This window comes from Pantoea sp. F_5 (assembly GCF_008631595.1).
Classification (GTDB): Bacteria; Pseudomonadota; Gammaproteobacteria; order Enterobacterales; family Enterobacteriaceae; genus Pantoea; species Pantoea gossypiicola.
Window position 1 is genome coordinate 225,907 of the sequence record NZ_VWUO01000001.1, and the last position, 115,343, is coordinate 341,249.

The following is a 115,343-nucleotide window of genomic DNA, read 5'->3' on the forward strand; positions in this document are numbered from 1 at the left end:
ACCGCCGCAGAAATTGCCGCTGCAGGTGGAGATGAGTCGAAACTGCCGGCGAAATCAGTATGGTGGCAGGGCAATGAGTACCGGGCGTGGCCGTGCGAGATTGAGGGTGTGGATGCATCCACGGATGGCAAGGCTTCCTCTCCAAAACTCACTGTTGCGAACCTGGACGGTTCAGTGACAGCCATCTGCTCAGCCTATGACGACATGCTGCAGGCAAAAGTCACCATACGGCACACACTGGCCCATTATCTTGACGCCAGAAATTTTGAGAACGGTAACGATCGCGCCGATCCGTCTCAGGAGGTGCTGCAGGTATTTTATATCGACAGTAAAAGCGGTGAGACGAACGCCAGCGTTGAATTCACGCTCAGTTCACCGGTAGACCTGCAGGGATTACAGCTTCCGAACCGTCAGCTGCATTCGGTCTGCACCTGGTGCATCCGGGGATGGTACCGGACAGGCAACGGTTGTGGCTGGAATGGCAGCACGTACTATGACCGCTTCAATAATCCGGTAGACGATCCGTCAAAAGACGTCTGCTCCGGGCTGGTCTCAGCCTGTAAGGTCCGTTTTGGCGACAATAATCCCCTGGACTTCGGCGGGTTCAGTGGTACGTCTTTGATCAAAAGCTGAGGGGAAAATGATTACAGAAGACCTTAAAGGGGCCATTTTGCATCATGCTGCAGCAGCTTACCCGCATGAATGCTGCGGTGTGGTGGTTATTCAATCCGACGGGCATGGCCTGTATCTGCCCTGCAGGAACATCGCACCAGATCCGGAAAACGATTTTGCTATCCATCCTGAAGATTACGCCGCAGCGGAGGAAATGGGTCAGGTCATCGCGGTAGCACACAGTCACCCGGACGCATCAACCCGACCCGGTGAGACAGACCGGGCGCTTTGCGATCTGTCTGGCCTGACATGGTATATCGTCAGCTGGCCGGAGGGTGATTTTCGGGTGCTGCTGCCGCGCGAAGAGCTACCTCTGGTGGGCAGGCCGTTTGTACTGGGTGTTTATGACTGCTGGGGACTTATCATGAGCTGGTACCGGCAGTCGCTGGGTATCGAACTGCCTGATCACCGGGTGAACTATCCCTGGTGGGAGCAGGGCGAAGACCGCTATATGGATAACTGGCACAGCACCGGGTTCAGGAAATTCAGCGGTCCGGCGCGGACGGGCGACGTTGTACTCATGAAGGTTGGCGCTCGGGTGGTCAATCATGCCGGCGTTCTGCTTGAAGACGGCATGCTGCTTCATCACCTGTATGGCCACCTGAGTCAGCGCGTTGTCTTTGACGACAACTGGCGCAGCCGCACGGAAATGATTGTCCGGTATCAGGGTAACTTCTGACCCCCTGCTTTTCTTCACAAATCCTCTTCCGCGTCACTCTCAGATAATTTTCAGCAGGACATTCCTATGTCAGATATGACAAAACGCAGGGTGCGTCTTTATGGCGTGCTCGGGAGTACATTTGGGCGGGATCATGAGCTCGTTGTCGCGACGCCGGCGCAGGCCATCAGAGCTTTATGTGTGCTGATACCCGGGTTTGAGCATTACCTCAACAGCAGCCGGCGGCGCGGGCTGGTGTATGCCGTGTTCAGCGGACGGCGAAATCTTAGCGCAGACGAACTGAATCTGGACGGCAGTGACAGTGATATCCGGATCGTGCCTGTCATTATCGGCAGCAAGCGGGGCGGCATGCTGCAGGTGATTATTGGTGCTGTGCTGGTAGTAGCCGGATATTTCACCTTTGGCACTACTTCATCAATTGGTATGGCGATGATAGCCAGTGGCGTGTCTATGGCGGCAGGTGGCGTAGTACAGATGCTGTCACCGCAGATGACCGGTCTGGCGAAGAGCAGCGATGAAAAGGCCAGTTATGCCTTTGGTAGTCCGACAAATACTTCTTCTCAGGGTTACCCTGTCCCCCTGCTTTACGGAAAGCGACGTATTGGCGGGGCCATTATTTCAGCCGGAATCTATGTCGACGATCTTGATGCGTACCAGGCTCAGAGAGCATCCGGGACGATAACTCCAGACGCCCGTGGTGCAGAAAAGGGTGATCTGCAGTCCATCGCCGTTGCGCGTGTACTGGTGGCGCTGGGGGAGGGGGAATTCGCCGGCGGTTTAACAGATCAGAGTATCTTTCTGAATGGCACAGCGCTGGCAGGCAGCGACGGTACCAGCAACTTTGGCTCAGGTGTTTCATGGGTATTTCGCCCGGGAACACAGGATCAGGAATATATTCCGGGCATTCCCTCAGTCGAGAATGAAATATCGGCCGGCAGCGTGGAGGTCACCACTGCGAAAAGCTGGGTTCATACTCTGACGAATACCCAGCTGTCGGCCGTCCGGCTGCGCCTGAAGTGGCCGTCATTGTTTCATCAGAAAGATGACGGTGGTGTTGGTGGTTATCGGGTTGAGTACGCTATCGATTTACAGGTTGATGGTGGAAGCTGGCAGACCGTCCTGACGGATGCAGCAGATGGACGGGCCATGTCCGGATATGAGCGTACTCATCGTGTTGCTTTGCCGTCCGGGGCTAAAACGTGGACGGTGAGGGTCAGACGTCTGTCAGCAGACACAACCGATGAAAAGATCGGCAGCAAAATGACGCTGGAGAGCTATACCGAAATCATTGATGCTAAATTCCGCTATCCGCACACCGCACTCCTTTATATCGAATTTGACGCCTCAACCTTCAGCGGACAGATACCCACGATTACCTGTGAACCGGCGGGTCGTATTATCAGCGTCCCCTCCAACTATACACCGGAAACGCGCACGTACGCCGGCACCTGGGACGGCACATTCAAGCAGGCCTGGACGGACAACCCTGCATGGATATTTTATGACATCGTGGTAAGTGAGCGGTTCGGCCTTGGGCCACGGCTGAGTGCGGCAAATACCGATCGTTATGAACTTTACCGCGTCGCGCAGTACTGCGATGCGCTCGTGCCGGATGGGCTGGGCGGAAGCGGTACCGAGGTCCGGTATAAGTGTGATGTCTACATTCAGACCCGTGAAGACGCATTTACTGTTCTGCGTGATTTTGCATCCATGTTTCGCGGGCTGACCTGCTGGTACAACAACCAGCTGGTAGCGCTGGCCGACATGCCACGCGATATGGACTGGACGTTCACGCGGGCAAACGTGGTGGACGGGCTGTTTACCTACGCCGGCAGCTCAGTGAAAAGCCGCTACACTACCTGTCTGGTGACCTACAGTGATCCGGATAATGCCTGGCAGGATGCTGTCGAGGCTGTCTTTGAAAGTGATCTTGTCACACGGTTTAATGTGAATCAGCTTGAGCTCAGCGCGGTGGGTTGCTCGCGACGCTCGGAAGCTAATCGTCGTGGACGATGGGCCGTACTGACCAATAATGGCGACAGGACCGTTGAGTTTAAGGTGGGCCTGGACGGAAACATTCCGCTTCCGGGTTACATAATTGGCGTGGCTGATGAGATGTTTTCCGGCAGGGTTACGGGAGGGCGGATCAGTGCCGTGAACGGGCGAAGCGTCACCCTGGATCGGGTGCCGGGTGCTGCTGCCGGTGATCGGCTTATTCTCAACCTGCCTTCAGGGGTGGCCCAGAGCCGCACGATAGAGTCCGTCAGCGACCGTACAGTAACAGTCAGCACAGTCTGGAGCGAAACGCCGGAAGCGGAGGCAGTTTGGGTCGTTGAAGCCGACGATCTGTACGTTCAGCAGTACCGTGTTATCAGCGTTACGGACAACAATGACGGGACATTTACTATAAGTGGCATCCATTACGATCCGGATAAGTTTGCCCGCATCGATGATGGCGCAACCATACCCAACCGCCCCGACAGTGTATTGCCGATTACCACCCAGCCAGCACCGACTAACATCGTCATCAGTGAAACCTCCGCTGTTTCGCAGGGACTGAGTGTGGCCACAATGCACGTCACCTGGGACAAAGCAGCAGGCGCTATTGCATATGAGGCACAGTGGCGTCGGAACAGCAGTAACTGGATATCCGTTCCCCGCTCATCGGTCACAGGATTTGACATTTCAGGTATTTACGCAGGTCAATACCTGGTGCGCGTGTGCGCTGTTAACGTTGCGGATGTCTCAAGCACCTGGGTGTACTCAGATGAAACCACGCTCACGGGCAAGCAGGGTAACCCGCCGGTACCGGTTGGGCTGAGGGCGACAACAGACCGGGTGTTTGCCGTCGAACTGACCTGGGGATTCGGTGAGGATTCCGGCGATACCAGCTATACCGAAATTCAGTATGCCACGCGCGCGGATTACAGTGACGCCACGCTACTTTCAGATGTGGCATATCCCACACATAACTATCTGCAGAGTGGTCTGGCGGCCGGGGTGACGTTTTATTACCGAGCCCGGCTGGTGGACAAACTGGGTAATCAGTCGGACTGGACAAGCTGGGTTCAGGGGGCATCTTCGTCGGATGCCTCAGATATTCTCGGCGACATCACCGAAGCCATAGAGAATTCGCAGGCATGGCAGCAGATGAACCAGAATATCGATCCGCTGGCAGAGGCGGCTATTGAAAATGCGCTGGCCAACGATGCAGATATTCAGCGCTGGCGGAAAGAAAACGGCAAGGTGGTGGCCCAGATTGTGGAAATCCGCACGACTGTTGCTGACCAGGATAAAGCCTTCGCGCAGTTCGAGCGTGACGTGGGCGTGCAGTTTAATGACATGTCGGCAGCTGTGGACACCAAAGCCACGGCTAAGTTTGACGCCACAGGGCAGGGTTTCGCCTCCTGGGATACTGGCGCACAGGTGACTTATAACGGTCAGACGGTTTCTGCCGGTCTCTCCATCTATGCCGAAGTGGATGGCGGCAGCATTACGGCCGGCGTTCTCATTAAGGCAGAGCAGTTTGCGCTGATGCAGCCCAGCGGCAGCGGCTGGCTGTCACCATTCGCGGTAAAAAATCAGCAGGTCTTCATGAATCAGGCATTCATTGAAGATGCCTCGATCACGAATGAGAAGATCGGTAACTACATCCAGTCTGTGGGGTATGACGGTAAAACCGGATGGCGCATTGATAAAGGTGCCGGCTTCTTCTTTGGTGCCGTTGATTCTGCCGGGGCAGGTTCGATCCGGCTGGACGAAACCGGCCTTGCGGTCATGGACGGTGCCGGTACTGAACGCTGTAAGCTGGGGAGGTTGTAATGACTTACGGATTACGCATCACGCCGGATGACGGGGGTAAATCCTTGGTCCTGGACGGCAGCACTCGTTATATCTCATACCTGGCTTCATTATCCCTCAAAAGTGGCGACAAAACACGACAGGTGAAAGCTCCGCCGTCAGGTTCTGCCGCGCTGGTGGTGCCACGAAAACTGGTGTCAGTATTTCCCACGGTGAACCAGCCGGTGATGTACTACCTCACTGGCTGGAGTCTGGCTGCTAATGGAACGTTTACGTACAGCGTCGGGGGCGGTGATGACGTGCAACGCTCAACGCTTGATATTGCCGATGTTGATATCTTTTCGGTGGCTGGCGGGGCCGGGGTCGGTGGGTACGGCATCAGGATCACAAATGGCGCGGATTTTATGGAGGTGAACGACACCAGTTATCTGGGGTATGTGACTTACAGAGCGACCATCAGCATTACCGATCGCTGGCCCATCCCCGCAGCGGTGCTGGCGCTGGGCAGTTCTTACGTGGTCTTTGCACGGTGGAATAATACGGATAATCCTCTGTTCCTCAACCGCGATAATAACAGCATTGAGGTTTACAGCGCGTTTGCCGCTACGGAAGGTTCAAAGGTAGGCGGCACGGTCAGCAATGTTCAGATCGTCATCGTCTCCTGCGGGTATTCCCCGGCCCTGCCTGCATCCGGCTACGGGCTGGTGATCCGGAACGCCGCCGGGCAGATTACGTTTTCCAGCAAATTCCCGCCGGTCATGTACCGGGGCGCATCATACAATTTTTCATACTGGCAGAACTTCGATACCAGCGGGGGCGAAGTCCTGAGCTGGACCAGTCCAACCGGTGACGTTTCGCAGCCCATGATCCCGCTGTGCAGTATCGGGTTACAGCGCGGTGATTACAGCCGGTCGCAGGGGGGCTGGCAGTACCGTATTGTGCTCTATTCGGGATTTAAAATGAGCGGGAATTCGGTTTCTGTCGCCAGAGCACGTTCAGCGGGTTCAGAAGCTGCCGTGCCGATGTTCGTTAAGGCGATGCAGGCCGCATGTTCGCTGCCCTGCCTGGACGCGGCAGACTACTTCTGACAGAACTCAGGAAAATTCAGGGCCACCGGAGACGGTGGCTTTTTTTATGCGAGGAATATTTGATGGCATGGTACAGAACCGGCACGATTGCCGCAGCAAAAGACAGTAAAACCGTTACCGGCACCGGGACAAAGTGGGCGGACAACAAACAGGGGATTGGAGCCGGGCAGATGCTGCTGGTACCGGGCAGCGGCAGCGTACAGGCTTATGAGATTGCGTCGGTTAGGAGTGATACTGAGCTGACCGTGACGGAAGCAGTTGCCAGCGAAATCAGCGGCAGCGCCTACGCTATCCTGGCATTTTACGGTAACTCCTATCCGGACTTTGCCCGCCAGCTGGCCGCGCAGTTGAAATACTATCAGTCCCAGATGGACGGCTGGCAGGAAATTATGACGGGAACCGGCGACGTCACGCTGGTGGCACCGGATGGCACTAGTGTGACCATCAGCAGTCTGAGCAAGCTGACGTCTGCTCTCGCAGAACGTGCAATAACAGGCAGCAATGCTCAGTTTTCAGGACTGGAGTTGATGTCTCAAACGCCCTACATAGACTTTCATTATAATAAATCTGAGGCTGACTATAGCGTCAGGATGATTTGCACGGAGCAGAGCGCACTGGAGCTGACCGCAGCCAGCGGAAATGTTTCACTGCACGTTAACGGAGGAATTCGCGCAGGGGGCGCGAATAATCCCGGTGGAATTAATTTATACCGGGGCAACGGTGATGCATCAAGCCTGTGGGGAGTAAATGCCAGCGATGGTAATTTTAACATCGCCAGAGGCCCCAGTGCCGGTCTGAATGTGGTCATGGGTGATGCGTATCTCGACAAAGTTAAGGGGATTTACACAAAACGAGGTGCGTCAGGAGTTTATGGCGCTAACAAATATCAGTTCTACTGGACCGGAACGTTAATGGAATGCTGGGTTGATGCCAGTGGAGTCGGTACCCTGCAACTAACACCAATGTCAGACCGGCAACTAAAAAAGGATATTGTGTATCGGCACGATGCTCATAAGGCGCTTGATGAAGTGTGTAAGTGGCAGCCCGCTGATTTCAAAATGAAGGCACGCGGTATCATTCCAGAAACAGCAGACCAGCTCGGGTTTATTGCAAATGACCTTGTGAAAGTTTCACCTGAATGCGTTGGCGGCAAGGGATTACCGGAGGATTACGATATCGAAGCTGATCCTAATAATTCCGACGCATATTTTCTTAATCAGGTTCCAATGATTGCCAAACTGACACAGGCAATACAGGCCCAGCAGATAATGATAAAAGAGCTTCAGCAGCGGTTGTCAGTTTTAGAAAACTCCGGAAGTTAGATTGTCTATAAATGAATCGCTGAATGCCGCATGAATTAAACACAAGTCCAGCCCCGGCAGCCTGAAATTTTGGGACAACCTCAGCTTTACAATTTTGCCTGCCTTTTCGTCTTGATCAAATCTACCGATCAATATTACTGTTTATCTATACAGTTTTCGAGATTGGTCTATGCGCAGATTTTCAACTGGTGGCTATACGTTCTACATACTGCAACGAGGCGAGCGGGCACCTGACCCGCTGGCTGATACCGGATTTTGTGGGGCTTATCTGATCTGGCCGCGAAAAAATGGTTACTGGGATGTTCGTGAGTTCATCTCAGGGCAGTGGCAGGAGATAACAGATGTGCAGTTTGACACTGAGAGTGCAGCATTTAGTTTCGTCTATGAACAATACCGCATTCGTGTTAAGGCTTACATCCGAAAGGTTGATGCAAGGCATGAGGGTCTAAAAGATTTAGCTCTTCCAGAGATAAAGTCTTGACGGGGATTAAGATGAATCTCAGTTTATTTATAGCTTGACCAAATAAGTCTCAAGTACAAACGCCAGCGCTAGACTGTTGGCGCTTATTCACTGATAGAGCCTGAGGCAAGGGGGTTATTAAGCATATTTTGGAAGGCTGAACCGCTGCGGAGGGGAATTCTGTGTACATATATGGGTACCTAAAAAATAAATAGTCCAAGTCAATGCATTGATTTATATGTTATTTTTTATTTTATTTGCTTTACCCATTTAACTAAGAGGACCGCGGCGTGCAGTATAGCGAAAGAGGTCTGAAGATTCACCAGGTTGCCGTGCGTTTGCTCATTCCTCCAGCAACACTGCTTTTATCTCTTCCTTTTGTTGCTATTCAGGTCGTGACGGCGAAGGTGCTAAACCCAAAATAAGCGCATCGCCGCCAGTAAGCTTACTCATATTCCATGTAGATAATGATGGTGCCGACCACGGTGCCAGGCGACGCGTTTGCTGCATCAAAAATTTTATAGCGTGCACCAATATCGATCGCCGTCAGCGATGAAACGAGATCCTTGCCTTTGGTCATCGCTGCCAGTGAGGTGGATGCAGAGTCATAACCGGTCGTGAATTTCAATGGATCAGAAAGGGTGTTAAACAGTTGAAATCCAATGCCTGAAGAGGTTGACGATGCATTCCTGACGATGTAGTTGGCGCTATCAACGATATCGTTACTGTAGGCTCTCAGATTGAAAGTTTTCGTGGCCTGACTGTTTATGCTTCCGCTACAAGAGAGAGGGATAGAGAACTGCGTATCTGAATAATCACCGGATTTCAGAGTAAACAGCGTTGTTGAAGGTAAAGTGAACGATTGGCTCTGAATGCTACAGGTGGTGCTGATCGGTACAAACGCAACATTGATCGATGAAAATCCCTTAAGTTCATTATATGAGGCGGCTGCGGCTGAAGCTTTAGTTGCTACAAAGCCACGTAGTGCGCTGGCAGTGGGATAAGTGGTGCTGCCGTTCGATGAAATCAAATACATCAACGGAATTTCAGCGTTGCCGGTGGTAGTAGCTGCATCATAAGTGGTGCCGTCTGCTATTTGCGCATTGATAGTAATGTCGGTATCAAAATCTGAGGCGGGATAATCCTGGCTGATGAAACCTACACTGAATAGCTTACTTGTAACGGGAATAGACGCTGTAAACTTAATATAATAATCTTCATCGCCAGATGAAAACTTAACCGTATAGCCATCTTCAATCCCATTACGGTAATAGAGGGTTTCACCGCTGGTCTGGCATCCCAGTTTAAAACCGGTAAAATTTGAGCTTATGGTCACTGAATAATTACTTGTCAGTGAAAGCATGTTTGCCAGATCGATATCACTTGACGTGGAAGTCGCCACGATAGAACTGCCAGTTGCCAGACTGTATGGGTTGCAAAAAGCTAGCGCCTGATTAATCGAAGCGATCGCGAGCCCAAAAAATATTCCCGAGGCGATTAACAGATTCTTTATAAACGTGTACATAGATTATCTCCGGTAAGAACCGCGTTTTTAATCACGCAGGACTGCTGTTTATCGAACCGCGCCAGAATATAGTCAGGCAGGGCATCAGCTTTGACGTAAATCAGGCCGCCCTGAGCAACAAAACCTAACTCTGCTCCTTTTCGGTCAAAGAGCGAGGCACCAAACGCCAGCGGTGTTCCATCAGGGTGACGGGCCAGTAATGAAAATGTTTTTCGCGTATCGGTCATGTATTTCACATAAGAAATACTGCCTTTCCAGGGCGCGATTTTTTTAATATTCCCCTGAATATCACTGGCGGATTCAGAATTAAGATGAAATGTATTTTTGCGCCACGGCGTCGCGAAGGGCACCAGCGCCTTACCCTGACTATTCGTATAAATTGTCGCGTTACCATTAACTTTCGCACCAGCAATGCCTGGCGCATCAATAATCACGAAGTGATTACCGGTCTGTGGCGACGTTAACAAGCCGTGCTGAGAGAGCAGAATAGTTCCCGACGCCGTCGCGCCATATTGGGTATATTTCTCACCCTGTGTCAGATTCCCGGTAAAGGTCGACCACGGAGATGCATAAGAGAAATAACCGCCAGAAGAGAGACCGTCACGGCTTCTATTATTCACTAACAGGTTATACCTGAACGCGTCTGAAACCTTCTCATTCCAGCCCAGAGAGGTGCTTGACTGGCTTCCTTCAACACTGGATGAGGCACTGACAGTGCCATCGTGCCCAAATATGCTCCAGGGAATGCTGAGTGTTAAACTGGCATACTCTTCCTGGCGATAAACCGCATTACTGCGATTCTCTTCGTATGTTTCTGCATTAGTGTAAATTCTTTTGCCTGCATTCAGTGACCAGGAAATCTGATTATAAGTGTTGCTCCATCCCACACTGAACTGGCGAGAGACCTTGTCAGTATTCCAGTAACCCACAGCATAAAGGCTGGCGTTTAAACTGCCATAACCTGCGGGCAGGCGTTGATCAATAGCCAGATTAAGACTGTTCTTTTCCTGAGCTCGGTAGCCTATACGGTCGCTGATATATTCAGCAGCGGTGTCCGCCTGACTCAGAGTAATGAAGTTTTTGTCGCTGTAAGAGGCCGCAACAGTGACTGATGTTCGGGTTGGAAAATGTTTATTCAGCGCCACCCTGACTTTCTCACCTTGCTGCTTTTCTTCTGTCAAATTTGCCTGGGTATATTGATAGCTGGTAGTCAGCGTACCGAGCCACGGAACAAGCAGACCGGTACCGATCAGTCCTGACTGGTATTTTTCGGCAGCAATGACACCGGTAACCATTGTTAAATAATTGTTAATGCCCCGACTATACTCTGCCTGAACAAAATCATTCTGCCTGAACAGGGCGTCACTTTTAAATTTACCGGCATATATCTCCCAGTCGGTGGAGCCGCTTCTTAGCAGGCTGCCTGCAGCCGAGTATGGGATGATGGTCGTGGTTTTACTGCCATCTGCGTTTTCAATAACGAGTGAGAGGTCAGAACGTGAGCCGGTTGGCATAAGGTCAGCAAATTCAAAAGGACCTGGGGGAACGCTCTGCTGAAAAACAACCCGGTTATCCTGTAGCACCTTAACAATCGCATTGGTTTGTGCCACACCGCTGATGACGGGCATATAGGTTCGGTAGCTGTCAGGCAACATGGCGAGATCTTTAGTCAGACTGAATCCGCGAAACTTAACACTGTCGAACCAGGATGAGCGGGTGTAATCGTCACCCACTTTAACTGCCGAGTTGATCGCCGGAATCGATTTCTCAAGATAGCGAGAACGGTTCATCCAGCGGGAAGTGGTCTGATTGCGATAGTAATAGCTATTGTCGCGCAGATGCCAGTCAGCCACGTTAAAGCCGCTATTCAGGGTCAGATAAAGATTGGACTGGTTATTACTGTCACGGTATTTACCGCCAGAAAAGATGGCACTGTAGTTCGTGAATAACCCTGTGATTCCCTTATCCCACAATTCTGGCGGCATCCAGTTGCGGTCGTGCGCAATAATACGTGCCTGCGGGACGGTAATATCCAGCTGGAAAATATCCTGACGAAACTTAAGCGCGTCGTCAGTGACAATATCCTGCAGGTCAACCCAATCCTGGTTCAGCGGCGTCAGTTTCTTATCATGTGCGTCAGGGTCGGTTTTGATATCTAAAGCACTGATATCTTCTCTGGGAATAAGAAAGACGCCATTCCCTTCCACTCTTAGCTGATGATTACCTTTCCACTCTTTATTAACATAAATATCCACGCTGTAGATGCCAGGAGAGATAGGGTTTCTCTCGCTGGACCAGGCTTCATTCGAGGCGCTACCGAGCATAAAGCCCTGATTGAATTCTTCCTCAGCATAGCTGCGAATGCATACAGCGACGCTGATGAAAAGTAACGTTGTTTTTAGAAGAGTCAGTCTGGTATTCATTAGCGGCTGATATCAACTGTTCTTAAAGTTCCGAAATCATCAATGTATGTCAGATAAAATTTTCCCTGGGTTGAGAAACCTGCAGACTTACCAACAGAGGCGCAACTAAAGGGTTTTGCCAGTACGGATTCCTGCAGCAGATTATCTTTTTTACTGCCATTTTTGACTTTGCTTAATCCGGCAACGGTGACGTAATAGGGTGAGCTGTTTTTAATACAGGTGCCATTGTTAACACGCGTCAGCTTCAGGTGATCCTGCAGTTTATTTTGATTGATGCTCAGATTAGTTGGACGATAAAAAACTTTGACGCGGTTTCTGATAGCAAACTGGAGGTAGCTACCGCTTTTATCTTTTGGATTCGGTGGGATATCGATGAAATTCAGCCAGAATAGGCTTTCACGATCTTTTGGCAGTGAGGCAGCCAGATCATTTTTGACTACAGTCAGAATCTGACCATCATTGGCACCGATGCGAACTACGGAAGGCACAACGGCCAATGCCAGCCTGAGGTTTTCAGGTTTCTCATCAGGATTTCCGTTGTCTATCCATGACTGAACAAGATGAGCTTCTGCTGATTTATTGACGAGCTGTACGTTGACGCTTTTCTTGTCACCACTATAGATAACACGCGTATTATTCATCACGACGCTGGCGTTTGCGCTTAATGAAAAAATGCATAGCAGTGTGCCTAAAGAAACGAGTTTCATTTTCAGTCCTCATTTTTTAGACATCCTTGTCTCAGCGAAATATCCTGTTTTTACAATTATTCGTAAGTGAAGGTGTAAGTTGCAGTGGTCACCACTGAACCGGCTGTTACTGCTGCGCCGCCATAGTTGTAATAGTTGGCGTAGTAGTTAATGGCACCGCCTGGTGCAGTATCAAAGTTTGTGCCGTCTGAAGAGGTGGTTTTCAGGCCACTGTCCAGCGCGGAGTTCAGCGCAACCAGCTGGCTGCCATCTTTAGTAATACCGATGCCCACGCCGCTTGAGGTGCCAGTCGTGTTTTTCAGGTAGGTGTTGTCATCAGAGACATTCCCGCCTGAAAAAGTGATTTTCAGCGTCTGCGCTGTAGCGCTGGTGCTGTCAAAACCTGAACAGCCATCTACATTCAGCGTGAACTGTTTTGCATTAGTGCTGACTACGCCAACGGTAGTGCCCATATCGGTGCTGGTGACCGGATTTAAATCAACCGCAAAGTCACTTCCGCTGTTGGTTGTTACGTTACAGGTTGCATCTGTTACTGCACCATAAAAGGTGATGGTGCCACCCCCGACATCAGCAGTAGTAGAGGTGGCGAAAGCGACCTGGCAGGTCATTAACAGGGCAATTCCTGCAGTGATTTTATTAAGCGCTAATTTTTTCATTTTTTATAATCCTTTTGTTGAGTCAGATTAACGTGACGTGTATTGGCACAATAAAAAGTCTCTTCAAGTGGTGAGGCAGGATTTATTACCTGGCCCTTGTTGTGTGCAATTAACAGGAAATAAGTTGATGCGGCAATAAGCTCTATTTTCAGGGGTTAACTTAATTAATTCCTCCTTAATAAATTAAAGTGAATAAATTAAGTGATTTTCCAGTCTGGCGTATACTGTGGCGCATCAGGAATCAGCCTTTCCTGTTAGCGGTAAAGGTAACAAAAAATCGGGTGGGGGAATATATGTCTGGCGTTATATATATTTATTCAAAAGCTAATGAATTTTAATTTTGTGGGGAGATAATGTTGAGTGGTGTCTGGTTTTATTAACATGCTTTCCAGAATGAGAATTACCCACGAATAATCAAAGCTAAATTGACATGAAGTGAATTTAATTTACGATACGTTCGCGCTAAGCGCAAATGATAATGTCTATTATTGATTATTTATCTATCCTCAGCTGGCGACGCTATGCTTTATATTCAGCCGCAGGCTTTCAAATCGCCATGCAGTGCAAAAAAGCACAGCATGGCGTTGATCCGACCGCTATTACTCGGTGTTTTCCTGCGCTTCACGCTGGCGGCGCTTCTCCTGCTTCCTCTTTTCGGCCTTGGCTTTAGCCACGGCGGCTTCACTCATATCATTGCGGATTTGCGCATGGCTTATCAGGGCAAAAATCAGGGTACCACCGGTAATGTTGCCGAGCAGCGTTGGCAGGGCAAACGGCCACAAAAACTCATGCCAGCTGATGCTGCCATTGAAAACCAGATAAAGCACTTCTACCGAGCCTACTACGATATGCGCCAGATCACCCAGCGCAACCAGCCAGGTCATCATGACAACAACCAGCAGCTTAGCGCCCCCCGCAGAGGGAAACATCCAGACCATAGTGGCGATAATCCAGCCTGAAATCACCGCATTGGCAAACATCTCACCGGGAGTGTTTTCCATCACCTTCATACTGATATCGGTAAACGCCTGGCGGGTAGCCTCATCAAATATCGGCATCTCATTGAATGCCAGCGCACCGAGTGCCGTACCGATTAAATTTCCGAATAAAACAATGCTCCATAACCGCAACAGCAGACCCGCATTACTCCAGGTCGGTTTGTGCATCACTGGTAACACGGCGGTAACGGTATTTTCAGTAAACAGTTGCTGGCGCGCCATAATGACAATAACAAAACCAAAGGTATAACCGAGGTTTTCAAGCAGGAATGCGCCCGGTACGCCATCCAGATGCACCTGGAATATCCCTTTAGCCATCAGCGAGGCGCCCATAGACAGGCCCGCCGCGATAGCTGACCAGAGCAGCGCCATACCGTCGCGCTCCAGCTCCTTTTCTCCATCCTGGCGAATTTCCTCATGGATCGCCGCTGCGCGGGAGGGTAAAGCCTCCTCATCGACTTCGATGTCAGTGCCCTTGTCCTTCTCTTCGCTTTCTACGTCGTTAGGACCCTGTTCGTTACCTGATGAAGGCTTCATATTTTCTCCTGGTGATAGTGCTGTAGCGTAATAAGCGTAGTCGTTTTTTATTTGCTGAGAATGTAACAATCAGTGCGAATAAGCGTAACAACGTTTTTCGGAACTGCATTTTTATTCAGACTTCTGACGATACCGCACGAATAAGCTACTGGCAGCGAAACTGAGCGGTGGCTCACACTTCGGCCCACAGCAACATTGTGGTAATATCCCGGCCACTTTTAGCTGGTGCGATTCTCCCCTCGATGTTGGAAATCATTACGCTCACTTGTGCATACGATGAACGCGCGCTGTTCCGACGGCTCTCTTTTTGCGTCTCTGCTGGTGACATTGTGCAGATTGAAGGCCCGAATGGTGCCGGTAAGACCTCGTTATTGCGCCTGATGGCCGGCCTCAGCCGTCCTGAAGAGGGTGAAATACGCTGGCAACAGCAGCCAATCCTGCGGCAGCGTGAAACCTGGCACCAGGCAATGCTTTATCTGGGCCACCATACCGGTGTCAAAGGCGTGCTTACGCCGCTGGAAAATCTGCGTTTTTACCATCCCGATTGCAGTGATGCGCAGATCTTTGCTGCGCTTGAGTGTGTCGATCTTACGGGCGATGAAGAGGTGCCGGTCAGCCGGTTGTCGGCGGGCCAGCAGCGTCGGGTGGCGCTCGCGCGCTTGTGGCTAAGCCATGCCAGCCTGTGGATCCTCGATGAGCCCCTGACCGCCATCGACAAAGCGGGAATTGAAAAATTAATGGCGCAATTCGTCCGGCATGCCGATAACGGCGGTGCAGTGATCCTGACAACCCATCAGGATTTGCCTGCGGATGCAGCACGGGTGCGTAAAATTCGCCTCGGCGACGAGGAGGCAGAGTGATGCTGTTTCGCCTCATCCAGCGTGAATTGCGCATTGCCTTTCGCAGCGGTGCGGATGTGGTTAATCCGCTCTGGTTTTTCCTGATTGTCATTACCCTGTTTCCGCTGGGCATCGGACCGGATCCGCAACAGCTGGCGCGTATTGCGCCGGGCGTTGCCTGGGTTGCCGCACTGCTGGCGTCGCTGCTGGCGCTGGAACGGCTATTCCGCGATGACTTCAGCGATGGTTCGCTGGAGCAACTGGTGCTGCTGCCAACGCCTCTTCCGCTAACGGTTATCGGCAAAGTGGTGGCGCACTGGCTGGTTACCGGCGTGCCACTGATTATTCTGTCGCCGCTGGCTGCGCTGCTGCTGTCGCTGGATTTTAATGGCTGGCGGGCGATGGCGCTGACGCTGTTGCTAGGCACGCCAACCCTGAGTTTTCTCGGTGCCATTGGCGTGGGTCTCACGGTAGGTTTACGACGCGGCGGCGTACTGTTAAGCCTGCTGGTGCTGCCGCTGGCTATTCCTGTCCTGATCTTTGCCAGTGCGGCGATGGAGGCGGCCAGTCAGGGATTGCCGACGGGGGGCTATCTGGCCATTCTTGGCGCGATGCTGCTGGGCAGCGCTACGCTCGCGCCGTTTGCTACGGCGGCGGCGCTACGCATTACTTTGCAGTAACCGGCTTGTACCAGCCGCACGTGAAAGACGCGGCAATACTCTTTTATCGTTAATGTGAGCATCTGATATGTGGAAAGCGTTACATCAGCTGGCCAGACCCGAACGGCTTTATCAATTTTCGGGTCGACTGGTGCCCTGGTTTGCCGTTGCAGGGCTGGCGTCATTGCTGCTGGGCTGGGGCTGGGGATTCGGTTTTGCTCCTGCCGACTATCAGCAGGGCGACAGTTTTCGCATCATGTATATCCATGTACCCGCCGCGATGTGGTCGATGGGCATCTATGCCTCAATGGCTATCGCCGCCTTTATTGGTCTGGTGTGGCAGATGAAGATGGCCGATCTGCTCTCTGCCGCCATGGCACCCGTGGGGGCGGTTTTTACCTTTATTGCGCTGGTCACCGGTTCTGCCTGGGGCAAGCCGATGTGGGGCACCTGGTGGATCTGGGATGCGCGTCTGACGTCGGAGCTGGTGCTGCTGTTCCTCTATATGGGCGTTATCGCGCTTTATCATGCTTTTGATGATCGCCGCACCGCAGGCCGGGCCGCCGGCATTCTGATTCTGGTTGGCGTGGTCAATCTGCCCATCATTCACTTCTCGGTGCAGTGGTGGAATACCCTGCATCAGGGCTCGTCAGGCCTTCTTCAGCAGGCGATTGCGCCCGTGATGCGAACCCCCCTGCGCTGGGCAATCCTGGGTTATCTGCTGCTGTTTATCACGCTGACCCTGATGCGGTTACGCAACCTGATCCTGTTAACTGAACGTCATCGTCCCTGGGCGTTAGATGTGGCGAAGCAGGGAGAGCAGGCATGACCCCGGCATTTACCTCCTTGCACGCCTTCTTTGCGATGGGCGGTTACGCCTTTTACGTCTGGCTGGCGGTTGCCTGCACGCTGCTACCGCTTATCGGCCTGACGCTGCATACGCTGTTGCTGCGCCGACGCCTGCTGGCTGAGATCCGCCAGCGTGATGCACGGGAACGCCGCATCCGGGTGGCGAAAACGAAAAAAGCCGTAGCTGATGCGGCAGGAGAGACACTGTGAATATCCGTCGACGCAACCGCCTCTATGCGGCAGTGGCGATCCTGCTCGGCCTTGGCCTGGCCACCGCGTTGGTCATGTATGCGCTGCGCTCAAACATCGATCTGTTCTATACCCCGGGTGAAATTCTCTACGGCAAAGGCGAGGCGCACGAGAAGCCTGAAGCGGGCCAGCGACTGCGCGTCGGTGGCATGGTGATGCCCGGCAGCGTCCGGCGCGATCCCAATACGCTGGCGGTATCGTTCAAACTTTATGATGCACGCGGCGTGGTCAGCGTCAGTTTTGAAGGCATCCTGCCGGATCTGTTCCGGGAAGGGCAGGGCGTTGTCGCACAGGGCGTGCTGACGACGGGCAACCAGATTATCGCCAAAGAAGTGCTGGCGAAACATGATGAGAAATACACGCCGCCGGAGATTGAAGACGCGATGAAGCAAAATCACACCGGCCCGCAATCGCTCTATCAGGCGGGAAATAAATCACCATGATGCCCGAGATTGGTACCTTTCTGCTCTGCCTGGCGCTGGGGCTTTCGCTGCTGCTGAGCAGTTATCCGCTGTGGGGTGCAGTGCGCCAGGATGCCCGTCTGATGGCAATGGCGCGTCCGTTGGCCAGCGGGCTGTTTGTCTGCATCGCAGCGGCGTTTGCGCTGCTGGTCTGGGCCTTTATCAGCAACGACTTTACCGTTGCCTATGTCGTCACGAACTCCAACAGCCTGCTGCCGGTCTACTACCGCATCGCCGCCACCTGGGGCGCACACGAAGGTTCACTGCTGCTGTGGGTGCTGCTGCTCAGCACCTGGACACTGGCGGTGGCGATCTTCAGCCGCGGGATGCCGCAGGATGCACTGGCCCGCGTGCTTGCCGTCATGGGAATGATTAACCTCGGCTTTCTTCTGTTTATCCTGCTGACCTCTAATCCGTTTAGCCGCACGCTGCCGGACTTTCCGATAGACGGGCATGACCTGAATCCGATGCTGCAGGATATCGGTCTCATTTTCCATCCGCCGCTGCTCTATATGGGCTACGTCGGCTTTTCGGTGGCGTTTGCCTTTGCCATCGCCTCACTGATGGCCGGACGGCTCGATACCGCGTGGGCGCGGTGGTCACGTCCCTGGACCACCGCGGCCTGGGTCTTTCTGACCATCGGTATCGTCCTCGGTTCTGCGTGGGCCTATTACGAGCTCGGCTGGGGCGGCTGGTGGTTCTGGGATCCGGTTGAAAATGCCTCATTTATGCCGTGGCTGGCGGGCACGGCCCTGATGCACTCGCTGGCAGTCACCGAAAAGCGCGGCACCTTTAAAGCCTGGACCGTGCTGCTGGCGATTACCGCGTTTTCGCTGAGTCTGCTGGGGACATTCCTGGTACGATCCGGCGTGCTGGTGTCAGTGCATTCTTTTGCCTCCGATCCGGCGCGCGGGATGTTCATCCTTGCGTTTCTGGTCATCGTTATCGGCAGTTCGTTGCTGCTCTACGCCATTAAAGGCGGGCAGGTGCGTGGCCGGGTTCAGAATGAAACCTGGTCACGGGAATCGTTCCTCCTGGGTAATAACGTGCTGCTGATTGCTGCAATGCTGGTGGTGCTGCTCGGCACCCTATTGCCGCTGGTGCATAAGCAACTGGGGCTGGGCAGCATCTCGGTCGGTGAACCCTTCTTCAACACGATGTTCAGCTGGCTGATGGCACCGTTTGCTTTGCTGATGGGGATCGGCCCGCTGGTGCGCTGGCGTCGCGATGAACCCCAGAAGCTCGCAAAACGGCTGGGGCTGGCGCTGATTGTCACTCTGGCCTGTTCCATGATCGTTCCCTGGTGGCTGCAGGATCGCATTGCGGCGATGACTGTGGTTGGTCTGCTGATGTCGCTCTGGATTATCGTGCTGACGCTGCTGGAACTGCATGAGCGCGCCACCCATCGTCATCCGTTCTTTGTGGGTTTACGTCACCTGTCACGCAGCCACTGGGGCATGGTGCTGGGCCATCTTGGTGTGGGTGTGACGGTGATTGGCATTGCCTTCAGTACGCAGTACAGCGTGGAACGCGACGTGCGGATGAGAGCAGGTGATAGCGTCGATATTCATCACTATCACTTTGTCTTCCGCGGCGTGCAGAATCTGCAGGGACCTAACTACAGCGGCGGCATGGGCATCATTGACGTCACCCGCAACGGCAAACATGAAGCGACGCTGCAGGCGGAAAAACGCTTTTACACCGCCGCCCGTACCATGATGACCGAAGCGGCGATTGATGGCGGTTTCAGCCGCGATCTCTACGCGGCGCTGGGCGAAGAGCTGGAGGATGGCGGCTGGGCTGTGCGCATCTACTACAAACCCTTTATCCGCTGGATCTGGTTCGGTGGTGCGCTGATGGCGCTGGGCGGGCTGTTCTGCCTGTTTGATCCCCGTTACCGTTCGCGCAAAAAAGCAGAAGCGGAGGCACGGACATGAACAAGAAAATCTTGTTTATTCCCCTGATGCTGTTTCTGCTGCTGGCGGCCGCGCTGCTGTGGCAGCTAACGCGTAATGCCGATGGTGACGATCCGACCCGTCTTGAATCGGCTCTGATTGGCAAACCGGTGCCGCTGTTCCGGCTGGAAGCCCTGGATCAGCCGGGCAAAACGTATGATCAGCGCGTGCTGACAGATGGCCAACCGATATTGCTCAACGTCTGGGCGACCTGGTGTCCGACCTGCCGCGCTGAGCATCACTATCTGAATACGCTGGCGGAGCAGGGCATTCGTGTCGTCGGATTGAACTATAAAGACGATCGTCAGAAGGCGGTTAACTGGCTGAATACGCTGGGCAATCCCTATGCGCTAAGTCTCTACGACGGCAACGGCATGCTGGGGCTGGATCTCGGCGTCTATGGTGCGCCGGAGACTTTCCTGATCGATGGTAAAGGGATTATCCGTTATCGCCACGCGGGCGATCTCAATGCGCGCGTCTGGGAGCAGGAAGTGAAACCCTTGTGGATGAAATACAGTGCGGAGGCGGGATCATGAAAATGCTGTTACTGCTCTGCGGCCTGCTGTTCAGCATCAACCTGTGGGCAGGCATCGACACGCTGCAATTTGACTCGGAGGCCCAGGAAGAGCAATACCGCGATCTGACCGCGTCACTGCGCTGTCCGAAATGTCAGAACAACAGCATCGCCGACTCGAATGCCATGATTGCCGCCGACATGCGGCTGAAAGTTTATGAGCTGATGAAGCAGGGACAGAGTCGCCAGCAGATTATCGACTACATGGTGGCGCGCTACGGCAACTTCGTCAGCTATTCGCCACCGGTCACGCCTTCAACCCTGATTCTGTGGGCGGGTCCGGCGCTGTTTGCGCTGCTGGGTGGTGTGGTGATCATCCTGCGCAGCCGTCAGCGCAAAACCCGCAGTGAGCTGGATGAAGATGAGCAACAGCGTCTTAATGCGCTACTGAAGTCTGACAGGAAGCCGTAATGAGTGCATTCTGGATTACCCTTTTTCTGTTACTGCTGGCGGCCTGCACGCTGTTTCTGGCCGCAGGCTGGCGGCAGCGTCAGGCCAGCGCAGGCGATCGCGATCGCCTGAATCAGCGTTTCTATCATCAGCGGATAGAGGAGCTGGCGCAGGATGAAGCGCAGGGCGTCGTTGCTGAGCGTCCGCTGATGGAACGGGAGCTACAGCAGACGCTGCTGGCGGATATCCCGCCGGCACAGACGCTGCAGTCACACAGCAGCCGCCGCTGGATTCTGCTGCCAGGCCTGATTGTGCTGGTTGCGGTTTCGCTGGGCACTTATCTGAAAACCAGCGGCCTGGCACAATTCACCGGCTGGATGCAGGTGCAGCAGGCGTATCCTGAGCTGCGTGCCCGTCTGATGGACCCCGGCGCAAAACCGCTGAGCATGGAGGAGCTGGCGCGTTTACAGCTCGGATTGCGTACCGCGTTGCAAACCGAACCGGATAATCTGGCCGACTGGACAATGCTGGGACGGCTCGGCATGGTGCTGAATAATGCGGAAATTGCCAGCCAGGCTTTTGAGCATGCACTACAGCTGGCCCCCAACGATCTGGCGCTGAAGCAGGATTATGCAGAGGTGCTGACAAGATCCGCCGATCCGCAGGATAACCGTCAGGCATCACTGCTGCTGCAATCCTTGCTTAAAGCTGATCCGCAAAATCTGCGGACGCTGAGCCTGCTGGCGTATAACGCTTACGGTCAGCAACAGTATGATCAGGCTATCGATGCATGGCAGACTCTGCTGGGTCTGTTGCCTGCCGGTGATTCGCGACACGCGATGATCGCCCGCAGTATTGAAAAGGCCCGAAGCGATGCCGGGCAGCAGAGTCGTCAGCTGGCGCTGACAGTGACGCTGACCCCAGAGGCAGAAAAAATGTTACCGCAGGACGGAGTGTTGTATATTTCGGTTTCTGACGGGGATTCACCGGTACCGGTGGCGGTTAAGCGTATGCCGCTCAGCCACTTCCCGCTGTCGCTGACGCTGGATGACAGCAATGCCATGATGCCGGATCGCCTGCTTTCGGCGCAGCATCAGGTTGAGGTTCGGGTGCGGATTTCCCGCGATGGCAGCGCCAATCCGCAGCCAGGTGACTGGCTGGGTCTGAGCGCGGTGACACCCTGGGATGGGCATCAGCCGATCGCGGTGGAGATCAATAAGCAGCTACCCTGAACGTCAAAATGATAACGTTAAAAATGATGCGTGCTATTGCCTGCTGCCTCTGGCACAAAGTCAGCTATGCTCATCGGATAAGCCGATACGACAGGGCTGTGACCTGAACGATGGGCTGACCTTTTTCATCCGCACAGGGAGATTGGAATGAATTATCGCCTGACCAGCCTGGCTGTCGCCAGCGTCCTTCTGGTGGGTTGTGCCAGTTCAAAGCCGGCAAATAGCGATCCTGCGCAGCGCAGCGATCCATTTGAAGGCTTTAACCGCACGATGTTTAACTTTAACTACAACGTGCTGGATCCGTACGTGCTTCGTCCGGTCGCTGTGGCATGGCGTGATTATGTGCCGGTCCCGGCGCGTACCGGCCTGAGCAATTTTCTCGGCAACCTGGAAGAGCCAGCCAGTATGGTCAACGCTATTCTGGTCGGTAACGGACGTGATGCGGGCATTCACTTTACCCGTTTCTTCCTGAACAGCGTGCTGGGACTGGGCGGTTTCATTGACGTTGCCGGTAAAGCCAACCCGGAGCTGGCGCGCGAAGAGCCGCACCGTTTCGGTACCACGCTGGGTCACTATGGCGTCGGCTACGGGCCTTATGTTGAACTGCCTGCTTACGGCAGCTTCACGGTTCGTCAGGATGGCGGTGACTATGTTGATACGCTCTATCCGATCCTCGGCTGGCTGACCTGGCCAATGTCGATTGGTAAATGGACGCTGGAAGGTATTGAGACGCGCGCTCAGTTGCTGGATTCTGATGCCATCCTGAAACAGCAGAGCGATCCGTACGCCTTTATCCGTAACGCCTACTTCCAGCGGCACGACTTCCTGGCGCGTGGCGGTAAACTCAAGCCGGAAGATAATCCTAACGCAGCCGCGATTCAGGATGACCTGAAGGATATCGATTCGCAGTAATGTTACGGTCCTTAAAAGGGCGCGTCACATACGTCGTTTTGATTTTATTGCTGACGTCTTACCCGGTCTGCTGTAAGACCGGGTAAGAACAGAGTTCAGGTTCAGGCTCTTCCTGATCGCCCGATTCTCGTCGTTCATGCTATGGAAAACTTTTCTCTTCTGCTTTTACTTCTGACTTAATTCGTAACGACCTTTCCTGTTTGGGGCTGTTATTAACCTTCTGCCTTCCTGAATAACAGTATTTTTTCGACAGATTTGGTGTCTGAGAATAACGGCTCATAGGGGCAGATCCGGATGTAAAATTCGGTAGAATTTTCTGGTGCGAAAAAACGCTTTGTAATCAGTCGGATAATTTTAGAGTGTTCCCCGCGTGAGCGGGGATAAACCGTTTTTTGCGCAGATTTATTTTGCGCAGTTCCCGTGTTCCCCGCGTGAGCGGGGATAAACCGGGGCCGATCGCCAGCACAAACAACACCAGTGAGTGTTCCCCGCGTGAGCGGGGATAAACCGAACAATTCGAGAGGCTAGAGTGACGATACCCGGTGTTCCCCGCGTGAGCGGGGATAAACCGGCGCAGAGCTAATAGAAATTGACACAGAACGAGTGTTCCGCACGCGAGCGGGGATAAACCGCCGCGATAAACCTGTAATGAAAGAGTCCGGGAAAGGTGAGGGTAAATCTTCGCTATGCGAGCGTTGATTAACCATGGTGAAGAAAGACGTCGAAGAGTGAGAATTTCTGGAACTCCCGTACCTGCCGGGAAAAAAGTCGAGGTTGGTCAGCTGTCTGAAGGCGACTCATCAGAGTCGCCTTTTTTAAACCCGTCCCTCGATCAGAACTTGTAGTTAAAGCTCGCACCATAGAGCCAGGCCTTGCCTTCAGAGGTAAAGGTATAAGGACCTTCTTTCACCGTTACTTTCTGCCCATGCATATAAGAGATACCCAAATCGACTGAGGCATCATCGTTAAAGGCGTAAGACGTACCCGCACTCAGCCATAAACGATCCTGGTCCGGAATAGAGATAGAACGCTTATCAGCCGGTACCGGGCTGTCATCAAACGCAATACCGGTACGGAAAGTCCAGTTTTTGTCGTAGGAATAGGTTGTGCCCAGTGCAATGCGGTAAGCATCACGGAAGCCTTCATCTTTATAGAAAAGCGTCTGGCCATTAGAACCGGTGGCTTTCAGCTCCTGGAACTGGCTCCAGCTGGTGTAGGCCATGCTGTAGTGAACCGCCCACTGCGGTGCCACTTTATGCCAGCCCGATACTTCCCACATCTCTGGCAGATTCAGGGTTAACGCGCCAGGAACAGTGGTGCCATTGGTGCCAAAAGGTACACCTGATACTTCCGGGTTATTCACTGCATTCAGTCGGGAAGAGAGGCTGCTTTTGTAATCGCCATCAAAGTCGACTTTCACTTCTGAACGATAGGTAAAGCCGAAACGGTTATTTTCATCCACTTCGTACAGGATACCGGCGTTCCAGCCATATCCCCACTCATCGCCTTTCAGATGGGCAACCTGCGTATCAGCCGGAACGCCCAGTCTTGCGCCTGACTCACCGGCATAGCGTTCAATTTTGGCTTTGGCATAAACCGCATCAAAACCGACGCCAAAACTAAAATGCTCATTTAAGCGGTACGCGGTGCTGAGATTGAAATTGCCGGTTACCAGATCGGTTTTACCGCCGTAACCCCCCGCGGTGTAGCCATTATTAAACTCTGTTGCTAAGCCATAATTAGAGGTTGCAGACGCGCCGATCCACCACTGATCGTTGATGGGCTGAACATAATGAATATTGGGGACCCACTGATTCGGGGCAATATTATTGGCATCCAGGCTGCGTCCGCTGGGGCTGCGACCACTGATATTGACGTCTGGCGCAATATAAACCGCACCGAGTGAAAATTCCGGACGATCCATTAACGCCATCGTCGCCGGGTTACGGCTGGCTGATGCCGCTGTATCGCCCATTGCTCCTTCGCCTGAATATGCGCGACCTAAACCAATCGTAGAGAATTCATTTAACTGAAATCCAGCTGCGTAAACGTGTGAAGAGACAAGCGCCACTGCAGCCGCCACGGCTGACTTTGCAAACAGGTTTTTATGGTTCATGACCACAACCTCATGTGAATTATTATTTAACGCTATAACGTCGCGTAACAAAGGACGGCGGATTGTAGGGACTGACGTAAAACGCACATATCAGACCAGTGCGGAGAGTATAGGTCTGACCTGTGTGTATGTTGCAATATTGTTTTTAAAATATTTCAGGATTGATCGCTTAAAATTCGATCTGCATAACAAAACTGCCCCGATTCTGCACAGCATACCGATTCCAGTTTGTTCTGGATCAATTTTTATTGTGATATTCGTCACTTAGGGCCATGCGCGTGGCACATCTTTACGCGAGCAGGTAAAATTTCGGCCATAAAATCGCTCAACCCACCAGATCGCTGGTCAGGAGAATGAAATGACTGATGCCATTAAAAAATGCAGTGCGACCGAAACAGCAGCCTGCTGTTGTGTTGATGTGGGCACGGTAATGGATAACACCGATTGCACCGCCAGCTGGTCAGAATGGTTTGCTCAGCGTGACGATGCGGAAGCTAAATTAGCGCTCCTCACCGAACGTGCACGCGAAGTGGAATCGGAACCCTGTGTGATTGAGTCGCGCTTTAGTGAAGTGGATCAGGGTGTGCAGCTGGATATCGATTTTACTTTCAGTTGCCAGGCTGAAACGATGATTTTTCAGCTCGGTTTGCGTTAAGTCTCATAACGCCGCGTTAATGCGGCGTTTTACATTTTCGTGTTTTCCTTCGCACTTTTTCCTTTCCGGTATTGGCGGCTCACCCGCTTGTGGTTAACACTGATCAGGTCAGACCTCTTCAGGCAATGATGCCACAGTCCCAGCCACAGGTGAGAATAATGAGCAAAGCGCAGCCGCTGCTGACGCGTGATGGTGAACGCATCGCAATAACCCACGGGTTACGCACCCCTTTTTTGCGCCAGGCGACCGGCTTTCATGGCATTCCCGCCATTGAGCTGGGGCGGATGGTGGTCAGTGAATTAATGGCGCGCAGTGAACTGCCAGCTGAGGTGATCGAGCAACTGGTCTTTGGTCAGGTGGTGCAGATGCCGGAAGCGCCGAACATTGCGCGTGAAATTGTACTGAGCAGCGGGCTTGATGTGCACACTGATGCCTACAGCGTCAGCCGTGCCTGCGCCACCAGCTTTCAGGCGGTAGCGAATGTGGCAGAAAGTCTGCTGGCTGGCACGATTTCTGCGGGCATTGCCGGTGGTGCAGACTCCTCTTCAGTATTGCCGATAGGTGTCAGTAAAACCCTGGCCCGCGCGCTGGTGGATCTCAATAAAGCCCGCAGCCTTGGGCAAAAACTGCACATCCTTAAGCGTCTGCGTCCGCGCGATCTGCTGCCGGTGCCGCCCGCGGTGGCCGAGTATTCAACCGGCCTGCGCATGGGTGACACCGCCGAACAGATGGCAAAGAGTCATGGCATCACCCGTGAGGCACAGGATGCGCTGGCGCTGCGCTCTCACCAGCATGCCGCCCGCGCCTGGCAATCCGGGGTACTCAATCAGGAAGTGATGGCAGCCTTTGTGCCGCCGTGGAAAACCGCTATCGACCAGGACAATAACGTCCGCATGAACGCCAGAGCAGAGGATTACGCCCGCTTGCGCCCGGCGTTTGATCGTCAGCACGGCAGCGTCACGGCGGCCAACAGCACGCCACTCACCGACGGTGCAGCCGCCGTGATTCTGATGCGCGAAGGCCGCGCCCGTGAACTCGGTGTCACGCCGCTGGGCTATCTGCGCAGCTACGCGTTTACCGCGATTGGTGTACAGCAGGATATGCTGCTGGGCCCGGCGTACTCCTCCCCGCTGGCGCTGGATCGCGCCGGGATTACCCTGGCCGATCTGACGCTAATCGATATGCACGAAGCGTTTGCGGCCCAGACGCTGAGCAATCTGCAACTGTTTCGCGACGAGCGCTTTGCCCGTGAGGTACTGAATCGTCCGCATGCGCTGGGCGAAGTGAATGAAGAGCGCTTTAACGTGCTGGGCGGTTCAATCGCCTATGGTCATCCTTTTGCTGCCACGGGCGCGCGTATGATCACCCAGACGCTCAATGAATTACGCCGTCGCGGTGGCGGGTTAGGACTGGTTACAGCGTGTGCGGCGGGCGGTCTGGGTGCGGCAATGGTTCTGGAGGCCGAATAATGGAGCAGAATGCGTTTCACCTGAAGATGCGACTGGATCACGTTGGCATCATTACAATCGATGTTCCTGGCGAGAAGATGAACACCCTGAAAGCAGAATTTGCCGGACAGATCACCGCCATCATTGCGGAGGCGCGACGCGATCCGCAGCTGGCAGGCCTGGTGCTGATTTCTGGCAAAGCGGACAACTTTATCGCGGGCGCGGACATCAGCATGATTGATCGCTGTCAGAGCGCGCAGGAAGCCGAAGCGCTGGCAAAACAGGGGCAGGAAGTGATGGCTGCGCTTGATGCGCTGCCATTCCCGGTAGTGGCCGCTATCCATGGTGCCTGCCTGGGCGGCGGGTTGGAACTGGCGCTGGCCTGCGATGCGCGCATCTGCTCACTGGATGAAAAAACCCGCCTCGGATTACCGGAAGTGCAACTCGGCTTACTGCCCGGCTCCGGTGGCACTCAGCGACTGCCGCAGTTAATTGGCGTGCAGCAGGCGCTGCCGCTGATTCTGACCGGCAAAACGCTGCGGGTGAAACAGGCACGTAGGCTGGGGGTGGTCGATGACGTGGTGCCCCAGGCGATTCTGCTGGAGACCGCTATCGCACGGGTGAAAAAGGGCAAAGTCAGCGGACGGACGTTGCCGCTGCGTGACCGTTTTCTGCACGCTCCGATGGGCCGTCAGGCACTATTTGCACTCGCAACCCGGCAGACTGCAGCCAAAACCCAGGGTAACTATCCGGCGGCAAACCGCATTATTGAAGTGGTACGCATCGGGCTGGAGAGGGGCAGCCGGGCCGGACATGACGCCGAAGCGCGTGCATTCGGTGAGCTGGCAATGACGCCGGAATCTGCGGCGCTGCGCGGAATCTTCTTCGCGACCACGGCCATGAAGAAGGAGCGGGGCGGTGAGGCGGAGCCCGCTGCGGTGAAGCGTGTCGCGATTCTCGGTGGCGGTCTGATGGGTGGTGGCATCGCCAGCGTCACCGCCATCAACGCCGGGTTGCCGGTGCGCATCAAAGATATCAGCCTGGAAGGGGTTAACCATGCGCTGAAAACCAGCTGGGATCTGCTGAGCAAAAAGGTCAAACGACGCCAGCTCACTCCGGCACAGCGTCAGCAGCAGATGGCCCGTATCACGGGCGGCATCGATTACGAGGGGTTCTCGCAGCGCGATGTGGTGATCGAAGCCGTATTCGAAGATTTAGCACTCAAGCAGCAGATGGTCAGCGAAGTGGAAGCCCACTGTCAGCCGCATACGCTGTTTGCCTCGAACACCTCTTCATTGCCGATTGAGGCGATCGCCGCCAAAGCACAGCGTCCGGAGAATGTCATCGGGCTGCACTACTTCAGCCCGGTCGATAAAATGCCGCTGGTGGAAGTGATTCCCCATCTGAACACCTCCACCGCAACGGTGGTAACGATTATGGCGCTGGCGCGCAGTCAGGGTAAAACGCCGATAGTAGTGGCGGACAAGCCGGGTTTCTATGTTAACCGCATCCTGACGCCCTATATTAATGAAGCGATGCGTTGCCTGCTGGAGGGCGAGCCGATTGATCATATCGATCGGGCGCTGGTCAAGGCTGGTTTCCCGGTGGGTCCGATTCAACTGCTTGATGAGGTAGGCATCGATGTCGGCAGCAAAATCAGCCCCATCCTGCATCAGGCTTATGGTGAACGCTTTGCCGCGCCCGCCGCTTTTGACGCGGTGCTGAAAGATGGCCGCAAGGGACGTAAAAACAGCAAAGGCTTTTATCGTTATGACCAGCCGCGCTGGCAGCGTAAAAAGCCCGACACCTCGCTGTATACGTTGCTGAACGTCACGCCGCAGGCCAGACAGAGTGAAGCGCAGATTGCAGAACGCTGCATGATGATGATGCTGAATGAGGCCGCCCGCTGCCTTGATGAGCAGGTGATTCGCTGTGCCCGCGATGGCGATATCGGTGCTGTGTTTGGTATCGGCTTTCCGCCTTTCCTGGGGGGACCGTTCCACTACATGGACAAACTGGGTTCGGCGGAGGTGGTCAACCGCTTAACCCGCCTTACGCAGCAGTATGGCGATCGATTTACGCCCTGCGAAGCGCTGGTTGAAGCGGCCAGAGAATAGACGAAATTTTACATTTCTGCTGAGAATGGAATAACCAATCCGATTCAGCGGCTTAGAAAAGCGCCGCCAGAGTGTGCGGCGCAGCATGATTCTGAGAAGCGCTTATTTAATAAACAACCGGTTGACTATACTGAAGCCATTAGGGTAAAACACAGCGTTCATTCGCAGAGTGAAGAGTCAGGCGCCAGGCGTCGGGCGATGTCGACAAACAACAGCGGTGCTTTATGCAAGTTTTTATCATGCGTCACGGCGATGCGGCTCTGGAAGCAGCCAGTGATTCAGTCAGGCCTTTAACCTTATGTGGCTGCAATGAATCACGCCAGATGGCCAGCTGGCTCAACAGCCAGACGCCGGACATTGAGCGTGTCCTGGTGAGTCCCTATTTACGCGCGCAGCAAACCCTCGCAACCGTGCGTGAAGCTTTTCCCCTGCCGGAAAATCAGGATGTTCTGCCGGAGTTAACGCCGGGCGGCGATCCGGAAATGGTCGGGTGCTATCTGCAGACCCTGGCAAACGAAGGCGTGAAATCGGCGCTGGTGATCTCTCACTTACCGCTGGTGGGGTATTTAGTCTCTGAACTGTGCCCGCAGGAAGCCCCACCCATGTTTGCCACTTCCGCTATTGCCTGTGTGGAATTTGATCCCGCGCAGCATGCCGGTAAACTCCTGTGGCAGGTCAGTCCCAAAAAGCTGGCGAAAGCGATCTGACGCCTGTGGGCCGATCATCCCGGCCCCTGTCAGGGCAACTCAGGCGGTTGCCACTCCTCAATCTCAATTAAAACCAGCAGCGCGGCGTCGCCGCCAAACAGCTTCGGTGCCTGGTGAAAAGCCATCACCCATGGATGCTGGGCCAGCCACAGCGGCGTCTGCTGCTTCAGAATATGCTTTCCATGACCGGTCATAACGCTGGCGCAGAACAGATGTTCACGGCGGCAGGCGGCAATCAGTGCGCCCAGTTCCTGCTTGGCCTGCTGCTGCGTTAAGCCATGCAGATCGAGGAAAATCTCCGGCGTATAGTCGCCACGACGCAGTTTCTTCAGCTCAAAGTGGCTGACATCGGCGCGTACGTAACGGGTTGCCCCTTCGGTGGAGAGCAGCGGCTGAAACTCATCCGAAAAGTAATGGCTGTTATCTGCCTGCTCCGAAAGCAGACGTTTTACCGGCAGTTCGCGGGTTTTAACCGGTAATTTATGCACGAAAGTATCTTGTTTTAACTGACGTGTGCCAGTCATTAACTGTCGAAACAGCGCCTGATCATCCGGGCTTAAGGGTGTTTTTTTACTCATGACGGGTCAGTTATCTACGAAAAGTCTGCTACACAGCATAGGTGATACCTTACCGATTAATGTCATTAAATGTCAGCTTTTTCACCTTGCTGCGCTGAATTCTCCCCGGCTTCATGGCACACTACTGGCCGATTTAGCAAAAGGCCTGCGGAGGGCTACGTGGACAAAATTTTCGTCGATGAGGCAGTGAACGAACTGCACACCATTCAGGACATGCTGCGCTGGGCGGTAAGCCGCTTTTCCGCTGCCGGAATCTGGTACGGACATGGCACAGACAATCCCTGGGACGAAGCCGTTCAACTGGTCCTGCCGTCACTCTGGCTGCCGCTGGATATTCCTGAAGATATGCGCAGTGCACGTCTCACCGCCAGTGAACGTCTTCTGATCGTTGAGCGCGTTATCCGTCGCGTTAACGAGCGCATTCCGGTTGCCTATCTGACCAATAAGGCCTGGTTCTGTGGGCACGAATTCTTTGTCGATGAGCGCGTGCTGGTGCCGCGTTCACCGATTGGCGAGCTGATTGAAAACCGCTTTGCCGGTCTTGTCAGCACACCGCCGCGTCATATTCTGGATATGTGCACCGGCAGCGGCTGTATCGCGATTGCCTGCGCCTATGCCTTCCCGGAAGCCGAAGTGGACGCCGTGGATATCTCCACTGGCGCGCTGGCGGTAGCCGAACAGAACATTGAAGAACATGGACTCATCCACCAGGTGACGCCGATTCGTGCTGACCTGTTCCGCGAACTACCACAGCTGAAATATGATCTGATCGTCACCAATCCGCCGTACGTTGATGCGGAAGATATGGACGATCTGCCGAACGAATATCGCCACGAACCGGAGCTTGGTCTGGCGGCAGGTAGCGACGGCCTGAAGCTGGTTCGCCGCATTCTGGCCTGCGCGCCCGACTATCTTAGCGAGCAGGGCGTACTGGTCTGCGAAGTGGGCAACAGCATGGTGCACATGATCGAGCAATATCCCGATGTGCCCTTTACCTGGCTGGAATTCGACAACGGCGGTGACGGCGTCTTCACGCTGACGCGCCAGCAGATTGTCGACGCACAACACCATTTCTCTTTTTATAAAGACTAAAAGTGGGGCGAAGCCTCGCCCGCCGAACTCTGACAAGGAAACAGCATGGCCGGAAACAGTATCGGGCAATTTTTTCGAGTAACGACCTTTGGCGAGTCCCACGGTCTGGCACTGGGCTGTATCGTTGACGGCGTGCCGCCAGGCATCCCGCTGACTGAAGCAGATATTCAGCATGACCTCGATCGCCGCCGTCCTGGTACTTCGCGCTATACCACGCAGCGCCGCGAGCCGGATCAGGTGAAAATTTTGTCCGGTGTTTTTGAGGGTGTGACCACCGGCACCTCGATCGGCCTGCTGATTGAGAACACCGATCAGCGCTCGCAGGATTACGGTGCCATCAAAGATCTCTTCCGTCCGGGCCATGCTGATTACACCTATGAGCAGAAGTATGGCCAGCGCGACTATCGTGGCGGCGGCCGCTCATCGGCGCGTGAAACCGCGATGCGCGTAGCGGCCGGGGCGATTGCCAAGAAATATCTGCAGATGAAACACGGTGTCGTGGTACGTGGCTATCTGTCACAGATTGGTGATGTCGCCTGTGAGCTGAAAGACTGGAGCATCGTGGAGCAGAACCCGTTCTTCTGCCCGGATGCCGATAAGCTCGAGGCGCTGGATGAACTGATGCGCGGCCTGAAAAAAGAGGGTGACTCCATCGGGGCTAAAGTCACGGTTATGGCAGATAACGTGCCCCCAGGCCTGGGCGAGCCGGTCTTTGACCGTCTGGATGCCGATCTGGCGCACGCACTGATGAGCATTAACGCGGTGAAAGGGGTCGAAATTGGCGACGGCTTCGCGGTGGTTAACCAGCGCGGCAGTCAGCATCGTGATGAGATCCGCCACGACGGTTTTCAGAGCAACCACGCCGGCGGCATTCTGGGCGGCATTAGCAGCGGGCAGACCATCAGCGCCAATCTGGCGATGAAACCGACCTCCAGCATCACCGTGCCTGGTAAAACCATTACCCGCGACGGCGAAGAGGTGGAGATGATCACCAAAGGCCGTCACGATCCCTGCGTCGGGATCCGTGCTGTGCCGATCGCCGAGGCGATGATGGCGATCGTCCTGATGGATCATCTGCTGCGCCAGCGGGCGCAGAACGGTGACGTCAACAGCTCTGTACCGCGCTGGTGATGGCATGAAAGCTATTCTGCTTACGCTGAGTGCGCTGCTGATCAGCGCCTCCAGCCTGGCCGCCACACCGTGGCAACAGATTCAGGAGCCGATCAGCGGCGCACCGCAGTCAATTGGTGGCTTTGCCAACGGCTGTATTCTCGGCGCGCAGGCACTGCCGCTCAATTCACCGCACTATCAGGTGATGCGTCAGGATCAGCGGCGCTATTTTGGCCATCCCGATCTGATTCAGTTTATTCAGCGGCTCAGCACCCAGGTGCATAACCTGCAACTGGGTAACGTGCTGATTGGCGACATGGGCATGGCGGCCGGCGGGCGCTTCAGCAGCGGTCACGCCAGTCACCAGACCGGGCTGGATGTGGATATCTGGCTGCAACTGCCAAAAACACGCTGGAGCGCGCAGCAACTGCTGAAGCCGCAGCCGCTGGATCTGGTTGGGCCGGGCGATAAAAATGTCATTGCGCGCCACTGGCAGCCGGAAATCGACAGCCTGATTAAACTGGCCGCAAAAGACGATGATGTTACACGCATCTTCGTCAATCCGGCGATTAAAAAGCAGCTTTGTGCGGATGCGGGTAACGATCGCGACTGGCTGCGAAAAGTGCGACCGTGGTTCGCGCATCGTGCTCATATGCATGTGCGACTGCGCTGCCCTGCGGGCAGTATCGGCTGTGAAGATCAGCCCGCACCGCCTCCGGGCGATGGGTGCGGCGCAGAGCTGCAGAGCTGGTTCCTGCCGAAAAAGCCGGGTTCTGGCGCGCCCGTGAAGCGTGAGCCGCCACCGTTACCGCCTGCCTGTCAGGCCCTGCTGGATAAACATCTACTGTAAGGGATTCCATGGAGTGGTTTGTGGTCAGCCCGCTGCTGGTCGGGCTGCTGTTTTTAATCGCCATGCTCGCCGGTTTTATTGATTCAATCGCGGGTGGCGGAGGATTACTTACGGTACCTTCACTGCTGGCGGCGGGCCTCTCTCCGGCTCAGGCGCTGGCAACCAATAAACTGCAATCGGTCGGCGGATCGTTTTCCGCCAGTCTCTATTTTGTCCGGCGCGGTGCGGTCAATCTGAATGAGCAGTGGCTGAATATCGCCATGACGCTGATGGGATCCATTCTGGGCGCGATACTGATTCAGCGCCTGCAGGCTGATTTTCTGCGCCAGATGCTGCCGCTGTTTTTGATCGCGATTGGCCTGTGGTTCCTGCTGATGCCTAAGCTGGGCGAAGTCGATCAGGCGCGCCGGCTGCACGGTCTGCCTTATGCGCTGGTGGGCGGCGGGGCAGTGGGATTCTACGATGGATTTTTCGGGCCGGGCGCAGGCTCGTTTTATGCGCTGGCTTTCGTTACCCTCTGCGGCTACAACCTGGCCAAAGCGACCGCGCATGCCAAGGTGCTCAACTTCACCTCAAACATGGGCAGCCTGCTGTTCTTTATGTTCGGCGGCAAAGTGGTGTGGGGAACCGGTCTGATCATGATGCTTGGTGCCTTCTGCGGCGCGCGTCTGGGCGCACGACTGGTGCTGAGTCGCGGACAGAAACTGATCCGCCCGATGGTGGTGATTGTCTCTGCCGTCATGAGCATTAAATTACTGTGGGACAGCCATGGCAGCGACGTTATGGCCTGGCTTGCCACGCTGCATTCGTAACCTGAAACGCGATACTGTCATGAACCCGACCCATCATTATGAACAGCTGATTATGCTGTTTGATCGCTGCTTCAGCGATGAATTTCAGACACGCCTGATTAAAGGCGACGATGAACCGATCTATCTTCCTGCTGATGCAGAGTCGCCGTGGAACCGCGTAGTATTTGCCCACGGCTTCTACGCCAGCGCCCTGCATGAGATCTCTCACTGGTGCATTGCCGGTGAAGCACGCCGCAAACTGGTCGATTTTGGCTACTGGTACTGCCCGGATGGCCGCGACGCGCTGACCCAGAGTCAGTTTGAAACGGTCGAAGTCAAGCCGCAGGCGCTGGAGTGGATGTTTTGTATGGCGGCAGGCTTTCCCTTCAACGTGAGTTGTGACAATCTCGACGGAGATTGTGAGCCGGATCGCATTGCCTTCCAGCGTAAAGTGCATGCTCAGGTCATGAGCTATCTGACGGCGGGCATTCCCGATCGTCCCGCGCGTTTTATTACCGCTCTGGCGGAATTTTATGGCAGGCCTTCACTCACCGCGTCGCAGTTTCCCTGGCCGGACGATCTGTGATGCAGGAAGGCATTATTAATAGAGGAATTGAGATGATCGCAGAATTTGAAGCGCGTATTCTGGCCCTGATTGACGACATGGTCGAGCATGCCAGTGACGATGAGCTGTTCGCCAGCGGTTATCTGCGCGGGCATCTGACACTGGCTGTGGCCGAAGTGGAACAACTGGGCGAACATACGCCAGAAGCGCTGCAGATCCAGGTCTCACGCAGTCTGCAAAATGCTATCGCTGCCGGAGAACTCTCACCGCGCGACCAGGCATTAGTGGTCGGAATGTGGGACAACCTGTTTGTTCAGGCACGCCAGCTCTCCGCATAACATTTCAGGGCGGCGTGCCGCCCTCAGCATCGACTAAACTGCTTTTCCCTTCAGTAATTTCCTCACCCAGAAACGATTCGGATTAAGCGCTGCCAGCGTACTCACGTCCAGCGGCTGCGGTTCGCCCGTCAGCTGAGCTGCCAGCACTTCGGCTGCCAGCGGCGCACTGCACAGGCCGCGCGATCCCAGCGCTCCAAACAGATACAGGCCCGCCAGATCGGGCGCATCAGCGATATCGTGACTTGCGGCCAGCTGAGCCGGTAAATCAGCGTACTGCACCAGCGTAGCGTCATAATCCGGTACGCCGCCCACCATCGGCAGGTGATCCCGCGTGGCGCAGCGCACACCCATTCTCGCCTCTCTGTCACTGACATCCACGTTTTCTGCCCAGCGACGGTCAGGCAGGCAATCCAGTAGTCGGCTGCGGTTCTCCTGCTGATCCTCTTCCCGGTAATCCGTTGCGGTTTCGCCACGATGATAGCTGGCACCGATACAGTGGGTGCCAAACTGCGGGCTGACGGGCGTCAGGTAGCCGTCGTAACAGAGCACGGTCTGCAGCGCGTCGAGGCCCGGAGTTGAAGGAACATGGCTCACCTGACCGGCCACCGGATAGGTCGGCAGCGGGGCGCTCTGCGCAACGTCGGCAATCGCATGGCCGTTAGCCAGCACCACCGTCGGATGACGGACCGCCGGGCGATCGCTGAACGTCAGCGTCCAGTGATCATCATCCCGTGAAAGGCTGTTTACCCGGTGCAGCCAGTGAATGCGTAATCCCTGGGTTTCGCCATAAGCCAGCAGCGCGGTGGTCAGTTCAGCCGGTGAGAGCCAGCCACCTTCCGGGTAAAAAATGCCGCTACAGCCATGGTCAACATTCGCCAGTTTCTCCGCCTCTGCGACATCCACGCCACGGGCGATGGATTCAGGCAGGCCCATCGCCAGCATCTGGTCAATCTTCTTACGGCTTTTCTCATCCCAGCCGAGTTGCAGCACACCACTCCAGTGATGCTCATAGTTAACGGTTAACTGATCGTAGAGCCGCCGGGCGAAGCTGAAGGCCGCCGGGAAAAAGGTGGCGAGCGCCGGGTCGTGCTGGTTGAGCAGCGGATAGAGCGCGCCCTGACGATTACCGGACGCGCCCAGCGCGGGGGCTTCGTCGGCACAGTAAACGGTGACCCGCCAGCCGCGACGCAGCAGCGCCAGCGCTAAGGTGGCACTGGCGACGCCGCCGCCAATCAGGGCAACATCACGCTGCTCCGCAGATTGGCGATGATACCAGGGCTGCGGGCTGGGTAACGGAGGTGCATCCTGCAACGGCCCGCACAGCATTTCGCGCTTGGGACCAAATCCTTTGCGGCGAATAACGTCAAAGCCCGCCTGCTGCAGGCCGCGCCGGACAATACCTGCGGCGGTAAAGGTCGCGAAGGTCCCTTGTGGACGCGCCAGTTTTGCCATCATGCTGAACAGCGCCGGCGTCCACATATCGGGGTTCTTCGACGGCGCGAAACCATCCAGGAACCAGGCATCCACCTGACGATTCAGGCTCTCATCCAGATCTCCCATCAGCTGGTTGATATCGCCCAGCCAGAGGTCGAGCGTGATTCGTCCTCCGTCAAACAGCAAACGCTGACAGCCGGGAAGGGCTGCAGGCCACTGTTCCTGCAGCGCTTCGGCCCAGGGTGCCAGTTCCGGCCAGTGCTGCAGAGCAGCAGCCAGGTCTTCACGGGTTAACGGAAATTTCTCAAAGCTGATGAAATGCAGACGTTTTAACGTGGCATCGGGCTGTTCGCGCTGAAACGCATCGAATGCCTGCCACAGTGTCAGAAAGTTGAGGCCGGTGCCAAAACCACTTTCCGCCACAATCAGCAAATCGCGTGGATGCTCTGTAAAACGCCCGGGAAAACCGTTGCCGCCAAGGAAGACATAGCGTGTCTCTTCCAGACCATTGTCATTAGAGAAATAAACGTCGCCAAACGCTCGGGAAACAGGTGTACCCTGTTCATTCCAGTTTAGCTGTGCATGTTCAACCGGGGTTATTTTCACGGTAAAGGCTCGTTTTTCAGGCAGTGGCGCGATTCTAGCGACCCAAGTGACATGACGCAAATTTACAAAAGGAAATAGCTGATCGGACTTGTTCGGCGTACAAGTGTACGCTAGAGTGCATGCCAATTAAGAAGAAGTGGATGAGGAACATTGAATGAAACGTGCTGTGATTACTGGCTTAGGGATCGTTTCCAGTATTGGTAATAACCAGCAAGAGGTGCTGTCATCTCTGCGTGAAGGACGCTCTGGCATCACCTTTTCTGATGAGATGAAAGATTCCGGCATGCGTAGTCACGTCTGGGGTAACGTTAAATTAGATACCACCGGCCTCATCGATCGCAAAGTTGTGCGTTTTATGAGTGATGCGTCCATCTATGCTTATCTTTCCATGGAAGAAGCGATTAAAGATTCTGGCCTCACCACTGAAATGTATCAGAGCAACCCGCGTGTGGGTCTGATTGCAGGTTCAGGCGGCGGTTCCCCGCGCTTCCAGGTCTTTGGTGCTGATGCAATGCGCAGCCCACGCGGCCTGAAAGCGGTTGGCCCTTATGTGGTCACTAAGGCGATGGCTTCTGGTGTCTCTGCCTGTCTCGCCACGCCATTTAAAATTCATGGCGTAAACTACTCGATCAGCTCCGCCTGTGCCACCTCTGCGCACTGTATCGGTAATGCCGTTGAGCAGATTCAGCTCGGCAAACAGGATATTGTTTTCGCCGGTGGCGGCGAAGAGCTGTGCTGGGAAATGGCCTGTGAGTTCGACGCCATGGGCGCGCTCTCTACCCGCTACAACGACACACCTGAAAAAGCGTCACGCACGTACGACAACGAGCGCGACGGTTTTGTTATCGCCGGTGGCGGTGGCATGGTGGTTGTCGAAGAACTGGAACATGCGCTGGCTCGCGGTGCACACATCTATGCCGAAATCGTCGGCTATGGTGCGACCTCTGACGGTGCAGACATGGTTGCACCATCAGGTGAAGGCGCAGTGCGCTGCATGAAGATGGCGATGAACGGTGTCGATACGCCAATCGACTATCTGAACAGCCACGGAACCTCTACCCCGGTCGGTGATGTGAAAGAGCTGGGTGCGATTCGTGAAGTGTTTGGCGATAACACGCCTTACATCTCAGCCACCAAAGCGATGACCGGCCACTCGCTGGGTGCCGCTGGCGTGCAGGAAGCGATTTACTCGCTGCTGATGCTGGAGCATGGTTTTATTGCGCCAAGCATCAACATCACCTCGCTGGATGCTGCCGCAACCGGTATGAACATCGTCACTGCGCCGATGGAAAAAGAGCTGACCACCGTGATGTCTAACAGCTTTGGTTTTGGCGGCACCAACGCCACCCTGACCATGCGTAAATATCAGGCATAATCATTACGTCAGTACGCTGAAGGGCCGGCTTGCCGGCCCTTTTTGTTTTTCAGCCCCTCTGCGTGACCTCGTTTAATCCTCCCGCTGCAGTAGCCTTAACAACTTATCGCATCCTGCCACAATCTCGTCAGGCGTCAGCGCAGCAAAGCCCAACAGCCAGCCTTGCTGAGACTCAGGTCCGGCATAGAGCGGGCTGAGACGTGGCAGCAGCAAACCCTGTTGTGCCGCCAGCGCGGTTAAGCGCGCCTCATCTTTGTTGATTTTCACTGTGATCTGTAACCCACCGCCGCTGGCAATCGGTGTCATCCAGGGCGAGAGCCGCTGCTCAATCTGCTCAAGCAACCGATCGCGACGGCTGCGATAGAGCTGACGCATCAGCCGCAGATGGCTGGCGAAATGTCCCTGTTGCAGGAAGGCGGCCGTGACAGCCTGTGGCAGCAGGGCGCTGTGCCCATCAAGCACGCTGCGTGCCTGACCGATGGGCGTAATCAGCGCGGGCGGCACCACCATCCATGCCAGACGCAGAGAGGGAAACAGCGACTTCGAGAAGGTGCCCAGCGTGATCACCCGCTGATGGCGATCCAGCCCCTGCAGCGCAGGAACAGGCCGTTCGTCGTAATGAAATTCACTGTCGTAGTCATCTTCGATTAACCAGCCCTGGTTGCGCTGCGCCCAGTCGAGCCACGCCAGACGCCGCGGCAGGCTGAGCGTGACGCCGGTTGGATAATGATGCGAGGGCGTCAGATACATCAGCTTCGCACTGCCGCTGGCGGGGATAGCACCTTCAGCGTCAACCTCAATGCCGCGCACCTGTGCGCCTGCGGCCATGAAGGCGTTGCGTGCGCCAGGATAGCCAGGCTCCTCCATCCATACCGCATCACCGGGATCGACGAACATCATCGCCAGTAACTGCAGCGCCTGTTGTGAACTGGTCAGAATGATCACCTGCTCCGGCTGGCACGCTACGCCTCGTGAGAGCGCCAGATAATCAGCGAGTGCGCTGCGTAACGGCAGGTAGCCGCAGGGATCGCCATATCCCATGGCGGCGCAGCCCAGCGAACGCTGCACGCTGCTGCTCAGGCGTCGCCAGCTGTCATGGGGAAAAGCGCGTAACTCCGGGGAACCGGCGGCAAAGGCGTGAGGAAACGGGGGATCCTGACAGCCTCCGGTTGCCAGCACCTGCTGACCTCGCGCCGAAAAACGGGCAGACTGAGGCCGTATCGGTGCTGACAGGGGACTGGCAGGGATGATTATCGCGACAAAGGTGCCGCGACCGGTTTCACGTCGCAGGTAACCTTCACTTTCCAGCTGTCCGTAGGCGGCTTCCACCGTCACACGAGACACCTGCAGATCCTGCGCCAGCTGCCGGCTGGAGGGTAACTTCTGACCAGCGTGCAAATGATGCCGGTTGATCGCCATCCGCAGGGTAGAGCAGAGCCGCTCACGCACGCCGCCACTGGCCTGATGCTGGAAAAGTTGTAATAACGGTGAAGGCATATGGGTCTTAACCCTGCGGGATAATGGGTATCAGTAAGCAGTCCACTTTGCCGTAAACTGCGACTTCACCACAACAGGAGAATCGCTATGTCATTGGTTTTACAGTTTCCGGCCGCTACGCCGCAGCAAAGCCTCGATTATCTGCAGACAAAACTCGCCTATTACACCGACGCCTGGGATCTGGCGGAAGATCTGGCCCGTCAGACGCCAGAAATTGTAGTGATCGATGCCCGCGCCCCTGAAGCTTATCGCGCCGGTCATATCTGCGGCGCAATTAACTTTCCACATCGCGGGATGGATGCCACCACGACGGCGCGGCTTGACCGCAGCAAAGTCTATGTCACCTATTGTGACGGCATTGGTTGTAACGGGTCGACGAAAGCGGCCTGGAAACTGGCATCGCTGGGATTTCAGGTGAAGGAGTTAATTGGCGGACTAGATTTCTGGAAACGTGACGGTCATCCGCTGATCTGGGGTGATTCAGCGGGCGAATGGCCTGCCGCCGCGCCCCTGGCATCCTGCGGCTGCTGACTCAAAGTACCAGCCAGAGTAAAAGGGTGATGACCACCAGTGCGACAAAAAATCCCAGCAGGGGACGCTGCGCCAGCGGCTGTATCGCGGGCGGCAGCGATGCAACAAACGGTGACCAGATCGGCTGAGGTTTAATCTCACTGGCAGCCAGCGGCTGCTCGAGAAGTTTTTCAGCCCGGTCAGCGCGACGGCTGAACAGGAAGTTCAGCAAATCCTGCGTCTGTGCCGTGGTCAGAACCATCTGCGGCGTCGTCTGAAAACGCTGCTGGCTGTAATCCTCCAGCTGCTGCCGTTCCTGCTGATCGAGCGGCTGCTTCAGGGACGCCTCCAGCAGTTGCAGCGTTGGCGCGCTGTGCTGACTCAGCGTCTGGCGCACCTGCAGATACTGTGTCAGCAGCGGGAAGTGGCGCGAGGGGATCGGATCGCCGCTGCTCAGATTCACCAGTTTCAGCGCCGCCGACCACAGCTTACCTGTGGATTCGCCGGTGGCGGCGGCCAGGCGCACCACCTGCTGATTCAGGGTATGGTGCTCGGCAGGCAGCAGCGTGCGATCGCTGACGCGGATCTGCTGCGGCTGGGGAATCGTCATCTGCCCGTTCTGCAGCATCGTCAGCACCTGGCGCAGCTGATCCTGACTCAGCGCGCTCAGGACGGTCTGACCAAACTGCTGACGTATAAAATCACTGACGGCCTGACGGTTATTACCTTTCGGCAGTAGCTCGGTGAGCTGAGTCATCAGCTGGCGGGTGCCATGTCCGTTCTGCGCCTGCGTCAGGCGACTATTCAGATACTGTTCCGCAGCCGGAAAATGACGCGACTGTAACTCGGCTTCACTCTTTACACCCACTTCATGACGGACGCCCGCCCAGAGTTCAGGCGCTTTAAGATTGCTGAGCGATAAAATACGCACGATCAGGCGTTCTAACGTCGTTCGCTGGGCAGGGGAGAGAGGCTGTTCGCCCGCCACAGAACCGTGACGGGTTACGCCGGTTTGCGGATTGACAGATGAACGATCGACCGGCGCACCGGGGCCGCTGAGAGGTTGCATGGCGGATTCCTTGGGAAAACAGAACAGCGTGGGGTGCGCCGGAAAACGAATAGGCCATGATAGCAAAAGCCCCCGGGAAATCCCACGGGGGACTCGCGTTTCGGTGCGAGATTTACGCTTCAGTTGTGAACCCCAGCCGACCTGGTTTATCACTGCCTTCAGTTGCATCTTTACTCACCGCAGCCCTGCACCTTAATCCGCAGCGGGTGCGGTTCAGGATGGTGGCTGAGTTACCGGTTTATGCCGGGTTAAAGGTGTGCGCAGCCGCTGCGCCAGTATGACACCGCCCAGCGTCAGACCACCGCCTATCCAGTGGTAACTGTGCAGCTGCTCATGCAGAAACAGCACGGCGATCAATGCGGTAAACAGCGGCGTCAGATTCATAAAGATGCTGGTGGTGCTGGCACCGAGGCGCTGCACGCCGTGAATCCATAAAAAGGGCGCGATGAGGGAGGCGAACAGTCCGGCGAACGCCACCAGTTGGAGGTTATGCCAGTTAAGCGATACGTCAGGTGCCAGTAAAAAGCCGGGCAGCAACAGCAGTACGCCGAATACGATCTGCACATAGAGACTCTGCCAGATTGGCAGTGGCAGCGCCCAGCGTTTCGTCAGGACGCCATACAGCGCATAGGCGGTGGAAGCAGCCAGCATCATCAGTTCACCGTTGCCCATGCCGTGATTCAGCAGTTGCATCACGTCACCTTCACTAACCAGCCACACCAGCCCGCAAAAAGAGATGATACTGCCGAGCAGGATACCGAGCGTTGGCGCAATCCGCAGGATAACCACGCTCAGCAGTACGGTAAGCAGTGGGATCAGCGCGCCGATGATCCCCATAAAGAGGGCGCTGACACTGTGCGCCGCGTAATAGGCGAGGCTCTGGTAGAGCACCATGCCGAGCAGCCCAAGAATCGCCAGCCGCCAGAGATGCGGTTTGATGATCTGACGCGTGCGCCACACGCCAGGCAGCACAAAGGGGGTCAGCACCAGTAGCGCCAGCAACCAGCGATAGAATGAGATCGCTGCCGGATCGATCGCACTGGCCGACAGTTTGCTGACAATTGAGTTGATCGACCAGATCATCACCGCGAAGAGCGGGTACAGGAAAAACATGCTGACTCTCCATATATCATCACACGCCATTAATGAGGCGCAGTGTACGCTTGTCCGGATTTATCCAGATAGTTAATATCGGACAAAATAAGCGAATGAGCGGACAGAATGAGCCTGAAAGTGACCTATCAGCCGCCGGTCAATGCGCCGCAGTTACGCTACTTTATGCGTTACGAACAGGCCAATGCCCGCACCGAATATCTGCCACATTCTCATGTCTGGGGCCAGCTGATCATGGTGAAGAGCCACGTCCTGGAGATGCAGGTCGAGGGCGAGCGCTTGCTGACACCGGCCGATATTCCGGTCTGGATCCCGCCGGGTCAGCTTCACAGCAGCTATAACCATCGTCAGGCGCAGTTCCGCACCTTTAATCTGGCGGCACCGCTCTGCGCCGACTTACCCCGGCGCGCCTGTCTGATGCTGGTGGATCCCATTGCACACGCCATCATGGACGATTTCGCTGAGCAGCAAATCGAGCAACCCGCAACGGATGCCCAGTGGCGACTGTGCGAGGTGCTGCGCGATCGTCTGAAGCTGGCGCAGGTGCAGGAGAGTTATCTGCCGACTTCGGACGATAAGTTTCTGGCACCGGTGTTACATGCGCTGGAAGCGCATCCGGGCGATAACACGACACTGGCGGGCTGGGCGGCGCGGGTCTTTACGACTGAACGGACGCTGGCGCGGCGCTGCCAGCAGCATCTGCATATGACGTTTGGTGAGTGGCGACAGCGCCTGCGGTTTCTGCGCGCCATCGTACTGCTCGAGCAGGGAGAAAGTGTGCAGAGCATCGCCCATGAGCTGGGATACAGTTCCGCCTCGGCGCTGATTGTGATGTTCCAGCAACAGGCAGGCACCACGCCCGATCGCTACCGTGCGCGGTTAGGCTAACGCGTCGCTTTGTGCCAGAATAATTGCCTCACATGTAACAGACAGGAAAGCCGTGGTGAAAATTCTGGTCGATGAAAATATGCCTTATGCCCGTGAGTTATTCAGTCGCACCGGTGACGTGGTCGCGGTGCCTGGGCGTCCGCTGCCGGTGGCGGAACTGGCCGATGCCGATGGCCTGATGGTGCGCTCTGTCACCCAGGTGAATGAATCGCTGCTGGCTGGAAAACCGGTGAAGTTTGTCGGCACCGCGACGGCGGGTACCGATCATATCGACGAGAACTGGCTGCAGCAGGCGGGCATTGCGTTCTCTGCCGCTCCCGGCTGTAACGCTATTGCGGTGGTGGAATATGTTTTCTCTGCGCTGCTGCTGCTGGCGGAGCGCGATGGTTTTGAGCTGCGTGACCGCACAGTCGGCATCGTTGGGGTTGGTAACGTCGGCGGGCGGCTGCAAAGGCGGCTGGAGGCCTGGGGCATCAAAACCCTGTTGTGCGATCCGCCACGTGCCGATCGCGGTGACGAAGGCGATTTCCTGTCACTGGAGGCGGTGACAGAGCAGGCAGATATTCTGACCTTCCACACGCCGCTGTTTAAAGACGGCCCTTACAAAAGCTGGCATCTGGCGGATGCCGCGCTGCTGATGGCGCTGAAGCCCAACACCATTCTGATCAACGCCTGTCGCGGCCCGGTCGTGGACAACGGCGCGCTGCTGGAGGTGCTGAAAATGCGCCCTGATCTCAGCGTAGTGCTGGACGTCTGGGAGCCGGAGCCGGATCTCTCGCTGGCGCTGCTGGATAAGGTCGACGTCGCCACGCCGCACATCGCGGGCTACACGCTGGAAGGCAAAGCACGCGGCACCACCCAGGTCTTTGAAGCCTGGTGCAACTTTATCGGTCAGCCGCAGCAGGTGCCGCTCAGCTCATTACTGCCGGAGCCGGAATTCAGTGAAATGACCCTGAATGGCCCGCTGGATCAGCCAACACTGAAACGCCTGGCGCATCTGGTGTATGATGTGCGCCGCGATGATGCCCCGCTACGTAAAGTGGCGGGGAAACCCGGCGAGTTTGATCGTCTGCGCAAGCAGTATCTGGAGCGCCGCGAGTGGTCTTCGCTGCAGGTAAACTGTGATGACGCCTCAACGGCTGAGATGCTGAATCAGCTGGGCTTTAACGCAATCTACTCCCCGAAGTAACGGGCGCTTCAGGCCAGCGCCCTGGCGCGCTTTGCCGCACTGTACTGAACAGTTGACGGAAGGTGCGCAATGCTGGCGTGCCTGTATAACGGCCAGTTCAAGGGGGATAGACCCGATGGATTTCGGGTTGCATTAAGGCGGCAGGAGAACGAATCCCGATGAGCTTACTCCGATAAGTGCTTCGGGTGAGTGAACGCCGCCAGCAACGCTGCAACGTGAAAGACGACGGGAATAAATCTGAATCCCTGGGCGGTGAATATCACCGCCTTCTGTTTTTATGTCATTGTCTGGAGTAAACCAACATGTCTGACGGCTGGAATATTGCGCTACTGGGCGCAACAGGCGCAGTAGGGAACGCTGTACTGGAACTGCTGGCGGAACGCCAGTTCCCGGTTGGTGAATTATATTTGCTGGCCAGCGAAAACAGCGCGGGTGAAGTTAAACGTTTCGAGGGCCGCTCGGTGCGGGTCGACAATGCAGAGACGTTCGACTGGTCACAGGCACAGCTGGCCTTTTTCGTGGCGGGTCGTGACGCCTCGGCACGTTTTGCCGACGAAGCGGCCAATGCGGGTTGTCTGGTGATCGACAGCAGTGAGCTGTTTGCGCTGGAACCCGATGTGCCGCTGGTGGTGCCAGATGTCAACCCGCAGGTGCTGGCAGATTATCGCAATCGCAACATCATCAGCGTGGCGGACAACCTGGTGAGCCAGCTGCTGACGGCGATTAAACCGCTGGTAGATGCGGCCGGGCTGAGCCGTTTACAGGTGACCAATCTGATCTCGGTTTCCAGCTACGGCAAAGTGGCAGTCGATGCGCTGGCGGGTGAAAGTGCCCGCCTGCTGAATGGTATCCCAGCTGATGAACATCACTTTGGTCGTCAGCTGGCGTTTAACCTGATGCCACAACAGGCCGACGCAGAAGGCAGCGTGGAGAGTGAACGTCGCCTGATTGATCAGGTGCGCAAAGTCCTGCAGGACGAAGGCTTGCCCATTGCGGTCAGCAGCGTACAGGCTCCGGTGTTCTACGGTAACGCGCAGATTGTGCATATCGAAAACCTGCGCCCGCTCTCTGCGGAAGAAGCGCGTGCCGAGCTGGCGATGGCGTCAGATATTCGTCTGAGCGAAGAAGATGATGTGCCAACGCCAGTGACGGATGCTTCTGGCAACGGCGAACTGAGCATCGGTGCTGTGCGCAACGACTATGGTATTCCGGAGTTGCTGCAGTTCTGGTCAGTGGCGGACAACATTCGTTTTGGCGGCGCGCTGATGGCGGTGAAAACCGCTGAGAAACTGGTTCAGGAGTATCTGTAAGCATGTCCGATGGTCAGACGCAAAAACTGGCGCTCGGTATCGAGTATGACGGCAGCCGTTACTACGGCTGGCAGCGCCAGAATGAAGTCCGCAGCGTGCAGGAGAAGGTAGAGCGCGCGCTGTCGAAAGTCGCCGATCATCCGGTCAGCATTTTTTGTGCTGGCCGCACCGATGCGGGCGTGCACGGCACAGGGCAGGTGGTCCATTTCGAAACCACGTCGCAGCGGCCTGATGGTGCCTGGACGCTGGGCGTCAACGCCAATCTGCCGGCAGATATTGCGGTGCGTTGGGTGAAAGCGGTGCCGGATGAATTTCATGCCCGCTTCAGCGCCACGGCCCGACGCTATCGCTACCTGATCTACAATCAGCGCCTGCGTCCGGCGGTGCTGGCGCAGGGCGTGACGCACTTTTACCATCCACTGGATGCGGAGAAGATGCAGCGAGCCGGGCAATGTTTGTTAGGCGAGAATGATTTCACCTCATTCCGCGCGGTGCAGTGCCAGTCACGTACCCCCTGGCGCAACGTGATTCACCTCAACGTGACGCGTCAGGGGCCCTACGTGATTGTGGATATTAAAGCCAACGCGTTTGTGCATCACATGGTGCGCAATATCGTGGGCAGCCTGATGGAGATAGGCTGCGGCAATAAGCCGGAGTCATGGATGGCAACGCTGCTGGCGGCGAAGGATCGGACATTAGCCGCAGCCACAGCCCGGGCAGAAGGGTTGTATCTGGTGGCGGTGGATTACCCATCCCACTTTGCGTTACCACAGCCGTCGATGGGACCGTTGTTCCTCGCGGATTAATTCACTTTCAGGACTTAAAAGGGTGCGCTATGGAGTTTCTCCATTTTCTGGTCGATTTTATTCTGCACATCGATGTGCATCTGGCCGAGCTGGTTGCACAGTACGGTATCTGGATTTACGCTATTTTGTTCCTGATTCTGTTCTGCGAAACCGGGCTGGTTGTGACGCCTTTCCTGCCAGGCGATTCGCTGCTGTTTGTGGCGGGTGCACTGGCTGCACTGCCGGGTAACGATCTCAATGTGCATGTGATGGTGGCGTTGTTAGTGGTGGCCGCGGTGCTGGGCGATGCGGTGAACTACACCATTGGCCGCCTGTTTGGCGAGCGGCTGTTCAGTAACCCGAACTCGAAGATTTTCCGTCGCAGCCATCTGGATAAAACCCACGCGTTTTATGCCCGTCACGGCGGAAAAACCATTATCCTGGCGCGCTTTGTGCCGATTGTCCGCACGTTTGCGCCGTTTGTTGCCGGTATGGGCCATATGTCCTATCGCCACTTTGCGCTGTTCAACGTAACGGGTGCGCTGTTATGGGTGCTGCTGTTCTCCTATGCCGGCTACCTGTTTGGCGATCTGCCCGTGGTGCAGGAAAACCTGAAGCTGCTGATTGTGGGCATTATCCTGGTCTCGATTCTGCCGGGTGTGATTGAAGTCTGGCGTCATCGCCGTCAGGCGAAGCAGCAGAAGCTGCCGTAAGACTTCGCTCAGGGGTAAGACCAGATTTTTATCCACAGTCTGAACAGGTTGTGGTTTAATGAGCGACATTTACCGTCTGCTGAAGCGGTTTTCAGCAGTATCAAGACGACTGGACCAGGTCAGTTTTAAACAGAAAGGTCATCAATGAGCTGGATTGAACGCATTCTTAATAAAAGCACCACGACGCCAACGCGCAAAGCCAGCATCCCGGAAGGGGTGTGGACCAAGTGCGACAGCTGTGGCCAGGTTCTCTACCGCGCCGAGCTGGAGCGTAATCTTGAGGTTTGCCCGAAGTGCGACCACCACATGCGTATGCACGCGCGTGAGCGCCTCGGCAGTTTCCTCGATCAGGGCACGATGGTTGAGCTTGGCAGTGAGCTTGAACCCAAAGATCTGCTGAAGTTTCGCGATTCCAAGAAGTACAAAGATCGTCTGGTAGCAGCACAGAAAGATACCGGCGAGAAAGATGCGCTGATCGTAATGAAAGGTCAGTTGCACAGTATGCCCGTTGTTGCGGCAGCGTTTGAATTTGCCTTTATGGGCGGTTCGATGGGCTCTGTAGTCGGTGCACGCTTTGTACGGGCAGTTGAGCAGGCGCTGGAAGATAACTGTCCGCTGATCTGCTTCTCCGCCAGTGGCGGTGCCCGTATGCAGGAAGCGCTGCAGTCGCTGATGCAGATGGCGAAAACCAGTGCGGCACTGGCAAAAATGCAGGAGCGTGGTCTTCCGTATATTTCTGTGCTGACTGACCCGACTATGGGTGGTGTTTCTGCCAGTTTCGCCATGCTGGGTGACCTCAACGTTGCGGAGCCTAAAGCGCTGATTGGCTTTGCCGGCCCACGCGTCATCGAGCAGACCGTGCGTGAAAAACTGCCGCCGGGCTTCCAGCGCAGTGAGTTTCTGATTGAGAAGGGCGCGATTGATATGATCATCCGCCGCCCGGAAATGCGCTACAAACTGGCAAGCCTGCTGGCCAAAATGATGAACCTGCCGGCACCGCTGCATGACGGTGAACCGTCCGCTCCCGCGACGACTGAATCGGAAAGCAACGAGGCCTGACAGGAGATAGAGAGGCGCGCCTTTCGCGCCTCTTACCAATGCACCGTATACCGCAGCACCAGTCTGCCAGGTATAAATTAGCAAAACGGGACATATGGACAATCTTCACCTTCCTCAAGCCACGTCGCCTTTGGCCACGTGGCTTTATTATCTTGAGCATCTGCATACGCAGGCCATTGAACTGGGCCTGGACCGTATTCGTCAGGTAGCACTTCGTCTCGACCTGCTGAAACCCGCTCCGTTTGTCTTTACCGTAGCCGGTACCAATGGTAAAGGCACCACCTGCCGCACCCTGGAAACGCTGCTGATCGCTGCGGGCTATCGCGTAGGCGTCTACAGCTCGCCGCATCTGGTGCGCTATACCGAACGCGTCCGGATTCAGGGCGAGGAGCTTGGTGAAGCGCAGCACTGTGCCAGCTTTGCGGAGATTGAAGCCGGACGGGCTGATATTTCGCTGACCTACTTCGAATTTGGTACGCTCTCCGCGCTGAATCTATTCCGCCAGGCGCAACTGGATGTCGTGATCCTCGAGGTCGGCCTCGGCGGACGACTGGATGCCACCAACATCGTGGATGCCGATGTCGCCGTAGTCACCAGCATCGCGCTGGATCACACCGACTGGCTGGGACCGGATCGCGAAAGCATCGGACGTGAGAAAGCGGGCGTCTTTCGCGCGGGGAAACCGGCGGTAGTCGGTGAACCCGATATGCCACACAGCATCGCTGTGGTCGCGCAGGAAAAAGGCGCTCAACTGTTACAGCGCAACCGCGACTGGTCCTGGCATGCGCAGGCCGAAAGCTGGTCGCTGCGTGATGCGCAGGGCGAGCTGAACGATCTGCCGCTGCCTCAGGTGCCGCTGCCTAACGCGGCGACTGCACTGATAGCGCTGCGGGTCTCAGGGCTTGCGGTCAGTGAGACGCAGATTCGCGCCAGCCTGCCGCTGGCGATGCTGCCAGGGCGGTTTCAGACAATAAGTGAATCACCGCGCGTGATTCTGGATGTCGCTCATAATCCGCACGCGGCAGGCTATCTGGCGTCGCGGCTGTCGGCGCTGCCGAAACGCGGCAAAGTGCATGCCGTCGTGGGCATGCTGCATGATAAAGATATCGCCGGAACGCTCGCGGCATTGGCTCCAATGGTTGATGCCTGGTACTGTGCACCGCTTGACGGTCCGCGCGGTGCCAGTGCAGAGCAGCTGCTGGACGCGCTGCCGCAGGGCGAGGCCTTTGGTTCGGTTGAACTCGCCTGGCAGCAGGCGCGCGAGCGGGCTGCGCCGCAGGACACTGTGCTGGTGTGTGGTTCCTTCCATACTGTGGCACAGGTCATGGAATCGATTGAAACGGAGAAAGGACGTGGCAAGTAAGTTTCAGAACCGTTTAGTCGGCACCGTTATTCTGGTTGCCGTTGGCGTGATTGTGCTGCCAGGGCTGCTGGATGGTCAGAAAAAGCATTACAAAGAGGAGTTCGCCGCCATCCCGCTGGTGCCGAAACCTGACGATCAGCAGGACAGCGAAATGGTGCCGCCGGTAACTCAGTCGCTGCCTGCTCAGCCGCCGGAAGGCGCAGGCAGTGCCGTCAACAGCAGCAGTGGCAATGGTAAAACCAACGCCACGGCGGAGCAGGGACGGACGCAGCCGGATGAGGAGAGCGATCCTGTTGTTGTCTCGCAGCCGCCGGTTCATCAGTCTGTGCCTGCACAGACGGTGACGAAGCCGAAAGCCGAAGAGCCGCGTAAACCTAAAGTCATCGAGCAGCCAAAGCAGAAGCTGGTTGAACAGCAGAAGCCAAAAGCCGTGGAGCAGCCTAAACCAAAGCTGGTTGAGCAACCCAAAGCGGTTGAGCAGCCGAAGCAGGAAGCGCCAAAAGCGGCAGAGACCACGGCTCCGGCGGGACAGGCTTATGTGGTGCAGTTAGGTGCGCTGAAGAACGCCAGCAAAGTGAATGAGATTGTCGCGCAGTTGCGGCTGTCGGGCTATCGCGCCTTTACCGTGCCGTCAACGCCGGTTCAGGGTCAGATTACCCGTATCTACGTTGGCCCTGATGCCTCGAAAACTAAAATGCAAGGCGCAGTTGGTGAACTGAAAAACATCTCAGGACTGGGCGGTGTTGTAAAACCGTACAGCGCCCGTTAAACCGGCGATTGGCGCTGCCGATAGCAGTAACAGGCTGCGTCTTTTACCGGGCAGGCAGCGCGCTTAACGCGCGCTGCCACGAAGAATAGTGACGATTTTCAACGGCCTGTCTGGTTGATAATCACCCTGGCGATTGCGTTTTTTTTCATCGCCGCATTTATGGATGCAGAAAAAGAAAACCGCTACGCAAACGTTTTCTTTTTCTGTTAGAATGCGCCCCGAACTGGATGCAGGGGTGCAATTGCACTGGCGCTGGAAGAGTTCATGATCTGGATTGATTACGTCATTATTGCGGTAGTTGGTTTTTCGGCTCTGGTCAGCCTGGTTCGTGGGTTTGTCCGGGAAGCCTTATCTCTTGTTACCTGGGGATGCGCGTTTTTTGTCGCCAGTCATTACTACGCCTACCTTGCAGTCTGGTTTACAGGTTTTGACGACGAACTGGTTCGTAACGGTATTGCCATCGGTGTGCTGTTTGTGGCGACGCTGATTGTGGGTGCCATTGTGAACTACGTTATCGGCACGCTGGTGGAAAAAACCGGCCTGTCGGGAACCGACCGGGTATTGGGCGTCTGTTTCGGGGCGTTGCGTGGTGTGCTGATCGTAGCCGCTTTGCTGTTCTTCCTTGATACATTCACTGGCTTTTCCAAAAGTCCGGACTGGCAACAGTCTCAACTCATTCCCGAGTTCAGTTATATCATCAGGTGGTTCTTTGATTACCTGAAAAGCACGTCGAGTTTTTTACCCCGGTGATGTGACCGGGTGTGCGGCTAAATGAGGAAATGACAACATGTGCGGTATTGTCGGTATCACCGGTTTCATGCCGGTCAACCAGTCGATCTATGACGCGTTAACGGTGCTCCAGCACCGCGGGCAGGATGCCGCAGGCATTTGTACTATCGATGCGCTGAAATGTTTTCGCCTGCGAAAGGCAAACGGCCTGGTCAGCGACGTTTTCGAAGCACGCCACATGCAGCGACTGCAGGGCAATATGGGAATCGGTCACGCGCGTTACCCGACCGCGGGCAGCTCCAGTGCCTCTGAAGCGCAGCCATTCTATGTAAACTCCCCGTATGGCATCACCCTGGCGCACAACGGTAACCTGACCAACGCCCATGTGCTGCGTAAGCACCTGTTCGAAAAGGGTCGCCGTCACGTTAACACCACGTCAGATTCTGAAATCCTGCTGAACATCTTTGCGCAGGAACTGGATCGCTTCCAGAACGATCCGCTGGAAGCCGACAACATTTTTTCTGCGGTTGCAGCCCTGCATCAGCAGGTGCGCGGCGCTTACGCCGTCGTGGCGATGATTATCGGACACGGCATGGTCGCCTTCCGCGATCCTAACGGTATTCGTCCGCTGGTCCTCGGCAAGCGCGTTATCGCTGACGGCCGTACCGAATATATGGTTGCCTCAGAGAGCGTGGCGCTTGATACGCTGGGCTTTGAGTTCATCCGTGACGTGGCGCCGGGTGAAGCGGTTTATGTCACTGAAGAGGGCCAGCTGTCGACCCGTCAGTGTGCTGAAAACCCGAAAAGCAATCCGTGCCTGTTCGAGTATGTCTATTTTGCACGTCCTGACTCGTTCCTCGACAAGATTTCGGTTTACAGCGCCCGTGTCCGCATGGGCACCAAGCTGGGCGAGAAAATTGCCCGCGAGTGGGAAGATCTCGATATCGATGTCGTGATTCCAATCCCGGAAACCTCAACCGATATCGCGCTGGAGATTGCGCGTATTCTCGATAAACCCTATCGCCAGGGCTTCGTGAAGAACCGCTACGTCGGCCGCACCTTTATCATGCCGGGCCAGCAGTTACGTCGCAGCGCAGTACGCCGCAAGCTCAACGCGAACCGCGCGGAATTCCGTGATAAAAACGTGCTGCTGGTGGATGACTCCATCGTGCGTGGCACCACTTCCGAGCAGATCATTGAGATGGCGCGTGAAGCGGGCGCGAAACGGGTTTACCTGGCGTCAGCGGCCCCGGAAATTCGTTTCCCGAACGTCTACGGCATCGATATGCCGAGCGCCACGGAACTCATTGCGCACGGTCGTGAAGTTGAAGAGATTCGCCAGCTGATTAAAGCCGATGCACTGATTTTCCAGGATCTCGACGATCTGATCGAAGCGGTGCGTGAAGAGAATCCGGACATTGCTCAATTTGAGTGCTCGGTGTTCAACGGCGTTTACGTGACGAAAGATGTCGACCAGCAGTATCTGGAGTATCTGGAGTCGTTGCGTAATGATGATGCCAAAGCGCTTCAGCGCCAGAACGAAGTTGAAAACCTTGAGCTGCACAACGAAGGCTGACATCCATCTATAGTCGGGCAGCATAAAACAGGGCGGGAGCAATCCCGCCCTGTTTGTTTTCAGAAACCCGCTGGCCGCGTATGATGGCGCATTAGCTGACATAAGGTTGGAATATGAAACGACTCATCATTGGCATCTCCGGCGCAAGCGGGGTGATCTATGGCGTGCGCATGCTGCAGGTATTGCAGCAGGTGGAAGAGGTAGAAACGCATCTGGTCATGAGTCAGGCGGCACGTCAGACGCTGGGGCTGGAGAGCGACTATTCGCTGCGTGACGTGCAGGCGCTGGCCGATGTGGTGCATGACGTGCGCGATATTGCAGCAAATATCTCGTCGGGCTCGTTTAAAACGTTGGGCATGGCGATTCTGCCGTGCTCGATGAAAACGCTTTCAGGCATCGTGCACAGCTACAGTGATTCGTTGCTGACCCGTGCGGCTGATGTGGTGTTAAAAGAGCAGCGTAAGCTGGTGTTGTGCGTACGCGAAACCCCGCTGCATGTCGGCCACCTGCGGATGATGACTACCGCGGCTGAACTGGGTGCCATTATCATGCCGCCCGTGCCAGCGTTTTATCATCGGCCTGAAACCATCGATCAGCTCATCGACCAGACTGTTAACCGGGTAATCGATCAGTTTGATATCGAGTTACCGGAAGATCTCTTTATGCGCTGGCAGGGTGCATAAAGTTCCGCAGGCGCACTTATTTAGTGCATAAGCGCGCCTCGGATCACTCTTCGTGCATTTGACGCACCAAAAGTTAACAACGTCGCTTTTTCTCTTTTACTTCACTGCTATATTCCCCTCACAAACACAGCGTTTTCGCCTGTCTGTCATCACGTTAACGGCGTGGATAACTTGCAGAACTGGCATGAAACATGCAAATTACTTTGCGCAAACATATCACGAACCACATAACAAAAAGCACTTCACTTGAGGGTAATCTATGAAAAAGCGTGTTCTGGCTCTTTCCCTGATGCTGGGCTTAACCAGTGCTGCCAGCGTCTTCGCGGCGGTTCCGGGTTCAATCCGTATCGGCACAGATCCAACTTACCCACCGTTTGAGTCGAAAGACGCGCAAGGCAAGTTAGTGGGCTTCGATATCGACCTCGCTAACGAAATCTGTAAACGTATTCATACCCAATGTACCTATGTTGAAAGCGACTTTGATGCGCTGATCCCCTCGCTGAAAGCGAAGAAAATTGATGCCATCATCTCCTCACTTTCCATTACAGCAAAACGTCAGGAAGAGATCGCCTTCTCGGAAAAACTCTATGCGGCGAACGCGCGCTTAGTGGCACCGAAGGGATCCAAAATTGAGCCGACCATTGAGTCGCTGAAAGGCAAAAACATCGGTCTGTTGCAGGGCACCACCCAGGAAACCTACGCCAATCAGAACTGGCGGCCAAAAGGGGTGAATGTTACGCCTTATGCTAACCAGGATCTCGTCTATCAGGATCTGAACGCCGGTCGTATTGATGCGGCCTTCCAGGATGAAGTGCAGGCAAGCGAAGGTTTTCTGAAGCAGCCGGTGGGTAAAAACTACGCCTTCGCCGGTCCGGCCGTGAAAGATGACAAGATCTTTGGCGTCGGAACCGGGATGGGACTGCGTAAAGATGACAGCGAACTGAAAGCCGCCATCGACAAAGCCTTTGCTGATATGCGCAAAGATGGCACCTACGACAAGATTGCGAAGAAATACTTCGATTTCAATGTGTACGGCGACTAACCATCCTGTCGCTTTATCCTCTGTATGCTGAAGCCCGCCGGAACGGACGGCTTAATACCGCTGCGCCCTGGCGGGCGGATGGCAGAGACGCCAGAGTGATAAAGCTAAACTGCCCGTCGATATCTGGCGGGCAGCGTTTTGTTTTCACCCCACGACAGGACCCTCTCGATGCTGTATGGCTATTCTGATGTAATTCTTCGGGGCACGCTGGTGACGCTTGAGCTGGCGCTCACCTCCGTCGTGCTGGCAGTGCTGCTGGGCCTGATTGGCGCAGGCGCGAAACTGTCTCGCAGCCGGCCACTGGCATTGATTTTTGAAGGCTACACCACGCTGATCCGTGGCGTGCCCGACCTTGTACTCATGCTGCTGATTTTCTACGGTCTGCAGATTGTCCTCAACCAGGTCACCGACGCACTGGGCATGGCGCAGTTTGATATCGACCCGATGGTTGCTGGTATCATCACGCTCGGCTTTATTTATGGTGCCTATTTCACCGAAACGTTCCGGGGTGCCTTTATGGCGGTGCCAAAAGGGCAGATTGAAGCGGCTACTGCGTTTGGCTTTACCGGTGCGCAGGTATTCCGCCGCATTCTGTTTCCGGCCATGATGCGCTACGCGCTGCCGGGCATCGGCAATAACTGGCAGGTGATCCTGAAAGCTACCGCGCTGGTCTCGCTGCTGGGACTGGAAGATGTGGTGAAGGCGACGCAGCTGGCCGGAAAAAGTACCTGGCAGCCGTTCTACTTCGCCATTGTCGCGGGTACGATCTATCTGGTGTTCACCACGTTGTCGAATGGCGTGCTGTGGTGGCTGAACCGCCGCTATACGGTCGGTGTGAAGAGGGCGAGTTATGATTGAGATTATTCAGGAATACTGGAAATCGCTGCTCTGGACAGACGGTTATCGTTTTACCGGTGTTGCTATCACCCTGTGGCTGTTGATTCTCTCAGTCACCATTGGCGGTTGTCTGGCCATTCTGCTGGCGATAGCCCGCGTTTCGCCAAACCGGTTTATCAGCTTTCCGGTCTGGCTCTTTACCTACGTATTTCGCGGCACGCCGCTCTATGTACAGTTGCTGGTCTTCTACTCCGGCATGTACACGCTGGAAATTGTTAAAGGCACAGAACTGCTGAACGCCTTTTTCCGCAGCGGCCTGAACTGTACGTTGCTCGCGTTTACCCTGAATACCTGCGCTTACACTACGGAGATCTTTGCCGGGGCTATTCGCTCAGTACCACACGGTGAGATTGAGGCTGCGCGGGCTTACGGTTTCTCCACCTTTAAACTCTATCGCTGCATCATTCTGCCGTCGGCGCTGCGTACGGCGCTGCCAGCCTACAGCAACGAAGTGATTCTGATGTTGCACTCCACGGCGCTGGCCTTCACCGCGACGGTGCCGGATCTGCTGAAAATCGCGCGGGATATTAACTCCGCGACCTATCAGCCGTTCACCGCCTTCGGCCTGGCGGCGGTGTTATACCTGATTATCTCTTACGTGTTGATCAGCCTGTTCCGCCTGGCGGAGCGCCGCTGGCTGGCCCACGTGAAACCCTCTTCATCGCATTGAGTAGAACTATGGCTGACAATAAATTAAGCGTCACCGAATTGCATAAACGTTACGGTGAACATGAAGTGCTGAAAGGGGTCTCGTTAACTGCTAAAGCGGGCGATGTGATCAGTATTATTGGATCGTCCGGTTCAGGGAAAAGTACCTTTTTACGCTGCATTAACTTCCTCGAAAAACCGAGTGAAGGCACTATCGTAGTCAATAATCAACACATTACGCTGGTCCGTGACAAAGATGGTCAGTTGAAAGTCGCTGACAAAGAGCAGTTGCGCGCGTTGCGCACCAGTCTGACCATGGTGTTCCAGCACTTCAATCTCTGGAGCCACATGACGGTGCTGGAAAACGTGATGGAAGCGCCGATTCAGGTGCTGGGACTGAGCAAGACGGAAGCGCGTGAACGGGCGATCCGCTATCTCGATAAAGTGGGTATTGACGCACGGGCACAGGCGAAGTATCCGGTTCATCTCTCGGGTGGTCAGCAGCAGCGTGTGTCGATTGCGCGTGCGCTGGCCATGGAGCCGGAAGTGTTACTGTTTGATGAGCCGACCTCAGCGCTCGATCCGGAGCTGGTCGGTGAAGTGCTGCGCATCATGCAAAAGCTGGCGGAAGAAGGCAAAACTATGGTTGTAGTGACCCATGAGATGGAGTTCGCCCGTCACGTCTCAAATCACGTCATTTTCCTGCATCAGGGCAAAATCGAAGAGCAGGGACCGCCTGCGGAGCTGTTCGGCAGCCCGAAAAGCCCGCGTTTACAGCAGTTCCTCAAGGGATCGCTGAAGTAACGGATAGCGGGGCGGACAGGTGCCGGAAGCAGGGCACCGGCGTTACGTGCCCTGCGCCGGTACGCTGCCTGCCCGCTGCGTCACGTCTGCAGTAACTTCAGCGCCGTGTCCTCATCGGTCACCAGACCCGATACCCAGCCGCCCTGTAAGGCGGCCCGGATCGCCGAATACTTGCGTTCGCTACCGGCAAAGCCAATGATTTTGCGCTGTGTCTGACTTTCCAGATGCACGCTGGTCAGGAGTTCATCCGTTTCCCCCCACACACGTTCACCCTGCTGATTGAAAAAGTGACCGAGCATCTCACCTGCGACGCCACGCGCGTTCAGCGCCTCAACCTGCGCATCGGTAATAAATCCCTCAGCGTTCAGCGGACAGCCTGGCATCACTTCGCCAATCCCGACAAAGGCTACGTCTGCCCGTAAGGCGCGTTCGGTGACGCGCTGGTAGACCTTATGCTGCACCCACATCGCTTTATCCTCAGGCGTGTCGGCGTAGAGAGGGGCCGGGATAAAGAAATACTTGCCCTGCATCTTTTCGGCCATCTTCAGCGGGACATCATAGCGTGTCCCGGAATCATCCCGCGCGATGGCACCAATCATCGAAACGCAATGATGCTGCGGGCGATCCACCCAGGGTAACGCGTCGATAATAGAGCGTAAGGTTTTACCGGAACCAATACCAAAGACCTGTGGCGCTTCCTCACTGATGAACTGTGCCATCACCGCCGCCCCTTCGACGGCCAGCATTTGCTGAATGGCATCCTCGTTCAGACTGGCCGAGGGCACGACGCGACAGAGTTCCAGACCAAACTTCTCCTGGACCTCACGCGCCAGCTGCAGACAGTGCGTGACGGGATGATCGATTTTTACGTTCACCATGCCCATTTCACGAGCACTGGATACCAGACGCTGCGCCACCTGGCGCGACAATCCCAGTGCCTGCGCAATCTCCTGCTGTGTCACGCCCGCAACGTAATACATCCATGCGGCACGCGCGGCCAGCTCCTGCTTTTTCTCTTCTCTGCTCATCACGCTGTTCCGTCGAATTCAGAGAGACATCTTAACGCGAGCCGGGCAAAAAGCGCTAACCGGGCAAAAGCCCAATAAAAGAGCAAAAATATTATTTGTGACAGAGCTCGCAGAAGGATCCGCGTAATGAACACTATGCTAACGGCTATCGGGCAAATGCCCATCACTGTGGCAAATGTTTAATTGAGGCGATTATGACCAATCAATCCGTGTGGATGCATATCGGCGCAGGATCTTTTCATCGGGCACATCAGGCGTGGTATCTGCATCAGCTGCGTAAGCAGGGCGACGAAAGCTGGGGCATCGCGCTGGGCAATATCCGTCAGGACGCCGCGCCGCTGCTTGATCAGCTCGCGCGGCAGCAGGGCGAATATGTGCTGGAAACCGTGACGCCCGAAGGTGAGCGCGACTATGAGACCATCACGTCGCTGCGCAAAATTTTGCCCTGGGATAGCGACATCAGCGCGCTGATTGAGCAGGGCGCGCGTGCGGAAACGCGTGTGATTAGCTTCACCGTGACTGAAGCAGGCTACTACCTGACGCCCGCGTTTACGCTGGATCTCACTCAGGCGGACGTGAAGGCCGATCTGGGTGGCGATATCCGCACCCTCTACGGCGCACTCAGCCGCATTCTGACACAGCGAGTTGCCGAGGGCGGGGCACCGGTCACGCTGCTGAACTGCGACAATCTGCGTCACAATGGCGAGCGTTTTCGTGACGCCTTCCTGGCGTTTCTGACGGCCAAAGGCGATACCGCGCTGGCCGACTGGGTGCGTGCACAGACCCGCTCACCGAATACCATGGTTGATCGCATAACACCGCGACCCACCCCGCAGGTGGCCGAACGCGTGCAGGCGGCGACCGGCAGAGAGGATGGTGCGGCAGTGATGGCCGAATCTTTTATTCAGTGGGTCATTGAGGATGATTTCATTGCCGGACGCCCGGCACTGGAAAAGGTGGGCGTCGAGCTGGTGGAATCGGTGCTGCCGTGGGAAGAGGCGAAAATTCGCATCCTCAATGCGACCCATGCTGCGATTGCCTGGGCGGGCACGCTGATTGGGCTGAACTATATCGATGAGAGCACCCGTCATCCGGCCATTTATCAACTGGCGCACGACTACGTGACCCAGGATGTCATTCCCTCACTTTCACCCAGCCCGCTCGATCTGGCGGATTATCGCGATGTGGTGCTGGCCCGCTTCAGTAATCCCTATATTCAGGACACCAATCAGCGCGTCGGTGCCGATGGCTTGTCCAAAATTCCCGGCATGGTGACGCCAACCCTGCAGGCATGTTATCAGCGCGGCGTGCAGCCGGCCGCAACGGCGGTGATCCCGGCACTCTTCTTCCTGTTTATGCAGCGCTGGGCCAGTGACGACTTACCCTATCCCTATCAGGATGGTGCGCTCCAGGCCGAAACGCTGCGTAAACAGTTTGCCAGCGCCGATCCGCTCCGTGCGTTCCTGAGCGATCGTGCGCTGTTTGCGGAACTGGCGTCCGATAAGGCGTTTCATGAACTGGTGACGCGCCAGGTGGCGAGTCTGCAGCAGTGGCTGAAGCAGCCTGAACTGGCGGCGGTGTAATCATGTATCTCGGTATTGATATCGGTACTTCAGAGCTTAAAGCGCTGATCGTGAACACGCAGGGTGAGATTGTGGCGTCTCAGCACGCCACGCTCAGCGTGCAGCGTCCGCATCCTCACTGGGCAGAACAGGAGCCTGAACGCTGGTGGCAAGCCTGCTGTGAGGTTCTGGCGGAATTGCGTCATCAGTTTCCTCAGGCCTGGGCTGAGATTCGCGCGATAGGATTGTCCGGTCAGATGCACGGGGCCGTGCTGCTGGATGCCGGGGGCAGGGTGCTGCGTCCATGTATCCTGTGGAACGACACGCGCAGCGCACCACAGTGTGAAAGGCTGGCGAAGCAGCATCCCCGGATGATAGCGATCAGCGGCAATATGATTATGCCTGGCTTCACTGCGCCGAAGCTCTGCTGGGTCGCGGAACATGAGCCAGAGATCTTCAGCCGTATCGATAAGGTGTTGCTGCCGAAAGATTACCTGCGCTGGCGTCTGACCGGGCGCTTTGTCACTGAGCCTTCGGATGCTGCCGGAACGCTGTGGCTCGACGTCTCCCGGCGTGACTGGTCGGACGAACTGCTGACCATCACGGGACTGACGCGTGCCGCCATGCCTGAGCTGGTGGAAGGCAGTGCTGTAAGTGGACATCTGCAGCCGACACTGGCGAGCGAGTGGGGCTTATCCACCTCAGTCACGGTTGCAGGCGGCGGCGGGGACAATGCCGCGTCGGCCGTCGGGGTAGGCGCGGTGAACGCCGGAGATGCTTTTATCTCACTGGGGACGTCCGGTGTGATTTTTGTCGTCAATGACCGCTTGCAGGCGGACCCGCAATCCGGGGTGCACGCCTTTTGCCATGCGCTACCGGGCCGCTGGCATCAGATGAGTGTGATGCTCAGCGCCGCCAGTTGTCTGCGCTGGCTGTGCAATCTGCTGTCGGTGAGTGAAAGCCAGCTGATGGAGGAGATGGCTCAGCTCAGTGATGAACAGCTGCGCAGCGCCCCGATTTTTCTGCCCTATCTCTCCGGGGAGCGCACCCCTCACAACGATCCTGACGCCTCTGGCGCTTTCTTCAATCTGCGCCATGAAACGCCGCGCGCCCTGCTGGGCTATGCGGTGATTGAAGGCGTGGCATTCGGACTGGCTGATGGGGCAGAGGCGCCTGGCGAGGCCCGGCACCCCATTCAGCAATACAGCCTCACTGGTGGGGGAGCACGCAGCACGCTGTGGGCGCAATTGATTGCCGATGTGCTGCAACTGCCGGTTGTTACCCACCCGGCCAGCGCCTCTGGCGCGCTGGGGGCGGCACGTCTGGCGTGGCTGGCTGATGGCGGTGCTGAGCATGAGGTATGTCTGAAGCCGCCAGTCCAGGCGCGCTATCAACCGGACGACGCTCGCGGAGCCGTGCTGCAACAGCGGCTGCGTCTGTTCCGGGAACTCTACATCCAGCAGCAACAGGTGCGTAACCTGCTGCCTGCCTGACGACTAACCAAACAGAAGGTGATTGTGATGCAATCGAACGAATACTGGTTTGGCTTACCGAAAAAGATGTTCTGGGGCTTCCTCGCTATCGCCATCTTTATGGCGGGTGATGGCTTTGAAATGGCGTTTCTGTCGCGCCATATCACTGACATGGGCTTTTCGCCCGCGCAGTCTGCCGTCGTGTTCACCTTCTATGGTCTGGCAGCCGCGCTGGCAGCCTGGGCATCGGGCGTGGTCGCCGAGCTGATCACGCCGCAGCGCGCGATGATGATTGGCTTTGTGCTGTGGATCGTCATGCATGCCCTGTTTATGTCACTTGGGCTTGGACTGCGTAACTATCCCCTCATGGTGCTGTTTTACGGCATTCGCGGGCTGGCTTATCCGCTGTTTATCTACTCTTTCATGATGATGCTGGTGCAGGTCTTACCGCGCGAGAAACTGGCGGCGGCGACCGGCTGGTTCTGGGCGATGTATTCAATCGGCATTGGCGTGGTGGGCAGCTATCTGCCCAGTCTGACCATTCCGATGCTGGGGGAGACCGGAACGCTGTGGCTGGCCATCATCTGGGTAGCCTGTGGTGGGATTCTTGCCTGGTTCAGCCTGCGCAACGTGCCGGTAGATCGTTCCCGCGTGAATCTGCCGATGCGTGACAAGATGACAGAGATGTCGCGTGCCGTGACCATCCTGTTCACCAATCAGCATGTCTTTTATGCCTGCCTGATTCGCATCATCAACACGCTGTCCCTGTTTGGTTTCGCCATTATCATGCCACTGCTGTTTGTCGACCGTCTCGGCTTTACCCTCTCTGAGTGGCTACAGATCTGGGCGGTGTTCTTCTTTGTTACCATCTTTACGAATATCTTCTGGGGCCTCACCGGTGAGAAGCTGGGCTGGATCCGTCAGGTACGCTGGTTTGGTTGCCTGGGAATGGCTATCTCCAGCCTGACCTTCTATTACCTGCCGCTGTATGCGGGGCATAATTTCTGGGTGGCATTAATTCCTGCGGTCATGCTGGGGATCTTTGTCGCCGCGTTTGTGCCGATGACCGCCGTCTTTCCGACGCTGGAGCCGCATCACAAAGGGGCAGCGGTCTCGATTTACAATCTCTCCGCGGGACTCAGTAACTTTGTGGCACCGGCTATCGCCTCCGTCATGCTGCCATTCTTCGACATCGTCGGAGTGGTATGGGCCTATACCGCGCTGTATGTGTTCGCTGGCGTGCTGACCTTCATTATCCGCGTGCCACAACCGGGGCACACGCGGGAAGAGAAGGCGATGCAGTCGCGGGTCGCCGGACAGCGTAGCTAATTACCCCTGCGGCGGCCCCGGGCCGCTGCAGGGTTATCCTGCGACATCCTGCAAGGCTTCCTGCAAATCGTACCAGCGGAAGCCGAAACCAGAGGCTTCCAGCCGCTTTGGCAGCACATGCTGTCCTCCCAGCACCAGTACCGACGACTCCCCCATCATCAGCTTAATGGCGCTGGCGGGCGTACGCATAAAGGCCGGGCGATGCATCACCCGCCCCAGCGTGGCGGCAAACTGCTCATTGCGCACCGCGTAAGGGGCCACCATGTTGAACGGGCCGTGCAGATCCTCATGATCCAGCAGCCAGAGAATCGCGTTGACCATGTCATCAATATGGATCCATGGCATATACTGTTTGCCACTGCCGATCGGCCCGCCCGCGCCAAACTTAAACGGCAGTTTCATTTTACTGAGTGCGCCGCCTTCACGAGCCAGCACCACGCCGGTGCGTATCAGGCAGACGCGGGTACGTTCACTCGCGGCGCTGAGCGCCAGCTGCTCCCAGCGGGCGCAGAGCTGATGGGTAAACTCATCATGGCCCTCATCCTCTTCAGTCAGCACCAGATCGCCGGTATTGCCATAGAAGCCGGTTGCCGAACCAGAAATCAGGACGGCGGGTGGCGTTGCACTGGCATTAATCAGTGAGGCAATCTGCTCGGTGATCTGCCAGCGGCTTTCGCATAGCTGCTGTTTATGCGGCTCCGTCCAGCGCTTGTCGGCGATGGGTTCGCCCGCCAGATTAATCACCGCATCGATGTTATTCAGGTTTGTCTGTTGCGCCAGACCTGACCAGAGTGCGACGTTCTCGCCCAGTTTTTCACGCGCGCTGACCACGTCACGGGTCACCACGCTTATCTGATGCCCCAGCTGTTGCAGGCGCGGGATCAGGTGACGACCAATCAGTCCCGTGCCACCGGTAATAAGAATGTGCATGTTGCGGCTCCCTTTGTGTTTTTGTTATGTGCTCCTTTCAGCATAGAAGAGCGGAGCCACTCTGAAGTGCGTCGCGTCGCGCTTTGTTATTCCGGCGTGAGAGATCGGAGCAGCTCAGCGTTGCCTTCGCAAAAAAAAATCGGTAAACATGATGCAACCCTGACAGCCAATTGAGGTAACCGATGAAGTATCCGTCCATCACCCTGTGGTCAGATTCATCATTTTTCAGTCCTTACGCTATGTCTGCCTATGTTGCTCTTACCGAAAAAGGGATCCCATTCCAGCTGAAACGTGTCGATCTGTCGCAGAATCAGCAACACGCCGCAGCATACCGCGAGCTGTCGCTGACCTGCCGCGTGCCGACTCTGCAGATTGATGACTTCCTGTTAAGCGAATCCTCGGCGATTACGGAATATCTCGAAGAGCGTTTTCCGGCACCCGAATTTGAACGCCTCTATCCACGTGACCGTGAGAAGCGCGCCCGTGCCAGAGAGATTCAGGCCTGGCTGCGCAGCGACTTCCTGTGGATCCGTCAGGAGCGTCCGACAGAAGTGCTGTTTGCCGGTGAACGTTTTGCGCCACTGACTGCGTCAGCGCAGCAGGCGGTGGATAAACTGGTTACCGCTGTCGATCGTCTGCTGCCTGAGGGGCAACAGAACCTGTTTGGTGAGTGGTCCATCGCGGATACCGATCTGGCAGTCATGCTTAACCGGCTGGTATTACATGGCGATCCTTTGCCCACCCGTCTGCGGCATTATGCTGAGTTTCAGTGGCAGCGAGCCTCGGTACAACTGTGGTTAGCAGAAAGTGGTAAAAATCGGTAACAGCCAGAGCTTGCTCAGGCTGTCGGAAGTGATTACCTTACGCCACATAAAAATAACGACGTGGCAAACTGCGTACTTAACTGTACGCCAAACAGGAAAGGGTTACTGATGGTGGATCAAACTGCGGGTGACGGCATCGAGTGGGTCGATATCGTAAACGAAGAGAATGAAGTCGTTGCTCAGGCGACACGTGCGCAGATGCGTGCTCAGTGCCTGCGTCACCGCGCCACCTATATTGTGGTTCATGACGGTATGGGCAAGATTCTGGTACAGCGTCGCACCGAGATAAAAGATTTTATGCCGGGCAAACTGGACGCAACCGCGGGCGGCGTGGTGCAGAGCGGTGAAGATATGCTGGAATCTGCGCGACGTGAAGCAGAAGAGGAGTTAGGGATCGCCGCGGTGCCGTTTGCTGAACATGGCAAATTCTACTTCGAAGATCAGCACTGTCGTGTCTGGGGCGGACTGTTCAGTTGTGTATCACACGGGCCATTCGCCATGCAGGAATCGGAAGTCGATGAGATTATCTGGATGACGCCCGATGAGATCACTGCACGTTGTGATGAGTTCACCGACGATTCGCTGAAAGCGCTCTCCCTGTGGATGAGCCGCAACGGCGATAACCGGGCCTGAAAACAGGCGCTTTAATTCAGGTTATTCATCCGCATCAGACCGGGCCGCTTTGTTACCGGCGAAAAAAAGGCATGCTCCGGGGCATGCCTTTTTCGTTATGACCAGCCGTTTAGCCTTCAGCCTGCTGGGACTGAATCGCCGTCAGGGCGATGGTATAGACGATGTCATCCACCAGCGCACCGCGAGACAGGTCATTGACCGGCTTACGCATCCCCTGCAGCATCGGTCCGATGGAAATCAGATCGGCTGAACGCTGTACTGCTTTGTAGGTGGTGTTACCGGTATTGAGATCCGGGAAGATAAACACAGTAGCGCGCCCGGCAACCTGAGAATTCGGCGCTTTGGATTTCGCCACATCTTCCATGATCGCCGCGTCATACTGTAACGGACCATCGATCACCAGATCAGGCCGTTTCTCCTGCGCAATACGCGTGGCTTCACGCACTTTTTCCACGTCGCTGCCCGCACCTGATGTACCGGTAGAGTAGGAGATCATCGCCACACGCGGATCGATACCAAAGGCTTTGGCTGAATCGGCGGACTGAATCGCGATTTCGGCCAGCTGCTCAGCGGTAGGGTCCGGGTTAATCGCACAGTCGCCGTAAACCAGCACCTGCTCCGGCAGCAGCATAAAGAACACCGAGGAAACCAGTGAGCTGTTAGGCGCGGTTTTGATCAACTGTAGCGGCGGACGAATGGTGTTGGCGGTGGTATGAACCGCACCTGACACCAGGCCATCCACTTCGCCGCTCTCCAGCATCATGGTGCCGAGTACCACGTTATCTTCCAGCTGCTCCTGCGCGACCACTTCGGTCATGCCTTTGCTCTTACGCAACTCAACCAGACGCGGCACGTAGTTTTCACGAACCTGTTCCGGGTCAACAATCTCAACGCCTTTGCCCAGTTCAACACCCTGAGCCGCAGCGACACGCTGAATCTCATCCGGGTTGCCTAACAGTACGCAGGTGGCGATGCCGCGTTCAGCACAGATAGCGGCCGCTTTAACCGTACGCGGCTCATCGCCCTCTGGCAGCACCACGCGTTTGCCCGCTTTACGCGCCAGCTCGGTAAGCTGATAGCGGAAGGCAGGTGGTGACAGTCGACGGCTGCGCTCAGATGTGGCGGTCAGTGACTCAATCCAGTCAGCGTTGATGTAGCTGGCGACATATTCCTGCACTTTCTCGATGCGCTGCGTGTCATCAGCAGGCACTTCAAGATTAAAGCTCTGCAGGCTCAGGGAGGTCTGCCAGGTATTGGTTTTCACCATAAATACCGGCAGGCCGGTCTGGAAGGCACGGTCGCAGAGACGGGCAATGCGGTCGTCAATCTCGTAGTTACCGGTCAGCAGAATAGCGCCAATCTCAATGCCGTTCATCGCGGCCAGACAGGCGGCGACCAGCACATCCGGGCGGTCTGCGGAGGTGACCAGCAGAGAGCCAGGACGGAAATGTTCCAGCATGTGCGGGATACTGCGGGCGCAGAAGGTTACAGATTTCACCCGGCGGGTCTGAATCTCACCTTCGTTGATGATGCGCGCATCCAGGTGGCGGCACATATCAATGGCGCGGGTCGCAATCAGATCAAAGCTCCACGGCACGCAGCCCAGCACCGGCAACGGACTGTCTGAGAAAAGCTGCTTAGGATCGATATTGGCAATACTGGCTTTTGAGGAGTCATCAAAGATTTCTGACAGGTCAGGGCGGGTACGTCCCTGATCGTCAACCGGCGCGTTGAGTTTGTTGATGATCACGCCCGTAATGTTTTTATTCTTCTGACCGCCGAAGCTGCTCTGGGTCAGCTCAATACGCTCTTTCAACTGGGCCGGTGAGTCGTTACCCAGCGCCATCACAAAGACGATCTCGGCATTCAGCGTTTTGGCGATTTCATAGTTCAGTGCGTTGGCGAACTGATGCTTACGGGTTGGAACCAGACCTTCAACCAACACCACTTCCGCATCCTGGGTGTTGGCATGGTAACGGGAGATGATCTCTTCCATCAGCACATCCTGCTGGTTGGAGCCCAGCAGTGACTCAACACGCGACATCTGCAGCGGCTCTGCGGCAGGAATCGAGGAGTTCTTACGGATGATGGTGGTGGTTTGATCCGGAGTGTCGCCGCCAGCACGTGGCTGAGCAATCGGCTTAAAGACGCTAAGGCGAACACCTTTGCGCTCCATGGCGCGGATAACGCCCAGGCTGACGCTGGTCAGGCCGACGCTGGTGCCGGTCGGAATGAGCATAATTGTACGTGACACGTTTGAACCTCTCAGTAGTGGCAGGGTGTCAAAAACAACTCCGTCAGCCTGAGCTGACGGAGAAAACGATTTTACGCAGTCAGACGCGCGGCGTCCTGGGCGATGACCAGCTCTTCGTTGGTCGGAATCACCAGCGCCGGGCGGGTGCCTTCTTTATTGATGTAGCCTGACTTGCCGAAGCGGGCCGCCAGGTTGCGCTCGTGGTCGACGTCAAAGCCCAGCAGTGCCAGTTTTTTCAGTGAAAGTTCACGAACCATCGCGGCATTTTCACCGATGCCGCCAGTGAACACGACGGCGTCAAGACGACCTTCCATCAGCGCGCTGTAGCTGCCGATATATTTCGCCAGGCGATGACAGAAGACATCCATTGCGCGCTTCGCATCTTCTTTGGTGGTGTAGTTATCTTCTACGTAGCGACAGTCGCTGGTGACTTCGGTCAGACCTAACAGGCCAGACTCTTTGGTCAGCAGTTTATTGATGGCATCAACGCTCATACCCAGCGTATCGTGCAGGAAGAAGATGATCGCCGGATCGATGTCGCCACTGCGGGTTCCCATCACCAGACCTTCCAGCGGAGTCAGACCCATTGAGGTGTCTACGCACTCGCCATTACGAATGGCAGAAACTGAACCACCATTACCGAGGTGACAGGTGATAATGTTCAGTGACTCAAGCGGCTTATTAAGCATTTTGGCGGCTTCGTGAGTCACATAGAAATGGCTGGTGCCATGCGCGCCATAGCGACGAACGCCATGCTCTTTATATAATTTATACGGCAGCGCATAGAGATAAGACTCTTCCGGCATTGTCTGATGGAAAGCCGTGTCGAATACCGCGACATTCTTGTCTGACAGGTGGGGGAAGTTTTTCATCGCTTCATCAATACCGATCAGATGAGCCGGGTTGTGCAGCGGTGCAAAAGAAGAGGCGTCTTTGATGCCCTGTATCACGTCTTCAGTAATGATGACTGACTGAGTCAGCTTCTCGCCCCCATGAACGATACGATGGCCGATTGCAGCAATTTGTGCCGAAAGCTCAGGTTTTTGTGCCAGAATGGTTTTAACAATAAAGTTCAGCGCTTCGCTATGCGCTGCGCCAGCACCCAAAGGCGCTTCCTGTTTTTCGCCTTCCAGCTTCCATTTGATGCGGGCCTCAGGAAGGTGGAAACATTCCGCCAGGCCTGACAGGAACTCTTCACCGCTGGCAGGGTTGAGAATGGCAAACTTCAGGGAAGAGCTGCCACAGTTCAGAACCAGAACTAACTTACTCGACATGGAAGTACCTATTTTTTGAGAGTGGCTAAATAAAACGCAATCAGACTAACAGCGTAGCCCATGAAAGCTGGTAGATTAATGACAAACATCATGCGGTAGACAGAAAACTGTATTTCCGCAAAAAATTTCAGCAATCTTACGCGAAAATTTGAAGATTGCCTTGTCGAAACTTGGCTCAGGCCTCTTCCCAACGGCGCATCCCGCTTGCGGAAAGGTGTTAAAACGGCGTCAGAATAGCTGGAGTCATCTTTAAAGACAAAAATAATTGAAGGATGTTACGTAAAGTTGTGTGGTTATAACTATTTTTTAATCTTTGCAGTATTAGTTGAGGTGAGCCATGGCGAATGAATCCGGCAGTACCAATTGGTTTCGGCTATTTCAGCGCGGCCAGCACTATATGAAGACCTGGCCCGCTGATAAGCGCCTGGCCCCGGTTTTCCCGGAAAACCGCGTTTCATCGGCAACGCGTTTCGCCATTCGCTTTATGCCACCTCTGGCGATTTTTACGCTGACATGGCAGATCGCGATGGGCGGTCAGTTAGGTCCGGCCGTAGCAACGGCACTGTTTGCCTGTAGCTTGCCGATGCAGGGACTATGGTGGCTGGGTAAGCGTTCAGTGACGCCGTTGCCGCCGACGCTGCTTAATTGGTTTCATGAAGTGCGTGCCCGGCTGGAAGAAGCGGGGCAGGCGATAGCACCGGTAGAAGGCAAGCCGACCTATCAGGCGCTGGCCGACCTGCTTAAGCGGGCGTTTAAACAACTCGACCGCACCTTCCTCGACGATCTCTGACCGATACCCGGGCTGGCGGTAAAATAGTTACCGCTAACCTGCGGCTAAATCAAAGAAAGGCGATACGGCGATTTCCGTGTCGCTAACGCTGTGCAATCATTTCTCCATTGTCGATTAACTGAGCGGTTTCTGACCGGGAGTGAATGATGGAAATGACCCATGCGCAGCGTCTGATTCTTACTAACCAGTACAAAATCATGGCCATGCTTGAGCCGGAAAATGCTGAACGTTTTCGCCGTTACCAGACCATTATCGAACGCGGTTATGCGCTGCAGATGCGCGAGCTGGATAAAGAGTTTGGCGAACTCAGCGAAGCGATCTGCCGGACGGTGATCGATATTATGGAGATGCATCATGCGCTCCACGTTTCCTGGTCAAACCTGAAAGATAAAGGTCAGCTGGAAGAGCGCCGTCTCGCCTTTCTGGGCTTTGATGCGGCAACGGAAGCACGCCTGCTGGGCTACGTCCGTTTTATGGTCAATACCGAAGGGCGTTATACCCACTTCGATTCCGGCACCCATGGTTTTAACGCACAGACTCCAATGTGGGAAAAGTATCAACGCATGTTAGCTTTGTGGCAGACTTGTCCGCGCCAGTACCATTTAAGTGCAAACGAAATTGCGCAAGTGATTAATGCCTGATGAGGAGGAGTGCGTGACCTACAGAGGTTTTCTATTTGATTTAGACGGCACGCTGGTCGATTCACTGCCAGCGGTTGAACGAGCCTGGAGCCAGTGGGGAGCCCGTCATGGTATCGCCGCTGACGAGATCCTGGATTTCATCCATGGCAAACAGGCGATTACCTCTCTGCGTCATTTCATGGCAGGCCAGTCGGAAGAGGCTATTCAGGCTGAGTTTGTCGCGCTTGAGCAGGCTGAAGCGGCATACACCGACGGTGTGCAGGCGCTGCCAGGCGCCAGAGCGCTGCTGAACCGGCTGAACGCGCTGCAGATCCCCTGGGCCATTGTCACCTCCGGTTCGGTGCCGGTTGCGCATGCCCGACATAAAGCTGCAGGCTTGCCGAAACCTGCGGTGTTTATTACTGCCGAGCAGGTTGCTAAAGGCAAACCTGAGCCCGATCCTTATCTGCTGGGGGCGGAGAAGCTGGGGTTAGCGGCGACGTCATGTGTGGTGGCAGAAGATGCACCCGCGGGTATTTTGTCTGGCCTGAACGCGGGCTGTACGGTAATTGCTATCAATCCTCCGGCGGAGACGCCGCGACTGGATGACGTGGCGCTTCGGCTCGAATCACTGGCGTCGCTGGTGGTCACTCGTGAGTCTGATGGCAGCTTTACCTTCAGTCAGCAGGCTTAAAGATTAGCCCGGCGGCCAGACCGTCGGGCTTACAGTGGCGTATCCTGCGAGATTTCATCCAGCGACAGGCTGAAGCTCGGAATGAACACCTCAACGAAGTAATCCATCTCTGGTGAGCGCCGCTGCGCTAAGGTCTTTTCCAGCCGCGCTTTGGCCAGCAGGAATTCGTTGTTGCCGGCAGACAGCTCCTCAAGACATTTTACATAGGCACAGAGCGCATCCGCCTGTTTCACCACGGCCTGCTCCTCTTCGCTATGCAGATGCTCGTCGATCAGCGGGCGATAGATCGCCTGAAACTCTTCCGGCAACATCTCAATCAGCTTCTGCTGCGCAATTTTCTCGATTTTTTTATATTCATGCGCGATCTGCGCGTTGTAATACTTGACCGGCGTTGGCAGGTCGCCGGTCAGCACTTCGCTGGCGTCATGATAAAGCGCCAGCATGGCGATGCGGTCGGCGTTAAGCGAGCCGCTGAATTTGAGATTTTTGATGACGGCCAGCGCGTGCGCCACCATGGCGACCTGCAGACTGTGTTCAGACACGTTTTCGGTGCGCACGTTGCGCATCAGCGGCCAGCGGTTGATCAGCTTAAGACGGGAGAGGTGAGCAAAGAAGTGGCTTTGAGTCATGCGCGTTCCTGTTAGCAGGCAGGGGAGAGACAGGCTCTCCCCAAATAGCGTCAGTATACGCGGGCGTGACTACTGACGATAGCCTTGCAGAAAGCGTCCAAATTTATTAATCGCCATCTCCAGATCATCCACACGAGGCAGCGTAACAATGCGCAGGTGATCGGGCCACGGCCAGTTGAAAGCGCTGCCTTGTACCAGCAGTACCTTCTCCTGAAGCAGAAAATCCAGCACCATTTTTTGATCGTCAAAAATATTGAATTTTTTGGCGTCAATTTTCGGAAACATGTAGAGCGCGCCCTGCGGCTTTACACAGCTGACACCGGGAATATCGTTGATCAATTCCCAGGCACGCTGGCGCTGCTCATAAAGACGACCGCCAGGCATGATAAATTCGCTGATGCTCTGGTAGCCGCCCAGCGCCGTCTGAATAGCATGCTGGGCCGGTACGTTGGCACACAGGCGCATCGACGCCAGCATCTCCAGCCCTTCAATGTAGCCTTTCGCATGTTTCTTCGGGCCGTTCAGTACCATCCAGCCCTGACGGAAACCGGCTACACGATAGGTTTTGGAAAGGCCATTGAAAGTCACGGTCAGCAGATCGGGGGCCAGGGCAGCGATACAATGATGCTGCGCCTCGTCATAAAGGATCTTGTCGTAGATCTCATCAGCAAAAATGATCAGGTTGTGCTGACGCGCAATTTCAACCACCTCTAACAGCAGTTCTTTGCTGTAGACCGCGCCGGTCGGGTTATTTGGATTGATAATCACGATACCGCGGGTACGCGGTGTTATCTTGCTGCGGATATCATCCAGGTCAGGGAACCAGCCTGCTGACTCATCACAAAGATAGTGCACCGCTTTTCCGCTGGAGAGGGAAACCGCAGCCGTCCACAATGGATAGTCAGGTGCTGGCACCAGCATTTCGTCGCCGCTGTTCAGTAACGCCTGCATCGCCTGCACGATGAGTTCTGAAACGCCGTTGCCAATGTAGATATCTTCTACCGTGACATCACGCATATCGCGCGCCTGATAGTGCTGCATGATCGCTTTACGGGCGGAATAGAGACCCTTGGAGTCGCAATAGCCCTGAGCACTGGGAAGATTACGAATAACATCGACCAGAATTTCGTCTGGTGCTTCGAAACCGAACGGCGCCGGATTGCCGATGTTGAGCTTAAGAACTTTATTGCCTTCTTCTTCGAGGCGTTTCGCCTCTTTCAGTACCGGGCCACGGATGTCATAGCAGACGTTATCGAGTTTTCCGGATTTATCTATTTGAAAAGTCATTGTTACCGCCTTAACGGGCAGAATCCTTTTTGGCTGCCACTGAAATCGAACCAGCACAATGTACTCTCCTGCCGGTCACAAATGAAGGGTGACACCCCGTTTTGGCGGGTTCGACAACTTTTCAGACGGTGAGTAGCGTAAAAAATATTTACCGAGGCTTGAGGTGGTTGATAAAACCAAAAACAATGCATATGGAAATATTTTAATCTACCCAAAGGGGGTGCTGAGACAACATATGGCTCTGGTATTGTGAAATGCTATATGAACGTTATGGAAAGAGCGCTTTTCTTTGCCCCTGAAATATACACTTAGGTAAATAGTTAAATGATATTTTATAAATGTTCACTTTATGGACAATTTTGTAATTCGTGCAACGTCTACGCCTTAACGCTGCTTAAGAGTGGCCTGTTTAAGGTCTTGTGATCGCCGGAAAAGTACCAAATGAAGAGGTATTTCTGGTGCGCTTTTATCAGCATTGTGAGCAGTACTTAACACTTCTTCACTAAATTTCGGAAAGCTGAAGGCTTAAAAAGTGATCAATAATATGGCATAAGGGTCCGGAAATGCCTTTAGCACAAAATTTACAGCGCTTTTCACAAAATCATTTCCATTTTGAAGTCAAAAATGATTAAGTATAATTTATTATTTAATGCACATAGCCGCTTCGTCTTGCTGGCCTGTAAAGTGCGATTTTTATCCCGCCCCAATGTTTCTGGTGGGAATAAGACAACTACGCAGCTTCCTGCATTTGCGCATCCCAGCGCCATCGGTTCAGAAGTTGTATCTGTCTTTGCAGCACCGTGACCCGTTTAGTTGAGTCAGCAGTGCCGGTTCCAGATGAAATTTTTTTATGTCAGTCTTCACACAGGGCTGTCATTAAGCACCATTACCGCTTATCACTTTGATAAGCTTGTAATAACACCAGGGTAGTAGTTCGTAAAAATCTTATAAGTGAAGAAAAAACATGACTAATGCAAATCGTCCGATACTCAATCTCGACCTCGATCTGCTGAGAACTTTCGTTGCCGTTGCGGATTTGAATACCTTTGCAGCGGCCGCTGCAGCGGTCTGCAGAACCCAGTCAGCAGTCAGTCAGCAGATGCAGCGTCTGGAACAATTGGTAGGTAAAGAGCTGTTTGCCAGACATGGACGTAATAAGCTGTTAACAGAGCACGGGATCCAGCTTTTAGGCTATGCCAGAAAAATCCTTCGTTTCAATGACGAAGCCTGCACCTCACTGATGTACAGTAATATTCAGGGTGTGCTGACCATTGGTGCCTCTGATGACACCTCTGACACTATTCTGCCTTTCCTGTTAAACCGGGTAACCTCGGTTTATCCGAAACTGGCAATCGATGTTCGGGTTAAACGTAATCCATTTATGATGGAAATGCTCAATCAGGGTGAAGTGGACCTGGTTGTGACGACCTCTAGCCCGGGTAACTTTACCTATCAGGTCCTGCGTACTTCACCTACCTTATGGTACTGCGCAGCGGATTATATCTTCCAGCGCGGCGAAGCCATTCCATTGGTGCTGCTGGATGAGCCAAGTCCTTACCGCGATATGGCCATTGATCATCTTAATGAAGCGGGCATCCCGTGGCGCATCTCCTACGTCGCTTCCACACTGGCTGCAGTGCGAGCCGCAGTGAAAGCGGGACTGGGCGTAACTGCGCGTCCGGTAGAGATGATGAGTCCGGAACTGCGCGTGATGGGAGCGGCGGAAGGCCTGCCGGTTCTGCCAGATACGCAATATCTGCTGTGCCGCAATCCTGACAGCGATAATGAGCTGGCACTGGCTATCTTCAACGCCATGCAGTCCACCAATGATCCGTATAATCTGAGCAACAATCCAGAGGGTACATTGCTGTTGGATGACGAAGAGTAATTTCGCTAACGTGTTGTACTCAACACCGGCGTGATTGCCTTAACAAACGCTTATAAATAGGCCTCTCATTCCCTGAACAGAACGAGAGGCTTTTTTATATCTGACCCTCTTCATACTTTTTCCTCTGCCACTCTTCCTGATGTAAAACCCTCACTGTATTTCACTTGCCAGGAAACTGAAATTTGCTAACCGATTTAATGAACCATCTGTTCCGGATTACAGTTTGAGGTGAAGAAATTTAACGCAAAAAGGATAAAACTGTGTTCTGGATCAAGAAAATACCCCTGATAAGGGGAAGGAAAACAGAGTCATACCTGTCAAAATATGTTTGTTAAATGCACGATCCATGCATGTGAATACCCGCTACACTAAAATTAACCCTACAGACTGAAGCGATTTAGCTGGAAAGCGGGGCATCATTTGTTAATAATATGATGCAGCTGTGAAATAATGTTTGGATACTTTTGTCAAAGTTGACAAAAGGTTATAGAAAGGAGTAAAAAACCCCATAAAATGGCTGCTTATTACCTGATAACAGCAACATTTGAAAGGTTTTTACCCTTCCCTTGAATCGATGTGGTCAGTTTGCTGCGGGAAACGCGTGCAGGATGCCAGCGCCACTTTTGATGAGTAAGCAATGAGTATGTCAACTACCACCGAAATCATCGCTCAGCACTGGGCGTTTATCGTATTTATCGTTATTGCCTTTGGCCTGTGTGCTTTCATGCTGACCGGAGGATGGCTGCTTGGCGGCAGAGCGCGCGCCCGCTATAAAGACACGCCATTCGAATCGGGCATCGAATCCGTTGGTGATACCCATATCCGCCTGTCGGCGAAATTTTATCTGGTTGCGATGTTTTTCGTCATTTTCGACGTCGAAGCCCTCTTTTTATACGCATGGGCGACTTCAATCCGAGAAAGCGGTTGGATCGGCTTTGTGGAAGCCGCAATTTTCATTTTGGTGCTCCTGGCGGGTTTGGTCTATCTGGTACGCATTGGCGCACTGGACTGGGCGCCAGCTCGCCGTCGCGTGGTGGTGAAAACCACTACGGTCAGCCACACCAATCCTCATAAGCAGTAAAAGAGAGGCAATAAGATGGACTATACGCTCACCCGCATAGACCCGAACGGTGGTGAGAACGACCGTTATCCTCTGCAAAAGCAGGAAATCGTCAGCGATCCGCTGGAGCAGCACGTTCATCGCAGCGTTTATATGGGCAAACTCGAAAATGCCCTGCATGACATGGTGAACTGGGGACGTAAAAACTCACTCTGGCCGTACAACTTCGGCCTGTCCTGTTGTTACGTAGAGATGACCACGTCGTTTACCGCAGTCCACGACGTGGCGCGTTTTGGTGCTGAAGTTATGCGTGCCTCGCCACGTCAGGCGGATTTCATGGTTATTGCCGGTACGCCCTTTACTAAAATGGCCCCGGTAATTCAGCGTTTATACGATCAGATGCTGGAACCAAAATGGGTCATCTCCATGGGGGCCTGCGCCAACTCGGGCGGCATGTATGACATTTATTCGGTGGTGCAGGGCGTCGATAAATTCCTGCCGGTCGATGTTTACATTCCTGGCTGCCCGCCACGTCCTGAAGCCTACATGCAGGCACTGCTGCTGTTGCAGGAGTCGATCGGCAAAGAGCGCCGTCCGCTTTCGTGGGTTGTCGGTGACCAGGGCGTTTACCGCGCCAATATGCCTTCAGAGCGTGAAAGAAAACGCGGCGAGCGCATCGCAGTCACAAATCTGCGCAGCCCGGACGAAGTTTAAAACCGTATGGATGGAAAACCGCGCCTGCAGCAGAACATCACAATTTAATGCATGGCCCCATCCTGACGCCTTCATTTGAGTGCCTGAGACCAGGCCGGAATGGTGAGTAACGTATGACAGATTTGACCACGCAAGATCTCGCTCAGCCTCTATGGCAAACCCGTGATCACCTTGATGACCCGGTGATTGGCGAGTTGCGTAACCGTTTTGGGCCGGATGCCTTCACTGTTCAGCCAACCCGTACCGGGATTCCGGTGGTCTGGGTTAAGCGTGAACAGATACTGGAAATCACCGAGTTTCTGCGTAAATTACCCAAGCCTTACGTCATGCTGTATGACCTGCATGGCGTGGATGAGCGTTTGCGTACCCACCGTGCAGGCCTGCCTGCGGCGGATTTTTCCGTTTTCTACCACCTGCTGTCGATTGAGCGCAACCGCGACATCATGCTCAAGGTGGCACTCTCTGAAAACGATATGCATCTGCCGACCATCACCCGTCTTTTCCCGAATGCCAACTGGTATGAGCGTGAAACCTGGGAGATGTTTGGTATTACCTTTGATGGCCACCCGCACCTGACCCGCATCATGATGCCACCAACGTGGGAAGGCCATCCGCTGCGCAAAGATTACCCGGCGCGCGCCACGGAGTTCGATCCTTTCACGCTGACGAAGCAGAAAGAAGATTTAGAGATGGAGGCGCTGACCTTTAAGCCTGAAGACTGGGGCATGAAGCGCAGCACCACCAACGAAGATTTTATGTTCCTCAACCTTGGGCCTAACCACCCGTCGGCGCACGGTGCATTCCGCATCATTCTGCAGCTGGATGGTGAAGAGATAGTCGACTGCGTGCCTGACATCGGTTATCACCATCGTGGTGCCGAAAAGATGGGCGAGCGTCAGTCGTGGCACAGCTACATTCCTTACACTGACCGTATCGAATACCTCGGCGGCTGCGTAAACGAAATGCCGTACGTGCTGGCAGTGGAAAAACTGGCCGGTATCGTGGTGCCCGATCGCGTTAACGTGATCCGCGTGATGCTCTCTGAGCTATTCCGCATCAACAGCCATCTGCTCTATATCTCGACCTTTATTCAGGACGTCGGTGCCATGACACCGGTGTTCTTTGCCTTTACCGATCGCCAGAAGATCTATGACGTGGTTGAAGCCATTACCGGTTTCCGTATGCATCCGGCCTGGTTCCGCATCGGCGGTGTAGCGCATGATCTGCCGCGTGGCTGGGAACGTCTGCTGCGTGACTTCCTGGACTGGATGCCGAAGCGTCTGAAGGAGTATGACAAAGCCGCACTGCGCAACACCGTACTCGTTGGCCGTTCTAAAGGCGTGGCTGCGTACAACATGGAAGAAGCGCTGGCGTGGGGCACCACCGGTGCCGGTCTGCGTGCGACAGGTCTCGACTTTGACGTGCGTAAATGGCGTCCATATTCAGGCTATGAAAACTTCGATTTCGAAATCCCGGTCGGCGACGGCGTCAGCGACGCTTACAGCCGCGTTCAGCTGAAGATGGAAGAGATGTGGCAGTCGCTGCGCATTCTTGAGCAGTGTCTCAACAATATGCCAGAGGGGCCGTTTAAAGCGGATCACCCGCTGACCACGCCGCCACCAAAAGAGCGCACGCTGCAGCACATTGAAACGCTGATCACCCACTTCCTCCAGGTTTCATGGGGACCGGTGATGCCAGCCAATGAATCGTTCCAGATGATTGAAGCGACGAAAGGGATCAACAGCTACTACCTGACCAGCGATGGCAGCACCATGAGCTACCGCACCCGCGTGCGTACGCCGAGCTTCCCGCATCTGCAGCAGATTCCTTCCGTAATCCGTGGCAGCCTGGTATCCGACCTGATCGTATATCTGGGTAGTATCGATTTTGTTATGTCAGACGTGGACCGCTAATTATGCACGATCAACACATTGCCATTAAAACGATCGACCCTAACGAGGTCTTCGTGCTGAGCGCGGAAGAGCATCACGCTATTGAGCACGAAAAACACCATTACGAAGACGCGCGTGCAGCCTCGATTGAAGCGCTGAAGATCGTGCAGAAACAGCGCGGCTGGGTGCCGGATGGTGCCATCAACGCGATCGCCGACGTCCTCGGGATTCCGGCGAGTGATGTTGAGGGTGTGGCGACATTCTATAGCCAGATCTTCCGTCAGCCGGTAGGACGTCATGTGATCCGCTACTGTGACAGCGTGGTCTGTCATATCACCGGTTATCAGGGCATCCAGTCTGCACTGGAGCAGCAGCTGAAAATCAAACCGGGTCAGACCACGGCTGATGGCCGCTTCACGCTGCTGCCAACCTGCTGTCTGGGCAACTGCGACAAGGGTCCGACGATGATGGTGGATGAAGACACGCATGTGCATCTGACGCCGGAAGGCATCCCTGGTTTACTGGAGCAGTATCAATGACAATTAAACAGATCATTCGTACTGCTGAAACTCATCCGCTGACCTGGCGGATGCGTGACGACAAGCAACCTGTGTGGCTTGATGAATACCGCAGCAAAAACGGCTATGCCGGTGCGGAAAAAGCGCTGAAAAGCATGTCGCAGGATGAAATCGTCGCAGCAGTGAAAGATTCCGGCCTGAAAGGGCGCGGCGGTGCAGGCTTCTCTACGGGGCTGAAGTGGAGCCTGATGCCGAAAGATGAGTCGATGAACATCCGTTACCTGCTGTGTAACGCCGATGAGATGGAGCCAGGCACCTATAAAGACCGCCTGCTGATGGAGCAGATGCCTCACCAGCTGGTGGAAGGGATGCTGATCAGCGCCTTTGCGCTGAAGGCTTACCGTGGCTATATCTTCTTACGTGGCGAATATATTGAAGCCGCGGTGCATCTGCGCCGTGCGATTGCTGAAGCGACGGAAGCGGGTTATCTCGGTAAAAACATTCTGGGCACCGGCTTCGACTTTGAGCTGATCGTCCACACCGGCGCAGGGCGTTATATCTGCGGTGAAGAGACAGCACTGATTAACTCACTGGAAGGCCGTCGTGCTAACCCGCGTTCCAAGCCGCCATTCCCGGCGAGTGCGGGCGCGTGGGGCAAACCGACCTGCGTCAACAACGTTGAAACCCTCTCTAACGTCCCGGCGATTCTGGCCAACGGCGTAGAGTGGTACAAAAACATCTCTAAAAGCGAAGATGCCGGAACCAAAATGATGGGCTTCTCCGGACGGGTGAAAAATCCCGGCGTCTGGGAGTTGCCTTTCGGTATCACCGCACGTGAAATCCTTGAAGATTATGCGGGCGGCATGCGTGACGGACTGAAGTTCAAAGCATGGCAGCCGGGCGGCGCAGGAACCGACTTCCTGACCGACCAGCACCTGGATCTGCCGATGGAGTTTGCCAGCATCGGTAAAGCGGGCAGCCGTCTGGGCACCGCGCTGGCGATGGCGGTCGATCACGAAATTAATATGGTCTCGCTGGTGCGCAACCTGGAAGAGTTCTTTGCCCGTGAATCGTGTGGCTGGTGTACACCGTGTCGCGACGGTCTGCCGTGGAGCGTGAAAATTCTGCGTGCGCTCGAACAGAAGCAAGGTCAGCCAGGGGATATCGAAACCTTACTGCAACTCTGCCGTCAGCTTGGCCCGGGTAAAACCTTCTGCGCGCATGCGCCGGGTGCGGTTGAGCCGCTGCAGAGTGCGATTAAATATTTCCGTGAAGAGTTTGAAGCTGGCATGGCACCGCAGGTGTTTGGCAATACCCGCGCTATTGGCGGGATCCAGCCTAACCTGCTGAAAGCGCGCTGGTAATTCACCGCAGCACACGGAACAGGCCTGGTGCCGCCGCCCCGACAATGTCGTGCGTCGGGGCAAGAATATGATTAACGCTCGTCTCTGACGAGCCTTACGGAAGCATGTCACTATGGCTACAATTCATGTAGACGGTAAAGAGTATGATGTGAACGGAGCGGACAACCTGCTACAGGCATGTCTCTCTCTGGGCCTTGATATTCCTTACTTTTGCTGGCATCCGGCGCTGGGAAGCGTTGGGGCCTGCCGCCAGTGTGCGGTAAAGCAATTCCAGAATGCCGAAGATACCCGCGGTCGTCTTGTCATGTCCTGCATGACGCCGGCTTCTGACGGCACATTCATCTCCATCGATGATGGCGAAGCGAAAGAGTTCCGCGAAAGCGTGGTGGAGTGGCTGATGACCAACCACCCGCACGACTGCCCGGTGTGTGAAGAGGGCGGTAACTGTCACCTGCAGGATATGACAGTCATGACCGGCCACAGTTTCCGCCGCTATCGCTTCACTAAGCGTACCCACCGTAATCAGGATCTCGGCCCGTTCATCTCCCATGAAATGAACCGCTGTATCGCCTGTTACCGCTGCGTGCGCTACTACAAAGACTATGCCGATGGCAAAGATCTGGGTGTCTACGGCGCGCACGACAACGTCTACTTCGGTCGCCCGGAAGATGGTACGCTGGAAAGCGAATTCTCCGGCAACCTGGTCGAAATCTGTCCGACCGGCGTCTTCACCGACAAAACTCACTCCGAACGCTATAACCGTAAATGGGATATGCAGTTTGCGCCGAGCATCTGTCAGCAGTGCAGTGTCGGCTGTAACACCAGCCCGGGTGAGCGTTATGGTGAGTTACGCCGTATCGAAAACCGTTATAACGGCACCATAAACCACTACTTCCTGTGTGACCGTGGCCGCTTTGGCTATGGCTACGTGAACCGTAAAGATCGCCCACGTCAGCCGATGCTGCTGCGCGGCAACGACTGGGTCACGCTGAACGCAGAGCAGGCGGTCAATGCCGGTGCAGATTTGCTGCGTCAGGCGAAGAAAGTGATCGGTATCGGCTCGCCGCGCGCCAGCATTGAAAGTAACTTTGCCCTTCGTGAACTGGTGGGTGCAGAGAACTTCTCAACCGGGATGCCAGCGGATGAGCAGGCCCGTCTTGAACTGATGCTGAAGGTCCTGCGTGAGGGCGGGATCTATACGCCATCGCTGCGTGAAATTGAAAGCTACGATGCGGTACTGGTGTTGGGTGAAGATCTGACACAGGTTGGCGCTCGTGTGGCGCTCTCTGTTCGCCAGGCAGTGAAAGGCAAAGCGCGTGATATGGCCGCTGCGCAGAAAGTCGCAGACTGGCAGATTGCCGCCATCATGAACATCGGTCAGAACGCGAAACATCCGCTGTTTGTTACCCACGTTGATGAAACCCGTCTGGATGATATCGCGGCATGGAGCTATCGTGCGCCGGTTGAAGATCAGGCGCGCCTCGGCTTCGCTATCGCCAGTGCGCTGGATGAATCTGCGCCTGCTGTCACCGATTTCGACAGCAAACTCAGCGGGAAAATGGATGTTGTCGTTCAGGCGCTGGCCGGTGCGAAAAAGCCATTAATTATCTCCGGTACGCACTCAGGCAGCAGCGCAGTCATTGAAGCCGCAGCTAACGTGGCGAAAGCCCTGAAGGCACGGGGTGCAGATGTCGGCATTACCCTGCTGGCGGGTCACGCGAACAGCATCGGTCTGGGCATGATTGGCGGCAATCCGCTGGAGCAGGCGCTGGAGCAGCTGAGCAACGGTGAAGCTGATGCGCTGGTGGTGCTGGAAAATGACCTCTATCGCCATGCGCCGAAAGCGCTGGTGGATGCGGCACTGGCTCAGACCACGAACGTGATTGTGGTGGATCATCAGCGTACCGCAACGCTTGAGAAAGCGGGCCTGGTGCTTTCAACCGCCAGCTTCGCCGAAAGCGACGGCACCTCCATTAACCATGAAGGCCGCGCTCAGCGCTTCTTCCAGGTTTATGATCCTGCTTACTACGACAACAACATTGTGATGCTGGAGAGCTGGCGCTGGTTGCACTCACTGCACAGCACGCTGGAAAGCCGTCACGTGGACTGGACGCAGCTTGATCATGTGATCGATGCGGTAGTCACCCGTCTGCCACAGCTCGCGGGTATTAAAGAAGCGGCACCTGACGCCAGCTTCCGCATTCGTGGTCAGAAGCTGTCACGTTCTCCAATCCGTGCCAGTGGACGAACTGCAGCGCGCGCGAATATCAGCGTTCATGAACCGCGTCAGCCGCAGGACCAGGACACGATGTTCGCCTTCTCAATGGAAGGTAACAACCAGCCATCTGCGCCGCGTTCACAGATTCCGTTTGCCTGGGCACCAGGCTGGAACTCACCACAGGCGTGGAACAAATTCCAGGCGGAAGTAGGCGGCAAACTGCGTCATGGCGATCCGGGCGTGCGTCTGATTGAAGCCAGCGCGGGTGAAATACCGTGGTTCACTACCGTACCAAAAGCCTTTGTCAGTGATGGGCAGTGGCGCGTGGCACCTCTCCACCGGCTATTCGGCAGCGAAGAGATGTCACAGCGTTCACCGGTCTTCCAGCAGCGTATGGCTGAGCCTGCCCTGGTGATTAACCCGGACGATGCGGCGAAGCTGGGCGTCAACGATGGCGCAGCCGTCGAGTTCAGCTGTGCCGGTGAGACCGTGCGTCTGCCGGTGCGTTTCTCGGCGTCACTGCAGGCGGGACAGATTGGTCTGCCGCTGGGCATGCCAGGCGTTCCGCCATTCCTGGCGAATGGTAAAATCGACACTCTGCAGGAGGCGGCGCAATGAGCTGGTTAACACCGGACGTTATCGACATTCTGCTGGCCATTGTTAAAGCCATCGTAATTCTGCTGGTGGTGGTGGCCTGCGGCGCGTTCATGAGCTTTGCCGAGCGTCGTCTGCTCGGCCTGTTCCAGAACCGTTATGGGCCAAACCGCGTAGGCTGGGGCGGCTCGCTCCAGCTGGTGGCGGACATGATCAAAATGTTCTTCAAAGAGGACTGGGTTCCGCCGTTCACCGACCGCTTTATCTTTACCCTTGCGCCGGTTATCGCCTTTGTTTCCCTGCTGCTGGCCTTTGCTATCGTGCCGGTTTCGCCAACCTGGATGGTAACAGACCTGAATATCGGTCTGCTGTTCTTCCTGATGATGGCGGGCCTTGCGGTCTACGCAGTGCTGTTTGCCGGCTGGTCGAGTAACAACAAATACTCGCTGCTGGGTGCGATGCGCGCCTCGGCACAGACCCTGAGCTATGAAGTGTTTCTGGGCCTGTCGCTGATGGGTGTGGTCGCGCAGGCGGGCTCGTTCAATATGAACGATATCGTCAACAGCCAGACGCATCTGTGGAACATCATTCCGCAGTTCTTCGGCTTCGTGACCTTCTGTATTGCGGGCGTGGCGGTATGTCACCGCCATCCGTTTGACCAGCCAGAAGCGGAGCAGGAACTGGCGGACGGCTACCACATTGAATATGCCGGTATGAAGTTCGGGCTGTTCTTTGTCGGCGAATATGTGGCGATTACCACCGTTTCAGCGCTGATCGTAACGCTGTTCTTTGGTGGCTGGCATGGACCTTTCCTGCCGCCGTTCATCTGGTTCGCCCTGAAAACGGCGTTCTTTATGATGATGTTCATCCTGATCCGTGCTGCGCTTCCGCGTCCACGCTACGACCAGGTGCTGTCATTCGGCTGGAAAGTGTGTCTGCCGTTGACGCTGTTGAACCTGCTGGCGACTGCCGCAGTGATTCTCTACACAGCGCCGTAAGGGGTTAACAAATGACTTTGAAAGATATTGTCGTAGGTTTCGGCACGACAGTTCGCAGTATCTGGCTGATCGGGCTGCACGCCTTCGCCAAACGTGAAACACAGATGTACCCGGAAGAGCCGGTTTATCTGCCACCCCGCTATCGTGGCCGTATCGTGTTAACCCGCGATCCGGACGGTCAGGAGCGTTGCGTTGCCTGTAACCTGTGTGCGGTTGCCTGCCCCGTTGGCTGTATTTCACTGCAGAAAGCCGAAACCAAAGATGGCCGCTGGTATCCGGAGTTCTTCCGCATCAACTTCTCACGCTGCATCTTCTGCGGCATGTGTGAGGAAGCCTGTCCGACCACGGCGATTCAGCTGACCCCGGATTTTGAACTGGGTGAGTTTAAGCGTCAGGACCTGGTGTATGAAAAGGACGATCTGCTGATTTCGGGACCGGGTAAATATCCGGAGTACAACTTCTACCGTATGGCAGGTATGGCGATTGACGGTAAAGATAAGGGCGAAGCGGAAAACGAAGCGAAGCCAATCGACGTCAAAGGCTTATTACCTTAAGGAGCAAGGCATGGAATTTGCGTTTTATCTTTGCGGACTGGTGGCGGTGCTGACGACGTTGCGCGTCATTACCCACACTAATCCGGTACATGCGTTGCTGTACCTGATCGTTTCGCTGTTATCGATCGCCGGCGTCTTCTTCTCGATGGGGGCCTATTTTGCGGGTGCGCTGGAGATCATCGTTTACGCCGGAGCCATCATGGTGCTGTTCGTCTTCGTGGTCATGATGCTGAACCTGGGCAAACAGACTGAAAAGCAGGAGCGTGAGTGGCTCAGTCCGTCGCTGTGGATTGGTCCGGGCATCGTTTCGTTACTACTGCTGGTGGTAATGATCTACGCCATTCTGACGGCGAATGACCAGGGCATTGATGGCACCATCATCGACGCCAAAGCGGTCGGCATCAGCCTGTTTGGTCCTTACGTACTGGCGGTCGAACTGGCCTCTATGCTGCTGCTGGCGGGTCTGGTCGTGGCGTTCCATATCGGTCGTGAAGAGCGTCAGGGCGAAGTCCTGAGTAACCGTAATGCTGACGCCGCTCAGGTGAAAAAGGAGAACGCATGATCCCGTTACAACATGGATTGATTCTTGCTGCCGTGCTGTTTGTCCTTGGACTGACGTCGCTGGTGATACGCCGCAATCTGCTGTTTATGCTGATCGGCCTTGAAATCATGATCAACGCCGCCGCTTTAGCTCTGGTGGTTGCAGGAAGCTACTGGGGTCAGGCCGATGGACAGGTGATGTATATTCTGGCGATCAGCCTGGCGGCAGCGGAAGCCAGTATTGGTCTGGCCCTGCTGCTTCAGCTCTATCGTCGTCGTCAGACGCTGAACATTGATACTGTGAGCGAGATGCGCGGATGAATCTTCTCTATTTAACTGTCTTGTTTCCGCTAATCGGCTTTCTGCTGTTGGCGTTTTCCCGCGGTCGCTGGTCTGAGAACCTGTCGGCCACGGTGGGTATGGGTTCGGTGGGTCTGGCAGCACTGACTACGGCCATGATCGGTTTCGACTTCTTCGCCAATGGTCAGCAGGCTTACACTCAGACACTCTGGACGTGGATGCATGTCGGCAACTTCGACATGAAGGTGAATCTGACGCTGGATGGCCTGTCGCTGACCATGCTGTCGGTAGTAACCGGCGTCGGTTTCTTCATTCATATGTTCGCCTCCTGGTACATGCGTGGAGAAGAGGGCTACTCCCGCTTCTTCGCCTACACCAACCTGTTTATCGCCAGTATGGTGGTTCTGGTGCTGGCCGATAACCTGATGCTGATGTATCTGGGCTGGGAAGGGGTAGGGCTCTGTTCTTATCTGCTGATCGGTTTCTACTACAGCAATCCGGAAAACGGCAAAGCGGCGATGAAAGCCTTCATCATCACCCGCGTCGGCGACGTCTTCCTGGCATTCGGTCTGTTCATCCTCTACAACGAACTGGGCACGCTGAACTTCCGCGAGATGATGGAACTGGCACCGGCGCACTTCGCCGCAGACAACCATATGCTGCAGTGGGCTACGCTGATGCTGCTGGGTGGCGCGGTCGGTAAATCGGCGCAGTTACCGTTGCAGACCTGGCTGGCCGATGCGATGGCGGGTCCGACACCGGTTTCGGCTCTGATCCACGCCGCGACCATGGTGACGGCGGGTGTTTACCTGATTGCCCGCAGCCACGGTCTCTTCCTGCTGACGCCGGAAGTGCTGCATCTGGTCGGCATCATCGGGGCAATTACCCTGGTGCTGGCAGGCTTTGCCGCGCTGGTGCAGACCGACATCAAACGTGTTCTCGCTTACTCCACCATGAGCCAGATTGGCTATATGTTTCTGGCGCTGGGTGTTCAGGCGTGGGATGCGGCGATTTTCCATCTGATGACGCACGCCTTCTTTAAAGCGTTACTGTTCCTCTCTTCGGGTTCGGTCATTCTGGCCTGCCATCACGAACAGAACATCTTCAAAATGGGTGGTCTGCGTAAAAGCATTCCGCTGGTCTACACCTGCTTCCTGGTAGGCGGCGCGGCGCTGGCGGCACTGCCGCTGATTACGGCGGGCTTCTACAGTAAAGATCAGATTCTGTTTGGTGCACTGGCTAATGGTCACATCAATCTGATGGTCGCGGGTCTGGTGGGAGCGTTCCTGACCTCTATCTATACCTTCCGCATGATCTTTATTGTGTTCCACGGCGAAGAAAAAATTCATGCACACGCCGGTAAAGGCATTACCCATCATCTGCCGCTGATTGTGCTGCTGCTGCTCTCCACCTTTATTGGTGCGCTGATCACGCCCCCGCTGGCGGGTGTCCTGCCAGCCAATGAGTTCGGTGAAGCGGGCAAAGTGGGACTGGAGATCACCTCGGGCGTGGTCGCGATTGTCGGCATTCTGATCGCTGCCGCGCTGTGGCTGGGCAAACGTGAGCTGGTTACCCGTATTGCAAACAGTGCTCCAGGCCGTTTCTTCGGCACCTGGTGGTTTGCGGCCTGGGGCTTCGACTGGCTCTACGATAAAGTGTTCGTCAAACCTTATCTGGGTATTGCGTGGCTCCTGAAGCGCGATCCACTGAATGGCCTGATGAACCTGCCTGCACTGCTGTCACGTATTGCCAACAAAGGCCTTGTGGTTAGTGAGAATGGCTACCTGCGCTGGTACGTTGCGTCAATGAGCGTGGGTGCCGTGCTGGTGCTGGCTCTGCTGCTGGTGATGTAAAGATTGATGAGCGGGGGTGAGTTACCTCACCCCAATTAAGAATGTCAAAAATTACCTGAGTAATGAGCGTTATCGTCGCAGCCAGTTTCATTACCGCCAGCGCACAGCAACGGAGCATACTGAAGTATGTGAGGATTGCGAGCACTGCCGGGAATGAAAATGGCAAGTAAGATAGCTCAGAAAAGGTCATAAAAGGGAAGTGTGCCGTGTTATTACCTTGGCTAATTATCATACCCTTCGTCGGCGGTCTGATCTGCTGGCTGACCGAGCGCCTTGGCGCGAAGGTGCCACGCTGGATCGCGCTGATCACTATGGGGCTGACGTTGGCGCTTTCACTGCAACTCTGGTTGCAGGGAGGCTATTCACTGACGCAGGCAGCGGGCATTCCGCAGTGGCAGTCAAGTTTCTCCGTTCCGTGGATCCCGCGCTTCGGCATCAGCTTCCATTTAGCCATTGATGGGCTGTCGCTGCTGATGGTGGTGCTGACCGGCCTGCTCGGTCTGATGGCGGTGCTCTGTTCCTGGAATGAGATCTCAAAGTATCAGGGCTTCTTCCATCTGAACCTGATGTGGATCCTGGGCGGCGTAATCGGTGTGTTCCTCTCCATCGACCTGTTCCTGTTCTTCTTCTTCTGGGAAATGATGCTGGTGCCGATGTACTTCCTCATCGCGCTCTGGGGTCATAAAGCATCGGACGGCAAAACCCGTATCTCTGCCGCGACCAAATTCTTCATCTATACCCAGGCTTCAGGTCTGGTGATGCTGATTGCGATTCTTGGTCTGGTATTTGTTCACTATAACGCGACCGGCGTCTGGACATTTAACTACGAACAACTGCTGCAGACGCCAATGTCGAGCGGTGTTGAATATCTGCTGATGCTGGGCTTCTTCATCGCTTTCGCGGTCAAGATGCCCGTGGTGCCCTTGCACGGCTGGCTGCCGGATGCACACAGTCAGGCACCAACAGCCGGTTCTGTCGACCTGGCGGGTATCCTGCTGAAAACTGCGGCTTACGGCTTACTGCGTTTCAGTCTGCCGCTGTTCCCGAACGCGTCAGCCGAGTTTGCGCCCATCGCCATGTGGTTAGGCATCATCGGTATCTTCTACGGTGCCTGGATGGCCTTCTCGCAGACCGATATCAAACGTCTGATTGCGTACACCTCGATTTCGCACATGGGCTTTGTGCTGATTGCCATCTACACCGGCAGCCAGCTGGCGCTGCAGGGTGCGGTGATTCAGATGATTGCGCACGGTCTGTCCGCTGCGGCACTCTTCATTCTGTGTGGTCAGTTGTATGAGCGTCTGCATACCCGTGATATGCGTCAGATGGGTGGCCTGTGGTCGCGCATCAAATGGATTCCGGGTCTGTCGCTGTTCTTTGCGGTTGCCAACCTCGGTATGCCGGGCACCGGTAACTTCGTCGGCGAATTTATGATTCTGACCGGCAGCTTCCAGGTGGTGCCGATGATTATTGTCATCGCGACCTTTGGTCTGGTGTTCGCCTCCGTCTACTCGCTGGTGATGATGCAGCGCGCTTACTATGGCGAAGCGAAATCGAAAGATCCGCTGCCAGGCATGTCACCGCGTGAGTTTATGACCATCGGTGTTCTGGTGGTGCTGCTGGTGCTGCTGGGCGTCTATCCACAGCCGATTCTGGATACTTCGCACGCTGCCATGAGCAATATTCAGCAGTGGTTTACCGCTTCAATTTCAACTACAAGGCCGTAATTCGCCATGACAATAACTCCTCACCAATTGATTGCGTTGCTACCGCTGTTAATCGTCGGATTGACGGTGGTGGTTGTGATGCTGTCCATTGCCTGGCGACGCAACCACTTCGTTAACGCCACGCTAACGGTAGTTGGCCTGAACCTGGCGCTGCTCTCGCTCTACTTTGTCGGCCAGGTCGGGGCGATGGATGTCACGCCGCTGCTGCGCGTCGATGGCTATTCGATGTTCTATACCGCGCTGGTGATGCTGGCGAGTCTGGCAACCTGCACCTTCGCCTATCCGTGGCTGGCAGGCTACCCGGACAACAAAGATGAGTTCTATCTGCTGGTGCTGATTGCGGCGCTCGGTGGCATCGTGCTGGCCAGTGCTAACCATCTGGCCTCGCTGTTCATCGGCATTGAGCTGCTGTCGCTGCCGTTATTTGGTCTGATTGGCTACGCTTTCCGCCAGAAACGTTCGCTGGAAGCGGCGCTGAAATACACCATTCTTTCCGCAGCGGCCTCATCATTCCTGCTGTTTGGTATCGCGCTGATCTATGCCGACTCCGGTAACCTGAGCTTTGTGGCGCTGGGTCAGAGCCTGACTGACAGCATGATCCACGAGCCTCTGTTGCTGGTGGGGCTGGGTATGCTGATTATCGGTCTGGGCTTCAAGCTCTCACTGGTTCCGTTCCACCTCTGGACGCCCGATGTTTATCAGGGTGCGCCTGCGCCAGTTTCAACCTTCCTGGCGACCGCCAGCAAGATTGCGATCTTCGGTGTCATCATGCGTCTGTTTATGTACGCGCCAGTGACCGACAGCGAAGCGGTGCGCACGGTGCTGGCCATGATCGCCTTCGTGTCGATTCTGTTCGGTAACCTGATGGCGATTTCGCAGAGCAACATTAAGCGTCTGCTGGGTTACTCCTCTATCGCCCATCTCGGTTATCTGCTGGTCGCGCTGATTGCGGTGAAAGATCATCAGCTGTCGCTGGAAACCTCGGGTGTTTACCTGGCGGGTTATCTGTTCAGCAGCCTGGGTGCCTTTGGTGTGGTGAGCCTGATGTCCAGCCCGTATCGTGGCCCGGATGCCGACTCGCTCTACTCCTATCGTGGTCTGTTCTGGCATCGTCCTATCCTGTCAGCGGTCATGACGGTGATGATGCTGTCGCTGGCGGGTATCCCAATGACGCTGGGCTTCATCGGTAAATTCTACGTTATCGCGTCGGGTGTGAGTGCTCACCTGTGGTGGCTGACTGGAGCCGTGGTCGCAGGCAGTGCGATTGGTCTCTACTACTATCTGCGCGTGACCGTAAGTCTCTACCTCAGCCCGCCGGAACTGCACACCCGTGACACCCCGGCAAACTGGGCGTTTACGGCCGGTGGTGTGGTCGTGCTGATCTCCGCCATCCTGGTGCTGCTGTTAGGGGTCTACCCGCAGCCGCTGATCAGACTGGTGCAGATGGCACAGCCGCTGATGTAAGCAGGTATCTGCAACTGATTAATCAGGCCTCCGGGCCTGATTTTTTTTGCCCTGAAGACGAGGTGACCCGCAGATGCTGGATGGCGACACCGCTCTGATGTAGCGTGTTTTAATTAGTAAGGAGAGACCATGAACATTGACTGGCAGGATAAACATCATAGCGAACTCACCGCCCGGGAACTTTACGACTTACTGGCATTGCGCAATGCCGTGTTCGTCGTGGAACAGCAGTGTGTATATCAGGATGTGGATGGCAAAGATTTGCAGGCGGGAAACCGGCATCTGCTGGGCATAGCGGATGGTCAGTTAGTGGCCTATGCGCGACTTCTCTCGCCGGAGGATAAGACCAGCCCGGTAAAAATCGGACGGGTGATTGTGTCCGATCGGGTGCGTGGTGCGCGGCTGGGCAGCCGTCTGATGGAGAAGGCGATCAGCCGTTGTCAGTTGCACTGGCCGGGTCACGATCTGTTTCTCTCCGCTCAGGCACACCTGGAAAATTTTTACGGGCAGCATGGGTTTGTGGCGGTGGGAGAGAGCTACCTGGAAGATGGCATTCCGCACGTCGATATGCTGAAGAACGCGCCATAAAAAAGGCGAGGCCTGAGCCTCGCCATTTTCCATCAACCCACCGTCATCTGACGGTCATCGACATATTTGCGCTGATCCGGCGCAGGCGGGAAATACTGATAGAGCCAGGTTTCGCTCAGTGTCTCCTCTTTAGTACGCAGGAACAGACGCATCTCCACCGGCTGGGTGGAATCACTGTTCGGATACCAGTCAAACAGGATGCGGTAACCCTTCAGCGGATCGACATACAGAATCTCAACCTGCTTCACGCTGCCGGATGAGACAGTAATAACCGGCTCAATGCCTTTCGGCGCGGCAGCCTGCAGATCACCACCAATAAAATCGATGGCGAAGCGACGGCACCAGGTTTCAGGGAAGTGTTCGCCAGGCGCCCAGCCTTCGGGGAAGCCACCGATACCGGTACGGGTGGCATCCACGCGTGCCAGACCGCTTCGCACCGGCGGCAGACCACTCCAGTAGAGTTTGTAGGAGAAGTTCAGCTCGCTGCCCGCTTTGACCGGTTCCGCCGGTTGCCAGAAGCAGACGATGTTATCCAGCGTTTCACCCGTGGTTGGGATCTCCATCAGGTTGATTGCGCCTTTGCCCCACTTGCCGACCGGCTCAACCCACAGGCTCGGACGTTTGTCATACCAGCCAATCACATCCTGATAATCTTTGAAGTCGTGATTCAGCTGCAGCAGGCCAAAGCCACGCGGATTCTCATCTTCATAGGCGTTGAACTGCAGACGCTGCGGATTATTCAGCGGGCGCGCAATCCATTCGCCTTTGCCGGTCCACATCGCCAGACGATCGGAGTCGTGGATCTGCGGATGGTAGGTATTGCACATGCGACGTTCGTTGGTACCGCAGCTGAACATGCTGGTCATCGGTGAGATGCCGATCTGACGGATCTCTTTACGGGCAAACAGGTGATTTTCTACTTCCATCACCACGCGTTTCTCTTCGCAATGAATGATGAACTTGTAGGCACCGGTCAGGCTGGCACCATCCAGCAGGGCGTAACAGGTAAAGGTAGTCTCTTCCGCTTTTGGCGTTTCAAACCAGAAGGCGGTGAAGTCCGGGAACTCTTCCTGACCGTTGCTGAAGGTGTTTATCGCCACGCCACGTGCCGAGAGACCGTACTGGTAGGTATCGTCAACTGCACGGAAGTAGCTTGCGCCGAGAAAAGAGACGATGTCGCGGCGGGCCAGCTCCGGCTTTTTAAAGGCGCGAAAACCGGCGAAGCCGAGGTCAGTTTTGCCCTCCAGCTGCTTTGTATCCACGTGGGCGTTGTTGTAGTTGAACAGCTCGGGGCGGAAATGAATTTCGCGCGCCTCGCGGCTTGCGCCGTCAACAGAGAACATACGGATGCGACGCTTAAAGCCCATACCGACATGGAAGAACTGCACATCCAGCTGACGGTCGGGCAGGTTATTCCACAGTGAGTGGTTAGCGTCATACTGAATTTCGTTGTACGCCTGTGGGGTCAGTGTAGCCAGCGTCTCCGGCAGCGCGCCTGGCGCACCGCCCCAGGGTTTTTTCGCCAGCGCAGCCGCGTTTTTCTTCAGTACGTCAAAATCGAAGCGTACGGCGGTTCCGTCAGCAATGCCATCTTCTGCCCATGCGGATTGCGCAAACAGCGTTGACAGGCCGGTCATGCCGCTGACGGCGGAGAAGGCCATTGACGCTTTCATAAACATTCTTCGATTCATGCCAGAGATCATTCCTTAGCTGTTCGAGTGTGTCGTGACTGTCGTGCAAAATGCACTTTTATGGCCCGATAATCACAGGCAACAGAGGGGTACGACAGTAGGGTTACTGGAAAATTCAGTCCCGACAAAATTTATCAGATTAATCAAAGAAGCGAAGCGAAATTCGGCGGTTGCCGTGGTGTCTTACACTTCTTTGCGCAGCGAAACGGCGCACCGCCTGAGCTGAGCAACTTTAGCAGATGAAAAATCAGGTGATTCCTGGAGCAGGAAAACAGCAGAGCGCCAGATTATGACTATAGTTAATGAACTGCTTTGCAATTCACACGGAGGAAACGATGGTAAATCAGACAAATCAATTCGAAACGGGCCTCGATGACGATATTGCGTTACTGACCGAAACGCTGGAAGAAGTACTTAAGGCATCAGGCGATCCGGCCGATCAAAAGTACATTGAGCTTAAAAGCAAAGCCGAACAGGCGCTGAACGATGTGAAATCCCGTGTCAGCCAGGCGTCAGATAGTTACTACTATCGCGCTAAACAGGCGGCTTACCGCGCTGACGACTACGTGCATGAAAAACCGTGGCAGGGCGTGGGTATTGGCGCAACTGCTGGTCTGGTACTCGGTCTGCTGCTGGCGCGTCGTTAATCGCGACTCGCTGTTTGAGTTTAGCTGATAACAGCAGTAAAAAAGCGGCGGGGAAAATCCCGCCGTTTTTATTGGTTTTAACGTCTTTAACGCACCCACCTCACCTGAATCCTGCTTTGCCCTCACTATCTTTATGTGCAATATGCTGCCTCTGTTGCAATGGTCATAATCACTGGTGATGCCGATTGTGTTTCGCGAGCGGACTTCCTACAGTTAAGCAAACGTGAAAAGGAGAACCCGACGTGATTAGAGTAGAGATGCTATCGACCGGGGATGAGGTGCTGCATGGCCAAATCGTCGACACCAACGCAGCCTGGCTGGCAGATACGTTGTTCCAGCAGGGTTTACCGATGACCAGCCGTACCACGGTAGGGGATTCACTGGCGTCGCTAATCGCCACACTGCAGGCGCGCAGTCATGAGGCCGATGTGCTGATTGTCAATGGCGGCCTGGGGCCAACCAGTGACGATCTCAGTGCGCTGGCTGCGGCCCGTGCCTGTGGGGTTGAACTGGCGATGCAGCAGGAGTGGCTGGAACAGATGGAAGCCTGGTTCGCCAGTCGCGGGCGTATAATGGCGGCCAGCAATCGCAAACAGGCTGAAATTCCGGCGAATGCGGAGCTGATTGATAACCCGGTCGGAACCGCCTGTGGTTTTGCCCTGCAACTTAATCGCTGCTGGATGTTTTTCACGCCTGGCGTGCCGTCCGAATTTAAAGTGATGGTGGAGCAGCAGATCATTCCCCGCCTGAAAGCAAAATTCTCGCCCCCCGAGCCGCCGGTTTGCCTGCGGCTGACGACCTTTGGTCGCGGTGAAAGTGATATTGCCGCTGAACTGGAGCCGCTGGCGTTGCCTGAAGGCGTGGTGATGGGGTATCGCTCATCGATGCCGATTATTGAGATCAAACTCACCGGCCCGACCAGTCAGCGGGTGGCGATGGAGCAGGTGTGGCAGCAGGTGCGTCTGCTGCTGGCAGAGTGCACTATTTTTGAAGGCACCGAAGGTCTGCCGGCCCTGCTGGCCCGCGAGCTGGAGCAGCGCGGTGAACAACTGGCGGTCAGCGAGCAATACACCGCCGGTCTGCTTTACTGGCAACTGGCCACCGCCAGCGTGCCGTTGCGGGGTGCTGATATTCTGCCACCGCAGCAGGAGACGCTGGAGCAGCAGGTGACGCGCACCCGCGATTTTGCCGCGCAGCAGCAGGCGAATCTTGCGCTCTCTGTTGGCAGTCTGGAGCAGGAAGAGATTTCGATAGCGCTGCATACGCCGGAGGGCAGTTTTGGTCAGCGCGTGAAGTTCAGCACCGGCCGCCATAACCTTGAAACGCGGCAGAAGGTGGTGGCGATGATGGGGATGAACATGCTGCGCCGCTGGTTGCACGGCAGCGAAGTCAGCACCGGTCACGGCTGGATTGATGTGGTTGAAACTGTCAGACAGTGAGAACAGGGAAAATAAAACGGGCACCTGAGGTGCCCGTTTTATTCTGACTGCTGGCCAGATTAGCCCTGATGGCTGACAGATCGAGCCTGCGCAGGGAACCCTGTCAGATCGGAAAGACGCAAACAGCGTCATCCCTGACAGCTCGGCCCGCGCCGTCCATGGCGCGGGACGCTTTCCTTTATTGACCGGGTTCCCTGCGCTTTTGCTTAGCCATTGCGGTGAGTTTCACCCGCATTCAGGCAGCGTCGCAGTCAGAGAGATAGCTACCTCAGTTACAACTCAAGCTCAATCTCGCCTTTGGCCTTGCAGCAGCAGGGCAGGATCTCATCCTGCTGCACAAAGGCCAGCGGCTGCTGTGGGTAATGTACTTCGCCTTTCAGCAGTCGCATCCGGCAGGAGCCGCAATAGCCTTCACGGCACTGAAACTCCACGCAGAGATTATTGGCTTCCAGCAGCGTCAGCAGACTGGTGTGCTCGTCTGTGCATTCCAGCCGGGTGCCGGAACTGCGCAGAATAACAACATCACGGCTCATGATTAAAGCTGGAAGTCGTCGAAGTCGTTAGCGCCCACTTCAGAGTCAATCTGACCCACCAGATAAGAGCTCACTTCCACTTCCTGCGGCGCGACCTGAACGTTGTCAGACACCAGCCATGAGTTGATCCATGGAATCGGGTTAGAGCGCGTCTGGAAGGGCAGGTCAAGACCCACCGCCTGCATACGGATATTGGTGATGTACTCAATGTACTGGCAGAGAATGTCTTTGTTCAGGCCAATCATTGAGCCGCCGCTGAACAGATAGTCTGCCCACTCTTTCTCCTGCTCGGCAGCTTTCTTAAACAGCTCGAAGCACTCTTCACGGCACTCTGCTGCAATCTCTTTCATTTCTGGATCGTCTTCACCGCTACGCAGCAGGTTCAGCGTATGCTGGGTGCCGGTCAGATGCAGCGCTTCATCGCGGGCGATCAGCTTGATGATTTTGGCGTTACCTTCCATCAGCTCTCGCTCGGCAAAAGCGAAGGAACAGGCGAAGCTGACATAGAAACGGATTGCTTCCAGCGCATTGACGCTCATCAGACAGATGTAGAGCTGCTTCTTCAGCGCACGCAGGCTGACCACAACCTGCTTACCGTTGACCTGATGCGTGCCTTCGCCCAGCAGATGCCAGTAGTTAGTCATCTCGATCAGGTCATCGTAATAGCGTGAGATATCCTGGGCACGCGCCAGAATTTGCTCGTTGGTAACGATATCGTCAAACACTACCGCCGGATCGTTAACGATGTTACGGATGATATGGGTGTATGAACGGGAGTGAATCGTCTCAGAGAACGCCCAGGTTTCAATCCAGGTTTCCAGCTCAGGAATTGAAATCAGCGGCAGCAGGGCAACGTTCGGGCTGCGACCCTGAATCGAATCCAGCAGCGTCTGGTATTTCAGGTTACTGATGAAGATATGCTTTTCGTGATCCGGCAGCGCCTGGTAGTCGATACGGTCGCGTGAGACATCCACCTCTTCCGGACGCCAGAAGAAGGAGAGCTGCTTTTCGATCAGCTTTTCAAAGATGTCATATTTCTGCTGGTCAAAGCGTGCCACGTTGACGGACTGACCGAAAAACATCGGCTCTTTCAGCTGATCATTTTTGTTCTGTGAGAAAGTAGAGTAAGCCATAAAAGTTGTCCAAAAGTAGACGAAGCCAGGCCTCGTGAAATGAATGAGGCGGGAGAGTCTCCCGCCTGACCATTAGATCTTACAGGCGCCGCTCTCGCAGCCATCATCCTGGATAGAAGGTGCCAGATCATCCTGCGCATCTTCCGCACCGTCACGGGTGTTCTGATAGTAGAGCGTCTTCACGCCGAACTTGTACGCCGTCAGCAGATCTTTCAGCAGCTGTTTCATCGGCACTTTGCCGTTGGCAAAGCGTGATGGATCGTAGTTGGTGTTGGACGAAATCGCCTGGTCGATGAATTTCTGCATCAGACCCACCAGTTGCAGATAGCCATCGTTGTTCGGCATTTCCCACAGCAGCTCGTACTGATCTTTCAGACGCTCATACTCCGGCACCACCTGACGCAGGATGCCATCTTTTGATGCTTTAATACTGATGTGGCCACGTGGTGGCTCAATGCCATTGGTGGCATTGGAGATCTGTGACGAGGTTTCAGACGGCATCAGCGCGGACAGGGTCGAGTTGCGCAGGCCATGCGTCTTGATCTCTTCACGCAGGCTCTCCCAGTCGAGATGCAGCGGTTCGTTGCTGATCGCGTCCAGGTCTTTCTTGTAGGTATCGATCGGCAGAATGCCCTGCGCATAGGTGGTTTCATTGAACCACGGGCAGGCACCTTGCTCTTTCGCCAGCTCGTTTGACGCTTTCAGCAGGTAGTACTGAATGGCTTCAAAGGTTTTGTGGGTCAGGCCATTAGCGCTGCCATCGGAGTAGCGCACACCGTGCTTCGCCAGATAGTAAGCGTAGTTGATGACGCCAATGCCCAGGGTACGACGACCCATGGCACCACGCTGTGCAGCCGGAATCGGGTAGTCCTGATAGTCGAGCAGGGCATCCAGCGCACGCACCGCCAGAGTAGCCAGCTCTTCCAGATCGTCGAGGCTTTCGATGGCACCAAGGTTGAACGCAGAGAGCGTACAGAGAGCGATCTCACCGTTTTCGTCGTTAACATCTTCCAGCGGTTTGGTCGGCAGGGCAATTTCCAGGCAGAGGTTAGACTGGCGAACCGGCGCGATGCGCGGATCAAACGGGCTGTGGGTGTTGCAGTGATCGACGTTCTGGATGTAGATACGGCCAGTTGAAGCACGTTCCTGCATCATCAATGAGAAGAGATCGACCGCTTTAACACGCTGCTGGCGGATGCTCTTATCCTGCTCATATTTGGTGTAAAGGCGCTCAAACTCATCCTGATCGGCGAAGAACGCGTCATACAGGCCTGGCACGTCAGACGGGCTGAACAGGGTGATCTCTTCGCCTTTCAGCAGGCGCTGGTACATCAGCTTGTTAAGCTGAACGCCATAGTCCATGTGACGCACGCGGTTGCCTTCAACACCACGGTTGTTTTTCAGCACCAGCAGGCTTTCGATTTCCAGATGCCACATCGGGTAGAACAGCGTCGCCGCGCCGCCACGTACGCCACCCTGAGAACAGGACTTCACTGCGGTCTGGAAATGCTTATAGAACGGGATACAGCCGGTGTGGAACGCTTCACCGCCGCGGATCGGGCTGCCCAGTGCACGGATGCGACCGGCGTTGATGCCGATACCGGCACGCTGAGAGACATATTTCACAATCGCACTGGAGGTGGCGTTGATGGAGTCCAGGCTGTCGCCGCACTCGATCAGTACACAGGAGCTGAACTGACGCGTCGGGGTACGTACGCCCGACATGATTGGCGTCGGCAGCGAGATTTTAAAAGTAGAGATCGCATCATAGAAACGCTTGATGTAATCCATACGCGTGTCGCGCGGGTAGCCAGAGAAGAGGCAGGCAGCGACCAGAATGTAGAGGAACTGCGCGCTCTCATAGATTTCACCTGAGACGCGGTTCTGGACCAGATATTTTCCCTCCAGCTGCTTCACTGCGGCATAGGAGAAGTTCATGTCACGCCAGTGGTCGAGAAACTCGTCCATCTGAGCAAACTCTTCCTGGCTGTAATCTTCAAGCAGGTGGCGATCATATTTGCCCAGGTCGACCATCTTAACGACCTGGTCATAAAGCTTCGGCGGCTCAAACTGACCATACGCTTTTTTACGCAGGTGGAAGATCGCCAGGCGGGCAGCCAGGTACTGATAGTCAGGGGCATCGCGAGAGATGAGGTCTGCTGCGGCCTTGATGATGGTCTCATGAATGTCAGAGGTTCTGATGCCATCATAGAACTGAATGTGGGAACGCAGCTCCACCTGTGAAACTGAGACGTTGTTCAGCCCTTCAGCTGCCCAGTCCAGCACACGGTGAATTTTGTCGAGATCAATGCGCTCCTGGCGGCCATCGCGTTTAGTAACGAGCAGACTCTGGTTCATGTCGCGTTTTTACCTTTGCGTGAGTATCCAAAAATTAAAAGAAATCCCGATTTATGCACAGCATATTCATTGTGAATAATGTGTGGATAAACACTACATCTTGGGGGTGATGGGAAGTACCATAACTACATGGGGGCTTATTTTAGTATTTTACGGCCGCTTAACAAGAGCAAAAAATGATGGATAGAGGGGTTGTATTTTTGGCGAAAATTCTTAGGCCATGCCTTGTAAGGCCTGGCAACATGTCAACCAGATCACACTTTTTTTTCTAACTTTGATCGGACGCGTATTTCTTATTCAATCCTCTCTTTTCGGCCCTCTAGGGGAGGAAAAATAGCGAAAAGAGACTACCTCCCCGGCGCATTGCCAGATGGCGGGGGCTGAAAACGAAAGCAGAAGTGAGTGGGTGTGACGTAACCCACTGGCAGATAACACTATGCCTCTGTTGCGGTCGATTTCGGGGGGAGCAGGCGATGAAAAGTGGAAAGGTAAGAACAAGCCCGCCCTGATTCAGGCGGGCCGATTACTTATACGGTGCGGTGGGTGTGCACCATATAATTGACATCAGTACCCGGGGCCAGTTTGAAGCGGTTGGTCACCGGATTGTAGTGCAGTCCAATGATGTGACGTTCACGTAGCGTCGTTTCATCGACCCAGCCCAGCAATTCGGAAGGGCGGATGAATTTCTTCACGTCATGGGTGCCGCGCGGAACCATGCGCAGTACATATTCCGCGCCGAATACTGCCAGCAGCCAGGCTTTAGGATTGCGGTTCAGCGTCGAGAAAAAGACTTCGCCGCCGGGTTTGACCAGCTTCGCACAGGCGTGAACCACCGAGCGCGGATCCGGCACATGCTCCAGCATCTCCATGCAGGTCACCACATCATATTTTCCGGCGTGCTGCTCCGCATGCTCTTCTACGGTCTGCTGCACGTAGTCCAGCGTCACGCCGCTCTCCAGAGCATGCAGTCGCGCCACGGCCAGCGGTTCAGCGCCCATATCCAGGCCCGTCACCACTGCGCCTTCACGCGCCATACTTTCAGCTAAAATGCCGCCGCCGCATCCCACGTCGAGCACGGTTTTACCAAACAAACCGTTGCTGTGCTGCGCGATGTAGCCCAGGCGCAGCGGGTTGATGCGGTGCAGGGGTTTAAACTCACCCTCCAGATCCCACCAGCGCGAGGCAACCGCCTCAAACTTGGCAATTTCCTGCGCATCGACGTTCTGCTGATGATTCTGCGGTTGTGCATTCATTGAATCGTAACTCCTGACAAAATGTGCCCACAGTATAAACGCTTAACCGCAGTTGGCACACCTTTCAGGGGCAATGAAAAGCGGGGGAAATCGGTGGTTAACGTTCACCAGAGCATTGCAGTGTGATATACTTTCGCACCTTTAAAATCCGGGATTAAGTAGAGGGATAGCGGCTCCATGAGCGACCTTGCGAGAGAAATTACACCGGTCAATATCGAAGAAGAATTAAAGAATTCTTACCTCGGTTACGCCATGTCGGTCATCGTTGGCCGAGCTTTACCCGATGTGCGTGATGGCCTGAAGCCGGTTCACCGTCGCGTACTTTATGCGATGAGCGTACTGGGTAACGACTGGAACAAACCCTATAAAAAATCTGCCCGCGTCGTCGGTGACGTTATCGGTAAATATCACCCGCATGGTGATTCCGCCGTTTACGACACCATTGTACGTATGGCCCAGCCTTTCTCCCTGCGTTACATGCTGGTGGACGGACAAGGCAACTTCGGTTCCATCGATGGCGACTCCGCTGCAGCGATGCGTTATACCGAAATTCGCATGTCGAAAATCGCCCACGACCTGTTAGCTGACCTGGAAAAAGAGACCGTCGATTTCGTACCGAACTATGACGGCACTGAGCAGATCCCTGAAGTTCTGCCGACTAAAATCCCTAACCTGCTGGTGAACGGTTCATCCGGTATCGCCGTGGGTATGGCAACCAATATTCCGCCACATAACCTGCGTGAAGTGATTAACGGCTGCCTGGCGTACATTGAAGATGAGAACATCAGCATTGAAGCGCTGATGGAGCACATTCCGGGGCCTGATTTCCCGACCGCCGCCATTATCAATGGTCGCCGTGGCATCGAAGAAGCGTACCGCACCGGACGCGGCAAGATTTACATTCGCGCACGTGGCGAAGTGGAAGCCGATGCGAAAACAGGCCGCGAGACCATCATCATTCATGAGCTGCCGTATCAGGTGAACAAAGCACGCCTGATTGAGAAGATTGCGGAGCTGGTGAAAGAGAAGCGTGTTGAAGGCATCAGCGCACTGCGCGATGAGTCTGATAAAGACGGCATGCGCATCGTGATTGAGATCAAGCGTGATGCCGTCGGCGAAGTGGTCCTGAATAATCTCTATTCACTGACCCAGCTGCAGACCTCGTTTGGCATCAATATGGTGGCGCTGCATCAGGGCCAGCCGAAGATTATGGCGCTGAAGGAAATTCTGGATGCCTTCGTTCGCCATCGTCGTGAAGTCGTCACGCGTCGTACCATCTTTGAACTGCGTAAGGCCCGTGACCGCGCGCATATCCTGGAAGGTCTGGCGATTGCGCTGGCGAATATCGATCCGATTATTGAGCTGATTCGTCGTGCGCCAAATCCGGCAGAAGCGAAAGCGGGTCTGATTGCACAGGCGTGGGATCTGGGTAACGTGTCAGCGATGCTGGAGCGTGCAGGTGATGACGCCGCGCGCCCTGAGTGGCTGGATCCGCAGTACGGCATCCGTGATGGTCAGTACTATCTGACCGAGCAGCAAGCTCAGGCGATTCTGGATCTGCGTCTGCAGAAACTGACTGGCCTCGAGCACGAGAAGCTGCTGGATGAGTATAAGGCACTGCTGGAGCAGATCGCTGAGTTGCTGCACATTCTGTCGAGCGCCGAGCGTCTGATGGAAGTGATTCGCGAAGAGCTGGAGCTGATGCGCGATCAGTTTGGCGACGATCGTCGTACAGAGATCACCGCCAACACCGCCGATATCAATATCGAAGACCTGATCAATCAGGAAGATGTTGTGGTGACATTGTCGCATCAGGGCTATGTGAAGTATCAGCCGCTGACCGACTATGAAGCGCAGCGTCGTGGTGGTAAAGGCAAGTCAGCCGCACGTATCAAAGAAGAGGACTTCATTGATCGTCTGCTGGTAGCGAATACCCATGACACGATTCTTTGCTTCTCAAGCCGTGGTCGTCTCTACTGGATGAAGGTTTATCAACTGCCGGAAGCAAGTCGTGGCGCGCGTGGACGTCCAATCGTCAACCTGCTGCCGCTGGAAGCCAACGAGCGTATTACGGCGATTCTGCCGGTACGTGAGTATACCGAAGGCTTCAATATCTTTATGGCGACCGCGCTGGGTACTGTGAAGAAGACGGCGCTGAAAGAGTTCAGCCGTCCGCGTAGCGCCGGCATTATTGCCGTGAATCTGCGTGATGACGATGAGCTGATCGGTGTGGCGCTGACCAACGGTAATGACGAAGCGATGCTGTTCTCCGCTGCCGGTAAAGTGGTGCGCTTCGCAGAAACCGCCGTTCGTGCCATGGGTCGTACCGCTTCCGGCGTGCGCGGCATCAGGCTTGCTGAAGGCGATCGTGTGGTGTCGTTGATTGTGCCGCGTGAAGAGGGTGCCATTATGACCGTGACGCAGAATGGTTACGGTAAGCGGACTGCCAACAGCGAATACCCGACCAAGTCGCGTGCGACGCAGGGTGTTATTTCAATCAAAGTGACTGAACGTAATGGTCCGGTGATTGGCGCGGTTCAGGTTGTCGATGGCGACCAGATTATGATGATCACCGATGCCGGTACGCTGGTGCGTACTCGCGTTTCAGAAGTGAGCGTCGTGGGTCGTAATACCCAGGGTGTGATCCTGATTCGTACCGCAGAGGATGAGAACGTAGTCGCTCTGCAACGTGTTGCCGAGCCGGTTGAAGAAGAAGAGCTGGATTCAATCGACGGCAGCGTGGCGGAAGGCGAAGATGATATTGCGCCGGAAGCTGAGATTGACGATGAAGAGGTTGCACCGGAAGCGGATCTGGAAGACGAAGACGACGCGGCTGAAGACGAAGAGTAATTTGTCTGAGGTAAGCTGAGGTTCGTTGCAGAAACGGCAGGTCAGGGGAAACCCGGCCTGCCGTTTTTTTTGGGGCGCATCGGCGCTGGATTGCAGTGGCTGTGAGTTGGGGGCCGGGAGCCGGTTGCTGTGAGCCGGGAGCCGCCGAAAGACCCGCTATGCCCGACCGCAAAGGATTCCCGCATCCCTGCGGATCGGCCACGCCATCCGTGGCGTGGACGCTTTGCTCTCCGGGCTTAGCGGATCTTTCTTTTTGGGATTACTGCGTCGCTTAAAGTGGGGGCAGGGTTGGGGAGGCTGTGAGTCAGAAGCCGCCGAAAGACCTGCTATGCCCGATCGCAAAGGATTCCCGCCTCCCTGCGGATCGACCACGCCATCCCTGGCGTGGACGCTTTGCTCTTCGGGCATAGCAGGTCTTTCTTGTTTAAACAGCATTGTCGCTTTTAGTTCTTACGGGCAGGCCTTTACGCAAGCCTTCTTGTTCACTGATACTAGCTGCTTTCGCTATCCTGAAAGTTTCCCAAACTTTCCGCTAAGCCTGCGGCTGGCTGGCTTTTTTCGCCTGATAAAGCTAGTGTATGGGCATTAAAAATCGATGATGCGACTAACCTTGCCAACTGCGAGTTACCTTTGAAATATCCTGTCTCTTTCCGCACTACGCTTCGCATCTCGCGCTATCTTTTTCGCGCGCTGGCGCTGCTAATCTGGACGCTGGGTGCCGTTCTGACGGCGTTTTACATCATCAGCGTGCTGCACAATAAAGAGACGCAGGTCCGGCAGGAGTTCGCCAGCAACTACGGCACGATACAGTGGTATGTGCGCCATTCGGCGGACATGATGCGTGAGCTGAAATATATCACCGAAAACCGCTTATCCAACGCCAGCAGTGGTCTGGATGTGCTGACCGGCATGATGCCGGGCAAAACTACCCAACCGCAGTTTACGCCGCTGTTCTCGGATGGCGACTGCACCTCAATGAGCAATACCTGGCGCAATTCGCTCGATTCACTCAGCTACTACATCAATTACTGGAAAAGTAACTTCGCCTCATCGTATGAATTAAATCGGGTGTTCTTTATCGGTGGTGAGAGCCAGTGTCTGGCCGACTTTACCATTGGCAGCAGTAATGCCGATCGGGAACGCAGCCTGAAATCACTGCGTGAGAATGTGCTGCGCTATCGCAACAGCAGTGAGGAAGATCGCCGCAATCCGATGTACTGGATCAACAGCAGTGCTCAGCCTGGTGTCGGCACCTTCTATATGGTGGTGCCGGTTTACGTCGCTAACAAACTACAGGCGCTGCTGGGTGTTGAGCAGAATATCCGGCTGGATGAGTTTATTCAGCCGGGTAGCCTGCCGATTATTGCGTCCATTACCGACGAAAATTATCGTCCACTGCTTAACTCGCGGCGCGGCGGGCTGGGATTCTCGCTCGATAATCTGCCGGATGATAAAACCTGGTTTGGTTATCTGAATGGGTATCGTCAGCTGGTGCTCAAGAAACCGCTGCCGCCATCCGATCTCAACGTGGTGTGGTCGATACCCACCGACGTGATGGTGGATCAGCTCAAGCTGATGATTATTAATGCGCTGCTGCTCAATATTTTCAGCGCCGTGATCCTGTTTACCCTTGCATGGGTGTTTGAGCGACGGATGTTCCTGCCGGCGGAGGAGAATGCCCACCGGCTGGAAGAGCATGAGCAGTTCAACCGTAAGATTGTTGCTTCTGCGCCGGTCGGGATCTGTATTTTACGCACCAGCGACGGCACCAATATTCTGAGTAACGAACTGGCGCATAACTATCTGACATTGCTGACGCAGGAAGATCGTCTGAAGCTGAATGAGATAATTGGCGGGCAGCAGGTCAATTTTGTCGATGTGCTGACCGGCAGTAATACCAACCTGCAGATCAGCTTTGTGCATTCGCGCTATCGTAATGAGAACGTGGCGATTTGCGTACTGGTCGATGTTTCGGCGCGCGTACGAATGGAGCAGTCTCTGCAGGAGATGGCCCACGCGGCAGAGCAGGCCAGTCAGTCTAAATCGATGTTCCTGGCTACCGTCAGTCACGAACTGCGCACGCCGCTATATGGCATTATCGGTAATCTTGATCTGTTACAGACCAAAGAGCTGCCCAGCGGCATCGACTCGCTGGTGACGGCGATGAACAACTCCTCCAGCCTGCTGCTGAAGATAATCAGCGATATTCTCGACTTCTCGAAAATTGAGTCTGAGCAGCTGAAAATCGAACCGCGTCCGTTTGCCCCGCGCGAAATCGTGACCCACATCGTCGGCAACTATCTGTCGCTGGTGGTGAAGAAGCGGCTGACGCTCTACTGCTTCATCGAACATGACGTGCCGCAGGTGCTGGACGGCGATCCGCTTCGTCTGCAGCAGGTGATCTCGAACCTGCTGAATAACGCGATTAAGTTTACGCACACCGGCTGTATTATCCTGCATGCCTGGGTTGCTGAGGGCTATCTGGCCTTCCGCGTCCGCGATACCGGTGTCGGCATCCCTGCGAAAGAGCTGCCGCGCCTGTTTGATCCCTTCTTCCAGGTGGGAAATGGCGTGCAGCGTAATTTCCAGGGCACCGGGCTGGGACTGGCCATCTGTGAAAAGCTGATCAACATGATGGATGGTGACATTGAGGTCGACTCAGAGCCAGGCATGGGCAGCCAGTTCATTGTGCGTATTCCGATCTACAAAGGGCAGAAGCCGTTGCTGATGCTGCTTGAGGATTTACAGGATAAGAAAATCTGGCTGGCGATGCGCAACGACTATCTGGCGCAATTTATCACCCGTCAGATTCAGCAGCAGGGCATTGAGGTTGCGGAATATAACGGTAAGCCGGGTTACGACGATGTGGTGATGACCGATTACGAACTGGAAATTGACTTACCGCTGCGGGCGCTGATCACCTTTGACGGCTCGCATGTGGATATGCCGCGTGAACGTCAGCCGGGACGCTGGATCCACTCGACAGCCACGCTGCACGAGGTGCCGGCTCTGCTGGCGCGCATCTATCGTATTTCGCTGGGCCACGATGCGGCGGATGCATTGCTGCTGACTGCACCGGTCGAAGAGAAAGTGCATAACGATGACATCATGGTGCTGATTGTCGATGACCATCCCATTAACCGCATGCTGCTGTCGGAACAGCTTGGCACGCTGGGCTATCAGGTCAAAACCGCGCAGGATGGCGTGGATGCGCTTAACGTACTGAGTCGTCATGAAATCGACATCGTGCTGACTGACGTGAACATGCCAAACATGGATGGTTATCGCCTGACGCAGCGTTTACGTCAGCTGGGCCATCTCTTCCCGGTCGTCGGCGTGACGGCGAATGCGCTGGCGGAAGAGAAGCAGCGTTGTATGGATGCGGGTATGGATAACTGTCTGTCGAAACCGGTGACGCTGGATGTGCTGAAAGTGACGCTGGCAATCTATGCTGATCGGGTGCGTAAAACGCGGCCGGGATAAAGCAGGATAGGGCAGAGAAGAGGCGGTGCAGGCTGCACCGCCTCAGACGTAACTTAGTCTCTTTCGACCTGACTCTGGCTGACAGACGACAGGTAGTTCAGCAGCGCGATATCGTTATCCACGCCCAGTTTCATCATTGCTGATTTCTTCTGGCTACTGATGGTTTTGATACTGCGGTTCAGTTTCTTGGCGATTTCGGTCACCAGGAAACCTTCTGCGAACAGACGCAGTACTTCGCTCTCTTTCGGTGACAGGCGTTTGTCGCCATAGCCACCTGCGCTGATCTTCTCCAGCAGTTTCGCAACGCTTTCCGGCGTATATTTCTTGCCTTTCTGCAGTGCAGCCAGTGCTTTTGGTAAATCGGTAGGCGCGCCCTGTTTCAGGACAATCCCTTCGATATCAAGATCCAGCACAGAACTCAGAATCGCCGGGTTATTGTTCATGGTCAGAACAATAATTGAGAGATCCGGATAGTGGCGTTTAATATATTTAATCAGCGTAATGCCATCGCCATACTTCTCACCTGGCATAGAGAGATCGGTGATCAGGACGTTAGCGTCTAGCTTGGACAGATTATTGATCAGTGCTGTTGAGTCTTCGAACTCACCTACAACGTTGACCCATTCAATTTGTTCCAGAGACTTTCGGATACCGAAAAGGACAATTGGATGGTCATCGGCAATAATTACGTTTAAGTTATTCATCTTATTGGTTACCTTGCTGCAGCAGTTGATTGACGTAAGCGTCAATATCACTGGTGGTATTTGTAATGTTTGAATCGTCACACGCTTTAATGTGGTGTTCTAACTCTTCACAAAGCTGTTTGCCGGGAGTCAGATTGAGCATGGCAAACACGCCCTTTAGGCGATGCGCTGTCTGAGCAAGCGAGGCGTAGTCCTTTTCCGCCGACTCAGTATACAGTCTCTTCACATCAACCGGTACTGTCTCCGTAAACAGCTGGAAATAGCCGCCGCTCATCAATGGCGTGGCCGCGTCGTCTTCCATGTCGTTATCCATCACATCATGCGACAGTTGTTTCTCAATCAGGGCCAGTAAGGCATCGAGCATCGCATTACTGAGATTGAAATTGACCCGATACTGCTGGTCGTTCAGTGCATGATGACCCAGTTCATCTTCCGCCAGCAGCAGTGCCCAGCCGCTAAGCTTTGTGGGGTCGTCGGTCACCAGCACATCGTGATCCTGACCGGAAATGCGCTCATCGGGAGTCAGACACCGCGCGCCCCAGTTTTCCAGATGGCGGCAGACGATTTTATGCACGTCCTCCACGGTGATCTCCACCAGCGCGGTCACACCATCCAGAATTTTTTCCTCTTCTTCTTCGTGCTTCTGCTCCAGCACCAGCGGCAGCTGCATGTTATAGCGCGTGCCGATATCCGCTTTTGCCACGATATCGAGACTGCCACCCATCTGCTTGCAGAGCTGCTTACACAGGAAGAACGCCATGCCGGAAGCCTGTCCGTAGCGATCCTGACTGGTATCGCCCAGGAACGGGAAGTCGACATTCGCCATCTCATCCACCGTCAGGCCCGCTCCGGTGTCCACCAGTTCGATGATTACTCTATCGGCCTGTTTGTCCGCAGCCTTAACTTCCAGGGTGATTTTTCCCCAGCGGGTAGTGGTCAGAGCATAGTGCATCAGCGTGGTCAGCACTTTGCGCAGTGCGCGACGGTCGCCAAATCGCGTCTCGTCATTCGCCAGATGGTTATTCACCACCAGCGACAGCCCTTTGCGACGCATCAGCGGCAGGCTTTCCAGTGCAATTTCGTCCAGCAGCTCCTGCAGGTTAAAGACGGTCGCATCCGGTGACCAGTCATGTGCCTCAAGCCGGTTGAGCAGCACGATATCATCCACCAGTCGCGCCAGACCCTGGCTCTCATCGAGCAGGTCCAGCACGGTCTCATCGGCATCACGCTGGCTGAGTTGCACCAGTTGCGTCACCATCTTCTCCAGAGGCTGATTCAGCGCATGGCCCAGATTGTGCAGCAGTTGCTGACGCATCTGATGGTTGCGATCCAGCACCTGCTGCGCTTTCTGCAGTTTCTTGTTCACCAGCAGCTCACGATCCTGATCACGCATCATAAACAGCTGAGTATGTGGCGACAGCACGCTACGGGCGTGGCGGATTTCATACACTTCGTTATTGATAGTGGCCTGCAGCACGCCCTGATGCTGGTCGGACATATTAATAATCTTCTGCAGATTGAGATGAGGCAAAAGATGTTCAGCAATCTTATTGCTCAGCAGGGTGCGGTTGCTGGCAAAGTCATACACCAGCAGACCCACTGGCAGACTGGCCACAATCTCTTCATTCAGTACCCGTAGCGAATCGAGTTCAGCGCTCTGATTCTCGCTGGGACGCAGCGACTGCTGGCGCAGCAGCACGATACCCGCCAGCGACAGCAGGAACAGCAGCAGGTTGATTAGCAGCGGCCAAAGCAGGTTGTGCAGGCTGTCGATAATCAGGCGGGTAATGGGCACCTGATAGACCAGTTGCAGCGACGTACTGGGCAGGGTGGCCGTAATCTCAATATTGGGATTAACCAGTGTGATGCGGGTGTTTTCCACCTCCTGCTGATCGGCTGTCGTGGCAGGCATAGAGCTGTCCTGACGCAGCTGGAAGTTTTCCAGCGGCATGTTCTGCGGAACAATATCGTTAACCGGCAGATCAAAGGCGACCACCGTGGCCAGATGGCCCGGCTGATTAAAGGTGGTGCGCAGCGTGAAATAGTGGTCGTTCTGGAAGGCGAGGTGGCGCAGCGGCGAGAAGCTCTCGCGTTCATCCAGCGCATTAGCCTGTTGCAGCATCTCCGCGCGGCGGCTATCGACCATTGAGCTGATAGCGCTCTCTTTATAGCGCGTCGCCATATCTTTCAGCGGCAGGGTCGAGATCATAATCAGGCTGTTGTCCTGACCATTTAAAAAGTACATCGACCAGGTGGGGTTTTCTGCGCCCCACAGCGTGTCGAGATAGTTCGACATCCGCATGGTCATATCCAGCGTGCTGCTGTCGTGTGAGCCGAAAATCAGCGCCTCGGTTTTACGCCGGGTTTTTTCCAGGTAATAGACATCAGGACGCAGCCGCGTCTCCTGCAGATTGCTGCCGGGCGTTGCGCCTGCCGCACTGGTGGAAAGATTTTCATAGATCTGCCAGGTGGCAAAGCGGTAGGCGTCGATGCGCTTCTGCACGTCACGCGCCAGATCGTCCATCGCATAGCGTTTGCTGGTCAGCCAGGCATTGACCGAGTTGTGCACCATAAAGCCCAGCGCCAGCAGCAGCACCAGATTGAAAACCACAAAAAAGCGGGTGACATTGCCGGAGGTCAGTGGAAACTTATACAACATAGCGTGTCAGGTACCTGAATTATCGCGCAACTTTTCGCGCACTGGCGGCTACCGCTAACAGCAACAGCGCGATCATTAAAAATGCGCCGCTGAGGCTGATCCATTGCGAAATGAATCCGATTAAAGCCGGACCTGAGAGAATACCTGCATATCCCAGCGTTGTCATGGCAGAAATCGCCAGGTTCGCAGGCATATCCTGTTGATTCCCGGCAGCATTGAACAACATCGGCACCGTATTGGATAAACCAAAGCCCACCAGCAGGAATGCCAGCAGGGCGATCTCCGGCCACGGTAACCAGACAGCCAGCGTCATGCCCGCTGCGGCAGTCAGTGCGCCCGTCAGCATCACCGGATAGCGACCAAAACGCTGGATGATCTTATCGCCGCTAAAACGGCCCAGCGTCATCGCCACCGAAAAGACCGCATAGCCCAGACCGGCGTAAGCGGGTGACATCGCCGGATTCTGTAGCAACAGCAGCGCCCCCCAGTCCAGCACTGCCCCTTCCGCCAGGAACAGGATAAAGCAGAGCAGGCCAAGAAATGCGACCCAGCCGCGTGGGATCACCAGCCAGGGCTGATCGGGCTGATGCAGGCGCTGGCTCATTAACACCGGCAGTCGCCACAACAGCAGTAACAGCATCACGGCCATCACCACCAGGGTCGCGTGCAGCGGCGTAAATGAGCGACTCAGCAACAGGCTCACTGTACCCGCACCGAGAATCCCGCCCAGACTGAAGAAGCCATGAAAGCCGGACATCATCGGCTTATCAGCAGCCTGCTCAACCTGTACGGCCTGATAATTCATCGCGACATCCAGCATGCCCAGACCAGCACCAAACAGCATCAGCGCTGCTGCCATCACCAGATGAGAGTCAGCCGTGGCCAGCAGCGGCATCATAAGCAGTACTAACAGCGTGGAGAAGCCCATGACCCGACGGCAGCCAAAACGTGCCACCAGCGTGCCGGTCACCGGCATCGCGGCCAGCGAACCAATTCCCAGGCAAAGCAGTAACGCGCCTAAGGAGGCACCGCTGAGCTGCAGACGATCGCGGGCAAACGGCACCAGCGGTGCCCAGGCTGACATCCCTAAGCCATTAATCAGAAAGATAGTGCGCGTGCCCCAGTTCAGGCGGCTCTGATGCTTATGTTGTTGTGCAGCGTCCAGTGCAGTCATAGGTCAGATTCATCAAAGATAAAGCGGAAAAGTGTAGCACTGGCCGCGAGTTCAGTGGCCGTTGCGCCTCTTATCAAAGTGGTGCAGTAACATCGTTTAAATGGCAAAACCGGGAGTTTACCGACTTTTGCTGCGCCACGAATTTTTTCCAGAACTTTCCTGGTATGACCACCCCCTTCACGGCGTGACTTAACTCAAATTTCAATACTGTTTTTCAACAACTTGCTGCCCAGCAGGACCAGCCATAAATGATGGCTGAATCGCATAATTAATAAATTTATTTTTCTGGTCTCATGTTTTCTGAAGGGTGGTTTTTTAACCTTTTTGCATCATTTATGGAAACAGTCAGCAATAAATTGACATGAAAAAACAAGGGCAAAGCACATTTTTTGAAAACTGAAATTCAGCCATGGCTAATGTAATTAAGATTAAATCATAATGAAATCTGTACATTGACGTTGATTTTTAGCGCGGTTACGCTAAAAATCATTCTGTCAGAACCGTTACGTTTTGCGTCAGTCTGTACAGCTAAATCTAACAATAATACCGCCACGCTTCGCTTTTTCAGGGGCGTGTGACGCAGTTTTGTTTTGCCGTTTCTATATGCACCGGGTTGAGACGCCTTCTGTTGTTCAGAAGGTGAAACTATGTGTGAAGGCTATAAGCATAAAATAATTTTATGTTTATAGATTCAGTATATTAGCCAATCTGGTGGAATAGAGGTTACGAATGGCAGAGCTCACGCAAGGCCGTGTAGACATTATCTCGCGCGAAAACGGCACACTCCTCTCACAGACCGCTGGCGGTTCGTCACAATCCATTAACCTCACCGAACCCAGCGTTGTGCGCATCAGCGGCACGCGCGACATGGTGACGCAGTTCGAGCGCCAGGGTAACGATCTGGTGCTGAAAATGCGTGACGGCAGCACGGTACGCTATCAGAAATTCTTCCTCGACGACGCCGATGGTCAGCACAGCGAACTGGTGTTCGATGATGGGGTCAATCCACCGGAACATGCGCTCTTCCCGCAGACTGCCGAAGGTGCTGAACTCGCCTCCAGTTCGGTTACGCCCACCTATGAATCACTCGACAGCGCAGAGCCGCTGCTCCTGGCGGATAACACCAACACCTCAATGGGCGTGATTACAGCGGGCGGTCTGGGTGTGCTCGGCTTAGCCGGGCTGGCCGTGGGCATCGGCGGCGGCGGGGGGGGTGGTAACGGCGGCGGCAATGATGGCGGCACCGATCCCGGTACACCGGTTACGCCAGGGACGCCTGCCATCACTCTGAATACATTCGCTGGCGATGATGTACTGGATAACGCAGAAAAAGCCACCGATCAGGTGCTGAGCGGCACCACCAGCAATGTTGAAGCGGGACAGATTGTCACTGTTACGCTGGGCGGCCAGACCTACAACGCCACCGTAGGTGCGGACGGCAGCTGGAGCGTTACGATCCCGGCAGCGGCGCTGGCGGGACTTGCTGCTGGCACCACCACCATCGATGTCAGCGTCACTAACACAGCGGGCACGGCGGCCACCGGCAGCCTGCCGATAACCGTCACCGCCGCCGATCCTGGCACGCCTGCGACGCCAGCTATCAGCCTGAACCCGTTTGCGGGCGACAACCTGCTGGATAACAGCGAAAAAACCACGCCACAAACGGTATCCGGCTCCACCAGCAATGTTGAGGCAGGCCAGATTGTTACCGTCACGCTGGGTGGCCAGACCTACAATGGCACCGTGGGTGCGGATGGCAGCTGGAGCGTTGCGATTCCGGCTGCGGCGCTGGCAGGACTCGCGGCAGGCTCCACCACCATCGGCGTCAGCGTCACTAATGCTGCAGGCACGGCGGCCACCGGCAGCCTGCCGATAACCGTCGCCGCTGCCGATCCCGGCACGCCTGCGACGCCGGTCATCAGCCTGAATCCGTTTGCGGGCGATAACCTGCTGGACAACAGCGAAAAAGCCACACCACAAACGCTGTCCGGCTCCACCGGCAATGTTGAGGCAGGTCAGATTGTTACCGTCACGCTGGGCGGTCAGAGCTACAGCGGCAGCGTAGCAGGCGACGGCAGCTGGAGCATCACCGTGCCTGCCGAGGCACTGAGCGCGCTGGCCTCCGGCACCACCACCGTCACGGCAACGGTCACTAATCAGGCGGGAACGGCCGCCAGCGGCAGCCTGACTCTTACCGTAGAGGCACCGCTGACGCAGCCGGGTACGCCGGTCATCACCATCGACCAGTTTGCCGGGGATGACATCCTCAGCAATGCTGAGAAAAGCGGTGAACAGCTGCTGAGCGGCTCGACCACCAACGTCGAAACCGGGCAGATTGTCACTATCACGCTGGGCGACCAGACCTATAGCGCGCTGGTTGATGCGCAGGGCAACTGGAGCATCACGTTGTTGCCTGCACAGCTGAATGCGCTGGCCGCCGGGACGGTTGCCATTTCGGCGGTCGTCACCAATCAGGCTGGCACTGAGGCCAGCGAAAACCGCGCCATCAGCGTCGATACGCCAGTGGTTACGGGCCCGCCAGCGGTCACAGTGGATGACTTTACCGGTGACAATCAACTGAGTAACGCGGAGAAAGCCGCCGACCAGACGGTGACCGGCAGCACCAGTAACATCGAACCCGGCCAGCTGGTGACGGTGACGCTGGGCGGTCAGACTTACAGCGGCAGCGTGGACGCGCAGGGCAACTGGAGCGTCACATTGCCATCAGCAGCCCTGAGCGCACTGGCGGCAGGTGAAACCACCCTGTCGGTTTCGGTCAGCAATGCTGCCGGCAACACCGTGACCGGCAGCCTGCCGATCAGCGTGGAAGCGCCAGTGACGCAGCCGGGTGAACCGACCGTGACCATCGGTCAGTTTGCCGGAGATGACATTCTCAGCAACGATGAAAAAGGGACGGCCCAGACACTCTCCGGCACGACCACCAATATCGAAGCGGGCCAGACGGTAACCGTCACCCTGGGGGGGCAGACTTACCTGGGCACTGTCGATGGCAGTGGAAACTGGAGTGTGATTATTCCGGCAGCCGCGCTGGGCAATCTGCCCGCTGGCTCGAATGCCATTGGCGTCACCGTCAGTAACGCCGCTGGCGTAACCACCAGCGAAACCCGCGATATTTCGGTGGATGCGCCGACAACAGAGCCAGGCGTACCGGCCCTGACCCTGAATGATTTCGCGGTCGATAACGCTTTGAGCAACGACGAAAAAGCGGTTGATCAGCTGGTCAGCGGCACCACCAGTAATGTTGAAGCCGGACAGCTGGTGACAGTTACCCTGGGCGGCCAGACTTACAGTGCCAGCGTGCAGGGTGATGGCAGCTGGAGCGTCACCGTTCCGTCAGCTGCGCTCAACGCGCTGGCAGCCGGCACGACCACACTCACCGTTTCGGTCAGTAATGCGGCGGGCGATACGGCAACTGCCGCGCAGCCGATCACCGTCGAAGCTCCGGCAACGCAGCCGGGTCAGGCCACTGTGACCATCGACGCCTTTGCCGGGGATGACATCCTCAGCAACAGCGAGAAAGCCAGCGACCAGTTGCTGAGCGGCACCACCACCAATATCGCTGAGGGGCAGCAGGTTACTGTCACGCTGAACGGAGAGACCTTTACCGCCACGGTTGGCGCAGATGGCAGCTGGAGCGTCACGATTCCGGCCAGCTCGCTGGCCGCGCTGACAGCAGGAAGTGCGACCCTGAACGTCACCGTTAACGATCAGATCGGCACGCCAGTCAGCGAAACCCGCGACTTCCTCGTAGAGGCATCGGGCACCGCGCCAGGCACGCCGACATTAACCATCAATGCCTTCGCTGATGACAACGTCCTGAGCAACGATGAGAAGCTGGACGCTCAGGCGGTCTCCGGCAGCACGATCAATGTCGAAGCGGGACAGATTGTCACGGTGACGCTGGGCGGCCAGAACTACAGTGGTACGGTCGGGGCCGATGGCAGCTGGAATATCGCTATCCCTGCCGATGCACTCGGTGCGCTGGCGGCGGGCGCGGCCTCGCTGGTCGTGACGGTCAGCAATGCGGCAGGCACCACCGTCAGCGATACGCTGGGAATTATCGTGGAACCACCGGTTACTGAGCCGGGCCAGCCGGTGATCACGATCGATCAGTTTGCCGGTGATGATGTCCTGAGTAACGATGAGAAAACCAGCGACCAGCTATTGAGCGGTACCACTACCAACGTTGAGGCGGGTCAGACTGTCACGGTCACGCTGGGCGATCAGACCTACAGCGCCACGGTTGGTGCGGATGGCAGCTGGAGCCTGAGCGTCCCTGCCAGCGCGCTGGCGGCCCTGGCGACGGGCAGTGCCACTATCGCGGCCACGGTCACCAGTCAGGCGGGTGTAACGGTAAGTGAAGATCGGGTGATCGCGGTGGAAGCG

Annotated in this window: 96 protein-coding genes and 1 CRISPR repeat array (2 of these 97 only partly in view); of the genes, 71 read left to right on the forward strand and 25 right to left on the reverse strand. The window is 55.3% G+C overall.

Annotated features, from left to right (window positions below; genetic code table 11):
- The 6 genes from F3I44_RS01180 to F3I44_RS01205 all read left to right on the forward strand — a co-directional run.
- Nucleotides 1-633, forward strand: the 3' portion of a protein-coding gene (locus F3I44_RS01180) for a phage minor tail protein L (RefSeq protein ID WP_150019218.1). It extends 120 nt beyond the left edge of the window; the window shows 633 of its 753 coding nt (coding positions 121-753); the start codon falls outside the window, past its left edge; it ends in the stop codon at nt 631-633.
- A gap of 10 nt (nt 634-643) precedes the next feature.
- Nucleotides 644-1,351 carry a C40 family peptidase gene (locus F3I44_RS01185; protein ID WP_370461290.1) on the forward strand — a complete coding sequence of 236 codons (708 nt, stop codon included), beginning with the start codon at nt 644-646 and terminating at the stop codon, nt 1,349-1,351.
- A gap of 66 nt (nt 1,352-1,417) precedes the next feature.
- A complete protein-coding gene (locus tag F3I44_RS01190) occupies nt 1,418-5,173 on the forward strand; it encodes a DUF1983 domain-containing protein (protein WP_150019220.1) in 3,756 nt (1,251 codons plus the stop codon).
- Complete coding sequence (locus F3I44_RS01195; protein ID WP_150019221.1) at nt 5,173-6,240, forward strand: DUF6453 family protein; 1,068 nt, start codon at nt 5,173-5,175, stop codon at nt 6,238-6,240. The genes F3I44_RS01190 and F3I44_RS01195 overlap by 1 nt, the downstream gene beginning before the upstream one ends.
- Nucleotides 6,241-6,302: 62 nt before the next feature.
- The gene (locus F3I44_RS01200) at nt 6,303-7,562 is read left to right on the forward strand and encodes a tail fiber domain-containing protein (protein WP_190286007.1); all 1,260 of its coding nucleotides are present in this window, start codon (nt 6,303-6,305) and stop codon (nt 7,560-7,562) included.
- Nucleotides 7,563-7,731: 169 nt separating this feature from the next.
- Nucleotides 7,732-8,043, forward strand: a complete 312-nt coding sequence (locus tag F3I44_RS01205) for a hypothetical protein (protein ID WP_190286006.1) — start codon at nt 7,732-7,734, stop codon at nt 8,041-8,043.
- Nucleotides 8,044-8,467: 424 nt separating this feature from the next.
- Here the strand turns inward: F3I44_RS01205 and F3I44_RS01210 are convergent, their stop codons facing one another.
- The 5 genes from F3I44_RS01210 to F3I44_RS01230 all read right to left on the reverse strand — a co-directional run bounded on the left by F3I44_RS01210 (nt 8,468) and on the right by F3I44_RS01230 (nt 14,868).
- Nucleotides 8,468-9,547 (reverse strand): fimbrial protein, encoded by a 1,080-nt coding sequence (locus F3I44_RS01210; protein WP_150010638.1) that lies wholly within the window; start codon nt 9,545-9,547, stop codon nt 8,468-8,470.
- Nucleotides 9,532-11,970, reverse strand: a complete 2,439-nt coding sequence (locus F3I44_RS01215) for a fimbria/pilus outer membrane usher protein (RefSeq protein WP_150010636.1) — start codon at nt 11,968-11,970, stop codon at nt 9,532-9,534. Before F3I44_RS01215 ends, F3I44_RS01210 begins: the two co-directional genes overlap by 16 nt.
- A complete protein-coding gene (locus tag F3I44_RS01220; RefSeq protein ID WP_150010634.1) occupies nt 11,970-12,677 on the reverse strand; it encodes a molecular chaperone in 708 nt (235 codons plus the stop codon). Before F3I44_RS01220 ends, F3I44_RS01215 begins: the two co-directional genes overlap by 1 nt.
- Before the next feature lie 56 nt (nt 12,678-12,733).
- Nucleotides 12,734-13,333 (reverse strand): fimbrial protein, encoded by a 600-nt coding sequence (locus F3I44_RS01225; protein WP_150010632.1) that lies wholly within the window; start codon nt 13,331-13,333, stop codon nt 12,734-12,736.
- Between the two features lie 599 nt (nt 13,334-13,932).
- Complete coding sequence (locus tag F3I44_RS01230; protein ID WP_150010630.1) at nt 13,933-14,868, reverse strand: formate/nitrite transporter family protein; 936 nt, start codon at nt 14,866-14,868, stop codon at nt 13,933-13,935.
- Nucleotides 14,869-15,110: 242 nt separating this feature from the next.
- Here F3I44_RS01230 and ccmA point away from each other — a divergent pair, with 242 nt between their 5' ends.
- From ccmA to mlaA, 10 genes are all read left to right on the forward strand, one after another.
- On the forward strand, nt 15,111-15,728 hold the full coding sequence (ccmA, locus tag F3I44_RS01235; protein WP_150010628.1) for a cytochrome c biogenesis heme-transporting ATPase CcmA: 618 nt from the start codon (nt 15,111-15,113) through the stop codon (nt 15,726-15,728).
- Nucleotides 15,728-16,387 carry a heme exporter protein CcmB gene (gene ccmB / locus F3I44_RS01240; protein WP_150010626.1) on the forward strand — a complete coding sequence of 220 codons (660 nt, stop codon included), beginning with the start codon at nt 15,728-15,730 and terminating at the stop codon, nt 16,385-16,387. The genes ccmA and ccmB overlap by 1 nt, the downstream gene beginning before the upstream one ends.
- Nucleotides 16,388-16,454: 67 nt before the next feature.
- The gene (locus F3I44_RS01245) at nt 16,455-17,195 is read left to right on the forward strand and encodes a heme ABC transporter permease (protein ID WP_150010624.1); all 741 of its coding nucleotides are present in this window, start codon (nt 16,455-16,457) and stop codon (nt 17,193-17,195) included.
- Nucleotides 17,192-17,425, forward strand: coding sequence for a heme exporter protein CcmD (ccmD, locus tag F3I44_RS01250; RefSeq protein ID WP_150010622.1), 234 nt, complete (start codon nt 17,192-17,194; stop codon nt 17,423-17,425). The genes F3I44_RS01245 and ccmD overlap by 4 nt, the downstream gene beginning before the upstream one ends.
- Nucleotides 17,422-17,907 carry a cytochrome c maturation protein CcmE gene (ccmE, locus tag F3I44_RS01255; protein ID WP_150010620.1) on the forward strand — a complete coding sequence of 162 codons (486 nt, stop codon included), beginning with the start codon at nt 17,422-17,424 and terminating at the stop codon, nt 17,905-17,907. Before ccmD ends, ccmE begins: the two co-directional genes overlap by 4 nt.
- Nucleotides 17,904-19,862: a heme lyase CcmF/NrfE family subunit gene (locus F3I44_RS01260; RefSeq protein WP_150010618.1), complete on the forward strand. Its 1,959-nt coding sequence runs from the start codon at nt 17,904-17,906 to the stop codon at nt 19,860-19,862. Before ccmE ends, F3I44_RS01260 begins: the two co-directional genes overlap by 4 nt.
- On the forward strand, nt 19,859-20,416 hold the full coding sequence (locus F3I44_RS01265; RefSeq protein WP_150010616.1) for a DsbE family thiol:disulfide interchange protein: 558 nt from the start codon (nt 19,859-19,861) through the stop codon (nt 20,414-20,416). Before F3I44_RS01260 ends, F3I44_RS01265 begins: the two co-directional genes overlap by 4 nt.
- Nucleotides 20,413-20,865, forward strand: coding sequence for a cytochrome c-type biogenesis protein (locus F3I44_RS01270; protein ID WP_190285899.1), 453 nt, complete (start codon nt 20,413-20,415; stop codon nt 20,863-20,865). The genes F3I44_RS01265 and F3I44_RS01270 overlap by 4 nt, the downstream gene beginning before the upstream one ends.
- Nucleotides 20,865-22,076: a c-type cytochrome biogenesis protein CcmI gene (gene ccmI / locus F3I44_RS01275; RefSeq protein WP_150010614.1), complete on the forward strand. Its 1,212-nt coding sequence runs from the start codon at nt 20,865-20,867 to the stop codon at nt 22,074-22,076. The genes F3I44_RS01270 and ccmI overlap by 1 nt, the downstream gene beginning before the upstream one ends.
- A gap of 147 nt (nt 22,077-22,223) precedes the next feature.
- On the forward strand, nt 22,224-22,988 hold the full coding sequence (gene mlaA, locus F3I44_RS01280; protein ID WP_150019223.1) for a phospholipid-binding lipoprotein MlaA: 765 nt from the start codon (nt 22,224-22,226) through the stop codon (nt 22,986-22,988).
- A gap of 359 nt (nt 22,989-23,347) precedes the next feature.
- Nucleotides 23,348-23,620: a CRISPR direct-repeat array (repeat unit 29 nt; unit sequence GTGTTCCCCGCGTGAGCGGGGATAAACCG).
- Nucleotides 23,621-23,820: 200 nt separating this feature from the next.
- Here the strand turns inward: mlaA and fadL are convergent.
- Nucleotides 23,821-25,104 (reverse strand): long-chain fatty acid transporter FadL, encoded by a 1,284-nt coding sequence (gene fadL / locus F3I44_RS01285; protein ID WP_150010610.1) that lies wholly within the window; start codon nt 25,102-25,104, stop codon nt 23,821-23,823.
- Nucleotides 25,105-25,462: 358 nt separating this feature from the next.
- On the opposite strand from fadL, the gene F3I44_RS01290 reads away from it, so the two are divergent.
- The 4 genes from F3I44_RS01290 (at nt 25,463) to sixA (ending at nt 30,031) form a co-directional block, all read left to right on the forward strand.
- Nucleotides 25,463-25,759 (forward strand): YfcZ/YiiS family protein, encoded by a 297-nt coding sequence (locus tag F3I44_RS01290; RefSeq protein ID WP_150010608.1) that lies wholly within the window; start codon nt 25,463-25,465, stop codon nt 25,757-25,759.
- Between the two features lie 158 nt (nt 25,760-25,917).
- The gene (gene fadI / locus F3I44_RS01295; RefSeq protein ID WP_150010606.1) at nt 25,918-27,228 is read left to right on the forward strand and encodes an acetyl-CoA C-acyltransferase FadI; all 1,311 of its coding nucleotides are present in this window, start codon (nt 25,918-25,920) and stop codon (nt 27,226-27,228) included.
- Complete coding sequence (gene fadJ, locus F3I44_RS01300; RefSeq protein ID WP_150010604.1) at nt 27,228-29,324, forward strand: fatty acid oxidation complex subunit alpha FadJ; 2,097 nt, start codon at nt 27,228-27,230, stop codon at nt 29,322-29,324. Before fadI ends, fadJ begins: the two co-directional genes overlap by 1 nt.
- 224 nt (nt 29,325-29,548) lie before the next feature.
- A complete protein-coding gene (gene sixA / locus F3I44_RS01305) occupies nt 29,549-30,031 on the forward strand; it encodes a phosphohistidine phosphatase SixA (RefSeq protein WP_150010602.1) in 483 nt (160 codons plus the stop codon).
- Nucleotides 30,032-30,060: 29 nt separating this feature from the next.
- On the opposite strand, the gene smrB is transcribed toward sixA, so the two are convergent.
- Nucleotides 30,061-30,609: an endonuclease SmrB gene (gene smrB / locus F3I44_RS01310; protein ID WP_013358610.1), complete on the reverse strand. Its 549-nt coding sequence runs from the start codon at nt 30,607-30,609 to the stop codon at nt 30,061-30,063.
- A 159-nt stretch (nt 30,610-30,768) separates the two neighbouring features.
- On the opposite strand from smrB, the gene prmB reads away from it, so the two are divergent.
- From prmB to F3I44_RS01340, 6 genes are read left to right on the forward strand one after another with little or no spacing between them, the layout of a single operon-like run.
- On the forward strand, nt 30,769-31,701 hold the full coding sequence (gene prmB / locus F3I44_RS01315) for a 50S ribosomal protein L3 N(5)-glutamine methyltransferase (RefSeq protein WP_033783751.1): 933 nt from the start codon (nt 30,769-30,771) through the stop codon (nt 31,699-31,701).
- 45 nt (nt 31,702-31,746) lie between these two features.
- Nucleotides 31,747-32,832, forward strand: a complete 1,086-nt coding sequence (gene aroC, locus F3I44_RS01320) for a chorismate synthase (RefSeq protein ID WP_033783750.1) — start codon at nt 31,747-31,749, stop codon at nt 32,830-32,832.
- Nucleotides 32,833-32,836: 4 nt separating this feature from the next.
- A complete protein-coding gene (gene mepA / locus F3I44_RS01325) occupies nt 32,837-33,661 on the forward strand; it encodes a penicillin-insensitive murein endopeptidase (RefSeq protein ID WP_150019224.1) in 825 nt (274 codons plus the stop codon).
- 8 nt (nt 33,662-33,669) lie between these two features.
- Complete coding sequence (locus tag F3I44_RS01330; protein WP_150010600.1) at nt 33,670-34,473, forward strand: sulfite exporter TauE/SafE family protein; 804 nt, start codon at nt 33,670-33,672, stop codon at nt 34,471-34,473.
- 19 nt (nt 34,474-34,492) lie between these two features.
- On the forward strand, nt 34,493-35,038 hold the full coding sequence (locus F3I44_RS01335; RefSeq protein WP_150010658.1) for an elongation factor P hydroxylase: 546 nt from the start codon (nt 34,493-34,495) through the stop codon (nt 35,036-35,038).
- 32 nt (nt 35,039-35,070) lie between these two features.
- Nucleotides 35,071-35,355 carry a YfcL family protein gene (locus F3I44_RS01340; protein ID WP_003854283.1) on the forward strand — a complete coding sequence of 95 codons (285 nt, stop codon included), beginning with the start codon at nt 35,071-35,073 and terminating at the stop codon, nt 35,353-35,355.
- 33 nt (nt 35,356-35,388) lie between these two features.
- Here the strand turns inward: F3I44_RS01340 and mnmC are convergent, their stop codons facing one another.
- The gene (mnmC, locus tag F3I44_RS01345) at nt 35,389-37,395 is read right to left on the reverse strand and encodes a bifunctional tRNA (5-methylaminomethyl-2-thiouridine)(34)-methyltransferase MnmD/FAD-dependent 5-carboxymethylaminomethyl-2-thiouridine(34) oxidoreductase MnmC (protein ID WP_150010598.1); all 2,007 of its coding nucleotides are present in this window, start codon (nt 37,393-37,395) and stop codon (nt 35,389-35,391) included.
- A 154-nt stretch (nt 37,396-37,549) separates the two neighbouring features.
- On the opposite strand from mnmC, the gene fabB reads away from it, so the two are divergent.
- Nucleotides 37,550-38,770 (forward strand): beta-ketoacyl-ACP synthase I, encoded by a 1,221-nt coding sequence (fabB, locus tag F3I44_RS01350; RefSeq protein WP_150010596.1) that lies wholly within the window; start codon nt 37,550-37,552, stop codon nt 38,768-38,770.
- Between the two features lie 72 nt (nt 38,771-38,842).
- Here the strand turns inward: fabB and F3I44_RS01355 are convergent, their stop codons facing one another.
- Nucleotides 38,843-40,267 carry a PLP-dependent aminotransferase family protein gene (locus F3I44_RS01355; RefSeq protein WP_150010594.1) on the reverse strand — a complete coding sequence of 475 codons (1,425 nt, stop codon included), beginning with the start codon at nt 40,265-40,267 and terminating at the stop codon, nt 38,843-38,845.
- Between the two features lie 87 nt (nt 40,268-40,354).
- Here F3I44_RS01355 and F3I44_RS01360 point away from each other — a divergent pair, with 87 nt between their 5' ends.
- Nucleotides 40,355-40,798: a rhodanese-like domain-containing protein gene (locus F3I44_RS01360; RefSeq protein WP_150010592.1), complete on the forward strand. Its 444-nt coding sequence runs from the start codon at nt 40,355-40,357 to the stop codon at nt 40,796-40,798.
- Nucleotide 40,799: 1 nt separating this feature from the next.
- Here the strand turns inward: F3I44_RS01360 and flk are convergent, their stop codons facing one another.
- Together flk and F3I44_RS01370 are read right to left on the reverse strand one after the other, a co-directional pair.
- Nucleotides 40,800-41,846, reverse strand: a complete 1,047-nt coding sequence (gene flk / locus F3I44_RS01365) for a flagella biosynthesis regulator Flk (RefSeq protein WP_150010590.1) — start codon at nt 41,844-41,846, stop codon at nt 40,800-40,802.
- A gap of 213 nt (nt 41,847-42,059) precedes the next feature.
- Nucleotides 42,060-42,959 (reverse strand): DMT family transporter, encoded by a 900-nt coding sequence (locus F3I44_RS01370; protein WP_150010588.1) that lies wholly within the window; start codon nt 42,957-42,959, stop codon nt 42,060-42,062.
- 108 nt (nt 42,960-43,067) lie between these two features.
- Here F3I44_RS01370 and F3I44_RS01375 point away from each other — a divergent pair, with 108 nt between their 5' ends.
- The 15 genes from F3I44_RS01375 (at nt 43,068) to hisP (ending at nt 57,414) form a co-directional block, all read left to right on the forward strand.
- The gene (locus tag F3I44_RS01375; RefSeq protein WP_150010586.1) at nt 43,068-43,847 is read left to right on the forward strand and encodes an AraC family transcriptional regulator; all 780 of its coding nucleotides are present in this window, start codon (nt 43,068-43,070) and stop codon (nt 43,845-43,847) included.
- A gap of 55 nt (nt 43,848-43,902) precedes the next feature.
- A complete protein-coding gene (gene pdxB, locus F3I44_RS01380) occupies nt 43,903-45,036 on the forward strand; it encodes a 4-phosphoerythronate dehydrogenase PdxB (protein WP_150010584.1) in 1,134 nt (377 codons plus the stop codon).
- 302 nt (nt 45,037-45,338) lie between these two features.
- On the forward strand, nt 45,339-46,346 hold the full coding sequence (locus F3I44_RS01385) for an aspartate-semialdehyde dehydrogenase (RefSeq protein ID WP_150010582.1): 1,008 nt from the start codon (nt 45,339-45,341) through the stop codon (nt 46,344-46,346).
- A 2-nt stretch (nt 46,347-46,348) separates the two neighbouring features.
- Nucleotides 46,349-47,152, forward strand: a complete 804-nt coding sequence (truA, locus tag F3I44_RS01390; protein ID WP_061063016.1) for a tRNA pseudouridine(38-40) synthase TruA — start codon at nt 46,349-46,351, stop codon at nt 47,150-47,152.
- A gap of 29 nt (nt 47,153-47,181) precedes the next feature.
- Complete coding sequence (locus tag F3I44_RS01395; protein ID WP_033783739.1) at nt 47,182-47,844, forward strand: DedA family protein; 663 nt, start codon at nt 47,182-47,184, stop codon at nt 47,842-47,844.
- A 144-nt stretch (nt 47,845-47,988) separates the two neighbouring features.
- Nucleotides 47,989-48,903 (forward strand): acetyl-CoA carboxylase, carboxyltransferase subunit beta, encoded by a 915-nt coding sequence (gene accD, locus F3I44_RS01400; RefSeq protein WP_150010580.1) that lies wholly within the window; start codon nt 47,989-47,991, stop codon nt 48,901-48,903.
- 94 nt (nt 48,904-48,997) lie between these two features.
- Nucleotides 48,998-50,266 (forward strand): bifunctional tetrahydrofolate synthase/dihydrofolate synthase, encoded by a 1,269-nt coding sequence (folC, locus tag F3I44_RS01405; protein WP_150010578.1) that lies wholly within the window; start codon nt 48,998-49,000, stop codon nt 50,264-50,266.
- Nucleotides 50,256-51,035 carry a cell division protein DedD gene (gene dedD, locus F3I44_RS01410; protein WP_150010576.1) on the forward strand — a complete coding sequence of 260 codons (780 nt, stop codon included), beginning with the start codon at nt 50,256-50,258 and terminating at the stop codon, nt 51,033-51,035. The genes folC and dedD overlap by 11 nt, the downstream gene beginning before the upstream one ends.
- Nucleotides 51,036-51,299: 264 nt before the next feature.
- Complete coding sequence (gene cvpA, locus F3I44_RS01415) at nt 51,300-51,785, forward strand: colicin V production protein (protein WP_003854265.1); 486 nt, start codon at nt 51,300-51,302, stop codon at nt 51,783-51,785.
- A 37-nt stretch (nt 51,786-51,822) separates the two neighbouring features.
- Nucleotides 51,823-53,340: an amidophosphoribosyltransferase gene (gene purF / locus F3I44_RS01420; protein WP_150010574.1), complete on the forward strand. Its 1,518-nt coding sequence runs from the start codon at nt 51,823-51,825 to the stop codon at nt 53,338-53,340.
- Between the two features lie 113 nt (nt 53,341-53,453).
- Nucleotides 53,454-54,023, forward strand: coding sequence for a UbiX family flavin prenyltransferase (locus F3I44_RS01425; RefSeq protein WP_013358589.1), 570 nt, complete (start codon nt 53,454-53,456; stop codon nt 54,021-54,023).
- A gap of 259 nt (nt 54,024-54,282) precedes the next feature.
- Nucleotides 54,283-55,065 (forward strand): lysine/arginine/ornithine ABC transporter substrate-binding protein ArgT, encoded by a 783-nt coding sequence (gene argT / locus F3I44_RS01430; protein WP_150010572.1) that lies wholly within the window; start codon nt 54,283-54,285, stop codon nt 55,063-55,065.
- 168 nt (nt 55,066-55,233) lie between these two features.
- Nucleotides 55,234-55,923, forward strand: coding sequence for a histidine ABC transporter permease HisQ (locus F3I44_RS01435; protein WP_150010570.1), 690 nt, complete (start codon nt 55,234-55,236; stop codon nt 55,921-55,923).
- A complete protein-coding gene (locus F3I44_RS01440; protein ID WP_033733383.1) occupies nt 55,916-56,632 on the forward strand; it encodes an ABC transporter permease in 717 nt (238 codons plus the stop codon). Before F3I44_RS01435 ends, F3I44_RS01440 begins: the two co-directional genes overlap by 8 nt.
- Before the next feature lie 8 nt (nt 56,633-56,640).
- Nucleotides 56,641-57,414 (forward strand): histidine ABC transporter ATP-binding protein HisP, encoded by a 774-nt coding sequence (gene hisP / locus F3I44_RS01445; protein WP_150010568.1) that lies wholly within the window; start codon nt 56,641-56,643, stop codon nt 57,412-57,414.
- Nucleotides 57,415-57,494: 80 nt separating this feature from the next.
- On the opposite strand, the gene F3I44_RS01450 is transcribed toward hisP, so the two are convergent.
- Nucleotides 57,495-58,442, reverse strand: coding sequence for a sugar-binding transcriptional regulator (locus tag F3I44_RS01450; protein WP_150019225.1), 948 nt, complete (start codon nt 58,440-58,442; stop codon nt 57,495-57,497).
- 194 nt (nt 58,443-58,636) lie between these two features.
- Between F3I44_RS01450 and dalD the strand changes: the two genes are divergently transcribed.
- The 3 genes from dalD to F3I44_RS01465 are packed head-to-tail and all read left to right on the forward strand — an operon-like array spanning nt 58,637 to nt 62,805.
- Nucleotides 58,637-60,025, forward strand: coding sequence for a D-arabinitol 4-dehydrogenase (gene dalD / locus F3I44_RS01455; RefSeq protein WP_150010564.1), 1,389 nt, complete (start codon nt 58,637-58,639; stop codon nt 60,023-60,025).
- Nucleotides 60,026-60,027: 2 nt separating this feature from the next.
- Entirely contained in the window at nt 60,028-61,497 is a 1,470-nt protein-coding gene (gene xylB / locus F3I44_RS01460; RefSeq protein WP_150010562.1) for a xylulokinase, read from the forward strand.
- 27 nt (nt 61,498-61,524) lie between these two features.
- A complete protein-coding gene (locus F3I44_RS01465) occupies nt 61,525-62,805 on the forward strand; it encodes an MFS transporter (protein WP_150019226.1) in 1,281 nt (426 codons plus the stop codon).
- 33 nt (nt 62,806-62,838) lie between these two features.
- Here the strand turns inward: F3I44_RS01465 and F3I44_RS01470 are convergent, their stop codons facing one another.
- The gene (locus tag F3I44_RS01470) at nt 62,839-63,735 is read right to left on the reverse strand and encodes a TIGR01777 family oxidoreductase (RefSeq protein WP_150010558.1); all 897 of its coding nucleotides are present in this window, start codon (nt 63,733-63,735) and stop codon (nt 62,839-62,841) included.
- 182 nt (nt 63,736-63,917) lie between these two features.
- On the opposite strand from F3I44_RS01470, the gene yfcF reads away from it, so the two are divergent.
- A complete protein-coding gene (gene yfcF / locus F3I44_RS01475) occupies nt 63,918-64,559 on the forward strand; it encodes a glutathione transferase (protein WP_150010556.1) in 642 nt (213 codons plus the stop codon).
- A 108-nt stretch (nt 64,560-64,667) separates the two neighbouring features.
- On the forward strand, nt 64,668-65,192 hold the full coding sequence (gene yfcD, locus F3I44_RS01480) for an NUDIX hydrolase YfcD (RefSeq protein WP_003854255.1): 525 nt from the start codon (nt 64,668-64,670) through the stop codon (nt 65,190-65,192).
- A gap of 109 nt (nt 65,193-65,301) precedes the next feature.
- On the opposite strand, the gene pta is transcribed toward yfcD, so the two are convergent.
- A complete protein-coding gene (gene pta, locus F3I44_RS01485) occupies nt 65,302-67,431 on the reverse strand; it encodes a phosphate acetyltransferase (protein ID WP_190285908.1) in 2,130 nt (709 codons plus the stop codon).
- An 86-nt stretch (nt 67,432-67,517) separates the two neighbouring features.
- Entirely contained in the window at nt 67,518-68,720 is a 1,203-nt protein-coding gene (gene ackA, locus F3I44_RS01490) for an acetate kinase (protein ID WP_150010552.1), read from the reverse strand.
- Between the two features lie 337 nt (nt 68,721-69,057).
- Here ackA and yfbV point away from each other — a divergent pair, with 337 nt between their 5' ends.
- The 3 genes from yfbV to F3I44_RS01505 all read left to right on the forward strand — a co-directional run bounded on the left by yfbV (nt 69,058) and on the right by F3I44_RS01505 (nt 70,824).
- The gene (gene yfbV / locus F3I44_RS01495; protein ID WP_150010550.1) at nt 69,058-69,510 is read left to right on the forward strand and encodes a terminus macrodomain insulation protein YfbV; all 453 of its coding nucleotides are present in this window, start codon (nt 69,058-69,060) and stop codon (nt 69,508-69,510) included.
- Nucleotides 69,511-69,656: 146 nt separating this feature from the next.
- Nucleotides 69,657-70,151: a YfbU family protein gene (locus tag F3I44_RS01500; protein ID WP_033783734.1), complete on the forward strand. Its 495-nt coding sequence runs from the start codon at nt 69,657-69,659 to the stop codon at nt 70,149-70,151.
- A 13-nt stretch (nt 70,152-70,164) separates the two neighbouring features.
- On the forward strand, nt 70,165-70,824 hold the full coding sequence (locus F3I44_RS01505; RefSeq protein WP_150010548.1) for a sugar phosphatase: 660 nt from the start codon (nt 70,165-70,167) through the stop codon (nt 70,822-70,824).
- A 29-nt stretch (nt 70,825-70,853) separates the two neighbouring features.
- Here F3I44_RS01505 and yfbR read toward each other — a convergent pair whose 3' ends face one another.
- Nucleotides 70,854-71,453: a 5'-deoxynucleotidase gene (gene yfbR / locus F3I44_RS01510; RefSeq protein WP_013358577.1), complete on the reverse strand. Its 600-nt coding sequence runs from the start codon at nt 71,451-71,453 to the stop codon at nt 70,854-70,856.
- A 69-nt stretch (nt 71,454-71,522) separates the two neighbouring features.
- Nucleotides 71,523-72,740 carry a pyridoxal phosphate-dependent aminotransferase gene (locus F3I44_RS01515; RefSeq protein WP_033733369.1) on the reverse strand — a complete coding sequence of 406 codons (1,218 nt, stop codon included), beginning with the start codon at nt 72,738-72,740 and terminating at the stop codon, nt 71,523-71,525.
- A 964-nt stretch (nt 72,741-73,704) separates the two neighbouring features.
- On the opposite strand from F3I44_RS01515, the gene lrhA reads away from it, so the two are divergent.
- From lrhA to F3I44_RS01590, 15 genes are all read left to right on the forward strand, one after another.
- The gene (gene lrhA / locus F3I44_RS01520) at nt 73,705-74,628 is read left to right on the forward strand and encodes a transcriptional regulator LrhA (RefSeq protein ID WP_150010546.1); all 924 of its coding nucleotides are present in this window, start codon (nt 73,705-73,707) and stop codon (nt 74,626-74,628) included.
- A gap of 637 nt (nt 74,629-75,265) precedes the next feature.
- On the forward strand, nt 75,266-75,709 hold the full coding sequence (locus F3I44_RS01525; RefSeq protein ID WP_010258058.1) for an NADH-quinone oxidoreductase subunit A: 444 nt from the start codon (nt 75,266-75,268) through the stop codon (nt 75,707-75,709).
- Between the two features lie 15 nt (nt 75,710-75,724).
- On the forward strand, nt 75,725-76,402 hold the full coding sequence (locus F3I44_RS01530; protein ID WP_003854245.1) for an NADH-quinone oxidoreductase subunit B family protein: 678 nt from the start codon (nt 75,725-75,727) through the stop codon (nt 76,400-76,402).
- A gap of 113 nt (nt 76,403-76,515) precedes the next feature.
- Nucleotides 76,516-78,315, forward strand: a complete 1,800-nt coding sequence (gene nuoC, locus F3I44_RS01535; protein ID WP_150010544.1) for an NADH-quinone oxidoreductase subunit C/D — start codon at nt 76,516-76,518, stop codon at nt 78,313-78,315.
- A gap of 2 nt (nt 78,316-78,317) precedes the next feature.
- Nucleotides 78,318-78,833 carry an NADH-quinone oxidoreductase subunit NuoE gene (gene nuoE / locus F3I44_RS01540; RefSeq protein WP_150010542.1) on the forward strand — a complete coding sequence of 172 codons (516 nt, stop codon included), beginning with the start codon at nt 78,318-78,320 and terminating at the stop codon, nt 78,831-78,833.
- A 2-nt stretch (nt 78,834-78,835) separates the two neighbouring features.
- A complete protein-coding gene (gene nuoF / locus F3I44_RS01545) occupies nt 78,836-80,176 on the forward strand; it encodes an NADH-quinone oxidoreductase subunit NuoF (protein WP_175501446.1) in 1,341 nt (446 codons plus the stop codon).
- 112 nt (nt 80,177-80,288) lie between these two features.
- The gene (gene nuoG, locus F3I44_RS01550; protein ID WP_150010540.1) at nt 80,289-83,012 is read left to right on the forward strand and encodes an NADH-quinone oxidoreductase subunit NuoG; all 2,724 of its coding nucleotides are present in this window, start codon (nt 80,289-80,291) and stop codon (nt 83,010-83,012) included.
- Nucleotides 83,009-83,986: an NADH-quinone oxidoreductase subunit NuoH gene (gene nuoH / locus F3I44_RS01555; protein ID WP_003854240.1), complete on the forward strand. Its 978-nt coding sequence runs from the start codon at nt 83,009-83,011 to the stop codon at nt 83,984-83,986. The genes nuoG and nuoH overlap by 4 nt, the downstream gene beginning before the upstream one ends.
- Before the next feature lie 11 nt (nt 83,987-83,997).
- Nucleotides 83,998-84,540 (forward strand): NADH-quinone oxidoreductase subunit NuoI, encoded by a 543-nt coding sequence (nuoI, locus tag F3I44_RS01560; RefSeq protein ID WP_003854239.1) that lies wholly within the window; start codon nt 83,998-84,000, stop codon nt 84,538-84,540.
- Nucleotides 84,541-84,550: 10 nt separating this feature from the next.
- A complete protein-coding gene (nuoJ, locus tag F3I44_RS01565) occupies nt 84,551-85,102 on the forward strand; it encodes an NADH-quinone oxidoreductase subunit J (RefSeq protein ID WP_003854237.1) in 552 nt (183 codons plus the stop codon).
- The gene (gene nuoK, locus F3I44_RS01570; RefSeq protein ID WP_003854236.1) at nt 85,099-85,401 is read left to right on the forward strand and encodes an NADH-quinone oxidoreductase subunit NuoK; all 303 of its coding nucleotides are present in this window, start codon (nt 85,099-85,101) and stop codon (nt 85,399-85,401) included. Before nuoJ ends, nuoK begins: the two co-directional genes overlap by 4 nt.
- On the forward strand, nt 85,398-87,233 hold the full coding sequence (nuoL, locus tag F3I44_RS01575) for an NADH-quinone oxidoreductase subunit L (RefSeq protein WP_150019227.1): 1,836 nt from the start codon (nt 85,398-85,400) through the stop codon (nt 87,231-87,233). The genes nuoK and nuoL overlap by 4 nt, the downstream gene beginning before the upstream one ends.
- 206 nt (nt 87,234-87,439) lie before the next feature.
- Nucleotides 87,440-88,960 (forward strand): NADH-quinone oxidoreductase subunit M, encoded by a 1,521-nt coding sequence (gene nuoM, locus F3I44_RS01580; protein ID WP_033733363.1) that lies wholly within the window; start codon nt 87,440-87,442, stop codon nt 88,958-88,960.
- 6 nt (nt 88,961-88,966) lie between these two features.
- On the forward strand, nt 88,967-90,424 hold the full coding sequence (nuoN, locus tag F3I44_RS01585; RefSeq protein ID WP_150010536.1) for an NADH-quinone oxidoreductase subunit NuoN: 1,458 nt from the start codon (nt 88,967-88,969) through the stop codon (nt 90,422-90,424).
- A gap of 129 nt (nt 90,425-90,553) precedes the next feature.
- On the forward strand, nt 90,554-91,012 hold the full coding sequence (locus F3I44_RS01590; protein WP_150010534.1) for a GNAT family N-acetyltransferase: 459 nt from the start codon (nt 90,554-90,556) through the stop codon (nt 91,010-91,012).
- Between the two features lie 32 nt (nt 91,013-91,044).
- On the opposite strand, the gene F3I44_RS01595 is transcribed toward F3I44_RS01590, so the two are convergent.
- A complete protein-coding gene (locus F3I44_RS01595; protein WP_150010532.1) occupies nt 91,045-92,703 on the reverse strand; it encodes a glucan biosynthesis protein D in 1,659 nt (552 codons plus the stop codon).
- A gap of 335 nt (nt 92,704-93,038) precedes the next feature.
- Here F3I44_RS01595 and elaB point away from each other — a divergent pair, with 335 nt between their 5' ends.
- Together elaB and F3I44_RS01605 are read left to right on the forward strand one after the other, a co-directional pair.
- The gene (elaB, locus tag F3I44_RS01600) at nt 93,039-93,350 is read left to right on the forward strand and encodes a stress response protein ElaB (RefSeq protein ID WP_010258091.1); all 312 of its coding nucleotides are present in this window, start codon (nt 93,039-93,041) and stop codon (nt 93,348-93,350) included.
- 242 nt (nt 93,351-93,592) lie between these two features.
- On the forward strand, nt 93,593-94,789 hold the full coding sequence (locus F3I44_RS01605; protein ID WP_150010530.1) for a nicotinamide mononucleotide deamidase-related protein YfaY: 1,197 nt from the start codon (nt 93,593-93,595) through the stop codon (nt 94,787-94,789).
- 272 nt (nt 94,790-95,061) lie between these two features.
- On the opposite strand, the gene yfaE is transcribed toward F3I44_RS01605, so the two are convergent.
- The 4 genes from yfaE to ubiG all read right to left on the reverse strand — a co-directional run bounded on the left by yfaE (nt 95,062) and on the right by ubiG (nt 100,066).
- A complete protein-coding gene (gene yfaE / locus F3I44_RS01610) occupies nt 95,062-95,322 on the reverse strand; it encodes a class I ribonucleotide reductase maintenance protein YfaE (protein WP_150010528.1) in 261 nt (86 codons plus the stop codon).
- A gap of 2 nt (nt 95,323-95,324) precedes the next feature.
- On the reverse strand, nt 95,325-96,455 hold the full coding sequence (gene nrdB / locus F3I44_RS01615) for a class Ia ribonucleoside-diphosphate reductase subunit beta (protein ID WP_150010526.1): 1,131 nt from the start codon (nt 96,453-96,455) through the stop codon (nt 95,325-95,327).
- Between the two features lie 72 nt (nt 96,456-96,527).
- Nucleotides 96,528-98,813: a class 1a ribonucleoside-diphosphate reductase subunit alpha gene (nrdA, locus tag F3I44_RS01620; protein ID WP_150010524.1), complete on the reverse strand. Its 2,286-nt coding sequence runs from the start codon at nt 98,811-98,813 to the stop codon at nt 96,528-96,530.
- A gap of 527 nt (nt 98,814-99,340) precedes the next feature.
- Nucleotides 99,341-100,066: a bifunctional 2-polyprenyl-6-hydroxyphenol methylase/3-demethylubiquinol 3-O-methyltransferase UbiG gene (gene ubiG / locus F3I44_RS01625; protein WP_150010522.1), complete on the reverse strand. Its 726-nt coding sequence runs from the start codon at nt 100,064-100,066 to the stop codon at nt 99,341-99,343.
- 177 nt (nt 100,067-100,243) lie between these two features.
- Here ubiG and gyrA point away from each other — a divergent pair, with 177 nt between their 5' ends.
- Both gyrA and rcsC read left to right on the forward strand, forming a co-directional pair.
- Complete coding sequence (gene gyrA, locus F3I44_RS01630; protein ID WP_150010520.1) at nt 100,244-102,916, forward strand: DNA topoisomerase (ATP-hydrolyzing) subunit A; 2,673 nt, start codon at nt 100,244-100,246, stop codon at nt 102,914-102,916.
- A 630-nt stretch (nt 102,917-103,546) separates the two neighbouring features.
- Nucleotides 103,547-106,399, forward strand: a complete 2,853-nt coding sequence (rcsC, locus tag F3I44_RS01635; protein WP_150010518.1) for a two-component system sensor histidine kinase RcsC — start codon at nt 103,547-103,549, stop codon at nt 106,397-106,399.
- 53 nt (nt 106,400-106,452) lie between these two features.
- On the opposite strand, the gene rcsB is transcribed toward rcsC, so the two are convergent.
- Genes rcsB through F3I44_RS01650 form a run of 3 tightly spaced genes read right to left on the reverse strand, consistent with a single transcriptional unit; the run spans nt 106,453 to nt 110,936 of the window.
- On the reverse strand, nt 106,453-107,103 hold the full coding sequence (gene rcsB / locus F3I44_RS01640) for a response regulator transcription factor RcsB (protein ID WP_003854204.1): 651 nt from the start codon (nt 107,101-107,103) through the stop codon (nt 106,453-106,455).
- A gap of 1 nt (nt 107,104) precedes the next feature.
- A complete protein-coding gene (gene rcsD, locus F3I44_RS01645; protein WP_150019228.1) occupies nt 107,105-109,762 on the reverse strand; it encodes a phosphotransferase RcsD in 2,658 nt (885 codons plus the stop codon).
- A 19-nt stretch (nt 109,763-109,781) separates the two neighbouring features.
- Entirely contained in the window at nt 109,782-110,936 is a 1,155-nt protein-coding gene (locus F3I44_RS01650) for an MFS transporter (RefSeq protein WP_150010514.1), read from the reverse strand.
- Between the two features lie 729 nt (nt 110,937-111,665).
- Between F3I44_RS01650 and F3I44_RS01655 the strand changes: the two genes are divergently transcribed.
- Nucleotides 111,666-115,343 carry the start of an Ig-like domain-containing protein gene (locus tag F3I44_RS01655; RefSeq protein ID WP_150019229.1) on the forward strand. 14,328 nt of this gene lie beyond the right edge of the window, so 3,678 of the gene's 18,006 nt are visible here — the first part of the coding sequence; the start codon lies at nt 111,666-111,668; the stop codon falls past the right edge of the window.

What these genes read in the sequence shown, in the direction of transcription:
- F3I44_RS01190 (WP_150019220.1), top strand. Translation starts at nt 1,418, where the DNA reads ATGTCAGATATGACAAAACGCAGGGTGCGTCTTTATGGCGTGCTCGGG.
- F3I44_RS01195 (WP_150019221.1), top strand. Translation starts at nt 5,173, where the DNA reads ATGACTTACGGATTACGCATCACGCCGGATGACGGGGGTAAATCCTTG.
- F3I44_RS01200 (WP_190286007.1), top strand. Translation starts at nt 6,303, where the DNA reads ATGGCATGGTACAGAACCGGCACGATTGCCGCAGCAAAAGACAGTAAA.
- F3I44_RS01205 (WP_190286006.1), top strand. Translation starts at nt 7,732, where the DNA reads ATGCGCAGATTTTCAACTGGTGGCTATACGTTCTACATACTGCAACGA.
- F3I44_RS01210 (WP_150010638.1), bottom strand. Translation starts at nt 9,547, where the DNA reads ATGTACACGTTTATAAAGAATCTGTTAATCGCCTCGGGAATATTTTTT.
- F3I44_RS01215 (WP_150010636.1), bottom strand. Translation starts at nt 11,970, where the DNA reads ATGAATACCAGACTGACTCTTCTAAAAACAACGTTACTTTTCATCAGC.
- F3I44_RS01220 (WP_150010634.1), bottom strand. Translation starts at nt 12,677, where the DNA reads ATGAAACTCGTTTCTTTAGGCACACTGCTATGCATTTTTTCATTAAGC.
- F3I44_RS01225 (WP_150010632.1), bottom strand. Translation starts at nt 13,333, where the DNA reads ATGAAAAAATTAGCGCTTAATAAAATCACTGCAGGAATTGCCCTGTTA.
- F3I44_RS01230 (WP_150010630.1), bottom strand. Translation starts at nt 14,868, where the DNA reads ATGAAGCCTTCATCAGGTAACGAACAGGGTCCTAACGACGTAGAAAGC.
- ccmA (WP_150010628.1), top strand. Translation starts at nt 15,111, where the DNA reads ATGTTGGAAATCATTACGCTCACTTGTGCATACGATGAACGCGCGCTG.
- ccmB (WP_150010626.1), top strand. Translation starts at nt 15,728, where the DNA reads ATGCTGTTTCGCCTCATCCAGCGTGAATTGCGCATTGCCTTTCGCAGC.
- F3I44_RS01245 (WP_150010624.1), top strand. Translation starts at nt 16,455, where the DNA reads ATGTGGAAAGCGTTACATCAGCTGGCCAGACCCGAACGGCTTTATCAA.
- ccmD (WP_150010622.1), top strand. Translation starts at nt 17,192, where the DNA reads ATGACCCCGGCATTTACCTCCTTGCACGCCTTCTTTGCGATGGGCGGT.
- F3I44_RS01260 (WP_150010618.1), top strand. Translation starts at nt 17,904, where the DNA reads ATGATGCCCGAGATTGGTACCTTTCTGCTCTGCCTGGCGCTGGGGCTT.
- F3I44_RS01265 (WP_150010616.1), top strand. Translation starts at nt 19,859, where the DNA reads ATGAACAAGAAAATCTTGTTTATTCCCCTGATGCTGTTTCTGCTGCTG.
- F3I44_RS01270 (WP_190285899.1), top strand. Translation starts at nt 20,413, where the DNA reads ATGAAAATGCTGTTACTGCTCTGCGGCCTGCTGTTCAGCATCAACCTG.
- ccmI (WP_150010614.1), top strand. Translation starts at nt 20,865, where the DNA reads ATGAGTGCATTCTGGATTACCCTTTTTCTGTTACTGCTGGCGGCCTGC.
- mlaA (WP_150019223.1), top strand. Translation starts at nt 22,224, where the DNA reads ATGAATTATCGCCTGACCAGCCTGGCTGTCGCCAGCGTCCTTCTGGTG.
- fadL (WP_150010610.1), bottom strand. Translation starts at nt 25,104, where the DNA reads ATGAACCATAAAAACCTGTTTGCAAAGTCAGCCGTGGCGGCTGCAGTG.
- F3I44_RS01290 (WP_150010608.1), top strand. Translation starts at nt 25,463, where the DNA reads ATGACTGATGCCATTAAAAAATGCAGTGCGACCGAAACAGCAGCCTGC.
- fadI (WP_150010606.1), top strand. Translation starts at nt 25,918, where the DNA reads ATGAGCAAAGCGCAGCCGCTGCTGACGCGTGATGGTGAACGCATCGCA.
- fadJ (WP_150010604.1), top strand. Translation starts at nt 27,228, where the DNA reads ATGGAGCAGAATGCGTTTCACCTGAAGATGCGACTGGATCACGTTGGC.
- sixA (WP_150010602.1), top strand. Translation starts at nt 29,549, where the DNA reads ATGCAAGTTTTTATCATGCGTCACGGCGATGCGGCTCTGGAAGCAGCC.
- smrB (WP_013358610.1), bottom strand. Translation starts at nt 30,609, where the DNA reads ATGAGTAAAAAAACACCCTTAAGCCCGGATGATCAGGCGCTGTTTCGA.
- aroC (WP_033783750.1), top strand. Translation starts at nt 31,747, where the DNA reads ATGGCCGGAAACAGTATCGGGCAATTTTTTCGAGTAACGACCTTTGGC.
- mepA (WP_150019224.1), top strand. Translation starts at nt 32,837, where the DNA reads ATGAAAGCTATTCTGCTTACGCTGAGTGCGCTGCTGATCAGCGCCTCC.
- F3I44_RS01330 (WP_150010600.1), top strand. Translation starts at nt 33,670, where the DNA reads ATGGAGTGGTTTGTGGTCAGCCCGCTGCTGGTCGGGCTGCTGTTTTTA.
- F3I44_RS01335 (WP_150010658.1), top strand. Translation starts at nt 34,493, where the DNA reads ATGAACCCGACCCATCATTATGAACAGCTGATTATGCTGTTTGATCGC.
- F3I44_RS01340 (WP_003854283.1), top strand. Translation starts at nt 35,071, where the DNA reads ATGATCGCAGAATTTGAAGCGCGTATTCTGGCCCTGATTGACGACATG.
- fabB (WP_150010596.1), top strand. Translation starts at nt 37,550, where the DNA reads ATGAAACGTGCTGTGATTACTGGCTTAGGGATCGTTTCCAGTATTGGT.
- F3I44_RS01355 (WP_150010594.1), bottom strand. Translation starts at nt 40,267, where the DNA reads ATGCCTTCACCGTTATTACAACTTTTCCAGCATCAGGCCAGTGGCGGC.
- F3I44_RS01360 (WP_150010592.1), top strand. Translation starts at nt 40,355, where the DNA reads ATGTCATTGGTTTTACAGTTTCCGGCCGCTACGCCGCAGCAAAGCCTC.
- flk (WP_150010590.1), bottom strand. Translation starts at nt 41,846, where the DNA reads ATGCAACCTCTCAGCGGCCCCGGTGCGCCGGTCGATCGTTCATCTGTC.
- F3I44_RS01370 (WP_150010588.1), bottom strand. Translation starts at nt 42,959, where the DNA reads ATGTTTTTCCTGTACCCGCTCTTCGCGGTGATGATCTGGTCGATCAAC.
- F3I44_RS01375 (WP_150010586.1), top strand. Translation starts at nt 43,068, where the DNA reads ATGAGCCTGAAAGTGACCTATCAGCCGCCGGTCAATGCGCCGCAGTTA.
- F3I44_RS01385 (WP_150010582.1), top strand. Translation starts at nt 45,339, where the DNA reads ATGTCTGACGGCTGGAATATTGCGCTACTGGGCGCAACAGGCGCAGTA.
- truA (WP_061063016.1), top strand. Translation starts at nt 46,349, where the DNA reads ATGTCCGATGGTCAGACGCAAAAACTGGCGCTCGGTATCGAGTATGAC.
- F3I44_RS01395 (WP_033783739.1), top strand. Translation starts at nt 47,182, where the DNA reads ATGGAGTTTCTCCATTTTCTGGTCGATTTTATTCTGCACATCGATGTG.
- accD (WP_150010580.1), top strand. Translation starts at nt 47,989, where the DNA reads ATGAGCTGGATTGAACGCATTCTTAATAAAAGCACCACGACGCCAACG.
- folC (WP_150010578.1), top strand. Translation starts at nt 48,998, where the DNA reads ATGGACAATCTTCACCTTCCTCAAGCCACGTCGCCTTTGGCCACGTGG.
- cvpA (WP_003854265.1), top strand. Translation starts at nt 51,300, where the DNA reads ATGATCTGGATTGATTACGTCATTATTGCGGTAGTTGGTTTTTCGGCT.
- purF (WP_150010574.1), top strand. Translation starts at nt 51,823, where the DNA reads ATGTGCGGTATTGTCGGTATCACCGGTTTCATGCCGGTCAACCAGTCG.
- F3I44_RS01425 (WP_013358589.1), top strand. Translation starts at nt 53,454, where the DNA reads ATGAAACGACTCATCATTGGCATCTCCGGCGCAAGCGGGGTGATCTAT.
- argT (WP_150010572.1), top strand. Translation starts at nt 54,283, where the DNA reads ATGAAAAAGCGTGTTCTGGCTCTTTCCCTGATGCTGGGCTTAACCAGT.
- F3I44_RS01435 (WP_150010570.1), top strand. Translation starts at nt 55,234, where the DNA reads ATGCTGTATGGCTATTCTGATGTAATTCTTCGGGGCACGCTGGTGACG.
- F3I44_RS01440 (WP_033733383.1), top strand. Translation starts at nt 55,916, where the DNA reads ATGATTGAGATTATTCAGGAATACTGGAAATCGCTGCTCTGGACAGAC.
- hisP (WP_150010568.1), top strand. Translation starts at nt 56,641, where the DNA reads ATGGCTGACAATAAATTAAGCGTCACCGAATTGCATAAACGTTACGGT.
- F3I44_RS01450 (WP_150019225.1), bottom strand. Translation starts at nt 58,442, where the DNA reads ATGAGCAGAGAAGAGAAAAAGCAGGAGCTGGCCGCGCGTGCCGCATGG.
- dalD (WP_150010564.1), top strand. Translation starts at nt 58,637, where the DNA reads ATGACCAATCAATCCGTGTGGATGCATATCGGCGCAGGATCTTTTCAT.
- xylB (WP_150010562.1), top strand. Translation starts at nt 60,028, where the DNA reads ATGTATCTCGGTATTGATATCGGTACTTCAGAGCTTAAAGCGCTGATC.
- F3I44_RS01465 (WP_150019226.1), top strand. Translation starts at nt 61,525, where the DNA reads ATGCAATCGAACGAATACTGGTTTGGCTTACCGAAAAAGATGTTCTGG.
- F3I44_RS01470 (WP_150010558.1), bottom strand. Translation starts at nt 63,735, where the DNA reads ATGCACATTCTTATTACCGGTGGCACGGGACTGATTGGTCGTCACCTG.
- yfcF (WP_150010556.1), top strand. Translation starts at nt 63,918, where the DNA reads ATGAAGTATCCGTCCATCACCCTGTGGTCAGATTCATCATTTTTCAGT.
- yfcD (WP_003854255.1), top strand. Translation starts at nt 64,668, where the DNA reads ATGGTGGATCAAACTGCGGGTGACGGCATCGAGTGGGTCGATATCGTA.
- pta (WP_190285908.1), bottom strand. Translation starts at nt 67,431, where the DNA reads ATGCTCATTCCGACCGGCACCAGCGTCGGCCTGACCAGCGTCAGCCTG.
- ackA (WP_150010552.1), bottom strand. Translation starts at nt 68,720, where the DNA reads ATGTCGAGTAAGTTAGTTCTGGTTCTGAACTGTGGCAGCTCTTCCCTG.
- yfbV (WP_150010550.1), top strand. Translation starts at nt 69,058, where the DNA reads ATGGCGAATGAATCCGGCAGTACCAATTGGTTTCGGCTATTTCAGCGC.
- F3I44_RS01500 (WP_033783734.1), top strand. Translation starts at nt 69,657, where the DNA reads ATGGAAATGACCCATGCGCAGCGTCTGATTCTTACTAACCAGTACAAA.
- yfbR (WP_013358577.1), bottom strand. Translation starts at nt 71,453, where the DNA reads ATGACTCAAAGCCACTTCTTTGCTCACCTCTCCCGTCTTAAGCTGATC.
- F3I44_RS01515 (WP_033733369.1), bottom strand. Translation starts at nt 72,740, where the DNA reads ATGACTTTTCAAATAGATAAATCCGGAAAACTCGATAACGTCTGCTAT.
- lrhA (WP_150010546.1), top strand. Translation starts at nt 73,705, where the DNA reads ATGACTAATGCAAATCGTCCGATACTCAATCTCGACCTCGATCTGCTG.
- F3I44_RS01525 (WP_010258058.1), top strand. Translation starts at nt 75,266, where the DNA reads ATGAGTATGTCAACTACCACCGAAATCATCGCTCAGCACTGGGCGTTT.
- F3I44_RS01530 (WP_003854245.1), top strand. Translation starts at nt 75,725, where the DNA reads ATGGACTATACGCTCACCCGCATAGACCCGAACGGTGGTGAGAACGAC.
- nuoC (WP_150010544.1), top strand. Translation starts at nt 76,516, where the DNA reads ATGACAGATTTGACCACGCAAGATCTCGCTCAGCCTCTATGGCAAACC.
- nuoE (WP_150010542.1), top strand. Translation starts at nt 78,318, where the DNA reads ATGCACGATCAACACATTGCCATTAAAACGATCGACCCTAACGAGGTC.
- nuoG (WP_150010540.1), top strand. Translation starts at nt 80,289, where the DNA reads ATGGCTACAATTCATGTAGACGGTAAAGAGTATGATGTGAACGGAGCG.
- nuoH (WP_003854240.1), top strand. Translation starts at nt 83,009, where the DNA reads ATGAGCTGGTTAACACCGGACGTTATCGACATTCTGCTGGCCATTGTT.
- nuoI (WP_003854239.1), top strand. Translation starts at nt 83,998, where the DNA reads ATGACTTTGAAAGATATTGTCGTAGGTTTCGGCACGACAGTTCGCAGT.
- nuoJ (WP_003854237.1), top strand. Translation starts at nt 84,551, where the DNA reads ATGGAATTTGCGTTTTATCTTTGCGGACTGGTGGCGGTGCTGACGACG.
- nuoK (WP_003854236.1), top strand. Translation starts at nt 85,099, where the DNA reads ATGATCCCGTTACAACATGGATTGATTCTTGCTGCCGTGCTGTTTGTC.
- nuoL (WP_150019227.1), top strand. Translation starts at nt 85,398, where the DNA reads ATGAATCTTCTCTATTTAACTGTCTTGTTTCCGCTAATCGGCTTTCTG.
- nuoN (WP_150010536.1), top strand. Translation starts at nt 88,967, where the DNA reads ATGACAATAACTCCTCACCAATTGATTGCGTTGCTACCGCTGTTAATC.
- F3I44_RS01590 (WP_150010534.1), top strand. Translation starts at nt 90,554, where the DNA reads ATGAACATTGACTGGCAGGATAAACATCATAGCGAACTCACCGCCCGG.
- F3I44_RS01595 (WP_150010532.1), bottom strand. Translation starts at nt 92,703, where the DNA reads ATGAATCGAAGAATGTTTATGAAAGCGTCAATGGCCTTCTCCGCCGTC.
- elaB (WP_010258091.1), top strand. Translation starts at nt 93,039, where the DNA reads ATGGTAAATCAGACAAATCAATTCGAAACGGGCCTCGATGACGATATT.
- yfaE (WP_150010528.1), bottom strand. Translation starts at nt 95,322, where the DNA reads ATGAGCCGTGATGTTGTTATTCTGCGCAGTTCCGGCACCCGGCTGGAA.
- nrdB (WP_150010526.1), bottom strand. Translation starts at nt 96,455, where the DNA reads ATGGCTTACTCTACTTTCTCACAGAACAAAAATGATCAGCTGAAAGAG.
- nrdA (WP_150010524.1), bottom strand. Translation starts at nt 98,813, where the DNA reads ATGAACCAGAGTCTGCTCGTTACTAAACGCGATGGCCGCCAGGAGCGC.
- ubiG (WP_150010522.1), bottom strand. Translation starts at nt 100,066, where the DNA reads ATGAATGCACAACCGCAGAATCATCAGCAGAACGTCGATGCGCAGGAA.
- gyrA (WP_150010520.1), top strand. Translation starts at nt 100,244, where the DNA reads ATGAGCGACCTTGCGAGAGAAATTACACCGGTCAATATCGAAGAAGAA.
- rcsB (WP_003854204.1), bottom strand. Translation starts at nt 107,103, where the DNA reads ATGAATAACTTAAACGTAATTATTGCCGATGACCATCCAATTGTCCTT.
- rcsD (WP_150019228.1), bottom strand. Translation starts at nt 109,762, where the DNA reads ATGTTGTATAAGTTTCCACTGACCTCCGGCAATGTCACCCGCTTTTTT.
- F3I44_RS01650 (WP_150010514.1), bottom strand. Translation starts at nt 110,936, where the DNA reads ATGACTGCACTGGACGCTGCACAACAACATAAGCATCAGAGCCGCCTG.